The 115,343-nt window shown below is 37.6% G+C and carries 112 protein-coding genes, 1 tRNA gene and 1 pseudogene (1 of these 114 running past the window's edge); 50 read left to right on the forward strand and 64 right to left on the reverse strand.

Annotated elements, in window-relative coordinates; all coding sequences use genetic code 11:
- Nucleotides 1–291 precede the first annotated feature (291 nt).
- The 5 genes from murI to gmk form a co-directional block, all read right to left on the reverse strand.
- A complete protein-coding gene (murI, locus tag KP712_RS03890) occupies nt 292–1,101 on the reverse strand; it encodes a glutamate racemase (RefSeq protein WP_111407460.1) in 810 nt (269 codons plus the stop codon).
- Nucleotides 1,102–1,130: 29 nt separating this feature from the next.
- Nucleotides 1,131–3,212: an ATP-dependent DNA helicase RecG gene (gene recG / locus KP712_RS03895; RefSeq protein WP_111407461.1), complete on the reverse strand. Its 2,082-nt coding sequence runs from the start codon at nt 3,210–3,212 to the stop codon at nt 1,131–1,133.
- A complete protein-coding gene (gene spoT / locus KP712_RS03900; RefSeq protein ID WP_111407462.1) occupies nt 3,209–5,323 on the reverse strand; it encodes a bifunctional GTP diphosphokinase/guanosine-3',5'-bis pyrophosphate 3'-pyrophosphohydrolase in 2,115 nt (704 codons plus the stop codon). Before spoT ends, recG begins: the two co-directional genes overlap by 4 nt.
- Nucleotides 5,324–5,395: 72 nt before the next feature.
- Entirely contained in the window at nt 5,396–5,662 is a 267-nt protein-coding gene (rpoZ, locus tag KP712_RS03905) for a DNA-directed RNA polymerase subunit omega (protein ID WP_005625717.1), read from the reverse strand.
- Nucleotides 5,663–5,724: 62 nt separating this feature from the next.
- Nucleotides 5,725–6,351, reverse strand: coding sequence for a guanylate kinase (gmk, locus tag KP712_RS03910; protein ID WP_215770589.1), 627 nt, complete (start codon nt 6,349–6,351; stop codon nt 5,725–5,727).
- A gap of 250 nt (nt 6,352–6,601) precedes the next feature.
- On the opposite strand from gmk, the gene gap reads away from it, so the two are divergent.
- Both gap and KP712_RS03920 read left to right on the forward strand, forming a co-directional pair.
- A complete protein-coding gene (gap, locus tag KP712_RS03915) occupies nt 6,602–7,621 on the forward strand; it encodes a type I glyceraldehyde-3-phosphate dehydrogenase (protein ID WP_215770590.1) in 1,020 nt (339 codons plus the stop codon).
- Between the two features lie 193 nt (nt 7,622–7,814).
- The gene (locus KP712_RS03920) at nt 7,815–9,623 is read left to right on the forward strand and encodes a long-chain fatty acid--CoA ligase (protein ID WP_215770591.1); all 1,809 of its coding nucleotides are present in this window, start codon (nt 7,815–7,817) and stop codon (nt 9,621–9,623) included.
- A 37-nt stretch (nt 9,624–9,660) separates the two neighbouring features.
- On the opposite strand, the gene KP712_RS03925 is transcribed toward KP712_RS03920, so the two are convergent.
- From KP712_RS03925 to KP712_RS03935, 3 genes are read right to left on the reverse strand one after another with little or no spacing between them, the layout of a single operon-like run.
- A complete protein-coding gene (locus tag KP712_RS03925) occupies nt 9,661–10,446 on the reverse strand; it encodes a Cof-type HAD-IIB family hydrolase (RefSeq protein WP_215770706.1) in 786 nt (261 codons plus the stop codon).
- 25 nt (nt 10,447–10,471) lie between these two features.
- Entirely contained in the window at nt 10,472–10,936 is a 465-nt protein-coding gene (ybeY, locus tag KP712_RS03930) for an rRNA maturation RNase YbeY (protein WP_106014152.1), read from the reverse strand.
- A gap of 1 nt (nt 10,937) precedes the next feature.
- Nucleotides 10,938–12,020: a PhoH family protein gene (locus KP712_RS03935; RefSeq protein ID WP_215770592.1), complete on the reverse strand. Its 1,083-nt coding sequence runs from the start codon at nt 12,018–12,020 to the stop codon at nt 10,938–10,940.
- A gap of 134 nt (nt 12,021–12,154) precedes the next feature.
- Here KP712_RS03935 and KP712_RS03940 point away from each other — a divergent pair, with 134 nt between their 5' ends.
- The 4 genes from KP712_RS03940 to fbpC (KP712_RS03955) all read left to right on the forward strand — a co-directional run bounded on the left by KP712_RS03940 (nt 12,155) and on the right by fbpC (KP712_RS03955) (nt 17,528).
- Nucleotides 12,155–13,702 (forward strand): class I SAM-dependent methyltransferase, encoded by a 1,548-nt coding sequence (locus tag KP712_RS03940; protein WP_215770593.1) that lies wholly within the window; start codon nt 12,155–12,157, stop codon nt 13,700–13,702.
- A 179-nt stretch (nt 13,703–13,881) separates the two neighbouring features.
- On the forward strand, nt 13,882–14,880 hold the full coding sequence (locus KP712_RS03945) for an iron ABC transporter substrate-binding protein (protein WP_215770594.1): 999 nt from the start codon (nt 13,882–13,884) through the stop codon (nt 14,878–14,880).
- A 70-nt stretch (nt 14,881–14,950) separates the two neighbouring features.
- Nucleotides 14,951–16,471: an iron ABC transporter permease gene (locus KP712_RS03950; protein ID WP_215770595.1), complete on the forward strand. Its 1,521-nt coding sequence runs from the start codon at nt 14,951–14,953 to the stop codon at nt 16,469–16,471.
- A complete protein-coding gene (fbpC, locus tag KP712_RS03955; RefSeq protein ID WP_215770596.1) occupies nt 16,458–17,528 on the forward strand; it encodes a Fe(3+) ABC transporter ATP-binding protein FbpC in 1,071 nt (356 codons plus the stop codon). The genes KP712_RS03950 and fbpC (KP712_RS03955) overlap by 14 nt, the downstream gene beginning before the upstream one ends.
- 35 nt (nt 17,529–17,563) lie before the next feature.
- On the opposite strand, the gene KP712_RS03960 is transcribed toward fbpC (KP712_RS03955), so the two are convergent.
- Genes KP712_RS03960 through KP712_RS03975 form a run of 4 tightly spaced genes read right to left on the reverse strand, consistent with a single transcriptional unit; the run spans nt 17,564 to nt 20,158 of the window.
- Nucleotides 17,564–18,244, reverse strand: coding sequence for a M15 family metallopeptidase (locus KP712_RS03960; protein ID WP_215770597.1), 681 nt, complete (start codon nt 18,242–18,244; stop codon nt 17,564–17,566).
- Nucleotide 18,245: 1 nt separating this feature from the next.
- The gene (gene dapE / locus KP712_RS03965; RefSeq protein ID WP_140577900.1) at nt 18,246–19,379 is read right to left on the reverse strand and encodes a succinyl-diaminopimelate desuccinylase; all 1,134 of its coding nucleotides are present in this window, start codon (nt 19,377–19,379) and stop codon (nt 18,246–18,248) included.
- A gap of 27 nt (nt 19,380–19,406) precedes the next feature.
- Nucleotides 19,407–19,751 (reverse strand): ArsC family reductase, encoded by a 345-nt coding sequence (locus KP712_RS03970; RefSeq protein WP_215770598.1) that lies wholly within the window; start codon nt 19,749–19,751, stop codon nt 19,407–19,409.
- 8 nt (nt 19,752–19,759) lie between these two features.
- The gene (locus KP712_RS03975; RefSeq protein ID WP_215770599.1) at nt 19,760–20,158 is read right to left on the reverse strand and encodes a helix-turn-helix domain-containing protein; all 399 of its coding nucleotides are present in this window, start codon (nt 20,156–20,158) and stop codon (nt 19,760–19,762) included.
- Between the two features lie 180 nt (nt 20,159–20,338).
- On the opposite strand from KP712_RS03975, the gene KP712_RS03980 reads away from it, so the two are divergent.
- Entirely contained in the window at nt 20,339–20,494 is a 156-nt protein-coding gene (locus tag KP712_RS03980; protein WP_179222771.1) for a hypothetical protein, read from the forward strand.
- 137 nt (nt 20,495–20,631) lie between these two features.
- On the opposite strand, the gene htpG is transcribed toward KP712_RS03980, so the two are convergent.
- The 5 genes from htpG to KP712_RS04005 form a co-directional block, all read right to left on the reverse strand.
- Nucleotides 20,632–22,512 carry a molecular chaperone HtpG gene (gene htpG / locus KP712_RS03985; RefSeq protein ID WP_215770600.1) on the reverse strand — a complete coding sequence of 627 codons (1,881 nt, stop codon included), beginning with the start codon at nt 22,510–22,512 and terminating at the stop codon, nt 20,632–20,634.
- A gap of 212 nt (nt 22,513–22,724) precedes the next feature.
- Nucleotides 22,725–23,237, reverse strand: coding sequence for an OmpW family outer membrane protein (locus KP712_RS03990; protein WP_048953715.1), 513 nt, complete (start codon nt 23,235–23,237; stop codon nt 22,725–22,727).
- Nucleotides 23,238–23,287: 50 nt separating this feature from the next.
- A complete protein-coding gene (locus KP712_RS03995) occupies nt 23,288–23,803 on the reverse strand; it encodes a SprT family zinc-dependent metalloprotease (RefSeq protein ID WP_215770601.1) in 516 nt (171 codons plus the stop codon).
- A gap of 64 nt (nt 23,804–23,867) precedes the next feature.
- Nucleotides 23,868–25,022, reverse strand: a complete 1,155-nt coding sequence (gene metK / locus KP712_RS04000) for a methionine adenosyltransferase (RefSeq protein WP_005627231.1) — start codon at nt 25,020–25,022, stop codon at nt 23,868–23,870.
- A gap of 84 nt (nt 25,023–25,106) precedes the next feature.
- Nucleotides 25,107–25,688 (reverse strand): anthranilate synthase component II, encoded by a 582-nt coding sequence (locus KP712_RS04005; protein ID WP_215770602.1) that lies wholly within the window; start codon nt 25,686–25,688, stop codon nt 25,107–25,109.
- Nucleotides 25,689–25,765: 77 nt separating this feature from the next.
- Here KP712_RS04005 and KP712_RS04010 point away from each other — a divergent pair, with 77 nt between their 5' ends.
- The gene (locus tag KP712_RS04010; RefSeq protein ID WP_215770707.1) at nt 25,766–26,737 is read left to right on the forward strand and encodes an aminodeoxychorismate synthase component I; all 972 of its coding nucleotides are present in this window, start codon (nt 25,766–25,768) and stop codon (nt 26,735–26,737) included.
- Between the two features lie 167 nt (nt 26,738–26,904).
- On the opposite strand, the gene KP712_RS09225 is transcribed toward KP712_RS04010, so the two are convergent.
- The gene (locus KP712_RS09225; protein WP_353886412.1) at nt 26,905–26,991 is read right to left on the reverse strand and encodes a hypothetical protein; all 87 of its coding nucleotides are present in this window, start codon (nt 26,989–26,991) and stop codon (nt 26,905–26,907) included.
- Nucleotides 26,992–27,021: 30 nt separating this feature from the next.
- Between KP712_RS09225 and KP712_RS09230 the strand changes: the two genes are divergently transcribed.
- Both KP712_RS09230 and KP712_RS04020 read left to right on the forward strand, forming a co-directional pair.
- Complete coding sequence (locus KP712_RS09230; protein WP_353886413.1) at nt 27,022–27,303, forward strand: aminotransferase class IV; 282 nt, start codon at nt 27,022–27,024, stop codon at nt 27,301–27,303.
- Between the two features lie 92 nt (nt 27,304–27,395).
- Nucleotides 27,396–28,433 (forward strand): ABC transporter substrate-binding protein, encoded by a 1,038-nt coding sequence (locus KP712_RS04020; RefSeq protein ID WP_111407476.1) that lies wholly within the window; start codon nt 27,396–27,398, stop codon nt 28,431–28,433.
- Between the two features lie 62 nt (nt 28,434–28,495).
- On the opposite strand, the gene fdhD is transcribed toward KP712_RS04020, so the two are convergent.
- Nucleotides 28,496–29,308 (reverse strand): formate dehydrogenase accessory sulfurtransferase FdhD, encoded by an 813-nt coding sequence (fdhD, locus tag KP712_RS04025; RefSeq protein WP_111407477.1) that lies wholly within the window; start codon nt 29,306–29,308, stop codon nt 28,496–28,498.
- A gap of 286 nt (nt 29,309–29,594) precedes the next feature.
- On the opposite strand from fdhD, the gene fdnG reads away from it, so the two are divergent.
- The 4 genes from fdnG (at nt 29,595) to fdhE (ending at nt 35,305) form a co-directional block, all read left to right on the forward strand.
- Entirely contained in the window at nt 29,595–32,681 is a 3,087-nt protein-coding gene (gene fdnG, locus KP712_RS04030) for a formate dehydrogenase-N subunit alpha (protein WP_140450234.1), read from the forward strand.
- 1 nt (nt 32,682) lies between these two features.
- Nucleotides 32,683–33,621 carry a formate dehydrogenase subunit beta gene (fdxH, locus tag KP712_RS04035; RefSeq protein WP_048953725.1) on the forward strand — a complete coding sequence of 313 codons (939 nt, stop codon included), beginning with the start codon at nt 32,683–32,685 and terminating at the stop codon, nt 33,619–33,621.
- Nucleotides 33,614–34,330 carry a formate dehydrogenase subunit gamma gene (locus KP712_RS04040; protein WP_048953726.1) on the forward strand — a complete coding sequence of 239 codons (717 nt, stop codon included), beginning with the start codon at nt 33,614–33,616 and terminating at the stop codon, nt 34,328–34,330. The genes fdxH and KP712_RS04040 overlap by 8 nt, the downstream gene beginning before the upstream one ends.
- A 66-nt stretch (nt 34,331–34,396) precedes the next feature.
- The gene (gene fdhE / locus KP712_RS04045; protein WP_111407479.1) at nt 34,397–35,305 is read left to right on the forward strand and encodes a formate dehydrogenase accessory protein FdhE; all 909 of its coding nucleotides are present in this window, start codon (nt 34,397–34,399) and stop codon (nt 35,303–35,305) included.
- Between the two features lie 42 nt (nt 35,306–35,347).
- On the opposite strand, the gene rimI is transcribed toward fdhE, so the two are convergent.
- From rimI to KP712_RS04060, 3 genes are read right to left on the reverse strand one after another with little or no spacing between them, the layout of a single operon-like run.
- Nucleotides 35,348–35,788, reverse strand: a complete 441-nt coding sequence (gene rimI / locus KP712_RS04050; protein WP_111407480.1) for a ribosomal protein S18-alanine N-acetyltransferase — start codon at nt 35,786–35,788, stop codon at nt 35,348–35,350.
- 2 nt (nt 35,789–35,790) lie between these two features.
- Complete coding sequence (gene holD, locus KP712_RS04055; protein WP_111407481.1) at nt 35,791–36,195, reverse strand: DNA polymerase III subunit psi; 405 nt, start codon at nt 36,193–36,195, stop codon at nt 35,791–35,793.
- A gap of 1 nt (nt 36,196) precedes the next feature.
- Complete coding sequence (locus KP712_RS04060) at nt 36,197–36,784, reverse strand: lipoprotein (RefSeq protein WP_065250119.1); 588 nt, start codon at nt 36,782–36,784, stop codon at nt 36,197–36,199.
- 94 nt (nt 36,785–36,878) lie between these two features.
- Here KP712_RS04060 and rsmC point away from each other — a divergent pair, with 94 nt between their 5' ends.
- Nucleotides 36,879–37,871: a 16S rRNA (guanine(1207)-N(2))-methyltransferase RsmC gene (rsmC, locus tag KP712_RS04065; RefSeq protein ID WP_111407482.1), complete on the forward strand. Its 993-nt coding sequence runs from the start codon at nt 36,879–36,881 to the stop codon at nt 37,869–37,871.
- Nucleotides 37,872–37,904: 33 nt separating this feature from the next.
- Here the strand turns inward: rsmC and KP712_RS04070 are convergent, their stop codons facing one another.
- Nucleotides 37,905–38,462, reverse strand: a complete 558-nt coding sequence (locus KP712_RS04070) for a YtfJ family protein (protein ID WP_111407483.1) — start codon at nt 38,460–38,462, stop codon at nt 37,905–37,907.
- 113 nt (nt 38,463–38,575) lie between these two features.
- On the opposite strand from KP712_RS04070, the gene KP712_RS04075 reads away from it, so the two are divergent.
- Nucleotides 38,576–38,902, forward strand: coding sequence for a zinc ribbon domain-containing protein YjdM (locus KP712_RS04075; protein ID WP_106014129.1), 327 nt, complete (start codon nt 38,576–38,578; stop codon nt 38,900–38,902).
- Nucleotides 38,903–38,943: 41 nt separating this feature from the next.
- Here KP712_RS04075 and KP712_RS04080 read toward each other — a convergent pair whose 3' ends face one another.
- On the reverse strand, nt 38,944–39,291 hold the full coding sequence (locus KP712_RS04080; RefSeq protein WP_111407484.1) for a DUF496 family protein: 348 nt from the start codon (nt 39,289–39,291) through the stop codon (nt 38,944–38,946).
- A 189-nt stretch (nt 39,292–39,480) separates the two neighbouring features.
- Here KP712_RS04080 and serC point away from each other — a divergent pair, with 189 nt between their 5' ends.
- The 3 genes from serC to tpx all read left to right on the forward strand — a co-directional run bounded on the left by serC (nt 39,481) and on the right by tpx (nt 42,244).
- Complete coding sequence (gene serC, locus KP712_RS04085; RefSeq protein WP_111407485.1) at nt 39,481–40,563, forward strand: 3-phosphoserine/phosphohydroxythreonine transaminase; 1,083 nt, start codon at nt 39,481–39,483, stop codon at nt 40,561–40,563.
- A gap of 65 nt (nt 40,564–40,628) precedes the next feature.
- A complete protein-coding gene (gene hisC, locus KP712_RS04090) occupies nt 40,629–41,738 on the forward strand; it encodes a histidinol-phosphate transaminase (protein WP_111407486.1) in 1,110 nt (369 codons plus the stop codon).
- Nucleotides 41,739–41,746: 8 nt separating this feature from the next.
- Nucleotides 41,747–42,244, forward strand: a complete 498-nt coding sequence (tpx, locus tag KP712_RS04095) for a thiol peroxidase (RefSeq protein ID WP_111407487.1) — start codon at nt 41,747–41,749, stop codon at nt 42,242–42,244.
- A gap of 80 nt (nt 42,245–42,324) precedes the next feature.
- Here the strand turns inward: tpx and smrB are convergent, their stop codons facing one another.
- Nucleotides 42,325–42,828, reverse strand: a complete 504-nt coding sequence (smrB, locus tag KP712_RS04100) for an endonuclease SmrB (protein ID WP_111407488.1) — start codon at nt 42,826–42,828, stop codon at nt 42,325–42,327.
- A 129-nt stretch (nt 42,829–42,957) separates the two neighbouring features.
- Here smrB and prmB point away from each other — a divergent pair, with 129 nt between their 5' ends.
- Together prmB and KP712_RS04110 are read left to right on the forward strand one after the other, a co-directional pair.
- On the forward strand, nt 42,958–43,902 hold the full coding sequence (gene prmB / locus KP712_RS04105) for a 50S ribosomal protein L3 N(5)-glutamine methyltransferase (protein WP_111407489.1): 945 nt from the start codon (nt 42,958–42,960) through the stop codon (nt 43,900–43,902).
- A 103-nt stretch (nt 43,903–44,005) separates the two neighbouring features.
- A complete protein-coding gene (locus KP712_RS04110; RefSeq protein WP_111407490.1) occupies nt 44,006–45,070 on the forward strand; it encodes an MFS transporter in 1,065 nt (354 codons plus the stop codon).
- Nucleotides 45,071–45,137: 67 nt separating this feature from the next.
- On the opposite strand, the gene cysB is transcribed toward KP712_RS04110, so the two are convergent.
- The 7 genes from cysB to KP712_RS04145 form a co-directional block, all read right to left on the reverse strand.
- Nucleotides 45,138–46,109, reverse strand: a complete 972-nt coding sequence (cysB, locus tag KP712_RS04115; protein WP_111407491.1) for an HTH-type transcriptional regulator CysB — start codon at nt 46,107–46,109, stop codon at nt 45,138–45,140.
- Nucleotides 46,110–46,120: 11 nt separating this feature from the next.
- Nucleotides 46,121–47,194, reverse strand: a complete 1,074-nt coding sequence (gene rluB, locus KP712_RS04120; RefSeq protein ID WP_111407492.1) for a 23S rRNA pseudouridine(2605) synthase RluB — start codon at nt 47,192–47,194, stop codon at nt 46,121–46,123.
- 47 nt (nt 47,195–47,241) lie between these two features.
- On the reverse strand, nt 47,242–47,865 hold the full coding sequence (locus tag KP712_RS04125) for an L-threonylcarbamoyladenylate synthase (protein WP_065265250.1): 624 nt from the start codon (nt 47,863–47,865) through the stop codon (nt 47,242–47,244).
- 134 nt (nt 47,866–47,999) lie between these two features.
- On the reverse strand, nt 48,000–48,869 hold the full coding sequence (gene sucD, locus KP712_RS04130; RefSeq protein ID WP_111407493.1) for a succinate--CoA ligase subunit alpha: 870 nt from the start codon (nt 48,867–48,869) through the stop codon (nt 48,000–48,002).
- Entirely contained in the window at nt 48,869–50,038 is a 1,170-nt protein-coding gene (gene sucC / locus KP712_RS04135; protein ID WP_111407494.1) for an ADP-forming succinate--CoA ligase subunit beta, read from the reverse strand. Before sucC ends, sucD begins: the two co-directional genes overlap by 1 nt.
- Nucleotides 50,039–50,073: 35 nt before the next feature.
- Nucleotides 50,074–51,165, reverse strand: a complete 1,092-nt coding sequence (gene rlmM / locus KP712_RS04140; protein ID WP_111407495.1) for a 23S rRNA (cytidine(2498)-2'-O)-methyltransferase RlmM — start codon at nt 51,163–51,165, stop codon at nt 50,074–50,076.
- Complete coding sequence (locus tag KP712_RS04145) at nt 51,158–52,051, reverse strand: transcriptional regulator GcvA (RefSeq protein WP_065265254.1); 894 nt, start codon at nt 52,049–52,051, stop codon at nt 51,158–51,160. Before KP712_RS04145 ends, rlmM begins: the two co-directional genes overlap by 8 nt.
- A 475-nt stretch (nt 52,052–52,526) precedes the next feature.
- Between KP712_RS04145 and KP712_RS04150 the strand changes: the two genes are divergently transcribed.
- From KP712_RS04150 to KP712_RS04170, 5 genes are all read left to right on the forward strand, one after another.
- Complete coding sequence (locus tag KP712_RS04150) at nt 52,527–53,558, forward strand: branched-chain amino acid aminotransferase (RefSeq protein ID WP_005626306.1); 1,032 nt, start codon at nt 52,527–52,529, stop codon at nt 53,556–53,558.
- A 142-nt stretch (nt 53,559–53,700) separates the two neighbouring features.
- Nucleotides 53,701–54,360, forward strand: a complete 660-nt coding sequence (locus tag KP712_RS04155) for an amino acid ABC transporter permease (RefSeq protein WP_111407496.1) — start codon at nt 53,701–53,703, stop codon at nt 54,358–54,360.
- On the forward strand, nt 54,350–55,018 hold the full coding sequence (locus tag KP712_RS04160) for an amino acid ABC transporter permease (RefSeq protein WP_111407497.1): 669 nt from the start codon (nt 54,350–54,352) through the stop codon (nt 55,016–55,018). Before KP712_RS04155 ends, KP712_RS04160 begins: the two co-directional genes overlap by 11 nt.
- A 9-nt stretch (nt 55,019–55,027) precedes the next feature.
- Entirely contained in the window at nt 55,028–55,792 is a 765-nt protein-coding gene (locus tag KP712_RS04165; RefSeq protein WP_111407498.1) for an amino acid ABC transporter ATP-binding protein, read from the forward strand.
- On the forward strand, nt 55,776–56,630 hold the full coding sequence (locus KP712_RS04170) for a cysteine ABC transporter substrate-binding protein (RefSeq protein WP_111407499.1): 855 nt from the start codon (nt 55,776–55,778) through the stop codon (nt 56,628–56,630). The genes KP712_RS04165 and KP712_RS04170 overlap by 17 nt, the downstream gene beginning before the upstream one ends.
- Nucleotides 56,631–56,709: 79 nt before the next feature.
- Here the strand turns inward: KP712_RS04170 and KP712_RS04175 are convergent, their stop codons facing one another.
- The 8 genes and pseudogenes from KP712_RS04175 to prlC form a co-directional block, all read right to left on the reverse strand.
- Nucleotides 56,710–56,853 (reverse strand): hypothetical protein, encoded by a 144-nt coding sequence (locus tag KP712_RS04175; RefSeq protein ID WP_111407500.1) that lies wholly within the window; start codon nt 56,851–56,853, stop codon nt 56,710–56,712.
- A gap of 77 nt (nt 56,854–56,930) precedes the next feature.
- On the reverse strand, nt 56,931–57,632 hold the full coding sequence (locus tag KP712_RS04180) for an MOSC domain-containing protein (RefSeq protein WP_111407501.1): 702 nt from the start codon (nt 57,630–57,632) through the stop codon (nt 56,931–56,933).
- Nucleotides 57,633–57,887: 255 nt separating this feature from the next.
- Nucleotides 57,888–58,007, reverse strand: a pseudogene (locus tag KP712_RS04185) (IS1595 family transposase); the annotation flags it as partial.
- 57 nt (nt 58,008–58,064) lie between these two features.
- Entirely contained in the window at nt 58,065–61,160 is a 3,096-nt protein-coding gene (locus KP712_RS04190; RefSeq protein WP_111407502.1) for a type I restriction endonuclease subunit R, read from the reverse strand.
- Between the two features lie 10 nt (nt 61,161–61,170).
- Nucleotides 61,171–62,169 (reverse strand): virulence RhuM family protein, encoded by a 999-nt coding sequence (locus KP712_RS04195; protein ID WP_111407503.1) that lies wholly within the window; start codon nt 62,167–62,169, stop codon nt 61,171–61,173.
- 33 nt (nt 62,170–62,202) lie between these two features.
- On the reverse strand, nt 62,203–63,372 hold the full coding sequence (locus tag KP712_RS04200; RefSeq protein ID WP_215770603.1) for a restriction endonuclease subunit S: 1,170 nt from the start codon (nt 63,370–63,372) through the stop codon (nt 62,203–62,205).
- Between the two features lie 6 nt (nt 63,373–63,378).
- Nucleotides 63,379–64,923: a type I restriction-modification system subunit M gene (locus KP712_RS04205; protein WP_111407504.1), complete on the reverse strand. Its 1,545-nt coding sequence runs from the start codon at nt 64,921–64,923 to the stop codon at nt 63,379–63,381.
- Nucleotides 64,924–65,178: 255 nt separating this feature from the next.
- The gene (prlC, locus tag KP712_RS04210) at nt 65,179–67,218 is read right to left on the reverse strand and encodes an oligopeptidase A (RefSeq protein ID WP_111407671.1); all 2,040 of its coding nucleotides are present in this window, start codon (nt 67,216–67,218) and stop codon (nt 65,179–65,181) included.
- A 122-nt stretch (nt 67,219–67,340) separates the two neighbouring features.
- Between prlC and KP712_RS04215 the strand changes: the two genes are divergently transcribed.
- Both KP712_RS04215 and KP712_RS04220 read left to right on the forward strand, forming a co-directional pair.
- Nucleotides 67,341–67,703, forward strand: a complete 363-nt coding sequence (locus KP712_RS04215) for a YbaN family protein (RefSeq protein ID WP_065265262.1) — start codon at nt 67,341–67,343, stop codon at nt 67,701–67,703.
- Complete coding sequence (locus KP712_RS04220; RefSeq protein WP_111407505.1) at nt 67,696–69,237, forward strand: peptide ABC transporter substrate-binding protein; 1,542 nt, start codon at nt 67,696–67,698, stop codon at nt 69,235–69,237. The genes KP712_RS04215 and KP712_RS04220 overlap by 8 nt, the downstream gene beginning before the upstream one ends.
- A gap of 320 nt (nt 69,238–69,557) precedes the next feature.
- Here the strand turns inward: KP712_RS04220 and ribA are convergent, their stop codons facing one another.
- Nucleotides 69,558–70,208: a GTP cyclohydrolase II gene (ribA, locus tag KP712_RS04225; protein ID WP_111407506.1), complete on the reverse strand. Its 651-nt coding sequence runs from the start codon at nt 70,206–70,208 to the stop codon at nt 69,558–69,560.
- Nucleotides 70,209–70,277: 69 nt separating this feature from the next.
- Here ribA and KP712_RS04230 point away from each other — a divergent pair, with 69 nt between their 5' ends.
- Nucleotides 70,278–71,003, forward strand: coding sequence for a phosphatase PAP2 family protein (locus KP712_RS04230; protein ID WP_048953785.1), 726 nt, complete (start codon nt 70,278–70,280; stop codon nt 71,001–71,003).
- A gap of 63 nt (nt 71,004–71,066) precedes the next feature.
- The gene (nagK, locus tag KP712_RS04235; protein WP_048953787.1) at nt 71,067–71,981 is read left to right on the forward strand and encodes an N-acetylglucosamine kinase; all 915 of its coding nucleotides are present in this window, start codon (nt 71,067–71,069) and stop codon (nt 71,979–71,981) included.
- A 157-nt stretch (nt 71,982–72,138) separates the two neighbouring features.
- On the opposite strand, the gene fbpC (KP712_RS04240) is transcribed toward nagK, so the two are convergent.
- From fbpC (KP712_RS04240) to KP712_RS04255, 4 genes are all read right to left on the reverse strand, one after another.
- The gene (gene fbpC, locus KP712_RS04240) at nt 72,139–73,188 is read right to left on the reverse strand and encodes a ferric ABC transporter ATP-binding protein (protein WP_048953788.1); all 1,050 of its coding nucleotides are present in this window, start codon (nt 73,186–73,188) and stop codon (nt 72,139–72,141) included.
- Between the two features lie 24 nt (nt 73,189–73,212).
- Nucleotides 73,213–75,270 (reverse strand): iron ABC transporter permease, encoded by a 2,058-nt coding sequence (locus KP712_RS04245; RefSeq protein WP_048953949.1) that lies wholly within the window; start codon nt 75,268–75,270, stop codon nt 73,213–73,215.
- A gap of 63 nt (nt 75,271–75,333) precedes the next feature.
- Complete coding sequence (locus tag KP712_RS04250; RefSeq protein ID WP_005627956.1) at nt 75,334–76,368, reverse strand: ABC transporter substrate-binding protein; 1,035 nt, start codon at nt 76,366–76,368, stop codon at nt 75,334–75,336.
- Nucleotides 76,369–76,489: 121 nt separating this feature from the next.
- Nucleotides 76,490–77,530 carry an ABC transporter substrate-binding protein gene (locus KP712_RS04255; RefSeq protein ID WP_005668523.1) on the reverse strand — a complete coding sequence of 347 codons (1,041 nt, stop codon included), beginning with the start codon at nt 77,528–77,530 and terminating at the stop codon, nt 76,490–76,492.
- Between the two features lie 163 nt (nt 77,531–77,693).
- On the opposite strand from KP712_RS04255, the gene udk reads away from it, so the two are divergent.
- The 4 genes from udk to KP712_RS04275 are packed head-to-tail and all read left to right on the forward strand — an operon-like array spanning nt 77,694 to nt 81,300.
- Nucleotides 77,694–78,332 carry a uridine kinase gene (gene udk, locus KP712_RS04260; RefSeq protein ID WP_005627960.1) on the forward strand — a complete coding sequence of 213 codons (639 nt, stop codon included), beginning with the start codon at nt 77,694–77,696 and terminating at the stop codon, nt 78,330–78,332.
- 8 nt (nt 78,333–78,340) lie between these two features.
- Nucleotides 78,341–78,928 carry a dCTP deaminase gene (gene dcd, locus KP712_RS04265; protein ID WP_005637479.1) on the forward strand — a complete coding sequence of 196 codons (588 nt, stop codon included), beginning with the start codon at nt 78,341–78,343 and terminating at the stop codon, nt 78,926–78,928.
- 3 nt (nt 78,929–78,931) lie between these two features.
- Nucleotides 78,932–80,119 carry a hypothetical protein gene (locus KP712_RS04270; protein WP_048953790.1) on the forward strand — a complete coding sequence of 396 codons (1,188 nt, stop codon included), beginning with the start codon at nt 78,932–78,934 and terminating at the stop codon, nt 80,117–80,119.
- Nucleotides 80,119–81,300, forward strand: a complete 1,182-nt coding sequence (locus KP712_RS04275; RefSeq protein ID WP_111407507.1) for a sugar transporter — start codon at nt 80,119–80,121, stop codon at nt 81,298–81,300. The genes KP712_RS04270 and KP712_RS04275 overlap by 1 nt, the downstream gene beginning before the upstream one ends.
- Before the next feature lie 77 nt (nt 81,301–81,377).
- Here KP712_RS04275 and miaB read toward each other — a convergent pair whose 3' ends face one another.
- The 11 genes from miaB to KP712_RS04330 all read right to left on the reverse strand — a co-directional run bounded on the left by miaB (nt 81,378) and on the right by KP712_RS04330 (nt 92,811).
- Entirely contained in the window at nt 81,378–82,802 is a 1,425-nt protein-coding gene (gene miaB, locus KP712_RS04280; RefSeq protein WP_005630294.1) for a tRNA (N6-isopentenyl adenosine(37)-C2)-methylthiotransferase MiaB, read from the reverse strand.
- 170 nt (nt 82,803–82,972) lie between these two features.
- Entirely contained in the window at nt 82,973–83,935 is a 963-nt protein-coding gene (gene lipA / locus KP712_RS04285; protein ID WP_111407508.1) for a lipoyl synthase, read from the reverse strand.
- A gap of 51 nt (nt 83,936–83,986) precedes the next feature.
- On the reverse strand, nt 83,987–84,625 hold the full coding sequence (gene lipB / locus KP712_RS04290) for a lipoyl(octanoyl) transferase LipB (protein ID WP_111407509.1): 639 nt from the start codon (nt 84,623–84,625) through the stop codon (nt 83,987–83,989).
- A 1-nt stretch (nt 84,626) separates the two neighbouring features.
- Nucleotides 84,627–84,905, reverse strand: a complete 279-nt coding sequence (gene ybeD / locus KP712_RS04295; RefSeq protein ID WP_006995721.1) for a DUF493 family protein YbeD — start codon at nt 84,903–84,905, stop codon at nt 84,627–84,629.
- Nucleotides 84,906–85,008: 103 nt separating this feature from the next.
- On the reverse strand, nt 85,009–86,190 hold the full coding sequence (locus tag KP712_RS04300; RefSeq protein ID WP_111407510.1) for a D-alanyl-D-alanine carboxypeptidase family protein: 1,182 nt from the start codon (nt 86,188–86,190) through the stop codon (nt 85,009–85,011).
- A 19-nt stretch (nt 86,191–86,209) separates the two neighbouring features.
- Complete coding sequence (locus KP712_RS04305) at nt 86,210–87,067, reverse strand: septal ring lytic transglycosylase RlpA family protein (protein ID WP_111407511.1); 858 nt, start codon at nt 87,065–87,067, stop codon at nt 86,210–86,212.
- Between the two features lie 51 nt (nt 87,068–87,118).
- Entirely contained in the window at nt 87,119–88,234 is a 1,116-nt protein-coding gene (gene rodA / locus KP712_RS04310; protein WP_111407512.1) for a rod shape-determining protein RodA, read from the reverse strand.
- Nucleotides 88,224–90,179 carry a penicillin-binding protein 2 gene (mrdA, locus tag KP712_RS04315; protein ID WP_111407513.1) on the reverse strand — a complete coding sequence of 652 codons (1,956 nt, stop codon included), beginning with the start codon at nt 90,177–90,179 and terminating at the stop codon, nt 88,224–88,226. The genes rodA and mrdA overlap by 11 nt, the downstream gene beginning before the upstream one ends.
- A gap of 21 nt (nt 90,180–90,200) precedes the next feature.
- The gene (gene rlmH / locus KP712_RS04320) at nt 90,201–90,668 is read right to left on the reverse strand and encodes a 23S rRNA (pseudouridine(1915)-N(3))-methyltransferase RlmH (protein WP_111407514.1); all 468 of its coding nucleotides are present in this window, start codon (nt 90,666–90,668) and stop codon (nt 90,201–90,203) included.
- 53 nt (nt 90,669–90,721) lie between these two features.
- Entirely contained in the window at nt 90,722–91,030 is a 309-nt protein-coding gene (gene rsfS, locus KP712_RS04325; RefSeq protein WP_005635481.1) for a ribosome silencing factor, read from the reverse strand.
- Between the two features lie 125 nt (nt 91,031–91,155).
- The gene (locus KP712_RS04330) at nt 91,156–92,811 is read right to left on the reverse strand and encodes a putative transporter (RefSeq protein WP_111407515.1); all 1,656 of its coding nucleotides are present in this window, start codon (nt 92,809–92,811) and stop codon (nt 91,156–91,158) included.
- Between the two features lie 204 nt (nt 92,812–93,015).
- Here KP712_RS04330 and KP712_RS04335 point away from each other — a divergent pair, with 204 nt between their 5' ends.
- From KP712_RS04335 to mreD, 4 genes are all read left to right on the forward strand, one after another.
- Nucleotides 93,016–94,794, forward strand: coding sequence for an ABC transporter ATP-binding protein/permease (locus KP712_RS04335; protein ID WP_111407516.1), 1,779 nt, complete (start codon nt 93,016–93,018; stop codon nt 94,792–94,794).
- A gap of 132 nt (nt 94,795–94,926) precedes the next feature.
- Nucleotides 94,927–95,982 carry a rod shape-determining protein gene (locus KP712_RS04340; RefSeq protein WP_111407517.1) on the forward strand — a complete coding sequence of 352 codons (1,056 nt, stop codon included), beginning with the start codon at nt 94,927–94,929 and terminating at the stop codon, nt 95,980–95,982.
- A gap of 80 nt (nt 95,983–96,062) precedes the next feature.
- Nucleotides 96,063–97,118, forward strand: a complete 1,056-nt coding sequence (mreC, locus tag KP712_RS04345; protein WP_065265279.1) for a rod shape-determining protein MreC — start codon at nt 96,063–96,065, stop codon at nt 97,116–97,118.
- The gene (gene mreD, locus KP712_RS04350) at nt 97,118–97,606 is read left to right on the forward strand and encodes a rod shape-determining protein MreD (RefSeq protein ID WP_111407518.1); all 489 of its coding nucleotides are present in this window, start codon (nt 97,118–97,120) and stop codon (nt 97,604–97,606) included. Before mreC ends, mreD begins: the two co-directional genes overlap by 1 nt.
- A gap of 52 nt (nt 97,607–97,658) precedes the next feature.
- On the opposite strand, the gene KP712_RS04355 is transcribed toward mreD, so the two are convergent.
- Genes KP712_RS04355 through KP712_RS04375 form a run of 5 tightly spaced genes read right to left on the reverse strand, consistent with a single transcriptional unit; the run spans nt 97,659 to nt 101,757 of the window.
- A complete protein-coding gene (locus KP712_RS04355) occupies nt 97,659–98,435 on the reverse strand; it encodes a TIGR01619 family protein (protein ID WP_111407519.1) in 777 nt (258 codons plus the stop codon).
- A gap of 9 nt (nt 98,436–98,444) precedes the next feature.
- Nucleotides 98,445–99,248, reverse strand: a complete 804-nt coding sequence (xthA, locus tag KP712_RS04360) for an exodeoxyribonuclease III (RefSeq protein ID WP_111407520.1) — start codon at nt 99,246–99,248, stop codon at nt 98,445–98,447.
- A 47-nt stretch (nt 99,249–99,295) separates the two neighbouring features.
- Nucleotides 99,296–99,970, reverse strand: coding sequence for a TIGR01621 family pseudouridine synthase (locus tag KP712_RS04365; protein WP_215770604.1), 675 nt, complete (start codon nt 99,968–99,970; stop codon nt 99,296–99,298).
- Nucleotides 99,970–101,034 (reverse strand): YcjF family protein, encoded by a 1,065-nt coding sequence (locus tag KP712_RS04370; RefSeq protein WP_215770605.1) that lies wholly within the window; start codon nt 101,032–101,034, stop codon nt 99,970–99,972. The genes KP712_RS04365 and KP712_RS04370 overlap by 1 nt, the downstream gene beginning before the upstream one ends.
- A gap of 60 nt (nt 101,035–101,094) precedes the next feature.
- Entirely contained in the window at nt 101,095–101,757 is a 663-nt protein-coding gene (locus tag KP712_RS04375) for a Bax inhibitor-1/YccA family protein (RefSeq protein WP_215770606.1), read from the reverse strand.
- A gap of 180 nt (nt 101,758–101,937) precedes the next feature.
- On the opposite strand from KP712_RS04375, the gene KP712_RS04380 reads away from it, so the two are divergent.
- The 8 genes from KP712_RS04380 (at nt 101,938) to mtgA (ending at nt 107,236) form a co-directional block, all read left to right on the forward strand.
- Nucleotides 101,938–102,027, forward strand: a tRNA-Ser gene (locus tag KP712_RS04380).
- Nucleotides 102,028–102,203: 176 nt separating this feature from the next.
- Nucleotides 102,204–102,941, forward strand: coding sequence for a hypothetical protein (locus KP712_RS04385; protein ID WP_215770607.1), 738 nt, complete (start codon nt 102,204–102,206; stop codon nt 102,939–102,941).
- Between the two features lie 2 nt (nt 102,942–102,943).
- Nucleotides 102,944–103,501, forward strand: coding sequence for a septation protein A (locus KP712_RS04390; protein WP_215770608.1), 558 nt, complete (start codon nt 102,944–102,946; stop codon nt 103,499–103,501).
- Nucleotides 103,501–103,983, forward strand: a complete 483-nt coding sequence (gene yciA / locus KP712_RS04395; protein WP_111407524.1) for an acyl-CoA thioester hydrolase YciA — start codon at nt 103,501–103,503, stop codon at nt 103,981–103,983. The genes KP712_RS04390 and yciA overlap by 1 nt, the downstream gene beginning before the upstream one ends.
- An 11-nt stretch (nt 103,984–103,994) precedes the next feature.
- Entirely contained in the window at nt 103,995–104,291 is a 297-nt protein-coding gene (locus tag KP712_RS04400) for a YciI family protein (RefSeq protein WP_048953820.1), read from the forward strand.
- A 111-nt stretch (nt 104,292–104,402) separates the two neighbouring features.
- Nucleotides 104,403–106,172 (forward strand): transglycosylase SLT domain-containing protein, encoded by a 1,770-nt coding sequence (locus KP712_RS04405; RefSeq protein WP_111407525.1) that lies wholly within the window; start codon nt 104,403–104,405, stop codon nt 106,170–106,172.
- A gap of 31 nt (nt 106,173–106,203) precedes the next feature.
- A complete protein-coding gene (gene trpR / locus KP712_RS04410) occupies nt 106,204–106,509 on the forward strand; it encodes a trp operon repressor (RefSeq protein WP_111407526.1) in 306 nt (101 codons plus the stop codon).
- Complete coding sequence (gene mtgA / locus KP712_RS04415; RefSeq protein ID WP_373455173.1) at nt 106,487–107,236, forward strand: monofunctional biosynthetic peptidoglycan transglycosylase; 750 nt, start codon at nt 106,487–106,489, stop codon at nt 107,234–107,236. The genes trpR and mtgA overlap by 23 nt, the downstream gene beginning before the upstream one ends.
- Before the next feature lie 58 nt (nt 107,237–107,294).
- Here the strand turns inward: mtgA and KP712_RS04420 are convergent, their stop codons facing one another.
- Nucleotides 107,295–108,509 carry a pyridoxal phosphate-dependent aminotransferase gene (locus KP712_RS04420; protein WP_111407528.1) on the reverse strand — a complete coding sequence of 405 codons (1,215 nt, stop codon included), beginning with the start codon at nt 108,507–108,509 and terminating at the stop codon, nt 107,295–107,297.
- A gap of 156 nt (nt 108,510–108,665) precedes the next feature.
- Here KP712_RS04420 and KP712_RS04425 point away from each other — a divergent pair, with 156 nt between their 5' ends.
- The 4 genes from KP712_RS04425 to KP712_RS04440 are packed head-to-tail and all read left to right on the forward strand — an operon-like array spanning nt 108,666 to nt 113,833.
- The gene (locus KP712_RS04425) at nt 108,666–109,970 is read left to right on the forward strand and encodes an isochorismate synthase (RefSeq protein WP_165818738.1); all 1,305 of its coding nucleotides are present in this window, start codon (nt 108,666–108,668) and stop codon (nt 109,968–109,970) included.
- The gene (gene menD, locus KP712_RS04430; RefSeq protein ID WP_111407530.1) at nt 109,951–111,657 is read left to right on the forward strand and encodes a 2-succinyl-5-enolpyruvyl-6-hydroxy-3-cyclohexene-1-carboxylic-acid synthase; all 1,707 of its coding nucleotides are present in this window, start codon (nt 109,951–109,953) and stop codon (nt 111,655–111,657) included. The genes KP712_RS04425 and menD overlap by 20 nt, the downstream gene beginning before the upstream one ends.
- A 60-nt stretch (nt 111,658–111,717) precedes the next feature.
- The gene (gene menH, locus KP712_RS04435) at nt 111,718–112,461 is read left to right on the forward strand and encodes a 2-succinyl-6-hydroxy-2,4-cyclohexadiene-1-carboxylate synthase (protein ID WP_111407531.1); all 744 of its coding nucleotides are present in this window, start codon (nt 111,718–111,720) and stop codon (nt 112,459–112,461) included.
- A gap of 55 nt (nt 112,462–112,516) precedes the next feature.
- On the forward strand, nt 112,517–113,833 hold the full coding sequence (locus KP712_RS04440; RefSeq protein ID WP_111407532.1) for an MFS transporter: 1,317 nt from the start codon (nt 112,517–112,519) through the stop codon (nt 113,831–113,833).
- A 73-nt stretch (nt 113,834–113,906) separates the two neighbouring features.
- Here the strand turns inward: KP712_RS04440 and raiA are convergent, their stop codons facing one another.
- Both raiA and KP712_RS04450 read right to left on the reverse strand, forming a co-directional pair.
- Nucleotides 113,907–114,230, reverse strand: a complete 324-nt coding sequence (gene raiA / locus KP712_RS04445; protein WP_009499739.1) for a ribosome-associated translation inhibitor RaiA — start codon at nt 114,228–114,230, stop codon at nt 113,907–113,909.
- A gap of 234 nt (nt 114,231–114,464) precedes the next feature.
- On the reverse strand, nt 114,465–115,343 hold the 3' portion of the coding sequence (locus KP712_RS04450) for a sodium:alanine symporter family protein (RefSeq protein WP_111407533.1). It continues 492 nt past the right edge of the window; only the last 879 of its 1,371 coding nucleotides appear in the window; the start codon falls outside the window, past its right edge; it ends in the stop codon at nt 114,465–114,467.

The following is a 115,343-nucleotide window of genomic DNA, read 5'->3' on the forward strand; positions in this document are numbered from 1 at the left end:
CTACTTAAAAAAGTAATTATGAATTTTCAGTTAAGCACCTATTAAGACTTCAAAATTAAAATATTTTAAAACAAGTCAATCAACAAGTGCCCACACAGATTGTCTGATATATTGTTAAAGAGCAAAAAACAACGACGCACTTGGAAACTTAAAGACTTCACAACAGTGCGTCGTTGTGTGCGGTGCATTATAGGGATTTTCAAAATCCTTGCAAGTACTTTTTTGTAAAAATATTTAAAAAAATGATCTTTTGGATAAAGTTAATACAAAAAGGTCTATTTAACATCAATTTTAGTCTATTTTTATTACATCTAAAGATTCAAATCCCCATAGATGTAAAGCTTTTTTAAATTGAGATTCTTCTGAAAAATGTGCAGTACAAAACATTTGATTATGTTTTTCACCTTGAGCACGTACACTTTTACCATCTAGTAAATATTTTATCCGCTTAGCAATCGCCGATCCAGGATCCATAAAATATTTAATTTGTGGCAAGCACAACTGAATTTCATCTTTGATGAGTGGAAAATGAGTACAACCTAAAACTAATGTATCCAAATCAGCCATGCCTGCCCACGGAGATAACTCATCTTTTAAACTAATTAGATCAACGGAATGGCCACGAATTTTTTGCTCCGCAATTTCTACTAATTTTGTTGTTCCCAATCTTTCGACAACACAATCTCGCGCAAATTTATCAATCAACTCATCGACATAATGACGTTTTACCGTACCCTTTGTAGCTAATAAACCAATATGCTTTGTCTTTGTCATTTCTGATGCAGGTTTAATAGCGGGTACAGTTCCAATGATAGGAATATCAAAATCAGCGCGCAAAGGCGGAAGTACAACTGTACTCGCTGTATTACAAGCTATCACGATTGCATCTAATGGATAACGTTGATTAATCAGTTGGCAAACCGCTAAAGTGCGGTGAATAATACTTTCTTCTTCGCGTTCTGAATAAGGGAAGCCGGCATTATCAAAACAATAGAGATAATGCCAATTTGGTAATAATTTTTTAGCTTCACGGTATACGCTAAACCCACCCACTCCTGAGTCAAAAAAGAGCACAGTTGGGCGTTTTTCTTTTTTATCCATTTAAAACTCTTTGAAAATTGACCGCACTTTTAAGCGTTCGAGTAAATCTCTTTATTATTTAACCAACGACGAATCAGACTTTCTGCTAGATCCGGGTATTTTTGAATAAGCGATTTTGCATAAAATTGCACCGTGGGTATCATTTTTCTATCTCGCATTAAATTTGCTACTCGCAATTCAGCAATGCCCGTTTGTTTCGTTCCAAGTACTTCACCAGGTCCACGAATTTCTAAGTCTTTTTCCGAAATAACAAACCCATCTTGGCTATCTCGTAGCACTTGCAAACGTTTTTGCGAAACTTTACCGAGCGGAGGTTTATACATTAGTACACAAAAAGAAGCCGTACTGCCTCGACCGACGCGCCCTCGTAACTGATGAAGTTGCGATAAACCTAAACGCTCTGCATTTTCGATAATCATCAAACTAGCATTCGCAACATCAACACCCACTTCGATTACTGTCGTTGCCACCAATAAATCCAATTCTGCATTTTTAAAACTCATCATGACATCTTGTTTTTCTTGTGGTTTCATCCGCCCGTGCACTAACCCAATATTTAACATAGGTAATGCCTTAGTTAGATCTTCCCAAATCGCTTCAGCTGCTTGAGCTTCTAACACCTCTGATTCATCAATTAACGTACACACCCAATAGGCTTGGTGTTTTTCATTAACACAAGCGTTTTTTACACGCATCACAATTTCAGCGCGACGTTCTTCAGAAACCACTACGGTTGTTATAGGCGTACGGCCTGGAGGCAATTCATCAATAATTGATGTATCCAAATCTGCATAGACAGTCATTGCCAACGTTCTTGGAATCGGCGTGGCCGTCATAATTAACTGATGGGGATAAAATCCTGCTTTTTCGCCTTTCTCACGCAACATTAATCGTTGATGCACACCAAAACGGTGTTGTTCATCAATAATCACCAATGCTAGATCGAAAAACTCGACTTCTTCTTGGAATAAAGCATGCGTCCCCACCACCATTTGCACCGCGCCAGTTTTGATTTTTTCAAGCTCTGCTTGTCTTGATTTTCCTTTTACTTTACCAGCTAACCAACCTACTTCAATGCCTAAAGGCTCAAACCACCGTCTAAAATTATTCGCATGCTGTTCTGCTAGTATTTCTGTTGGCGCCATTAAGGCGACTTGTTTGCCATTATCAATTGCAGTTAAAGCAGCCAATGCGGCAACCAATGTTTTTCCCGAGCCAACATCCCCTTGTACTAAGCGCATCATTGGATAATCTTTGATAAGATCTTGTTCAATATCCGACACTACTCGCTTTTGAGCATTAGTTGGTTGAAATGGCAAGGTGGCTAAAAATCGCTGTTTTAAATCTGTTTGATAATGTAGCGGTAAGGCAGAAAATTGCTGCGTTCCTAACCGCACTTTTTGCATAGCTAAATTATGTGCCAATAATTCTTCAAAGATTAATCGCTGCTGCGCAGGATGCTTACCCTGCTCTAACATTTCTAATGAAATATCTGGCGGCGGACGATGCAATAATCGCAATGCCTCTTTTAAGCTATATTGATGTGGATTAAATTCATTAGGCAAAATTTCTGCAATCTGAACTTTGTCGAGCAATGCCAAAGCCTGATCCGTTAATTTTCGTAATGAATTTTGTTTGAGCCCTTCCGTCGTGGAATAAATCGGCGTTAGCGTTTCTTCCAATACAATAGGCGCATTATCTCGCACAATTTGATATTCTGGATGATGAATTTCAGGCATGTGACGCCCACGTTTTACCTCTCCAAAGGCCTTTACTCGCGCACCTACTTGAAAACTATTACGCATTCCCGCATTAAAATTGAAAAAACGTAACATAATTTTCGATGTGCCGTCTGACAAACTAACTGATAAAATCGGGCGACGGCCAAAAGCGACTTCACAGGTTTGTACAATTCCTTCAATGGTAAAATATTGTTCGGGACGAAGATGAGCGATTGGCGTAATTCTCGTACGATCTTCATAGCGAATAGGTAAATGAAAGAGTAAATCTTGTAGGTTATGAATGCCGATTTTAGCCAGTTTATTAGAAATGGCCGCCCCCACACCAGAGAGGCTGGTCAAAGGTACGGCATCGAGAAGTTCAAGGCTCATAGCTCATTAATATTACGTTTGACATTAACGACGCCAGTGATGCCTTTAATACGATGAACGATATTGGCAAGGTGTTTGATATCTTTTACACAAACCTGCAAAATCACAAGCAATAAATTGTTCTCTAATTCTTCCGTCCAAATATTTTGAAGACTGCTTTCGCTCGCAGAAATTGCGGTCATTAAACTAAGCAAGGCATTCTGCTCATTCAATATTTCTATTTGTAATTCAGCCTCAAAATTCACCGCACTTTGAACGTTATCCCATTTAGCCAACGATTGGCAACAAGCATTTTTCAAACTTGCACAATGTTGATGGTGTACCACAACTGTATTTTTTTCTGTACAACATCCCACAATAGGATCACCTGGGATTGGATGACAACATTGAGCAAATTGTGTTTTACCCACTTGCATTGGTGCAATAGTGAGTATTTTGGATTCAAATTCAAAATTCTGAGTATTAGAAGATTCTAACGGCACGCCCACAAATTGATGCGCAATGATGGAGGCAGACTGATTGCCTAAACCAATTTCTCGTAATAATTCATCTAAAGAAGAAAGCGCTAAAGCATCTAGTACAGTTCTAATTTGTTGAATAGAAAAATCACCTAAATTATGTGGTTGTAATGCTGCATTAAGCTCAACTTCGCCTAATTTCACCGCATCCTCTTCACAACGCTGTTTGAGATAATGGCGAATCCGTGTTTTCGCACGAGCAGTTACCACGAAATTTAACCATGCAGCTTCAGGATGCGCATTTGGATCGGTGATAATATTTACCGTTTGCCCAGACTCAAGGGCTTGTGAAAGCGGATAAGGTTTATGCTCAACAGTCACACCAATACAAGTATTTCCCACATCTGAATGCACGGCATAAGCGAAATCTACTGCCGTTGCACCCATTGGCAATTCAACAATTCGACCTTTTGGTGTAAAAACATAAATTTCTTTCGGGAAAAACTCTGATTTTACATTCTCAATAAACTCAAACGAATTACCTACACTTTGTTGAATTTCGACCAAACTTTGCAGCCAGCGTTGTGCGCGGATTTGTGCGGTTGTACTATCGTTTTTACCATTTTCTTTATAAACCCAATGAGCCGTGATGCCCATTTCGGCGACTTGTTCCATATCTTCTGTGTGGATATGAACTTCTACGGGAACACCTTTCGGCCCAATCATTGAAGTTTGCAAAGATTGATAGCCATTTGCTTTAGGTACCGCGATATAATCCTTTACTCGACCAGGACGTGGCTTATAAAGATTATGCATTTGCCCCAAAACGCGATAACAATCATCCACATTTTTTACAATCACACGGAACGCATAAATATCCATAATAGAGTGGAATTCTTGATCCTTTATGCGCATTTTTTGATAGATCTTATAAAGGTGTTTTTCACGCCCCCACACTCGGGCAAAAATGCCTGCGTTTTCTAACCGCACTTTAATCTCTTGTGAAATACGTTCGATTAAATCTTGTCGATTACTCCGCGCCACATCAATGAGTTTTTTCAATACCTCATAACGGTGAGGATGCATTGCTTGAAAAGATAAGTCTTCTAATTCATTTTTAATATGCTCAATACCTAAACGATGAGCAAGCGGGCAATAGATTTCAAGGGTTTCTTTCGCAATACGGCGGCGTTTATCTGGTCGTAACGAACCAAGTGTGCGCATATTATGCGTGCGGTCAGCAAGCTTGATTAACACAACGCGAATATCACGCGTCATCGCCAAAATCATTTTGCGAAAATTCTCGACTTGTGCTTCTTGGCGAGTACGAAATTTCAACTTATCGAGTTTTGATACACCGTCCACAATTTCAGCCACACTGGCACCGAACTCTTCTTTCAGTTGTTCTTCTGTATAAGGTGTATCTTCGATAACATCGTGTAAAAGCGCAGCCATTACTGCTTCATGATCTAAGTGTAGTTGAGCAATAATGGAGGCTACCGCAACAGGATGGGTAATGTAAGGCTCCCCACTAGAGCGAAATTGTCCTTCGTGCGCATCTCTTGCAATCACAAACGCACGCTTAATGAGTTCAATTTTATCTGCGGGCAAATACCCTTGAATAATTCGATCTAAATCCGCAAACAGTTCCAAAGGAGACCTACTTATCGTTGAAAGAGAAAGTGCGGTTAAAATATCGTGATTTTTTACCGCACTTTTAAAAGATTATTCTGTAATTAATGCAACAGCTGCTTCTTCCGTTTCTTGCACTTTAGCCATTTCTTGGAATTCTTGTGCATCCATAATATCTTGATTAATCAAACCTTTTTCGATTTCACGCAATGCGATTACTGTTGGTTTGTCATTATCTTCTGGCACTAACGGCGCACTCTGGTTAAGTTGTAATTGTCTTGCACGACGCGCAGCCGTTAAAATTAAATCAAAACGGTTACCAATTTTTTCTACTGCATCTTGCACAGTAACACGAGCCATAATTTACTCCGATTTGTCAAAAATTACTCTATTGAAAGGGCGTTATAATACTCAATTTCGCCCTATTTTGCTAGTAGCTGTTGAATTAACATTGCATTTTGTTTTTGTTGATAATCTTTAGTTAAGCGTTCCGATTGCAAAATACTTTGTAAATCTTTTAATGCTTTCTCAAAATCATCATTCACAATGACATAATCATATTCGTCATAATGCGAAATTTCACTTATCGCTTTTGACATTCGTTCAGCGATAACCTCTTCACTATCTTGCCCACGACCAATTAAACGACGTTCTAACTCTGGCAATGAAGGCGGTAAAATAAAAATACTTTTTACCGAAGGTACTTTTGTACGGATTTGTTGAGCACCCTGCCAATCAATATCTAAAAATACATCAATACCTTTTGCTAAATTTTCTTCAATCGCAGGTAAAGAGGTTCCATAATAATTTCCACCAAAAACTTTAGCATATTCTAAAAATAAATCTTGCTCAATAAGTGATTCAAACTCTTCTTTTGATACAAAATAATAGTGTACACCTTCAACTTCACCTGGGCGTGGGGCACGGGTCGTATGGGACACAGAAACCATTTTTTGAGTTGAACTATCTGATGCCAATAACGCTGAAATTAATGAAGATTTTCCCGCACCACTTGGTGCAGACAAAATATAAAGATTACCTTGAGACATAGAATATTTAACCTTCTCTAACAATTTCAGTCTATTATGCAGATTTCTCTATAAAAAATCATCAAAAGTGCGGTGATTTTTTACGGTACTTTTTCATTCTAATGATGATTTGATATAGATCACAAAAAAGTAGTAGGGTTTATAGTTTTATAAAAATGCTCGTGCTATACTCTGTGCACTGTCTTACTGAGTGAGCAGTATTACTCAAAGCAAACAGATTTGTTTAACTTAAATAAAAGGTGAAAATCTTATGGCAATTAAAATTGGTATCAATGGTTTTGGTCGTATCGGCCGTATCGTATTCCGTGCAGCACAACACCGTGATGACATCGAAGTTGTAGGTATTAACGACTTAATCGACGTTGAATACATGGCTTATATGTTGAAATATGATTCAACTCACGGTCGTTTCGACGGCACTGTTGAAGTGAAAGATGGTAACTTAGTGGTTAATGGTAAAACTATCCGTGTAACTGCAGAACGTGATCCAGCAAACTTAAACTGGGGTGCAATCGGTGTTGATATCGCTGTTGAAGCGACTGGTTTATTCTTAACTGATGAAACTGCTCGTAAACACATCACTGCAGGCGCGAAAAAAGTTGTATTAACTGGTCCATCTAAAGATGCAACCCCTATGTTCGTTCGTGGTGTAAACTTCAACGCATACGCAGGTCAAGATATCGTTTCTAACGCATCTTGTACAACAAACTGTTTAGCTCCTTTAGCACGTGTTGTTCATGAAACTTTCGGTATCAAAGATGGTTTAATGACCACTGTTCACGCAACAACTGCAACTCAAAAAACTGTAGATGGTCCATCAGCTAAAGACTGGCGCGGCGGCCGCGGTGCATCACAAAACATCATTCCATCTTCAACGGGTGCAGCGAAAGCAGTAGGTAAAGTATTACCAGCATTAAACGGTAAATTAACTGGTATGGCTTTCCGTGTTCCAACTCCAAACGTATCTGTTGTTGACTTAACTGTTAACCTTGAAAAACCAGCTTCTTATGATGCAATCAAACAAGCAATCAAAGATGCAGCTGAAGGTAAAACTTTCAATGGTGAATTAAAAGGCGTATTAGGTTACACTGAAGATGCTGTTGTTTCTACTGACTTCAACGGCTGTACTTTAACTTCTGTATTTGATGCAGATGCTGGTATCGCATTAACTGATTCTTTCGTTAAATTAGTATCTTGGTACGATAACGAAACTGGTTACTCAAACAAAGTATTAGACTTAGTAACTCACATTTACAACTACAAAGGCTAATTAAAACTTTGAAAAAATTAACCGCTCTTCGGAGCGGTTTTTTATTACCTAAAATTTAGTTTACGATCTAAAAATGAACAATGGATCACTAAAAATAATTTAAAACAATCAATATTATTCTAGCTTTTATTCCTATTTAAGATTATATTAGCGCACAACTGTTCGCTCAATAAAATCAAAAAATAGGGTTAATATGAATCTCGATCTCCATTTTGTTAATCGTATTCAACAACAAGCCAAAACTCGTGCAAATATGACCGCACTTCGCTATAAAGAACACGGCTTGTGGAGAGACATCTCTTGGAAAAATTTTCAAGAGCAACTCAATCAACTTTCTCGTGCATTGCTTGCTCATAGTATTGGCGTGCAAGATAAAATCGCCATCTTTGCCCATAATATGGAACGTTGGACAATCGCTGACATTGCGACCTTACAAATTCGAGCAATCACAGTACCTATTTACGCAACCAATACAGCGCAGCAAGCAGAATTTATCCTAAATCACGCCGATGTAAAAATTCTATTCGTCGGCGATCAAGAGCAATACGATCAAGCATTGGAAATCGCGCATCATTGTCCACAATTACAAAAAATCGTGGCAATGAAATCCACCATTCAATTACAACAAGATCCTCTTTCTTGCACTTGGGAAAGTTTTATTGAAACAGGTTCAAACGCCCAACAAGATGAACTAGCCCAACGCTTAAACCAAAAACAATTATCGGATTTGTTTACGATTATTTATACCTCGGGTACTACTGGAGAGCCTAAAGGTGTCATGTTAGATTATGCTAATCTCGCTCACCAATTAGAAACGCATGATCTTTCACTTAATGTGACAGATCAGGACGTTTCACTTTCTTTCTTACCGTTCTCTCATATTTTTGAACGAGCCTGGGCGGCTTATATTCTTCATAAAGGAGCAATACTTTGCTATTTAGAAGACACCAATCAAGTACGGTTAGCTTTAACGGAAATTCGCCCTACCTTAATGTGTGCCGTGCCACGTTTTTACGAAAAAATTTATGCCGCCGTCTTGGATAAAGTTCAAAAAGCACCAAAACTTCGCCAAATTATGTTTCATTGGGCAATTTCCGTAGGACAAAAACATTTTGATTTGCGTGCAAATAACAAAGCTATTCCATTCTTATTGAATAAACAATTTGCTTTGGCAGATAAATTAGTGCTCTCAAAACTTCGCCAATTATTGGGAGGGCGTATAAAAATGATGCCTTGCGGAGGAGCAAAATTAGAACCGGCTATTGGGCTATTTTTCCATGCTATTGGCATCAACATCAAATTAGGCTATGGCATGACAGAAACAACTGCAACCGTTTCTTGCTGGCATGATTTCCAATTTAACCCAAATTCAATCGGCACACTCATGCCAAAAGCAGAAGTTAAAATTGGGGAAAATAATGAAATCCTCGTGCGTGGCGGAATGGTGATGAAAGGCTATTACAAGAAGCCAGAAGAAACAGCTCAAGCCTTCACAGAAGATGGTTTCTTAAAAACTGGCGATGCGGGAGAGTTTGACGAACAAGGTAATTTATTTATTACCGATCGTATTAAAGAATTAATGAAAACCTCAAACGGTAAATATATCGCACCACAATATATCGAAAGCAAAATCGGTAAAGATAAATTTATCGAACAAATTGCAATCATTGCCGATGCGAAAAAATATGTGTCTGCACTTATTGTGCCTTGCTTTGATAGTTTGGAAGAGTACGCAAAACAGCTCAATATTAAATATCATGACCGTTTAGAATTACTAAAAAATTCTGAAATTCTAAAAATGTTTGAGCAGCGTATTAATGCAATACAAAAAGAACTGGCTCATTTCGAGCAAGTAAAAAAATTCACGTTACTTTCTCAAGCATTCAGCATTAAATTGGGTGAAATTACACCAACATTAAAATTGCGTAGAAAAGTGATTTTAGAACGTTATCGTAAGCAAATTGAAGATATGTATAATTCAAAAGAATCAAAAAATTCATAACTAAAAGGCTCTCGTTTGAGAGCCTTTTTCTTACCTGTTATTCAGGAAATTTTTCTTCCAAAATTAATGCTAGCCCATCTTCATTATTAGTCGCAGTGACTACATTTGCAGCTTGTTTAATTTCATCAGGTGCATTTCCCATTGCCACCCCAAGCCCAACATGTTCTAGCATATCCAGATCATTAAAGTTATCACCAAACGCAATCACCTCATTGGTTTGTACGCCAAAATAATCTTCCAAAAAACGCACCGCACTTCCTTTGGTTGCACTCTTGTGCATCACCTCTAAAAAGTTAGCATGAGAACGACAAATACTCAGATGTGGAAATTTTTCCTTTAAAATAATTTCAATCTCGATGATTTCTTGTGCTTCTCCAATAATTTGAATTTTATGTGGCGAACGTGTTACCACTTCATCAAAAGGATGAATCTCAATTTTAGTGACGCTGCGTTCATAAATCACCCATTTATTTTCTACATCGCGCGCATGGCAATCATTATTTGTATAATAATTCACGCCAAGCAAAGGATGAGCCGCCAAAACGGTATTAATGTCTAAAATATCTTTTGGATCAATTTGTACGCTATAAATTGGTTCAAGATGTTGATTCAAAATAAGCGCGCCACTAAATGCAACAAGCACATTATTCGTTTCAAGCTGTTTCCAATAAGGCAAAATCCCCAAAGGAGAACGCGCTGAAATTGGCACAAAAGGAATACTATTCGCCGTTAAACGCTTAATTGCTGCAACAGTTCGAGGGGAAATAGTATGCTGAGAAGTTAATAAGGTGCCATCAAAATCACTAAATACCGCTTTATACATCATACATCATTACTCCGAATAAAGATTATTTCTCTGCTAGATAAGGATCATCAAAGCCTAATCCTTGCATAATTTGGGTTTCTAAACTTTCCATTTCTTCAGCTTCATCGTCTTCAATATGATCGTAACCGAGTAAATGTAAGCTACCATGCACAACCATATGCGCCCAATGTGCTATTAATGCTTTCTCTTGTTCTGCAGCTTCTCGCTCCACAACTTGACGACAAATGACAAGATCCCCTAACAATGGCAACTCCACCTCATCGGGGCATTCAAACGGAAATGAAAGCACGTTAGTCGGGCGATCCTTGCCACGATAAGTTAAATTTAATTCATGGCTTTCGGCTTCATCCACAATACGAACCGTCATTTCAACTTCATCCCCTTCCGGTTGAACTGCAGCTGTTGCCCACTGCACAATCTGTTCTTCTGTTGGCAAACCCTCTATATTTTCTGTGGCAATTTGCAGATCAACGAATATACTTCCCATTTTACTCTCCTAAATTCTTTTCAATTTCTGACCGTTCTTTTTCACGTTCGGCTTTACGAAGCTCCACTAATTCTTTTCGACGAATTTCATCTTGCACTTCCCATTCTTCGTATGCTTGCACGACTTTAGCCACCACCGGATGGCGCACAATATCTTTGCTATCAAAATAGTTAAAACTTAATTCTGGTACTTTTTCCAACACTTCAATCGCATGGCGTAAACCAGATTTTGTGCTACGAGGTAAATCAATTTGCGTAATATCGCCCGTAATCACGGCTTTAGAATTAAAACCAATACGGGTTAAAAACATTTTCATTTGCTCAACTGTCGTGTTTTGGCTTTCATCTAAAATAATAAAACTATCATTGAGCGTACGCCCTCGCATATAAGCCAAAGGGGCAATTTCAATAACATTACGTTCCATTAATTTTTGCACTCGCTCAAAACCTAACATTTCAAACAAAGCATCATAAAGCGGACGTAAATAAGGTTCGATTTTCTGACCTAAATCCCCAGGTAAAAAACCTAGCTTTTCGCCTGCTTCCACTGCAGGGCGAGTAAGTAAAACGCGACGAATTTCTTGACGCTCTAAAGCCTCAACTGCAGCAGCAACCGCTAAGAATGTTTTCCCCGTTCCTGCTGGGCCAATACCAAAACTAATATCGTGAGTTAAAATATTATGCAAATATTGAACTTGATTTTCGCCTCGAGGTTTAATCACACCTCGTTTAGTTTTAATTGTTGTACTGAAAACATTATTTTCAGCACGGTTCGGTTCAACTTGAGATAGCATTCGGCTTTCTTGTAAAGCCATATGCACATCTTCCAAATCTAACTCTTTCACTTTACCTTTTACGGGCGCAGTTTCAACATATAAATCTTGAATTAATTTCACCGCACTTTTTATCAATTTTGCATGATAAGGTTTTGGATCCTCTTCCGTGGTATCAATATTAAAAGTGAAATTATGACGGGCAATGACAAGATTAAATTCTTTTTCGATAAGTTTTAGATGATCATCAAATGCACCACATAAAGATTGCAAACGTGCGTTATCTTGAGGTTCGAGAGTAAATGAAAGCATGAGGATACTAAGCTGGTGAAAATTGCGGTTATTCTAGCGTAATTACCACTTCATGGGAAATAATCATCACTTTGTTTTCATCCCTATTCCCTCTATAATATGCGCCTTTAATTATGTTACAAACTGGATAGATTATGACCGATCTAAATAACCCTTACGACGAACTTAGATACTACTCAAAACCCTTTTCTTATACGAGCATTGCGCTTTTGGAAGGGAATGCAACATTATGGGGATTAACACCACCAGCACTCAAAGGCGCTAAAGTATTAGAATTAGGTTCTTCTTTTGGTGGAAACTTAATTTCTCAAGCGGTTTATCATCCAGATACTGAATTTGTCGGCATTGATTTAGCAGATAGTCAAATTACTCAAGGTAATGAAATTATTAAATCAATGGGATTAACAAACGTTCGTTTAGAAACAAAAAATATTCTCGATATTACGCCTGAATTTGGCATGTTTGACTACATCATCGTGCATGGTATTTATTCTTGGGTACCTGATAATGTTAAAGATAAAATTCTTGAGGTTTGCCGTGAGAATTTAACCCCTAACGGTATTGCTTATATTTCTTACAACACCTATCCCGGTTGGAAAAGCCGCGAAGTTGCACGTGATATTATGCTCTATGCCAATAAATATACTCAGGATTTACCGCTCTCTGAGCAAACTCGTCGTGGCAAAGCCGTTGTTCAATTATTCTCTGATGCAATTAAATCGATTGAATCTGAAAAAGTAAAAAATCAAAAACGAATTGAAAACTTTGATGATATTCAAACAAAAGGTGATCATTACGTAGCCCATGAATATCTTGAATATCACAACCACCCTCTCTATTTGAATCAATTTGTTGATAGTCTACATCAGCATCAATTGGCTTATATTGGTGATACAGATTTTCAACTTTCATATATTTCTTGGATGCCACAACATCTACGTGACATGATCAATCAATTATCCGAAACAGATTATGTTGCACGTGAGCAATGCCTTGATTATCTTTACGATGTAGCATTTAGAAGAAGTTTACTATGCCATGCTCATTTACAAGATAAAATTAACCGCACTGAAAATATAGATATAAGTTTATTGGATAAATTAACCTTCACTAATAAAGGTAGAGAAAATAATCTAGCTAATATATTCAATAATCAAGATGTAGAAAAATTACTTGAATACTTTATCTATCAAGTAGGTAATTTCACGACTCAATCATTAATTGATTACGTTGCTGAACATAAAGAATTTGCAAACCTCACAGAGGATAAAATTTACTCTTCTGTATTGCTAGCTATAGTTCTAGGATATATCAATGTTTTTCTCACACCTTATCAAACATATACATTTGAAGATAACAAAACCTACATATCAAAACGATTTACTCAATATGTAAAAACTTTATTAGAAGGTGCAAATCAATATATCGGTGCAGGTAATATGTATAATGGAGGAGTTGAAAATTTAAATGAACTCCATCTATATATGATGTCTCAAATGGAAAAACCAACAACTAAAGCAACGCTTAATTCGTCACTCAAAGCATATTTAATTGAAAATGGCTACAAAGATATGAACAATAACGAGAAACTCATTGATGAAGGGTTTGATTGTTCTGTATTATGTAATTCTATTTGTACAGTATTAGCAGACTTAGGTTACATTCAACCTGCTACACTATAAGCAAAAAGTAAATGAAATTGAAAGCAAGTAACATTCTAAGGGAGATCGATTAGATCTCCTTTTTTTGTCCCAATCGCAAAACTCAAATTGAAAACTATTTGCATTTATTGAATTTTAGAAATAGAATGAAGCCAATTCAATATAAATTAAGATCTATTCTCAAAAACAAGGAGTTTTCAATGACATTAAAATCATTCAAAATTGCGACACTCGCCGCCGCACTTACATTCTCAGCAAGTAGCTTTGCCGACATTACCGTTTACAACGGCCAACATAAAGAAGCAGCAAAAGCCGTAGCTGATGCATTTACGCAAGAAACCGGCATTAAAGTCACTTTAAATAGTGCTAAAAGCGAACAGTTAGCTGGTCAACTTAAAGAAGAAGGCGATAAAAGCCCAGCCGATGTATTCTATTCAGAACAGACATCCCCATTTGCCACACTTTCTGCAGCGGGTTTATTAGAACCACTTTCAGCCAATACGATCAAACAAACTTCTCACCAAGGTGTACCAGTGGCACCTAAAAAAGATTGGATCGCATTAAGTGGTCGTTCTCGTGTTGTAGTTTATGATCACACTAAATTATCTGAAAAAGATATGGAAAAATCAGTACTTGATTACGCGACACCAAAATGGAAAGATAAAATCGGTTATGTACCAACCTCTGGAGCATTCTTAGAACAAGTTGTAGCTATTGTTAAACTAAAAGGCGAGAAAGTTGCGCTTAATTGGTTAAAAGGCTTAAAAGAAAATGGTAAACTTTACGCGAAAAACAGTGTTGCATTGCAAGCTGTTGAAAATGGCGAAGTGCCTGCAGCCTTAATTAATAACTACTACTGGTATGCATTAGCAAAAGAAAAAGGCGCAGAAAACTTAAAAACTCGTTTGTACTTTATTCGTCATAAAGACCCTGGTGCGTTAGTGACTTACTCTGGTGCTGCAATCTTAAAATCATCTAAAAATAAAGAAGAAGCGAAAAAATTCGTGGACTTCTTAGCAAGCAAAAAAGGTCAAGAAGCCTTAGTTGCTGTACGTGCAGAATATCCATTACGTACAGATGTGACTTCTCCATTCAATATGGAACCTTATGCTAAATTGCAAGCGCCAGTAGTTTCAGCAACTACTGCTCAAGATAAAGAACAAGCAAATAAATTAATTGAAGAAGCAGGTTTAAAATAAGCCCGCTAACGTCGCAACTGTATTTTCACCAAAAGTGAAGATACAGTTGCCACATATAAAGGATTATCTTTTGACCCGAACTCCCCCACTTTGGCTCACCATCATTATTTTACTTATTGGTTTACCGCTCTTATTACCATTTCTGTATATTCTTTTCCGTGCGATTGAAGTCGGATTAGATCGTAGCCTTGAGCTTCTTATTCGCCCGAGAATGGCGGAATTACTGAGCAACACAATGCTTCTCATGGTCTGCGTAACTATTGGATCCATTTTTCTCGGTACGCTTTGTGCATTTTTACTTGAACGCTATCGTTTTTTCGGCAAATCATTTTTTGAAGTGGCGATGAGTTTGCCACTTTGTATTCCTGCCTTTGTGAGCTGTTTTACTTGGATTAGCCTAACCTTTCGAGTTGAAGGTTTTTGGGGAACGATTGGCATCATGACATTAAGTTCTTTCCCACTCGCTTACTTACCTATTTCAGCCACACTTAAACGACTTGATCGCTCTCTGGAAGAAGTAAGCCTTTCACTTGGGAAAAGCCAAACTTACACCTTTTGGCACGCTATTTTTCCGCAATTGAAACCGGCAATCGGTAGTAGTTTATTACTAATAGCATTACATATGCTCGTGGACTTCGGTGCGGTTTCAATTTTGAATTACCAAACATTCACCACAGCGATTTTCCAAGAATATGAAATGTCTTTTAATAACAGCACCGCAGCGCTACTTTCAGCTGTATTAATGGCAATTTGTAGCATTATTGTGCTGGGCGAAACATTCTTCCGCGGTAAACAAACACTTTACAACAGTGGCAAAGGTGTCACTCGTCCTTATCCAGTAAAAACACTTTCCTTTGGCAAACAATGTTTAACCTTCGGTTTTTTCTCGAGCTTATTCATCTTAAGCATTGGCGTACCTGTGATAATGTTAATTTACTGGCTTATTGTGGGAACTTCACTCGAAAGTGCGGGTGATTTTTCAGAATTTTTATCGGCATTCAGCAATTCATTTATCATTTCAGGACTAGGCGCATTACTTACCGTAATTTGTGCCTTGCCATTAGTTTGGGCCGCCGTACGCTATCGTAGCAAATTAACCGTTTGGATTGATCGCTTACCTTACCTATTACACGCCGTACCCGGCTTAGTTATCGCATTATCACTGATCTACTTTACAATCAACTATGCAAACAGCTTATATCAAACCTTTTTAGTTATCATCGTGGCTTACTTTATGCTCTATTTACCAATGGCACAAACCACACTTAGAGCCTCACTTGAGCAACTTTCTGATAATATTGAGAAAGTCGGACAAAGCCTAGGACGAAGCCCATTCTATATTTTCCGAACTTTAACATTACCAGCAATGCTACCAGGCATTGCGGCAGCATTCTCCCTAGTATTTTTGAATTTAATGAAAGAGCTTACTGCAACGCTTTTGCTCACACCAAACGATATCAAAACCCTTTCTATTGCCGTTTGGGAATATACCAGTGATGCGCAATACGCTGCGGCAACGCCTTATGCACTCATGCTCGTTCTCTTTTCAGGGATTCCTGTGTTTTTATTGAAAAAATATGCATTTAAATAAAATGATAAATAATCCGTTATTAACCGTTAAAAATCTCAATAAATTTTTTAATGAACAACAAGTTCTTCACGATATTTCCTTTACCTTACAACGAGGTGAAATCCTCTTTTTGCTTGGCGCTTCTGGTTGTGGAAAAACAACCTTATTACGCGCAATTGCCGGATTTGAACAACCCAATACAGGCGAAATTTGGCTAAAAGAGCGGTTAATTTTTGGCGAGAATGCGAATGTGCCAACGCAACTGCGCCATTTAGGTTACGTGGTGCAAGAAGGTGTGCTTTTCCCTCACTTAAATGTCTATCGCAACATTGCTTACGGATTGGGGAATGGAAAAGGGAAAACGGATGAAGAGAAAATGCGGATTGAGCAGGCAATGCAACTCACTGGAATTAGTAAACTGGCGGAACGTTTTCCTCACCAACTCTCAGGCGGACAACAACAACGTGTGGCGCTAGCTCGAGCACTAGCACCAAATCCCGAACTAATTTTATTGGATGAACCTTTTAGTGCCTTAGATGAACATCTTCGCCAGCAAATTCGTCATGATATGCTAAAAGCGCTGCGTCAAAGTGGTGCATCAGCTATTTTCGTTACCCATGATCGTGATGAAGCATTACGTTACGCGGATAAAATTGCCGTAATTCAGCAAGGAAAAATCTTGCAAATTGATACACCTCGCACACTTTATTGGTCGCCTGATCATATTGAAACCGCAAGTTTTATTGGTGACAACATCCTGCTATCGGCAAATCTGATTGATGAAAACACCGTTCAATGCCAATTAGGTAATATTCCTGTAAAAAATAAATCAATATTACAAAAACAAGGTAAAATTTTACTTCGTCCAGAACAATTTAGCCTGTTTAAAACATCGGAAAATCCAACCGCACTTTTCAAAGGGCAAGTAAAACAAATCGAATTTAAAGGGAAAATTACCGCTGTTCAAATTGAAATTAATGGCTACGCAATATGGATTGAGAACATCATTTCCCCCGATTTATCTATTGGCGATGAGCTGCCAATTTATTTGCATGGAAAAGGGCTGTTTTACGCCTAAGAATAAAGCCTTATCTTTACGATAAGGCTTTATTTTTAAACAATATATTCAGAAAAAATTTGTTCAAGATTTGATATTAAACAGTCTGCACCTAAAATATTTTCTCCTGTCCATACCTGTTGCAAAATCTCTGGAGAAAATTGTTGACTCGCTCGTTCAGCTAACGGCAAATAACTGATATGCCAAGGCTCCCGCCCCACTTTCTTATTGGACTGCATATTTATAAAAGGCAAAGCAAAATCAAAGTGCGGTAAATTTTCGGTAAGAAATTCACTCAATTCAAAGAAATAGCCGCCTTTTTCATATTCCCAAGGCTCAAGTTGTAAAGATTGACCTTGTGGCAAAAGATCAGGATCGAAAATATCCACTTCCGTTCCCCAATGATGACGGCTAGCACCCGGCAATGCAGACCAACGTAAAATCGCCTGACATTTTTGCCAGTCATCTAATTGGCTCAAATCTAATGCGTTGCCTGCGTCATCATGGACTTTTCGCTCCCCCTTAAATTTGCTGTTCCAAATAATCTGTTGGCGTTCAAAATCACGAAAACTACTCGCTGGCTGTAAATTAAAGCCATTTTTCGCCGCACTTTGTTGCAAACCTTGAAATGCTTGCACAGCTTGTGTTTGCAAAAAATGATTTGATGAATGAGTTGCGGGTAAATTGACTAAATGCTCACGAGACTTTCCTGTAAGCATCTCAATGGTTAATTTCATTTTAGCTATCCAATAAATTCATTAACATTTTGTGATAAATTTCACCGCACTTGCCAAGATCTTCTACGCTGACACATTCATTTACTTTATGAATTGTTGCATTAAGTGGACCAAATTCCACTACTTCAGCACCCATCAATGCAATAAAACGACCGTCTGACGTGCCACCACCTGTTTCAGCCTTTGGCGTTATGCCTGTAATTTCCTCAATAGCGGAGGTTATCGAATCTAATAATTTACCTGGTTTTGTTAAAAACGGTTTACCTGATAAATTCCATTCAATACGATATTTCAAATTATGTTTTTCTAACATTTCAGCCACTTTTTGCTTGATGATTTCATCCGTGACTTCTGTGCAATAACGCAAATTAAACTGAATATATAACTCACCTGGAATCACATTATTACTTCCTGTACCCGAATGAATATTAGCAATTTGTAGGCTTGTTGGAGGGAAAAACTCATTACCTTCATCCCATTGGTAAGTCGTTAATTCTTGCAAAAATGGCGCTGCTTTATGGATTGGATTTTCAGCTAAATGAGGATATGCCACGTGCCCTTGAATCCCCTGAATATAAAGATTTCCTGTAATTGAGCCGCGACGACCATTTTTGACAACATCGCCTAAGTTTTTAGCACTCGATGGCTCGCCAACCATACAATAAGTAATTTTTTCATCACGCGCCATTAAAGTCTCAACCACTCGCACAGTACCATCTTTTGCGGCAGCCTCTTCATCAGAGGTGATCAATAATGCAACTGTGCCTTTATGGTTAGGATTTGCTTTTACATATTCTTCTGCCGCCACAATCATTGCTGAAAGGGATCCTTTCATATCCGCCGCACCACGACCATAAAGCATGCCATCAATAATCTCAGCAGAAAACGGAGAATACGACCATTGATTTTCATCACCAGTAGGCACAACATCCGTATGTCCAGCGAAAGCAATAACTGGCTCACCCGTTCCGTGTTTTGCCCATAAATTCAACGTATCATTAAAAAGCATCCATTCAATTTGAAAACCTAACTTTTCTAAACGTTCGGCAATAATTTGCTGACAGCCTTCGTCATTAGGACTAATAGATGGGCGACGAATTAAATCTTGCGCCAACGAAATCACTTTTTCTCTCATAAAAACTCCTAAGAAAATAACCGCACTTTAGGCAAAGGCAGCCTGATATTCCTTCTCATTAAAACCAATTAGAGCCTTCCTATCTTGTAAAATAATTGGACGTTTAATTAAAGTTGGATTCTCAACCAACACGGAAAGTGCGGTGGTTTTATCAAGAGAATTTTTAACTTGTTCATCCAAATTACGCCAAGTTGTACTGCGTTTATTCACCAACACATCCCAGCCAAATTGAGCTTCTGCCTGAGTTAAAAAATCCAAATCTAACCCATCAACACGGTAGTCGTGAAGTTTGTGTTCAATATTGTGATCCGCCAGCCATTTCAACGCTTTTTTCACTGTATCACAATTTTTAATGCCATAGACTATTAGCATAATATCCCCTAATCTTTCATTTGTTGTTTTAATAAATTTACTATATCTCTTAAAGTTCCTAATTCATTTTCTCTTTGTTTCAATAATTCATCTTTATGTTTTAATTCTAACTTTAATTTTTCTACTTCTAACTCAGCCGATTGATTACCATAATAGTTATTACGAAAATGATTTTGATTATTTTCTCCACCAACTAAAATAACGCCACTATCATGGGTAGATACCAAATCCAAAAGATCTATTTGTAGAACTGATGCTATCTGTTTCAATTTATGAAGGCTTATATTCGTTTCACCTCTTTCAATTTTTGCATATCCAGCCACAGACATATTCATTCTTTCAGCCATTTCCTCTTGAGACCATTGATTTAACTCTCTGAATAATCTTACTTTCTCATTAACGCTCATTTTAGACCTCATATTTTGTCAAGTAACAAATAGTATAGAACATCATTACAACAACTATCTTTTGCATAATATCCATAAAATTATAATTTCTAAGAATATACACCGCATGAAGATTTTAACCTAAAGTCAATTTAGTGTCGTGTTTTATTCATACTACGTTTAATTTACATTGGAGTATATATGAAAAAAATTGTAATGATTTTATTAGCAACATTTGCTTTAGGTACATTTTCATCTTTTGCTAACGCAGGAAGATGTGATCATTATTGGCAAACCGCAAAAGATGGATCAGTCTGTGGAGATCGTGCCGCTGATCGTCGCCCAGGAGGACAATAAAAAAAAGAAAAGACTACATTTATCTTATTTACAACTAAGTGGTGAAAATAAGTTAGGTGGTGAAATAAATAAAATAATCTATTCAAAAATAGATTGAAACTAAAAACGCCTTGGAACTACACCAAGGCGTTTATTTATTATGCCAACAACTTATTGATACGTTTAATAAATGCAGCTGGATTTTCCAAAGATCCGCGCTCTGCTAACATAGCCTGTTCGAGCAACAATTCCACCCAATCAGCAAATTCCGTTTCATCTGCAATATCAGCTACTTTTTTCACTAAGTGGTGTTCTGGATTAAGTTCAAAGGTGTATTTTACTTCTGGTACAGATTGCCCTGCGGCTGCAAACAATTTCGCCATTTGGGTCGTCATTTGATCATTATCCGTAGAAACTACCGCTGGTGTATCCGTTAAATTGTGAGTTAAACGCACCGTTTTCACGCGTTCACCAAGCAAGTTTTTCACACGCTCAATAAAACTACCAAAGGCTTCATTTTGTTGTTTTTGTGTTTCAGATTCTTTATCCGCTAAATCGCCTAAATCCAAATCTGCTTTTGTGATACTTTGTAATTGTTTACCATCGAATTCAGTTAAATAGCTTAACATCCATTCATCAATGCGATCGGAAAGCAATAAAACCTCAATGCCTTTTTTATTGAATAATTCCAAGTGTGGGCTATTTTTCGCTGCGACATAACTATCCGCTGTAATGTAATAGATAGCTTTTTGCCCTTCTTTCATACGCGAGATGTAATCTTCTAAAGACACAGTTTGCTCGCTGCTATCATTATGTGTTGAAGCAAAACGCAATAACTTCGCAACAGTTTCTTTGTTAGCAAAATCTTCTGCTGGGCCTTCTTTCAAGACTAAACCAAACTCTTTCCAGAATTGAAGATATTTTTCTGCATCATCTTTTGCTAATTTTTCTAGCATTTGTAATGAACGCTTAGTTAATGCTTTGCGTAATGCAGCCGTAATTTTGTTATCTTGTAAAATTTCACGAGATACATTTAATGGCAAGTCATTGCTATCGATTAAACCACGCATAAAACGTAGATAATTCGGCATAAATTGCTCAGCATCATCCATAATAAATACACGTTGAACATAAAGTTTTAAGCCGTGTTTATGTTCGCGATTAAATAAATCCCAAGGTGCTTTAGCTGGCACATAAAGCAAACTAGTATATGCTTGATTTCCTTCAACTTTGTTATGCGCCCAAGTCACAGGATCAGCAAAATCATGGCTTAAGTGTTTATAAAACTCTTTGTATTCCTCATCGGAGACATCATTTTTAGAACGCGTCCAAAGTGCATCGGATTTATTAATTTTCTCCCATTTCTCACCGCACTCTTTTCCCTCATCATCGTATTCTTTCGTCAGCATTTCCACTGGCAAGCCAATATGGTCAGAATATTTACCGATAATTTCACGTAAACGCCATTCGTTTAAAAATTCTTTTTCATCTTCTCGTAAATGCAAAATCACATCAGTGCCACGGGATTTTTTCTCAATATCCGCCACAGAATATTCACCTTCACCCGCAGATTCCCAAAGTACAGCTTTATCCGCCTCTTCGCCAGCTGCTCTAGTTTTTACAGTCACTTTATCTGCCACAATAAAAGCAGAATAAAAACCCACACCAAATTGCCCAATAAGTTGGCTATTTTTTGCTTGGTCTTGGCCAAGTGCGGTTAAAAATTCTTTTGTTCCTGATTTTGCAATCGTACCCAAATGATCGATGACTTGCTCGCGAGTCATACCAATGCCGTTATCACTAATCGTGATCGTTCCTTTATCCGCATCAAAGCTAATGCGCACACGCAAGTCGCCATCACCTTCATATAAAGCAGGGTTGGAAAGTGCTTTAAAGCGTAATTTATCTGCTGCATCAGAGGCATTAGAAATCAGTTCACGTAAGAAAATTTCTTTGTTGGAATACAAAGAATGAATCATTAATTGGAGTAGTTGTTTGACTTCAGATTGGAAGCCGCGAGTTTCTTGATTTTGTGACATAATTTTTTCCTTCATAAAGATAAAAATTGAACGTCACAGATATAAGAATAAAAAGAAAGATTTCAAGGGGAAAAGCAAAGTGCGGTGAATTTTCACCGTATTTTATTCAATACATTTTCCTAAAATATCTAGAAATGAATAACGGTGATCGCCTTAGACGATCACCGTTAAATTAAAGTGTTTACTAAAAAGAACTTTACGTATTATAAAAATTAGAATCCGTAACCCACACCAACTTTTGCACCATAGTTATTAACTTTAGTATTATCAAAACTACCTAGACGATTGTATTCAACACCGCCATTTGCATACCAGTTACCATCTAATTTATATTTAGCACCTGCTACAACACCATAACCAATTTTAGTTTCAGAAGAACTTTTATATACTTGGTTAGCTCGATTATCATATTTGAATTGGTTAGCTGCAACACGAGCGCCTACATAAGGTTCAACTTTAGAATTCGTGTCAAAATCATATAATACTGATGCACCTAAACCGTGAATTTTCGCACCATCAACTTTTCCATGATGAGTATAATCACCCGCAACACGCGTATTTCCTAATTTATAACCAACCGCTACACGAGGTTCAACTCGAGTATTATTGCTACCGTTTGCTTGAGTTTGAGATAAACCGATATCGCCTTCAGCATAGATATTCGCATTTGCAGCAGAAGCAAAGGCAAATGCACCAACAATAACGGCTAATAAAGATTTTTTCATTGGATAACTCCTTTATTTATTGAATAAGCTGGAAAAATATATCACAAAAATTATTCTGTTTCATCGACAAAAACTAATTTTCCTTTACATTTTCTACATAAATATTCAATCTTTTCTTTTACTATTCTATTATGTCGGCGAATACTTAGAAAATGTGTTTGGCACGCACAACGATATTCAAAGATTTTACCTTGCACATTTTTTATATCAAATTGATGGCAAGTATCCGCAGGAAGCTTAAAAATTTCATTCATTACAAGCTGCCACTCTTTCCCATGAGGTTTTACACTACCAAACATTTGATACACAATCAAATGCGCAAGCTCATGCGGCACGACTTGTCGAATAAATTCATCCGCATTTTCTAATAACAAAGTGCGGTTAAATTTTATTTCATTTTTTTGTAGGTAAGCCACTCCTGCCTTTATTCCACGTAACTCATAATTTACATCAGGCATTGTAAATTTTCGCTTAAAATAACCCTCTACAAGCTGCAAAGACTGATTCAATTTACGTTGCACTTGCATTTTTAAATGACGAAATGGAATTTGCTCTATTGATGTCATGATTGAAAAGAAAAAACCGCTAGATGAGCGGCTTTTATATAATTTACTAAATTAAAAAATAAGATTATTTTAATCCTGCTGCAACACGTAATTCTGCTGCACGATCCACTTTTTCCCAAGGGAATTGCTCACGACCGAAATGACCATAAGCTGCCGTTTCACGATAGATTGGTTGGATTAAATCTAACATTTTAATTAAACCATAAGGACGTAAATCAAAGAATTCACGAACTAATGACACTAATAATTCATTCGCAACTTTTCCAGTTCCAAAGGTTTCGACCATGATAGATGTTGGATCAGCCACACCAATCGCATAAGAAAGTTGGATTTCACAACGATCTGCCAAACCAGCTGCAACAATATTTTTTGCTACATAACGTGCCGCATAAGCTGCTGAACGGTCAACTTTAGATGGATCTTTTCCTGAGAATGCGCCACCACCGTGACGAGCGGCACCACCGTAAGTATCTACGATGATTTTACGACCAGTTAAACCACAATCCCCCATCGGTCCACCAATAACAAAACGGCCAGTCGGGTTAATGAAGAATTTTGTTTCTTTAGAAAGCCATTCACTTGGTAATACAGGTTTGATAATTTCTTCCATCACACCTTCATGTAAATCTTTTTGACTAACTTCTTCAGAATGTTGAGTAGAAAGCACAACCGCATCCACACCAACAATTTTATTATCTTCATATTTTAACGTTACTTGGCTTTTCGCATCTGGTCGTAACCACGCTAATTTACCGCTTTTACGCACTTCGGCTTGTTTTTCCATTAAGCGATGAGCATAAGTAATAGCAGCTGGCATTAATACATCAGTTTCATTAGTGGCATAACCAAACATAATACCTTGGTCGCCTGCGCCTTGATCTAATGGATTTTCACGATCAACGCCTTGATTAATATCTGCAGATTGTTTGCCAATCGCATTAAGCACTGCACAAGAATGGCCATCAAACCCCATTTCAGAATGTTCATAACCAATATCACAAATCACTTTACGCGTTAAATTCTCAATATCGACCCATGCTGATGTTGTGATTTCACCACCCACCAATGCCATACCAGTTTTTACGTAGGTCTCACAAGCTACTCGTGCTTTTGGATCTTGTTTTAGGATTTCATCAAGTACCGCATCAGAAATTTGATCGGCAATTTTATCTGGATGCCCTTCAGATACAGATTCAGATGTAAATAAATAGCTAGACATATTTTCTCTCTTTTTCTTTTAAATTTAGATGTATTGACGTATAGACGTCTATAATACGTATTTTAGCTTAATAAGCAAGCGCTATTATTGATTTATCGTCGTAGGAATAGTCAACCAATTACGCAAAATTTGTTCACCAAAGTCTGACATATAAGATTCAGGATGAAACTGAACACTATAAATTGGTAAAGATTTATGCTGCATAGCCATTACCACACCTTCATCACAAAGTGCGGTAACTTCTAGGCTATAAGGAAAATCTTTTTTCTGTACACCCCAAGAATGATATAACCCGATATTAAATTCCCTTGGAAGGCTAAAAAATAATGGAGAATTTGACCGCACTTTTAAAATTCGTTTCTGACCATGACGGACTTTCTCTAAGTTATACAATGTACCACCAAAAAATTCACATAAGGTTTGATGCCCTAAACACACACCTAAAATAGATTTCTGCTGATAATATTTTTCCAACATAGAAAAAAGTTGTGGATAAGCTCGTGGTACATCAGGCCCTGGTGAAATCAATATATGACTATATTTTTCCGCTGTACTTTCCTTTAAATCTTCCACGTTTAAAACATCATAAGGCACATTTAATTTTCGAATTAAATCCACCAAGTTAAAAGTAAAAGAATCGTGATTATTAATGATGAGTAATTTCATAACCGCTCGGCATTCGTTATAATCGGGCAATTTTACGCAAAATGACACAAAGCACAAAGCACAAAGCACAAAGCACAATGCAACATTTTATTGAACAGGCTAATCATTATGGCAAACAACGCACGCCATTTTTCTTTCTCGTTGATTTTGAAAAAGAAAAACCATTGATTTGTCCTCTCGAAAATTCTGCACAACAAGGCATTTATTTTGATATTTTAGGGAAAAGAAATAGCACGATTTCTCCACAACCCCTCCCTCTTAATTTTACCAAACATCCAATGCCCTTCTCTCGTTATCAACAAGGTTTTGAACTTGTTCAAAGTGAATTACAAAAAGGTAATTCTTATTTATTGAATCTCACCTACCCCACTGAAATTTCAGGTAATCTGTCACTTGAACAGATTTTTCATCAAACAAATGCTCCTTATAAATTGTGGTTACAAGATCAATTTGTTTGCTTCTCACCAGAATGTTTTGTCAATATTCATGACAACAGCATTTTTACTTATCCGATGAAAGGGACAATTAATGCATCTCTGCCCAATGCAGAAAATCAGTTACTCACAAATGAAAAAGAACAACACGAACATTACACGATTGTTGATTTGATGCGTAACGATTTATCCATGGTGGCAGAAAACATTCAGGTAAAAAAATTTCGTTATATCGATCACATCAAAACACAAAAAGGCGAAATACTGCAAACCAGTTCTGAAATTTACGGAAAATTGAATGAAAACTGGCAAAATCAAATTGGGGATATTTTAGCGACACTCTTGCCTGCCGGTTCCATAAGTGGCGCTCCAAAAGAAAAAACCACACAAATTATTCAACAAGCAGAAAAACAAAAACGCGGTTATTACACAGGAATTTTTGGCATATTTGATGGTAAAACACTACAAAGTGCGGTGGCAATTCGATTTATTTCTCAAACAGATGAAAAATTTTATTTTCATAGTGGAGGCGGAATTACCATTCATAGCAATGTGCAAGATGAATATGAAGAATTGTTAGAAAAAGTCTATTTACCGATTGAAGGTGCTGATTAATGTATCCTCTATTTGAAACCCTTTGTATTGAAAACGGGAAAATTCAAAATATCGATTTACACCAAGCGCGATATGAACGTAGTTTATATCAATTTTATGGCAAAAGTGCGGTAAAAATTTTTAATCTTTTTTCACTCATTCAACTGCCAGTGCCCTTACAAAATCGATTAGTTCGCTGCCGCATTGATTACAATGACAAAACCACACAAATTCAATATTTTGAATACTATCGAAAAATTTACCGCACTTTTCAACCTGTAATTTGTGACGATATCGAATATAGCTTGAAATATGCTGATCGCAGTTTAATTAATAAATTGTTTGCTCAACGAGGCACTTGTGATGAAATTATTATTATCAAAAATGGAAAAGTGACAGATTGTTCCATTGGTAATTTAATTTTCCGCCAAGAAAAAAAATGGTACACACCAGACACGCCATTGCTTTTAGGCACACAACGAGAAAAATTATTACAAAATGGGAAAATTCAAGAACGCACAATATTTCAAGAAGATATTGTCAATTTTGACGAAATTAAAATCATTAATGCAATGAATACACTTTAAAACGGGTATTACCTCTCTTTACAAAATTTTTTTAAAATTTTATATTGCCTAGCGACTTAGCTTAACATGACACTATAATCATAAGGAAAAATATGGCACAACCTCTCCAAACATCATTAAAACTCGCTTCCCTTCTTGGGCTAGCCGTACTAAGTGCTACCTCTACTGCTCAAGCTGCGGGTAAACTTACCATCTATTGCAGTGTTCAAAATACAACTTGTGAACAAGTGACAAAAGCATTTGCTCAAAAATATCAAATAGAAACACAGTTCATTCGCAATAGCACAGGGACCATTTTAGGTAAAATCAAGTCTGAAAAAGAAAATCCTCAAGCAGATGTTTGGTATGGGGGCACTATTGAACCGCATTTACAAGCAGCCGAGTTGAATTTACTTGAAAAATACCGCTCCCCAATACAAAAACAGATTATGCCCAAATTCAAATCCTTAATGGCTCAGCGCGGTGATTTCACATCTGTTATTTACCTAATGGAAATGGGTATTGGCATTAACACTAAAAAACTAGCCTCATTGGGGATTACGCCACCAAAATGTTTCGCCGATTTAACCAAACCTGAATTCAAAAATGAAATTCAATACGCAGACCCACGTGTTTCAGGAACCGGTTATTCATTATTAAGCACACTCATTTCTCTATGGGGTGAAGAAAAAACGAATGATTACTTAAAATCCTTGGATCACAATGTTTCCCAATATACAAAAAGTGGGCTCGCAACTAGTTATTTGGCAACAGGTGATGTCGCAATTGATATAGGTTTCATGCTCAATTATGCTAAAGAAAAGAATAAAGGCGCACCCGTTGAAGGTGTTTTACCTTGTGAAGGTGTTGGATACGCATTAGGGGCTGCAAGCATTATTAAAGGGGCGCGTAATTTAGATAACGCAAAATTATTTATTGATTTCGTGTTAAGCAAAGAAGCTCAAGAAATTCCTTGGCGATTTGGCGATTCTTATCAGTTACCGACCAATATTTATGCCCAACCAGCACCAGGCTTTACACCCGCAGACAAACTTAAGCTTATAGATATGAATTTTATAAAATTTGGATCTGATAAAGAAGGTAAACGCTTGATTCAACAATGGGTATCAGACATTAAAGAAAGAGGTTAAATATCCCTAAACAAAACAGGAAATAGAAGAGGTACATTACCCTATTTCCTGTTTTATATTCACTAAAATTTCAACCGCACTTTACCACAGTAAACATTCCCCCGCCCTTCTCTCGCAAACCCAATTAGGGTTAAATTATGCTCATTCGCCATTTTCACAGCCAAATCTGTAGCCGCAGAAATTGTCACTAACATCTCTATACCGCAAGCTATTGTTTTTTGAACCATTTCATAACTCGCGCGACTAGACGCTAAAATAAAGCCCTGAGGTTTATCCGTTTTTGCATACCAACCAAGTAGCTTATCTAGTGCAACATGTCGCCCTACATCCTCACGAATTACAAGCATATTGCCTTGTAAATCAAAAAAAGCACAAGCGTGTGTCGCTCCTGTTTGTTGAGCAAGTTGTTGATGAATTTGTAATGTAGTTAAACAACTATCTAATCGATTAATATCAAACTGAAAGGTTTGCTCTAATTTTGGGAAGTGTTTATAAACTTGATTAAGCTGCTCTGTGCCACAAATACCACAACCAGTTCTCCCAGTCAGGTTTCGACGATGTTCTTTTAATGTCATAAATTTTCGACTAGAAAGTTCAATTTGAACTTCTACACCATTACAAGCTTCTATCACATCAATACCATAAATATCCGAAGGTTTATCAATAATTCCCTCTGTTAGAGAAAAACCCAATGCAAAATCTTCTAAATTCTTTGGTGAGCACATCATCACGGCATGAGAAATACCGTTATAAACAAGAGAAACTGGGATTTCAACAGCAAGATCATCCTCTTTCTCAGTTAAAAGTGCGGTAATTTTTTCTTCTTTTTTATTTGTTCTAAACAAATAGATTGAGTGTCGTAAAAGCCAGTTCATTTCTTGTTATATCCATTACACGCATGTAACATTTTTGTTAAATTTGTTTCATTTTTATGATCTAGATCACTTATTTTTAGCAATCTAATGTAATTTGATTATAGATTTATGGTTAAAAAATCGTTATCCTTAGGCCCGCTTAAATTGGTGTTTTTTGCTATCGCCTTTTTATGTTACCTTTCGATAAGGCTATTTTATCGAAATCAATCAAATTATCTAAGCGAATTTTTTACTATCTAAAAATCTAAAACACATTAACGCTCACTGTTAATGTAAAGGAGTGATTATGCAGATCTCAAGAAGAAAATTCTTTAAGGTCTGTGCAGGTGGTATGGCGGGAACTTCAGCCGCAATGTTGGGCTTTGCGCCTACAAGTGCATTGGCTGCACCGCGTGAATATAAATTATTACGCGCATTCGAATCTCGTAACACCTGTACATATTGTGCCGTAAGCTGCGGTATGTTGTTATATAGCACTGGAAAACCTGCTGATACATTAAGTGGCCACACCAGCACAAATACTCGTTCTAAATTATTTCACCTTGAAGGTGATCCAGATCATCCAGTAAGTCGTGGTGCACTTTGCCCTAAAGGTGCTGGTGCATTAGACTATGTAAATAGTGAAAGCCGTTCTTTATATCCTCAATATCGTGCACCTGGTTCTGATAAATGGGAACGAATTTCTTGGCAAGATGCAATTAAACGCATTGCTCGCTTACTGAAAGACGATCGTGATGCTAACTTCGTTGAAAAAGATGCAAGTGGCAAAACCGTGAACCGTTGGACAACTACAGGTATTATGACTGCATCAGCCATAAGCAACGAAGCCGCACTACTAACTCATAAATGGGTGCGGATGTTGGGTATGGTACCGATGTGTAACCAAGCGAATACTTGACACGGACCAACGGTAGCAAGTCTTGCTCCATCATTTGGTCGCGGTGCGATGACAAATAACTGGGTTGATATTAAAAATGCCAACCTTATCATTGTTCAAGGCGGTAACCCTGCAGAAGCTCACCCTGTTGGCTTCCGTTGGGCAATTGAAGCAAAGAAAAACGGTGCTAAACTTATCGTTATCGATCCACGCTTTAACCGTACAGCCTCTGTTGCAGATTTACATGCGCCAATTCGTTCTGGTTCAGATATCGCATTTTTAATGGGTGTAATCCGTTACTTATTGGAAACAAACCAAATTCAACACGAATACGTTAAACACTATACTAATGCTTCATTCTTAGTTGACGAAGGTTTCAAATTTGAGGACGGTTTATTTGTAGGTTACAACGAAGAAAAACGTAACTACGATAAATCTAAATGGAACTATCAGTTTGATGAGAACGGACAGGCTAAACGTGATATGACATTACAACACCCTCGTTGTGTCATTAATATCTTAAAAGAGCATGTTTCTCGTTATACCCCAGAAATGGTTGAACGCATTACAGGTGTAAAACAAAAACTCTTCTTACAAATCTGTGAAGAAATTGGTAAAACCTCTGCACCAAATAAAACGATGACGCATCTATATGCGTTAGGCTTTACCGAGCATTCAATCGGTACACAAAATATTCGTTCAATGGCGATGATCCAATTACTTTTAGGTAATATGGGTATGCCTGGTGGTGGTATTAATGCATTACGTGGTCACTCCAATGTGCAAGGTACAACAGATATGGGCCTATTGCCAATGTCTTTACCAGGTTACATGCGTTTACCAAACGATAAAGATACCTCTTACGAGCAATACATTAACGCGATTACACCAAAAGATATTGTTCCAAACCAAGTGAACTATTATCGTCATACTTCAAAATTCTTTGTTAGTATGATGAAAACCTTCTACGGTGATAAAGCAACCAAAGAAAATGGTTGGGGTTTTGATTTCTTACCAAAAGCAGATCGCTTATATGACCCGATTACTCACGTTAAATTGATGAATGACGGCAAATTACACGGTTGGATTTTACAAGGCTTTAACGTGTTAAACTCATTACCGAACAAAAACAAAACTGTTGCAGGAATGAGTAAGTTAAAATTCTTAATCGTGATGGATCCGCTTCAAACTGAATCCTCTGAATTCTGGAAAAACTTTGGTGAATCAAACAACGTGAATTCTTCAGAAATTCAAACTGAAGTCTTCCGCCTACCAACAACCTGTTTCGCAGAAGAAGATGGTTCAATTGTAAACTCAGGACGTTGGGCGCAATGGCACTGGAAAGGTTGCGATCAGCCAGGTGAAGCATTACCAGACGTTGAAATTCTTTCTATGATTCGTGAAGAAATGCATCATCTTTATCAAAAAGAAGGTGGTCGCGGTATTGAATCCTTTGAAGCAATGACTTGGAACTATGCTCAACCACACTCACCAAGTGCGGTAGAATTAGCCAAAGAATTAAATGGTTATGCGCTTGAAGATCTTTATGATCCAAACGGTAACTTGATGTACAAAAAAGGCCAATTACTCAATGGATTTGCACATTTACGTGATGATGGTACAACAACATCAGGTAACTGGTTATATGTTGGTCAATGGACTGAAAAAGGTAACCAAACCGCAAATCGTGATAACTCAGACCCATCAGGTCTAGGTTGCACCATTGGTTGGGGCTTTGCATGGCCTGCAAACCGTCGTGTACTTTATAGCCGTGCATCATTAGATATCAATGGTAATCCTTGGGATAAAAACCGCCAATTAATCAAATGGAATGGTAAAAACTGGAACTGGCATGATGTAGCAGACTATGGTACACAACCACCAGGTTCTGATGCTGGACCATTTATTATGTCTGCTGAAGGTGTAGGTCGTTTATTTGCAGTTGATAAAATTGCAAATGGTCCAATGCCTGAACACTATGAGCCAGTTGAAAGCCCAATAGATACTAACCCATTGCACGCTGCAGTGGTAAGTGATCCTACAGTACGTATTTATCCTGAAGATAAAGAATTTATCGGTTCAAATAAAGAGTTCCCATTCGTGGCAACAACTTACCGATTAACGGAACACTTCCATAGTTGGACAGCACAATCTGCATTAAATATCATCGCACAACCACAACAATTTGTGGAAATCGGTGAAAAATTAGCGGCAGAAAAAGGCATCCAAAAAGGCGATATGGTAAAAATTACTTCTCGTCGTGGCTATATTAAAGCTGTTGCCGTGGTTACAAAACGTCTTAAAGATCTAGAAATTGATGGACGTACCGTACACCATGTAGGTCTTCCAATTCACTGGAATATGAAAGCCTTAAATGGTAAAGGTAATCGTGGATTTGCTACTAATACCTTAACACCATCTTGGGGCGAGGCAAACACGCAAACACCAGAATACAAAACATTCTTGGTGAATATTGAAAAAGTTGGGGAGGCATAATATGGCAGGAACTGCTCAAGGCGTTCAAACGCAAGACGTTATTAAAATCTCCGCAACTTCAGGCTTAACACCTGCACCACACGCGCGAGATCATAAAGTTGAAGTCGCAAAATTAATCGATGTTACTACCTGTATTGGCTGTAAAGCTTGTCAGGTAGGCTGTTCAGAGTGGAATGATATCCGCTCTGATGTCAATGCTCAGTGTGTAGGGATCTATGATAACCCTGTTGATCTCAATGCAAAAGCATGGACAGTAATGCGTTTTAACGAAGTAGAAGAAAACGATCGTTTAGAATGGTTAATTCGTAAAGATGGTTGTATGCACTGTGCTGAACCAGGCTGTTTGAAAGCTTGTCCATCACCAGGCGCAATCATCCAATACGCCAATGGTATTGTAGATTTCCAATCTGATAAATGTATTGGTTGTGGCTATTGTATCGCAGGATGTCCATTCAATATTCCTCGAATGAATCCTGAAGATAATCGAGTATACAAATGTACCCTTTGCGTGGATCGCGTATCTGTAGGTCAAGAGCCTGCTTGCGTGAAAACCTGTCCAACTGGTGCAATTCGTTTCGGTTCTAAGGAAGAAATGAAAGTATACGCAGAACAACGCATTGCTGAATTAAAAGCACGTGGTTATGAAAATGCGGGGCTTTACGATCCTGAAGGTGTTGGTGGTACGCATGTAATGTATGTATTACACCATGCAGATAAACCTGAACTTTATTCAGGTCTTCCGAAAAACCCAAGCATTGATCCAAGCGTTACTTTATGGAAAGATGTGTTAAAACCAGTTGCGGCGGTGGCAATGGGTGGTTTAGCCCTTGCAGAAATCGCACACTACTTAACTGTTGGTCCAAATGTAGAAGAAGATGTGGAAGATCATCACCACGAATTTGAAGAAGAAAAATCAACTAAGGGGGAAAACCATGAGTAAAATTGAAATTAGCAACGATACTCGCGTTATCCGCCATAGAACGCCTGCGCGTATCAGCCACTGGATGTTGGTAATTTGCTTTTTTATGACAATGTTCACTGGGGTTGCCTTTTTCTTCCCAGATTTTGCGTGGTTAACAGAAATTTTGGGAACACCACAAATTGCACGTGCAGTTCACCCGTTCACTGGGATATTAATGTTCTTTGCTTTTATTTACTTAGCGTTATTATACTGGGATCACAATATTCCAGAAAAAAATGATATTCGCTGGGCAAAAGGCATATTAGAAGTATTAAAAGGTAACGAGCATGCTGTAGCTGATAATGGTAAATATAACTTTGGCCAAAAAATGTTATTTTGGACATTAAATTTAGCTATGGTGACATTATTAGTAACAGGCATCATTATGTGGCGCCAATACTTCTCACATTACTTCTCAATTCCAGTATTGCGTATTGCAATTTTGCTTCACTCATTAAGTGCTTTCATGCTATTCACTGGCATCCTAGTACATATGTATATGGCATTTTGGATCAAGGGCTCTATTCGTGGTATTGTTGAAGGATGGGTAACTGTTCGCTGGGCGAAAAAACACCATCCAAAATGGTATCGTGAAGAGGTGTTAGAAGCACTAGAGAATGACCTTATTAACGAAAAAAATGACAAAGGTGGGAAAACCAAAGTATTATTTAAAGGCTTTGGAAAATAACCCCCTAGTATGAAAAAGTGCGGTTAAATAACCGCACTTTTTATTAGTGACAATCAAGAGTATCTTATGAGTATTAAAATTCTTTCAGAGGATGAAATTAAACAAAAAAAGAACGCTTATGATGTTCCACCTGTTTTATTTGCGAATCCTAAAAACCTTTACCAGCGTCGTGCAAAACGTCTGCGTGATTTAGCGAAGGATCATCCACTAAGCGATTACTTAAATTTTGCTGCAGATATTGTAGAAAGCCAACTTTCTACATTAGAAAAAAATCCTTTACCTGCTCATCCATTTAAACAGTTAAATGAAATTGAGCCCTTAAATGCAAAAACTTTTCAACGGAATAATATTTGGAGAGAATATCTCGCAGAAATTATTCACGAAATAAAACCTAAAGCTAATGAACAAGTATTAGCAACTATTGAACAGCTTGAAAAAGCATCATCTTCAGAATTAGAAGAGATGGCAACTAAACTTCTTACTCAAGAATTTAACTTAGTAAGTAGCGATAAGTCTGTTTTCATTTGGGCAGCCCTGTCCCTCTATTGGTTACAACTCACTCAACAAATTCCACATAATAGCCAACTGGAAAATACTGAAAACCTCCATCACTGCCCTGTTTGTGGCTCATTACCTGTCGCGAGTATTGTACAAATTGGTACATCACAAGGTTTACGCTACTTACATTGTAATTTATGTGAAAGTGAATGGAATTTAGTACGCGCACAATGCACCAACTGTAATAGCCACGACAAGCTCGAAATGTGGTCGTTAGATGAAGAGCTTGCACTTGTTCGTGCTGAAACCTGTGGTAGCTGTGAAAGTTACTTGAAAATCATGTTCCAAGAAAAAGATCCTCATGTAGAACCAGTAGCCGATGATTTGGCTTCTATTTTCTTAGATATCGAAATGGAAGAAAAAGGTTTCGCACGCAGCGGATTAAATCCATTTGTATTTCCCGCAGAAGCAGCATAAAAATATAGCCTAGGACAACATCCTAGGCTATATCATTTGTATCTATAAATAACAGGCCATTACCACGGCATTTTCTCGTCTACCACTGGGTTTCGGATAATAATTTTTTCGAATATCGACTTCATTAAAACCAATTTTTTCATACAAGAAACGAGCGGGGTTAGACTCTCTAACTTCTAGCCATAAGGTCTGAACACCTTTTTCTTTCAATCGAGTGATTAACTCATTCAACAATAATTTCCCCAATCCATTACCTTGATGAGACGGTACAATAGCAATATTAAACAAAGTCGCTTCATCCAATACTGTTTGGCAAATAGCAAAACCAATAATCTGATTATTCTCTATTAATTTTAAATTGAGATAACGCTCACCTTGATTATTTTTTAATGTACCAAATGACCAAGGAACCAGATGTGCTTGCTGCTCGATTTCATACAATCGCTCGAAATCACTGACTTCAATTTGAGAAATAATAGACATAATTAAGGTTGCTGAATTTGCTGCCACAACTCACGTTTGGCTTGGTGATTAGATTGAAATTGTTGCCAACTTGGCGAGCGATAAACACGCTCAGCTTGCATACAAAATGATAAAGTACGGTCAATTTTATCGTTATTTTCTGATAGCACCCAGTAACGAATAGGCTGCTTACATTCGATATGTTGGATTTGATCGTAATTCAAACATAAGCAATCTTCTTTTTTAAGATCAAGGCTGAGTAGCACATCAGCCAACAAAGGCGAGCCACTTATATTTTCATCAGAAACAGTGATAAAGCGAATATTCTCCGCAACACTAATTCCTACTGAACCTTGTAGCACCTCTGGGCGATATAACGTCCACTGGGAAATGCCCATTTCTTGTAAAAGAAGATCGCGTCTATTCATATTAACGAGCAATACTATCAAATGGATAATCGACTAATGCCTTAATAATCGCACGTTCTTCAGCCTGTGTAGGTTCCACTTGATATGAGGTATAACTACGATAAGCAATAATATTTTTATCTTTATGTACTAAAGCCACATAACGTTTAAATTTATCATTGGCACAAGCATAATAATCATGAATATCTGATTTCACAGCCTGTAACTGGCAGGTCTCTTTATTTTTGGCAAAATAACGTTCCGTAATAGCTTTCTCATGAGAAACATCAGTTAAATAGAATGTGTCACTTAACACAGCTTTACGAGCCTCACTGTTTTTACTTAATGCTAGACTCACAAAACGAGGATCGTCACCTTTTACTGCTTGTGTTTGTTTCACATATTTCTCGCCATTGAATTCAATTTCGATGCCTTTAGCTGAAATACGCTGAAACTGCGCATCTAACTTTTGTAATACTTCAGTTTGAGCTGGCGTTAATACCGGCTTTGATACTTTAGATGCCTTTTGAGGCGTACCTTGAACAAGGTCGAGAACTTGACATCCAGATAGTAATGTTGCCATTAAGGCTACAGAGAGAATTTTTTTCATAAAGGATTTTCCTAAAATAGTTTTAATCAATTTTTATTAATAATTTTGCTAAAATAGCGCGTAATTTTAACTAATAACCCACAGGATTCAAAGCGTGATTTCTCTAGAGAGCCAAGTTTTAGAACGACATCTTTCATTTTTTGATGGTAAATCAGTATTATTTGCTGGAGGTATTTCTGATAATTTTCCTCAAACATTAGCCTCTAAATGCCAATCAATCCAAATTTGGAGTTGCTATTTTGACTATGCAAGAACGCAAAGTGCGGTCAATTTTTCCGTTGAATTTCAAGGTCAAGCTGATTTAATCGTTTATTATTGGACTAAAAACAAACAAGAAGTCAATTTCCAACTCCTTCAACTATTAGCTCAGACACCTATTGGCCAAGAAATATTAATTATTGGAGAAAACCGTTGTGGCGTGCGTTCAGTAGAAAAAACATTAGCACCCTATGGAGAAATAGCGAAAATTGACTCTGCTCGTCGTTGCGGTTTATATCATTTTTCACTACAAAACAAACCTCACTTTGAACTTAAAAATTTCTGGAAAACCTATCAACATTCTACGCTACAAGACTTAACTATATATAGTTTACCTGGGGTATTTAGTGCAGCGGAATTAGATACGGGCACCGAACTATTACTTTCAACCATTGATAATAAAATAAAAGGAAAAGTACTCGATCTTGGCTGTGGAGCGGGAGTAATTGGCTCTATGATAAAAAAAAGCTCTCCTAACGCACAAATTACAATGACTGATATTCATGCGATGGCGTTAGAATCAGCGCGTAAAACACTTTCTGAAAATCAATTACAAGGCGAAGTTTACGCCAGTGATGTCTTTTCTGATATAGAAGGAAAATTTGATTTGATCATTTCTAATCCTCCATTCCATGATGGCATTGATACCGCCTATCGAGCAGTAACAGAACTCATCACGCAAGCAAAATGGCATCTCAATCAAGGTGGAGAATTACGCATTGTCGCCAATGCATTCTTGCCTTATCCCGAATTACTTAGACAACATTTCGGTAATTACGAAGTTGTTGCTCAAACAGGAAAATTTAAAGTGTATTCAGTTAAAAATTAACTACAATAAAGGCGGATTTTGCCGCCTTTATCATTAATGAGTAAATTCTCTTACTAATGAAAGCACTGTCTGAATATCAGAGGCAGACAACTGCCCTTCCTTTACAAATTTTACTTTACCATTTTTATCTAATACGATAATCGCACTTTCTTTGGCATTTAAAGCCCATGCATTTTTTACCGCACTTTTATCATCTAACACGACTTGGCTATGTGGATTCTCTACCTTGCCTTTCTCCGCACTACTTTTCACAAACATTCCTGTACCAACAATAGCATCATCAGCATTAATAATTGTTGTTGTTTGATATTTTGCAGGATTAAAATGTGACGCCTTAATTGCATCAATCATTGCTTGATTTTTCTCTTTTGCTGAAGTTCTTCCCGCTAAATGATGCACGATTCTCACTTTTCCAGGCAGCGTAGAAGATGTCCAAGATTGGAATGCAATATCCTTTCCATTTAACACAATTTCCCCATAATCAGATACTTTCACAGCAGGTAATAATTGATCTATTTGTAAATTATGTGCAAACGTAGAACTGCTCAACATCGCTAACCCCAATCCCAGCACTAAAAAATTTTTTTTCACGTAATTTCTCCAAAACTTTATCGAAAAAAGCCCACCTTAGTTTATTTTGGCGAACTTGACATTTTTTGCTATACTCGCGCGCCTATTATATGCTAACCAAGAAGGAAAACCCAATGGATCAAATGCCTGCTTGTCCAAAATGCCAAAGTGAATATGTTTATCACGACACGGTTAATTTTGTATGCCCTGATTGTGGTAATGAATGGAATAGTAATGAACAAATTGAAACTGATGATGATCAACTCATCGTCAAAGATAGTAATGGTAATTTACTTACCGATGGTGATGATGTGCTACTCATTAAAGATCTAAAATTAAAAGGCTCATCAGAAGTATTGAAAAAAGGAACAAAATTCAAAAATATTCGCCTAGTTAATGGCGATCACAACGTAGATTGCGGCAAAATTATGCTTAAATCTGAGTTTTTGAAAAAAGCTTAATAAAAAAATAAACCGATTCTTATTCAGAATCGGTTTATCATTTAAGCGATTCCACCTGATTTCATCAATTCAGCATGTGCTTTTTTCTGTTCTTTCATCTTAGCACTTGTTTCTCGACGCTGCTTTGAAAGCTCGGCATTACGAATAGTGTAATCATCCACTCGTCCTTCATAATCATCTCGCATACTTTCAATAATTCCGCGCACTTCTTCAATGCTCATATCGTCACGAATATATTGATTCAAATTATCTAACAATAATACTCGTTTTTGGTTATCACGAATTTTACGGTTGTAGTCTTCCATATCACGTTTAATCTTATTCTTTAAACGATACATTCGGACATACTCCAACACATCCTGGAAAGATTGCTTATTTACATTTTCCATAATTACTCTCTTTTAAATAGACAAAGTGGACTTCATTAATTTAGCTTTTTTTCATCTATTCGTCAAAACCTTACCAATAACTTTTAACAACATTCCCCAAAATTGATGGATTTATTTAAAAAGCGTTGATTATCCGCTTTTGTAGTGATAAAAAGAGACCAATATCATTCATAAAAATAAGGAAACACAATGTCACAAGTCTTTAATTTTAGTGCAGGTCCTGCAATGATTTTCCCAGAAGTTCTTCATAAAGCACAAAGTGAGCTCACAAATTGGCTTGATCAAGGGGTATCTGTCATGGAAGTCAGTCATCGTGGCAAATACTTTATGGAGCTTATCACTCAAGCTGAAAAAGATTTGCGTAATATTTATCATATTCCTGATAACTACCGTGTCCTTTTCTTACAAGGTGGTGCGCGTGGTCAATTTGCCGCAATTCCAATGAATTTAATCGGGAAAAAAGGGAAAGCACTTTATTTAAATAGTGGGCATTGGTCTGCCACAGCAGCAAAAGAAGCGCGTAATTTCGGAGAAATTGATGAAATTACAATTGTAGAAAACGAAGACAAAACGCGTATTACTCAACTCGATTTTAGTGATATTGCGGAACAATATGACTATGTTCACTATTGTCCGAATGAAACTATTAGCGGAGTTGAAATTTTTGATATTCCTAAAGTGGGAGATGCCGTATTAGTTGCAGATATGTCATCAAATATCCTATCTCGCCAAATAGATATCAGCAAATTTGGGGTGATTTATGCCGGTGCACAAAAAAATCTTGGCCCAGCAGGGATTACATTAGTCATTATTCGTGACGATTTAATTGGTCATGCCCGCAAAGACACGCCCTCTATTTGGAACTATGCGGTGCAGCGTGATGCCGATTCAATGATAAATACGCCACCAACCTTTGCATGGTATCTATGTTCTCTAGTATTTAAACATATTCAATCAATAGGTGGCTTAGACATTATTGCTAAACGCAATACATTAAAAGCGCAAACGCTTTATAATTACATTGATTCAAGCAAACTATATAGAAATGTTGTTGCAAAAGAAAATCGCTCAACTATGAATGTGACTTTTATCACTGGTAATGCTGAGCTCGATGCGAAATTTGTAGCTGAATCAACTGCAGCAGGCTTACAAGCATTAAAAGGACACAAAGTTCTTGGAGGAATGCGTGCATCTATTTACAACGCCATGCCATTAGAAGGGGTAGAAGCGCTGATTAAATTTATGAAAAAATTTGAAGCAGAAAATAGCTAATCAGAACAGGCTTAACGCCTGTTTCTATAATATCCACAATATGAATAAAAAAACGTATAAAAACAATGCAGTACATTAATATCGCCAATCAAGGGGTTAAATCCCTTTCACCTTACCAAGCAGGAAAGCCAATAGAAGAACTCGAACGTGAGCTCGGCATTTCCAATATTATAAAACTCGCCTCAAATGAAAATCCATTTGGCTTTCCCGAAAGTGCTAAACGCGCTATAAATGCACAACTAAATCAACTCACACGTTATCCCGATGCCAATGGTTTTGAACTCAAACAAACTATTGCTCAAAAATTTGGTGTTCAACCTAACCAAATTACGCTTGGAAACGGATCAAATGATTTATTAGAACTCTTTGCCCATACTTTTGCTAGTGAACATGATGAAGTCATTTATTCACAATATGCCTTTATTGTCTATCCACTAGTCACTAAAGCAATTAATGCAGTAGCAAAAGAAATTCCCGCTAAAAATTGGGGACATGATTTAAACGGATTTTTAGCCGCTCTTTCTGATAAAACGAAGCTTATTTATATTGCGAATCCAAACAATCCCACAGGTAACTTTTTAACTGAGCAAGAAATCGATGCTTTTTTAGAGCAGATTCCTGCAACTGTCATTGTTGTGTTAGATGAGGCTTACACAGAATTTACCCAAAAAGAAGAGCGCATAGATTCTTTTAGTCTTTTAAAAAAATACCCTAATCTTATTGTTTCTCGCTCACTTTCTAAAGCTTACGGATTGGCCGGATTACGTATCGGTTACGCAGTATCTAATCCCGAAATTGCCGATTTATTAAATCGTGTTCGTCAACCTTTTAACTGTAATGCATTAGCATTAACGGCAGCAGTTGCCGTGATGAATGATGATCATTTTGTTGAAAAAGTGGCGGAAAATAACCGCTCAGAAATGATTCGCTATGAAACATTCTGCCAAAAGCACAACTTAGAATATATTCCTTCAAAAGGAAATTTTATTACGATTAATTTTAAACAACCTGCCGCACCAATTTATGATGCCTTATTGCATGAAGGTGTGATTGTTCGTCCAATAGCAGGCTATGGAATGCCAAATCATCTTCGTATAAGTATTGGTTTACCAGAAGAAAATGACCGATTTTTCACCGCACTTTCTAAGGTGCTACATCTCCCTCTCATAAAATAGGAGCTTTTATGACAAAAGTAACAATGATGGGTAATCCCATTGAAGTAAAAGGCCATTTCCCACAAAAAGGCGAAAAAGTAGAAAACGTGCACTTTACAAATAAAGATCTAGCTGATGTAAGCTTAGGGGATTTTTCTGGTAAGCGTAAAGTCCTTAATATTTTCCCAAGTATTGATACCGGTGTATGTGCAACGTCTGTACGAGTATTTAATCAACGAGCATCCACATTAGAAAATACTGTCGTACTCTGTATTTCAGCAGATATCCCTTTTGCACAAGCACGCTTTTGCGGTGCTGAAGGAATTGAAAATGTACAAACACTATCAACCTTCCGCCATAAATCCGTACATGATACGCTAGGCGTTAACATCACTACAGGTCCAATTGCAGGATTAACTGCGCGTGCAGTCATTATTCTTGATGAAAATAATAATGTCATACACAGCGAATTAGTCTCTGAAATTAAAAATGAGCCGAATTATGATGCGGCTTTGGCTGTGCTATAACTTACATTAGCTAATTAAAATATCCCCTATTTGCAAAAACTAGGGGATATGATAAAAGTGCGGTCAATTTTCTTAATATTTTACACATCCACTAAAATCAAAATTGCCGCCTCACCGCCCCATTCTCTTGGCGCTTGATGTAATGCCCGCACTTTGGGATGTTGAACTAGCCAACGTGGAATTTGTTTTTTCAATGTAAAGGTGCCATAGCCCGTCATGATACTGGCACAATCAACATGCTCATTTTCACAAGCCAGTAAAAGTGCGGCTAATTCTTGCTTAGCTTGTTCACGGGTTAAACCGTGTAAATCTAAAAACAGTTCTGGCGAAAAATCGCCACGACGAAGTTGTTTTAACAAATGGGAATCTTCCCCATCACGTAAATATTTCACAACACCATCATTCTCATTCAGTAACGGTTCATATTCATCAGAAAAATAGAACAATGTGTCTTCTTTCGCTCGTAATTCTTTCAATTCTATTTTTTTCTGATCACGTTTTTGGCGTGGGGCAACAAAAGTATCTTGTTTAATCGGCTTAATGCCTTTGGTTTCCGCACGGAATAAATCAAATTCGTCTTGCATTTTTTCTCATTAATTTCAAATTTTGCGTATCATAGCATAGTTCTACATTCTCATCTGTGGTATAACTACGCCAAATTTTCATACCGAATTTTATGCTAACTTTTCTACTCACTTTTATGGAGAAATGCGATGGAAACCTCACATAACCAAGAATTAGTTGCAACTATCTTGGAAGATAATGTTGCAAACGAACTGCAAACCATCCAAGATTTTCTGCGTTGGACGTATAGCATTCTCAATCTATCCGATATTTACTTCGGGCAAGGGCACGATAATCCTTGGGATGAAAGCCTGCAACTCGTTTTAAGTGGCTTACATTTACCCATTGATTTACCTACCGAATTATTTAACAGTCGATTAACCCCATCTGAAAAAGAAACCTTAGTTCAACTTGTATTAACCCGAATCGAACAACGCGTACCGGTGGCATATTTAACGAATAGCGCTTGGTTCTGCGGTCACGAATTTTATGTCGATGAACGAACTATTATTCCACGTTCTCCAATTAGTGCTTTAATTCAAGATCGCTTTGAAGATTTAATTCTACAAGAGCCGAATCATATTCTCGATCTATGCACAGGTAGCGGTTGTATTGCCATTGCTTGTGCTTATGCTTTCCCGAATGCGGAAGTGGATGCAGTAGATTTATCAGTTGATGCACTTAATGTCGCGGAGATCAATATTTCACGCCATCAATTAGAGCATCGCGTATTCCCGATTCAATCAAACTTATTTGAAAATATTTTAGGACAAAAATACGATCTTATCGTGACCAATCCACCTTATGTGGACGAAGAAGATCTCGCCGATATGCCAGAAGAATTCCATTTTGAACCAGAGTTAGCCTTGGGTTCTGGCCATGATGGCTTAAACATTACCAAACAAATTTTGAAACAAGCGCCAGATTACTTAACCGAAAATGGCCTGTTGGTATGTGAAGTGGGCAATAGCATGGTGAGCTTAATTGAGCAATATCCAGATGTGCCCTTTGAATGGGTAGAGCTTAAAAATGGAGGACTAGGCGTATTTGCTATTCAGCGTAAGGATTTAGTGAAATATCACAATCTGTTTTAATCTTTCAAGTGCGGTAAAATTTTAATATCAATTTTAACCGCACTTATAAAACTCATGGCGCGCGTTATTCAACGCGTGCTTTTCTTTTTTATCATTTGACTCTATGAATTTACAAAAACTTTTACTCACTCGGCGTTTCTTTTCCACCCTTGCCTTTTTTTCTGTGCAAACGGTATTTCTGATTTATCTACAAAGTAAAGGATTGAGCAACAGCGAAATCGCCTTTTCCTTATCACTGCTCTTTTTCTCAAACCAAGCCCTTTCCATTCTTGCCGGTATTTGGGGAGATCGTTATGGTTTAGCCAAAATGATGTTGCTCGGCTGTTTTTTAGATGTGATAGCTTATATTTTCTTTCTCGCAGCAGATAATTATTTATTGCTCCTTATTGCGACCACTTGTTTTGGTTTAGGTAGTTGCTTATTTGGAACCAATGCCAAAGCCTGCTTACTTGTGTTGGCTGGAGATGAATACAAAGAAAAAACGCGCTTGCAAGGGAAATATCTAAAAGTGACCTCCATGTCATCCATGTTTGCGCCGCTTTTAGTGATCCCATTTATTAAATACGAACATATCGACTTGCTCATCTGGGTTTGTTTTTCAATGGAAGCCGTATTATTCGCCTTAATGGTGAAGCCTTTCTATCAAATTCAAACCTTACAAACGTTGGTGAAATTTCGTTTTACTCAAATTAAAGAAATTATTACAAAAGAATTTCTTATGGTGCATTTAATGCTCTTTTTACCTCTTGCCATTGCGAGCTCTTTCTTTGTCATTTTCCCATTTTTATTTAACAATAAACTTGGCATGCCTGAACATTCGCCGATAGCATTATTTGGTAACGGCTTACTCACCGTGCTATTACAAAGCTATTTTTCCCGAAAAATTAATTTAACGATCAAACAAGCCGCATGGGTTGCCCCTCTGTTGGCTATTGGAATTATCGTGCCTTGGTTTATCACCTTACGTTATCTTTCCGTACTTTCCGCCTATGCCTATCTTGTCATTTTTACCGTCATTGAAGTATATGCCCTCACAGCGATGGCAAACTTATTAGTAAAATTTGATAATGGCACTAATCGTGGTTTTATTTTTGGCGCATCAAGATTATTGCTTTCCATCGCGACAGTTGGTGTGATGAACCTTGTTCCAGTTCTATTTTTAGTATAAAAAAGTGCGGTTGAAATTCTTATTAAATTTCAACCGCACTTCACACCATATAACTATATAAATAAAATTATTTCACTTCTAATTCAATACCTTCAAATAATCGCTTCACGGCATTGTTATCACGCAAACTCTCCGCCTTTTCAACAACAGGGCGTGTTAAGTGCGGAGAAAAATATTCCATAAAATCATACATATAATTACGTAAAAACGTACTATGTTTAAAAGCAATATTTGTCATACTGGCACGGAATAAATGACTCGCATCAATTGCAACAAGATCTTTATCAAGCTCAGTATGCGCCATTGATGCCATAATACCCACACCTAATCCTAAGCGCACATAGGTCTTAATGACATCCGCATCAGTAGCTGTGAATACAATATTAGGCAATATTCCTGCGCTATTAAAAGCATAATCTAGATCGGATACGCCTGTAAAACCAAAGGTGTAAGTAACAAGAGGATATTTTCCTAGTGCTTCAATCGTTAGTTTTTCTGAATTAACTAAAGGGTGATCTGGTTTTACAATAACGGAACGGTTCCACCAATAACAAGGTAATTGAATTAAATCATCATACAAATGTGGCGCTTCAGTTGTAATCGCCAGATCCACCTCACCGGACATTAACGCATCGTGAATTTGTGTTGGCGAACCTTGATGAATATGTAAACTCACATCTGGATATTGTTTAGAAAAACGTTCAACAACTGCAGGTAGCATATAACGAGCCTGCGTATTCGTTGTCGCAATACGTAGTACCCCATGATTAGGTTGCGTATATTCATCAGCTACCGCACGAATACCCTGGGCTTTCACTAATAATTCACGCGCAATGGCAACAATTTTCTTGCCAGCGGGTGTCACTGCCTTAATATGTTTGCCATTTCGCTCAAAAATCTCAAGTCCAAGTTCATCCTCTAACAGACGCACTTGCTTACTTATACCGGGCTGAGAGGTATAAAGCGCATTCGCGGCTTCTGTGACACTCAAATGTTGATTTACAATCTCAACAATATAGCGCAGTTGCTGCATTTTCATAAAAAAAGTCCTTATTTTTTATAACGTTTGCTCAGTTCAGAATAACGTTTTACCGCTTTACGAATTTGTCCAGATTTTGGACGACGACGTGGTTGTGTAACATCTAATTTCGTTTCGGTTTCAGCCGGTAATCCCACAAGTTCACGCAAGTAATTGACGTTTTCAAGATCCATTTCTTCCCAGCCACCACGAGGCAAACCTTTCATCAGTTTGATATTACCGTAACGAATACGAATCAGACGGCTGACTTGAATTCCTTGGGATTCCCACAAACGGCGAACCTCACGGTTACGTCCTTCCATCAAGGTTACGTCATACCATTGGTTGATACCAACACCACCTGTAAATTTAATTTCTTTAAAGTTGGCAGGGCCATCTTCAAGCTGAACGCCCTTACGTAAACGCGCTAACATTGCATCATCCACTTGACCAAATACACGTACCGAATATTCACGTTCAACTTCACGGCTTGGGTGCATTAATCGATTTGCTAATTCACCATCAGTAGTGAAAAGCAACAAACCCGATGTATTAATATCTAAACGCCCCACCGCAATCCAACGAGAGCCCGTTAAACGTGGCAAACGGTCAAACACGGTCGCACGCCCTTCTGGGTCACTACGAGTACAAAGTTCACCTTCAGGTTTGTAATACATTAACACACGGCAAATTTCTTTTTGTGCGTGGCTAAGATTAATGATTTGGCCATCAATACGCACTTTCACGCCAGAATGTACGTCAATACGATCACCTAAAGTCGCAATTTTACCCTCTACGCTCACTCGGCCTGCGGCAATCATCGTTTCAATTTCACGACGAGAGCCTTGTCCAGCACGAGCTAAAACTTTCTGTAATTTTTCGCCCTCTACTTTAGGCTGATTTGAGGCTTTTACAACAGGTTTCGCTTTTGGCTTAGCTAAAAATTTATTGTCAGAATTAACCGCACTTTTTTTCGTATTTGTCGTTTCTACGCGAGCATTACGAGACACTGAACGTCTATCATTTTTAGCTGAAAAATCACTTTTCTTTGCTGAATCTTTGGAAAAGTGCGGTTGTCTTTGAGTTTGTTTTTGACTAGGTTTCATTGTTTTCCTTCAATAATGGAAAGGTCGCTTTCACAAGCGTCTATAAGTTAAATAAAAGGATCAGTGCTTCCACTTCCTTCGCGCAAAATCACTGGCGATTCTTCCGTTAAATCCACCACTGTTGTAGGCTCTTGCCCTAAATATCCACCATGAATAATTAAATCGACTTGGTGCTCTAAACGATCTCGAATTTCCTCAGGATCAGATTGCGTAGTATGTTCTTCATCTGGCAACATTAACGAACAAGATAAAATAGGCTCACCTAAGGCTGAAAGTAAATCTAAAGCGATTTTATTATCTGGTACACGTAAACCAATGGTTTTACGTTTTGATGTCATTAAACGACGCGGTAATTCTTTCGTTGCAGTAAGAATAAAAGTATAACGCCCAGGCGTATTATTTTTAATCAAACGATAAGCAGTATTACTTACCGTTGCGTAAGTTGAAAGCTCCGATAAATCACTACACACCAACGTAAAATTATGTCCTTCTGGCAATTTACGAATTGCTACAATGCGATCCATTGCATGTTTATCGCCCATCATACAGCCTAAGGCATATCCCGAATCCGTCGGATACACAATTACTCCACCTTTTTGTAAAATCTCTACGGCTTGATTAATCAAGCGCGCTTGTGGATTTTCAGGGTGGATATAGAAAAATTGGCTCATGTGTTTCTTCCTTAAAAAGTGTGCGCTGATTATAGCAGTTTTGCGCTCACTTTATAATGGCGAGCATATAAAAATAAAGGCGTAGAGAGTCAATCTACGCCTTGTCAAACTAAAGTGCGGTTAATTTTTTGAAATTATTTTAATACCTTTTTCAAGGCTGCACCAATTTCAGCGAGACTTTTTACACAGGTCACACCTGCGGCCTCAAGTGCTGCAATTTTTTCTGCGGCAGTACCTTTCCCACCACTAATAATGGCACCCGCATGCCCCATCCGTTTGCCTTTTGGTGCAGTGATTCCCGCAATATAGGCTACCACGGGTTTAGTGACGTTATCTTTAATGAAAGTTGCCGCGTCTTCCTCCGCGGAACCGCCTATCTCGCCAATCATCACAATGGCTTCTGTTTCGGAATCTTGTTGAAATCTTTCGAGAATATCAATAAAACTAGATCCTGGAATGGGATCGCCACCGATACCCACACAAGTCGATTGTCCAAAGCCTTCATCTGTAGTTTGTTTTACCGCTTCATACGTTAAAGTACCAGAACGAGAAACAATCCCCACTTTGCCTTTTTTATGTATGTGTCCTGGCATGATGCCGATTTTACACTCATCAGGCGTAATCACACCCGGGCAATTTGGCCCAATCATCACAACGCCTGTTTCATTTAATTTTTGTTTAACCTTAAGCATATCCAATGTAGGGATGCCCTCAGTAATGCATACAATTAACTTAATCCCTGCATCAATAGCTTCAATTATGGCATCTTTACAAAATGGTGCTGGCACATAAATGACCGTCGCTGTTGCGCCCGTATTTTCGACAGCTTCACGAACTGTATTAAATACAGGCAAACCAAGATGGGTAGTCCCACCTTTATTTGGTGATACGCCACCGACTAATTGCGTTCCGTAGGCTAATGCTTGTTCAGAATGAAAAGTCCCTTGTCCACCAGTAAAACCTTGGCAAATCACTTTGGTATTTTTATCAATTAAAATCGCCATTAGTGTTCTCCTTTTGCTGCATTCACGGCTAATTCTGCGGCTTGTTGTAAACTGTGTGCGGTAAGAATATTAACGTCGCTTTCCGCTAAAATTTGGCGACCGATTTCAGCATTCGTTCCTTCTAATCGCACAACCACAGGCACTCTCACGCCCACTTCATTTACTGCAGCAATCACGCCTTCAGCAATCAAATCACAACGAACAATGCCACCAAAAATATTCACTAAAATTACCTTCACCGAAGGATCGGTTAAAATAATTTTGAATGCTTCAGCAACCCGTTCTTTCGTTGCACCACCACCGACATCAAGAAAATTCGCAGGCTTCCCGCCATAGAGTTTCACAATATCCATGGTGCCCATTGCAAGCCCAGCCCCGTTTACCATACAACCAATATCGCCCTCTAAAGCCACATAGTTTAACTGGAATTTTTCAGCTTCTGCTTCACGGGCATCATTTTGAGTTAAATCTTGCAGTGCTAAGAGATCTTTATGACGAAATAAAGCGTTATCATCAACAGATATTTTAGCGTCGAGACAAACCAAATTGCCTTGTTTAGTCAGAACAAGCGGATTGACTTCCACTAAAGATAAATCTTTTTCTAAAAACAAACGAGATAAGCCCATAAAGATATCGGTAAACTGTTTGTTTTGCGTACCACTTAACCCTAATTTAAACGCCAATTCACGACCTTGATAAGGCAATCCTCCAAATAAAGGATCAACGGTTGCTTTGTGGAGTAAGTGCGGTGAATTTTGCGCGACTTCTTCAATATTCATTCCACCCGCAGAGGAAGCAATAAACACCACTTTTTGAGAAGCGCGATCAACAACCGCACTTAAGTAAAATTCTTTATCAATATCGCAAGTTTCTTCAAAATAAATCTGGTTTACTGGCTGACCTGATTTATCCGTTTGAAAAGTGACTAAACGTTGTCCTAGCCATTTTTCTGCAAAAGATCTAGCTTCCTCTACATCGTGCACTAATTTAACGCCACCCGCTTTACCACGCCCACCCGCATGAACTTGGCATTTCGCTGCCCACTTATCGCCTGAAAGTTGAGCCAGTACCAAATCTACTTCATCAACAGATTGACAGACCGCCCCATTTTTTACGGGTAATCCATAATGCTCAAATAGTTGTTTTGCTTGGTATTCGTGTAAATTCATTCGCGACGTCCTTTTTGGTTATGAAAACAATTCACTCAAGATTTTAATGCTATATGTACCGTGATTTCTTCACGATCGTGATATAAATGTTTAGCTTGAATATCAAAATTCAAATTCTGCTCAGCCAACATAACAGCCAAGTTTTCTAAACATAATACAACTTCCTGATAACGTTTTTTCATGGGTAATTTTAAATTGAAGATCGTTTCTCGGCACCAACCATTCAACAACCATTTACCAATCAATAACGAAATACGGCTTGGTTGTTCCACCATATCGCAGACTAACCAATCCACTTTTTTCCTTTTAGGAGGCTGAAATCTAAACCCATCTTCCGCACAATGTTCAATGCGTCCCGTATCATGCAAACTCGCTGCCATTTTTCCGTGATCAACTGCATAAACAAATAAACCGCGTTTGACTAATTGATACGTCCAACCGCCAGGGCAAGCCCCTAAATCAACGCCAATCATATTTTCATTTAAACGTTTATTCTCTTCTTTATGTGGAATAAAAGTCAAAATAGCTTCTTCTAATTTTAACGTAGAGCGACTCGGCGCATCTGCTGGAAATTTTAAACGAGGGATCCCCATAAAATGCGGGGAATGATTACCTACATAAGAATATCCCACATAACAGCAATTCGGTTTTACAAAAAAGCAATGTAAAAATTGACCGCTCTTTTGAGTTGCTTTTGCAGAAAGCCAGCCCTGTTTTTTCAATGCCTGACGTAAAGGCACGGTAAATTTACGACAAAAAGTGGAAAGCTCTTTCGCTTCATTTGTGTCTGCAGTTTCTACAAAAAGCTCACTAGATTGAGCAAAATTAACTTGTTGTGATAATTCTTCAAACGCCGCCACGATGGGACTAATACGATCAGCGGGCTCTAAATATTCCAATAAATCAGAAACCACAACCATCTGACGAGCAAAAATCAAACGATTAAAAGGAATGTCTCGGGCAAGGCGATCAGCCTCATCAGGTTGATAACATTCAAAAATGACATAGCCCGAATTATCTTGTACTCGTGCAAAACCAAATATACCTAAATTACTTGCTTGATCGGTGATCTCTGCGGCGACTTCTTTCTCAAAACCTGGACGACAATATAATGCGAGTTTATTCATTTTCTTCTTGTTTAATTGAGTTAATAATCCACTGACGGAATGCTTGAATTTTTTGATCATCTAGACGATCAAGATGATTGACCACATAAAATGATTTTGGATCAGGTAAATTGGTTGGCAATACCACTTTTAAGGAGCCATTTTCAATTTCTTGCAAGGCTAATAAGCGATTAGCTAATACAATGCCTTGCCCATGAATAGCCGCCTGTAACGCCATAAATGTATGACTAAATAACGGCCCTTGCTGAATATTTAAATCATCTAACTGTAAATGATTTGCCATCGCTTGCCAATTATCACGCGTATGAATATGAATTAATGTGTGTTTTTTTAAATCTTCAGGCTGAATAATTGGATTTTCTGCTAACAATTCAGGCGACGCTAAAATCAATAAATTTTCTCCGCCAAGACGATCCACTTGGAGATTCTGCCAATTACCCAAACCATAATAAATAGCAAGATCAATTTCTTTATTTAACAAGCCTTCATCTTGATCCACGCCGGTTAAACGCACCTCAATTTGCGGATAAAGCTGATTAAATTCACTTAAATGTGGCACGAGCCATTGGATACCAAAAGTTTGTGGCACGCTAATATTTAAATGCGGATCCGTTTTTAACGTTAACAATCGCTCTGTTGCTTCATTTAAGCGGCGCAGAATTTTATTAATATCAACAAAATAAGCTTTTCCAAGCTCTGTTAATTCTAAAGAACGATTCTTTCGCTTAAATAATTCAATTCCTAAGAACTCTTCTAATAATTTAATTTGATGACTAACTGCCGCTTGTGTCACACAAAGCTCATCTGCCGCTTTAGTAAAACTTAAATAGCGAGCAGCTGACTCAAAAGCTTTTAGCGAATTCAACGGTGGCAAACGTTTATACATAAGTATTTCCATTCATAAAATTTTTGTCTATAATAGACAAGATTTAATTCGGATTAGTTTTTCTAATACTTCAGATAAAAAAACGTCATTTGTCCTTTTCTACCCTTTTTCCTTACAATACAGCCATACTTAATGATTGGTAATTCCTTACTAGTTAATGAGTTTCGGACTTAAGTATGATGTTGTGTTTGCATATAGTTCGGGTAACCGAACTTGAGTAACAAAATCAAGTTACTCATTTACTTCCTGTATATTTAAACCTTATTGGTTAAACGCTACTCTTCTTGAGTGGCGTTTTTTTCTTCCTGATTCTATCACAGTTACATCTTGATTTTCTGATCGACTTCACAAATTTCACAATTATTAGTTAATTTTCTAAAAATTAACCAATTTTGAAAATTTAAGATTCAAATTCCCATAATAATGATGTAGATTAACCCCTATTTCATTCATAAAAATAAATTAAGGAAGCAAAATGAAAGACTTAGACTGGAATAACCTTGGTTTTAGTTATATCAAAACAGATTACCGTTTCATCGCCCACTGGAAAGATGGCAAATGGGACGAAGGCAAACTCACCACAGACAATACCTTACATATTCACGAAGGTTCTACCGCACTGCACTATGGTCAACAATGCTTTGAAGGCTTAAAAGCTTATCGTTGCAAAGACGGCTCAATCAACTTATTCCGTCCACAAGAAAATGCAAAACGCATGCAACATACATCAGATCGTTTACTCATGCCACAGGTGCCCACTGAATTATTTATCCGTGCATGTAAAGAAGTAGTGAAAGCAAACGAAGAATGGGTTGGACCTTACGGCTCTGGCGCAACCCTATATTTACGTCCATTTTTAATTGGTGTGGGGGAAAATATTGGTGTAAAAGCTGCGCCAGAATTTATTTTCTCTGTATTCTGCTGCCCAGTTGGTGCCTATTTCAAAGGTGGTTTAACTCCATCTAACTTTATTACCACCGAATACGATCGCGCTGCACCAATGGGAACCGGTGGCGTAAAAGTGGGGGGTAACTACGCTGCAAGCCTTCTTCCACACGTATTAGCAGCAGAACAAGGTACGCCAGAACGTAAATTCGCTGATGCCATTTATTTAGATCCAAAAACTCACACTAAAATTGAAGAAGTCGGTGCGGCAAACTTCTTTGGAATCACAAAAGATAATAAATTCATCACGCCAAAATCAGAATCTATTTTACCAAGTATCACCAAATACTCTCTTTTACATATCGCAAAAGAGCGTTTAGGTATGGAAGCAATTGAAGGCGATGTTTATATCGATCAGCTAGATCAATTTGCTGAAGCGGGTGCTTGTGGTACTGCAGCGGTCATTTCACCTGTTGGCGGAATCCAACATAAAGGTAAATTCCATGTGTTCTATTCTGAAACTGAAGTTGGCCCAGTAACACGTCGCCTTTATGAAGAACTCACAGGCATTCAATTCGGTGATGTCGAAGCCCCTGAAGGCTGGATTGTGAAAGTAGAATAATAAATAAGTGCGGTGACTTTTCACCGCATTTTCTTTATCTCATCTTATTCCATTTCGCTATAAATCATTCATTTCAATTCTTTCTCAACATAAAAAATCTCTTTTATTATCTTTTTACAAACAATGCTTTCATAAAAAGAAAATGAACTGGGATTATATCATTAACGTTTTTCCGCGATTTGTAGATGCAACATTAATGACACTTGCTCTCTCCTTTTGGGGAATCTTACTTTCGCTGATTATCGGCACTATTTGTGCAGTGATAAGTACTTACCAAGTGAAATCATTAAGCTGGCTAGTTAAAAGCTACATTGAACTTTCTCGTAATACCCCACTTTTAATTCAAGTGTTTTTCCTTTATTTCGGCTTATCTAAAGTTGGCATTAAATTAGATGGATTCACTTGTGGTGTGATTGGATTAGCTTTTTTAGGTGGGAGCTATATGGCTGAGGCCATTCGCGGGGGATTAGAAGCAGTCTCAAAAGGGCAAATAGAATCTGCACTCAGCATCGGTTTAACACCTTTTCAGGCTTTCCGCTATGTGATTTTACCTCAAGCCTTTGCTATTTCTATACCAGCTATTGGAGCAAACTGTTTATTTTTAATGAAAGAAACCTCCGTTATTAGCGCAGTTGCTGTCGCAGAATTAATGTTTATTGCAAAAGAAATCATTGGTATGGATTACAAAACAAATGAGTCCTTATTTTTATTGATTGTATTTTATCTAATTATTTTATTACCGATGTCAATTTTGATTCGCTATTTAGAAAAACGTACTCGGAGAGCAAAATATGGGGCTTGAATTATTATTCCAAGGTAACCAATTAAACTGCTTACTCCATGGGCTTTGGATTACCGCTGAAATTGCATTTATTTCAGTATTTTTTGCTTGCTTCTTAGGGATTATTTTAGGCGTACTGATGACAAGTAAAAATAATATTATCAAAGCAATTACAGGCTTTTATCTTGAATTTGTACGCCTTATCCCATTATTAGTGTTGTTGTTTCTTGCCTATTTTGGATTAGCAAAATGGTTTGATATCCATTTAGATAGTGTCACCGTCTGTATTCTTGTCTTTATTTTTTGGGGAACTGCAGAAATGGGGGATCTCGTGCGTGGTGCGCTCACCTCCATTGAAAAGCACCAAATTGAATCGGCTTACGCCCTAGGCTTAACGCCCTTGCAAACTTTCATTTATATTTTACTTCCTCAAAGCCTAAAACGAGTGACACCAAGTATGATTAACTTATTCACACGTATGATAAAAACCAGTTCACTTGCCATGTTAATTGGTGTGGTTGAAGTTATCAAAGTTGGTCAACAAATTATTGAACATTCTCTTTTCACTAATCAGTCCGCTGCCCTTTGGATATACGGTGTAATTTTCTGTTTATATTTTGTAATTTGTTATCCACTTTCATTATTTTCTCGTTATTTAGAAGCGCGTTGGGAAAATTAAGGAACCAAAATGGCATTATTAGAAATCAAAAATCTTGTTAAAAATTATGGCGATGTAGAAGCGTTAAAAGGAATAAGTCTTTCTGTTGAAAAAGGGGAAGTTGTCGTAATTTTAGGGCCATCTGGCTGTGGGAAAAGCACTTTTTTACGCACACTAAATGGCTTAGAACCAATAAAGAGCGGTCAATTATTACTGCAAAATGCAGGCATACTTGGCAAAGACATCAGTTGGGTAAGAGCGCGCCAACGTATTGGTATGGTGTTTCAAAGTTATGAATTATTTGCTCATTTATCAGTGATCGACAACATTCTACTTGGACCATTAAAAGTACAAAAACGCGATCGTGCTGAAGCAGAAAAACAAGCAGATGAATTACTCAAACGAGTGGGATTATATGAGCGTAAAAATGCCTATCCACGCGAGCTTTCAGGTGGTCAAAAGCAACGCATAGCCATTGTGCGTACCCTATGTATGAATCCTGAAATTATTCTATTTGATGAAGTGACCGCTGCATTGGATCCAGAAATGGTACGCGAAGTACTCGATGTTATTTTAGGTCTAGCCAAAGATGGCATGACAATGTTGATTGTGACACATGAAATGAATTTTGCACGTCAAGTCGCACATCGCATTGTATTTATGGATAAAGGTCAAATTATCGAACAAGCCAAGCCTGAAGATTTCTTCACGAATCCAACCACGGATCGGGCGAAAACATTCTTAAACATCTTAAACTATGAACCAAGAGGGACAAACTATGAAGAAAACATTTAAAAAATTAACCGCACTTTTTGCCACGGCAGCACTTGCTTTTGGATTATCGGCCTGTAACGATAAAGAACAGGTCAAAGAAACGAAACAAGCTTCTGCAATTGAACAAATCAAACAAGCAGGCAAAGTACGCATTGGCGTATTCAGTGATAAACCGCCATTTGGCTATGTGGATGCCCAAGGAAAAAGCCAAGGGTTTGATGTAGAAATCGGTAAAGCGATTACGAAGGATCTATTAGGCGATGAAAATAAAGTGGAATTTGTGCTTGTAGATGCGGCAAACCGCGCTGAATATTTACTTTCCAAGAAAGTAGATATTATTCTAGCGAATTTTACTGTCACCGCAGCACGTAAGGAAGTGGTCGATTTTGCTAACCCTTATATGAAAGTTGCACTTGGCGTGGTGTCTAAAAATGGTGAAGTCATTACAAACCTTGAACAATTAAAAGATAAAACCCTGATTGTGGATAAAGGGACTACCGCGGATATTTTCTTTACCAAAAATTATCCCAACATCAAATTACTTAAATTTGAACAAAATACCGAAACCTTTGAAGCATTACGTGACGGACGTGGTGATGCACTTTCTAATGACAACACCTTCTTATTTGCTTGGGCTAAACAAAACCCAGGCTACACAGTAGGCGTAAAAAGTTTTGGCGATCAAGATGTTATTGCCCCTGCAGTACGCAAAGATGCGCCAGATTTACTCAATTGGTTAAATACTGAAATTGTGAAACTTTCTAAAGAAAGCGTATTAAAACAAGCCTATGAAAAAACATTATTGCCAGTTTATGGTGATAGCGTCAGCGAAAGCGATATTGCGGTTCAATATAAATAATAAATGCAAATAAAAATAAGCGCGGGGAAACCAGCGCTTATTTTTTATAAATGAAAATAGGGCTAAAACCTACTGCACTTTATGGGTTCATTCCCCAATGATGTGTGTTTTTATCAAATTTGATTCCAGAATGCGAACCTTCCGCCCCATTAAAATACACATCTTTATTCGCACAAGCCGAAACAACCAATGCAGCCGCGACCACTAACAACCATTTTTTCATGATTTATCCTTTATTGAAAATTGAATGATGGAAAAATTATAGCATAGATTTAAACTTTGCCTGACTTTCTCCCCTCATTAAAATTCAGGTGTATTAAAAAAGGCACTTTGTGAAGAATCTTGAGCCAGTTTATCTGCTTGCTTACGCAAAGTGGTTTTATAACCCTCCGCTAACACATTGCACTGTAAGGTTTGTTCTAAAAAGGTTTTATTTAAAGTATTGGCTGGTTTTGAAAGCAGTTCATGCACTGCCATCACAGTTAATGCTGGATAAGGACGCTTAACCAAGACCAGTTCATCATCTTGATGAATTTCACCCGCCTCTAATACACGCGCATACCATCCCACCAACCCCGTTTCCACCACCACTTTTCGTGTTTCTGGTACATTCGTATTTTGAGATAATGTATTACACGGCTTGCGAGGTTGGCAAACTTCAATTAACGCTTCGCCAATACGAAATTGATCACCAATACAAACATTATTTTCATCCAGATCAGACACCACAAAATTTTCACCAAAACGTGAATCTTGTAAATAATCATACGACAAAGCCAAAAGTGCGGTCAGTTTTTCTAAACTTTTTTGCCCATTGAAAAAAATAGCTTTATCAACCCCACCATGATGTTTAATGTTCGCGACTTCATCCCCTATAGGGCCCAAACGTTCAACCCGAATGTGCGATACCGCATGTTTACGAATAGCCGTTGTAATTTGTTTACCACCAGATAATGTGAGCACGCTTGCTTTGGCGGCTTTCACGGCTAAAATTTTGCTCATTTATATTACTCCAAGTTTTATTTAAGCCTTATTCCTGAATTTTATCATGAACCATCAGTTCTTTAACATATACAGATAAAAAAGCGCCCTACATTTGCCGGGCGCTTCACTTACTTTAGAAATTTATTATTGTTATTAGATTACCATTGGTATCCGTATGCTGCACCAACCATCGTATCTTTTTTACTAAAATACCGATACCACAGAAAGTGAAGATAATGTTGAAACTATTTTTGATGCGCTTTTGTCCTTTACATAAGCTAAAGTGGCTTTATTTATATTTGCTAACACAGTTGCGGTTCGAGCTGTCATATCTACCACAAATAGATCAATAAGTTTATTTTGTTTATGCTGACTTAGGCGACTTTTTCTCATTTGGCTATCTTAGCCTAAATAGAGTTTTTAGTCGTTATCTAGAACAACCCCTTAAATTTAAACTTTTCCCCCAATACCTTTAAATTTTTCAACAAATGCGGATATTTTTTGAAAAACACTCTGTTTTTTAGTGAGGTATTGTGGATTAAGTGGGCTCATTTTAGGGAGCGCCTCATTTAAATCTGTACCTTGTTCACTTGCATATCCACGTTGTAATGACACGTTAATATAACGTTTGGCATCTTCAATATTAAGTCCTTCGGTATTTATCAATTCATTGGCTTCTTGTTGTTGCTCTTTTTGGGCAAATTGGAAGAATGACTCAATAATGCCAGCTTTATCGGCAATGTTATCTAAATCAGTTTGATTAATAAAATCCACAATCAAACTTTCTTTCGCTCGATTTCCAAGGCTGGAGCGGATAATGGCACGAATTTCATCAATAAGCTCAGATTTGTTTTTAGTTTTTTTATTGTGCTCAAATATTAATTCTAAAATGTAATCTAAATTGATTTCTTGGGATTTTAATAAATCCACTTCAAACACCACATCGTCCCAATCAATGGTCGATTTTGCTTTTTCCTCGCCATCTTTTTGACGACGGAGCCAATCCTGAATATCGTTGTAAGTTGAACGGTAATTCTGAATGCTACGTTCGCTTGGCATATCAATAGGTTGCATTTCAGCAAAAGCCTCATCCGTTAAATAATATTTTTCTTTAAAGGCTTCAACGGCTTTTGCATCGTTGGTATCGAGCGATTGAAATGCGTGTAAAGCAGCAAACTCATCATAGTTTTGCAGAATGTTTTCAACCCGCAAATATTCACCAAATAATTTCACAAAGTCTTTCTTGTCTTTTTCAGTTTGAATTACATTTGGCTCCGGGAAGCGTTCTTGTAACTCTGCAATAACGTCTAAATACCCACGACGGGCCACGCCAGCATCGGTAAAGCCTTCCATATATTCTTGGTAACTTTTTTCCAAAACGACATTGCGCGTATTGGATTTACCGAAAAGGGTAATCGCATCAATGGTATCTTGTTCCAAATCACGGAAAGTGACGATATTGCCAAAACTTTTGGTGCTGTTATAAATGCGGTTTGTGCGTGAATAAGCTTGAATCAAACCATGGTAACGCAAGTTTTTGTCCACAAATAACGTGTTTAAGGTTGGGGCATCAAAACCAGTTAAAAACATTCCAACAACAATCAGTAAATCCATCTCTTTGTTTTTAACGCGTTTAGCAAGATCACGATAATAGTTTTGGAAGGATTTACCATCCACATCATAATTGGTGGCAAAATAGCCGTTATAATCATCAATGGCAGATTTTAAAAATTCCTTGGCTGAGGAGTTCATCGCCTCCACTTCAAAACTTTCATCGACAATATCGCCAATCGCATCTTGTTCTTCGTTTGCCGCAAAAGAGAAGATTGTTGCAATTTTAAGTGGACTTTTGACCGCACTTTGCAACTGTTTGAACGTTTCGTAATAGATTTTAGCCGCATCGACACTACTTACCGCAAACATCGCATTAAAGCCATTGTTACCCGCATTAAAACGGTGGGTCTTTTGTTTGAAATTATTTAAGACATATTGGGCAATTTGCTTGATACGTTCTGGGTGTAAAAAAGCTTGTTTTTTCTCAAGTGCGGTCAGTTTTTCAAGATTTTTTTCGGTTTCAATGCTTTTAAATTGTGGTCGTACATCATTGTAATCCACTTTAAATTTCAGCACTTTTTCATCACGAATCGCATCGGTGATAATGTAAGAATGAAGTTCAACACCAAAAACACTCGCCGTGGTTTCCGCACCTAATGCGTTACTTGGGAAAATCGGCGTACCGGTAAAACCGAATTGATAGTATTTTTTGAATTTTCTCGTCAGATTTTTTTGCGCTTCACCAAATTGAGAACGATGACATTCATCAAAGATAAAGACGACCTGCTTATCGTAAATCGGCAATTTATCTTCCGATTTCATCAGGTTATTGAGCTTTTGAATGGTGGTAACAATGATTTTATTGTCATCTTTTTCGATATTGCGTTTTAGCCCAGCCGTACTTTCCGAACCATTCACGCTATCCGGTGAAAAACGTTGGTATTCTTTCATGGTTTGATAGTCCAAATCCTTTCTATCGACCACGAAGAATACTTTTTCAATAAAGTCTAGTTCTGTTGCAAGACGTGCGGCTTTAAAGCTGGTGAGCGTTTTGCCTGAGCCGGTGGTGTGCCAAATATAGCCGCCACTCTCGCGATTGCTCCAGCTTTTTGCTAAATAAGAACTTTTAATTTTCCATAAAATACGCTCAGTGGCAGCAATTTGATATGGGCGCATAATCAATAGGGTGTCTGAAACATCAAACACGCAGTAATTTACCAACACATTGAGCAGAGTATGTTTTTGCAAGAATGTCGCCGTAAAATCCTTTAAATCTTTAATCAGAGTATTTTTTGCCGTTGCCCAATTCATTGTAAAGTCATAGCTGTTCTTATCGCGTTTGGTGGTGTTGGCAAAATAGCGAGTATCCGTGCCATTAGAAATGATAAAAATCTGAATATATTTAAAGAGAGAATTTTCTTTATTGAAACTTTCTTTGCTGTAGCGATGAATTTGATTAAAGGCTTCACGAATTGCCACGCCACGTTTCTTTAATTCAATATGTACAAGCGGTAAACCATTGACCAAAATTGTCACATCATAACGATTGTCATAGTTGCCGGTTTGTTCAAATTGATTGATAACTTGCACGGCGTTATTGGCAAGATTTTTCTTATCTAACAAATAAATATTCTGAATACGTCCATTATCAAACACAAAATCATAAATATAGTCGTCATGAATTTTACGGGTTTTCTCAATCAGGCTATCACTGGGTTTATCCAAATATTCCTCTAAAAAACGTCGCCATTCCGCATCGGAGAAAACCACGTTATTTAAGCGTTGTAATTGTGCCCGTAAATTTTTAATCAACTCATCATGGCCATTGAGTCCTTGCAAATACTCATAGCCTTGAGCCTGTAAATCGCGGATAAATTCACGCTCAAGGCTTCCTTCCGTTTGATAACCCGCATTAGGCTCTTCCACAAATTTATTATATTGATCTAAAACGATAAAATTATTGGATTCAGCGATGGTTTTGTATTGGGTCATGAGTGGCTCCTTAATGCTTTTGCTTTTGCAGATCTTTTTGCCAGTTTTCTAAAATTTCTAAATCTTCATTATCAGCCTGTATGCGTTTTTGTTGTTTTCTGACCTGATCAAATAAGGCATATTGTTCTTTGGTAAAGGTTTCCATTTGTTTTACGGTTCGGGTTCCATTGCCGATAAGCAACGGGAAACCGTTAAATTCAATTAAATTATCGACATTATTACGCCAGAAATTTAATGTCAGATCTTGACGGTTTCTAACACGTAATTCAGCACTTTCTAAAAAGATCACCACTAAACGATTCAAAGAATCTAATTCATCATGAGTTAAATAGTTTTTAGCGGTAATAATATCGCCTTTACGTACAACAGTACCTTTCCAAGAGGTGAGGCCCATATTAGGCAATTCAGCATTTGCACGAGTACAAATGAGTTCTGCAGCGGTTTGTTGTGTAATGGCATAGATCAACTTATTTTGTGTTTCTGCAAAAAACATTTGAGTGACTTTATCTGTTTTATCGTAGTCACTGGATAATTTAAATAGCTCTCGTACTTTTTGGTAAAACCGCAATTCACTGGCTCGAATTTCACGAATTTGTTCCAGTAATTCATCAAAATGATCAAATCGACCTTGCGGGTTTTTCAACCGCTCTTTATCTAATAGAAAACCTTTATCTAAATAAGTACGTAATTGTGTATTCGCCCAACGACGAAACTGTACACCACGTGGGCTACGCACACGAAAGCCGATGGCGAGAATCATATCAAGGGAATAATGTTTTACTTGATATTGCTTGCCATCTTGGGCAGTTATCAAGTAATCCTTGATAACTGAATTTTCGTCTAATTCATTGTCTTCTAATATATTTTTTATATGTAAGGCGATATTTTGTACAGAGGTGTCAAAAAGTTCCGCAAGCTGATTTTGAGTTAGCCATGCTTCATTTTCTACGACAAGCAATGCAACGTGAGATTTACCGTCGTCGGTGTTGTAGATGATTAAGTCGTTCATTAGTTATTCCATAAAATTACAGTTGCTACTGAGCTATGAAAAATTTAATAACAATTTCCTGTAATACTCATACCGCTTTTGGCTTTGTTCAATCGCTAAAGGCAAGCCTTCGGTGATGGAATTGGTTAAGGTTTCAAATTTATCGAGGATTGAAACGATGCGTTGTTGTTCTTCGAGTGGGGGAACATCAAACTCATATTGCAAAATTGCAGTTTTATCCCCTCGAGGCATTTTGGCACCTTTTGAATATTTAACGTTGTATTCAAAGAAATGTTCATTTGCCAATATATGATAAAGATAACGTGGAATAATATTTTCATCTGTCAATCGTATAACTAACACATCACCATTTGTTCCACCAGTTTTATCTGCTAACCAAATTTTTCTTAAATAGGGACGAATGTTTCCAATTAAAATATCATCAGGAAGATATTCAATAAATGAGCCTTCAGTTGGTACATAATTGGAACTTGTTTTACCCAGTTTATTTTGAAGTAAATTCTCAACCCCTATATAATTTTCTTTATCCAATTTATCAGTCGAGATGCGTGATTTTGCATAAATAGCCACATCAATAAGTTTCTTCTTCCCCCCCCCCGAATTTAATTGTTCTAAACTATCAAAAGATAATAATTTTTCTCGATAGTATTCATATTGCTTCTGGCGTAGTATAAGCTCGCTGGTAAGCTCGCTGGTAAGCTCGCTGGTAAGTACTGTCAATGTGTCCAAAATTCGGACGATTTCGGTTTGGACGGAGAGTGGGGGGATGGGGATTAATTTATTTGCATAATTAGAAATCCATTGGCGTTTATGGTCGCTATCAAGTTGGCTATTTGGTAGTGTATTTAACCAGTAGTAAATATATTTCAGTAAAGTGATATTTTCATCTTTTGATGTAATCATTTTCATTGCTGATGATTTTGCTTTAAAGTCAAAATCTACCCATTTGTTAGCCGTTGTGAAATCATCAAAAATAATGACAGGAGATTTTGAAGCAAAATATATTCCCTCTTCTTCATCAGTATATCCAAGAATAAATGTTTTACCTGCCGTCAAAACAGGTGTTGAAAACTCATCACTATATACTGTTGAACTAACAAGATATTTTGTTGGTTGTTCGTAGGCAGTAACTTCACCTAAAGGCTTCCACTCAACCTCAGCCCCATCCAATAATTTTTCTAAAAAAGTGCGGTTGTTTTTCATGGTGTTTTACCCCTCAATCTCCGCCACAATTTTGTCAATCTCAGCACGCAAGCGGTCAATATTAGCTACAGTTTTACGAATTTCCGCATTGAGTTCATCAATATTAATCACTTCGCGAGTGTCTTTTTGTTCCACATACGAACTCACTGCAAGGTTGTATTCATTTTTGGCGATTTCTTCAATGGGAACTAATTTTGCCAAATGCGGTACATCTTCTTTATCGGCAAACAGCTTTAGAATTTGCTCAATATGTTCCTCTTCCAAAAGGTTGTTATTGGTGGCGGATTTAAATAAATCGCTGGCATCGATAAATTGAGTTTGGGTATTGGGTTTGTGCTTGGACAAAACCAAAATATTCACGGCAATACTGGTGCCGTAAAATAAATTAGGTGCAAGGGCAATCACGGTTTCTACAAAATTGTTTTCCACCAAATATTGACGAATTTTTTGTTCCGCACCGCCGCGATAAAAAATGCCAGGAAAGGAAACAATCGCCGCACGACCTTTTGCTGAAAGATAGCTCAAAGCGTGCAAAATAAAGGCGAAATCTGCTTTGGATTTCGGTGCAAGTACGCCAGCAGGGGCGAAACGTTCATCGTTAATCAGTGTGGGATCGTCTGAACCAATCCATTTCACGGAGTAAGGCGGGTTAGAAACGATAGCATCGAAAGGTTTATCATCGCCAAATTGTGGTTCCATTAAGGTGTTGCCAAGGGCGATATCAAACTTGTCGTAGTTGATGTTATGCAAAAACATATTCATACGGGCAAGGTTGTATGTGGTGTGGTTTATTTCCTGCCCGAAGAATCCTTCTTCAATGATGTGTTCGTCAAATTGTTTTTTCGCTTGCAATAATAAAGAACCGGAACCTGCAGCGGGGTCATAAATTTTGTTGACCTTGTCTTGTCCATACAAAGCCAGTCGAGCAATCAGCTTGGAAACGCATTGTGGTGTAAAGAACTCGCCACCTGATTTACCGGCATTAGCAGCATAATTGGAAATTAAAAATTCGTAAGCATCACCGAATAAATCAATATGATTATCTTCAAAGTCACCAAAATCTAACTCAGCAACGCCTTTTAACACGGCAGCTAGACGGCTGTTTTTATCGGCAACGGTATTGCCTAAGCGGTTGCTGGTGGTATCAAAATCGGCAAATAAGCCTTTGATATCCTGTTCGGAAGGGTAGCCAGTAGCAGAATTTTCGATATCTGTAAAAATGCTTTTCAGATCCGTATTTAAATTCGGATTAGTATTGGCTGTTGCCACGACATTTTTAAATAACTGGCTTGGGTAAATAAAGTAACCTTTGGTTTTTATGGCATCCGTTTTAATTTCAGGTGTGATGATTTCATCAGGCAATTTAGCGTAATTCACACTTTCATCACCCGCTTCAATATAATTGGTAAAGTTTTCACTAATAAAACGATAGAAAAGTGTGCCAAGCACATATTGTTTAAAATCCCATCCATCGACAGAACCACGCACATCATTAGCAATTTGCCAAATTTTGCGTTGGAGTTCGGCACGTTGTTGCATTGCTATTGTCATAAAATCCTCAAAATATTTTATGTAATGAGTTAAATAAAGATGTGAAAAATTATACAGGAAATGAGTATGTTATGTGTGAGTTTCTATGCGTTTATCCCTAAAACTTCATTTGGGTTGTTTGTAAAAAATAATAGCTCGTCTGAAGGTTCTGCCTTGATAAAGTGCGGTTGAAATTCGCAATATTTTTATGAATAGCTTTTTTAGCGGAGAATATTTGAGAAAGGGCATGTCGTGCATGCCCTATAGCTTGACGTATTAGTTCATAATTCCTTTATGTCTTAACAAGGCATCTAATTGCGGTTCACGGCCACGGAAGCGTTTGAAGAGTTCCATTGGTTCTTCTGAGCCACCACGCGTAAGAATTTCATCTAAGAATGATTTGCCTGTGATTGGGTTGAAAATTCCTTCTTCTTCAAAGCGTGAATACGCGTCTGCTGATAGTACTTCTGCCCATAAATAGCTGTAGTAACCTGCGGCATAGCCCCCTGCAAAAATATGGCTGAAGCTGTGCGGAGTTCTTGCCCAATCTACGCCTTTTATGACGGCAACTTGTGATTTCACCGCTTTAAGTGTTTCTAATATTTGATTGGTTTTTTCCGCATCAAAGGTGTGATGCAAACGGAAATCAAAAATCCCGAATTCAAGCTGACGCAAAATAAACATCGCCGCTTGGAAATTTTTCGCTTTTAACAATTGCGTAAGTTTTTCTTTTGGCAACGGCTCGCCTGTTTCGTAATGTCCTGAAATAAACGCCAAAGCCTCTTCTTCCCAGCACCAGTTTTCCATAAATTGACTTGGTAATTCCACTGCATCCCAAGGCACACCGTTAATCCCCGCCACATCGGAGACATCAATTTGCGTGAGCATATGATGAATGCCGTGACCAAATTCGTGGAATAGCGTGGTAACTTCATCGTGCGTAAACAACGCTGGCTTATTACCTATAGGGGCGTTGAAGTTGCAAGTTAAATACGCCACTGGAGTTTGAATGCTGCCATCCTGTTTACGTTTGCGCCCAATACAATCGTCCATCCACGCCCCACCACGTTTGTGTTCGCGTGCATATAAATCAAGATAGAAACTGCCACGAAGTTGATCGTTTTCATCAATTAAATCAAAGAAACGCACATCTTTGTGCCAAGTATCCACACCTTTGCGTTCAACTGCACGAATATTGAAAATACGTTTAATTAATTCAAATAAACCTGAAATTACGCGATTTTCAGGGAAATATGGGCGAAGTTCTTCATCATTAATGGCGTATAAATGTTGTTTTTGTTTTTCGCTGTAAAAACCAATATCCCAAGGTGCAAGTTCAGTAACACCAAATTCTTTTTCGCAGTAATCTTTCAATTCTTGCAATTCTTTTTCGCCTTGTGGTTTGGCACGTTCGGCAAGATGATCTAAGAAATCAAGCACTTGCTGTGGGTTTTCAGCCATTTTGGTGGCAAGTGAAAGTTCGGTGTAAGTGTTAAAACCGAGTAATTTTGCCAATTCCACGCGCAATGTAAGAATTTCTTCCATGACTTTACTGTTATCCCATTTGCCTGCATTAGGGCCTTGTTCAGAGGCGCGTGTTGCATAAGCACGGTACATTTCTTCACGCAATACACGATTTTCGCAGTAAGTCATTACAGGCAAATAACTTGGGATTTCTAACGTAAAACGATAACCTTTCAATCCTTTACTTTCGGCAGATTGTTGTGCCGCTTGCAGTGCGGACTCTGGTAAGCCAGCAAGTTCTGATTCGTTTTCAATGAGTTTTTCCCACCCCATTGTGGCATCTAATACGTTATTGCTAAATTGTGAATTTAATTCCGATAAGCGCGCCACAATTTCGCCATAACGTTGTTGTTTATCTTCGGAAAGCCCGATACCTGAAAGTTCAAAATCACGCAGTGAATTTTCAATAGCTTTCTTTTGCGCAATAGAATAATCAGTAAATTCAGCGCTGTTTTTTAACGCTAAATAGGCATTATAAAGCCCTTTATGCTGACCAACCCAAGTGCTGTATTCAGAAAGTAATGGCAAACACGCTTGATAGGCTTCACGTAATTCAGCACTGTTTTTTACTGAATTGAGATGAGAAACGGGTGACCAAGCACGATTTAAGCGCTCATTGGTTTCCGTTAAAGGTAAAATGAAATTTTCCCAAGTAAAGTGCGGTTGTTTTAACACTTGTTCTATCGTATCGCGACAGTCTTGAATTAATTTTTCAACAGCCGGTTGAATATGTTCTGGCTTGATTTGTGAAAATGGCGGTAGGCCTTGAATGTTAAGTAATGGATTTGACATAGACATAAATGTTCCTTTTTTGAAAACTACTTTTTATGTGACGGCAAATTCTATAATATCAAGGTTGAAAAATCTAAAAAATCAGTAATAATGGTTCGCATTTTCTTTTTATTAGGAACATTATGAAGTTTATTTACATTGTTTTAGGTTTTCTTTCTCTTGCACTTGGCATTATTGGAATTTTCCTTCCTATTTTACCTACCACGCCTTTTTTATTACTTACTTTATTTTTCTTTGCAAAAGGTTCAAAACGCTTAGAACAATGGTTTTTAGGCACAAGTATTTATCAAAAACATCTTAAGTCCTTTAATGAAAATCGATCATTAAAGAAAAATACCAAAATTTGCATTTTGAGTTTTGCGACAACCATGCTACTCATTGGCTTTTACTTTACGCCAAGCGTGGTGGGGAAAAGTATTATTGCGGTATTAATTTGCATTAAATTTTGGTTCTTTTTATTTTGGGTTAAAACCGAGAATGAATAATTTTCTAACTTTGTGCCAGCGAAGTGCGGTTATTTTTTCCATTATTTTTACAGTGGTGGCTTGTGATAAATTGGATAATCCCAAGCCTGTTTCGCCACAAGTTGAGGCACCGAAAAATATCCAATTAGAGCCCAACCGTGTTGAATTAAAACGTGGCGTTTATAGTGATCTTACTTTACAACCTTGGCAAGCACAAAGCGAAGAGCAAACGCAATTATTACGCGATCTTTTTGAAGGCTTAACGGCTTATGATGCGCAAGGTAATCTTGTTCCTGCCGTAGCAGAAAGCTGGCAAACTAAAGATAATAAAACGTGGATTTTCACTTTGCGTGAAAATGCCAAATGGTCAAATGGTGAAGCGGTGGCTGCCTCTGATTTTGTACAATCTTGGCAAGCGCTTTCTCAATCTGAAAGCCCGCTAAAAAATTATTTGGCTTTTATGAATCTGAAAAATGCGAAGTCAGTATTGGAAAAGACACTGGCGGTGGACTCACTTGGATTATTCGCCGAAAATGACCGCACTTTACGCATTGAATTAGATAAAGCATCGCCATATTTACCTTCTATGCTAGCGCACGTTAGCCTTTTACCTCACTATACAAAATCGACTAAAATGCTTATCAGCAATGGCGCCTATCAATTACAAAGTCAGGCTGAAAATCAGCACATTTTAACTGCCAATCCTAATTATTGGGCGAAAGAAAAAGTGATATTTCAGAAAGTGAAGTATCAAAAAATTGTAGCAGATACAGATTTGTCTGATTTTGATATTGTATTAAATCCACAAAAAACCGTTCAAAATATCCAAGATTATCCGCAACTTTGTACTTACTTTTATGAGTTTAATCTTGCCGATCCTATGTTGCAAAAAAGTGCGGTAAGAAAAGCGATTACTTCGATGGTTTCCACAAAAAATTTGGTTGCCGATATTGCTCATCTTCATCCTAGTAATACTTTTTTTCCAAAATCTATGCTAGGTGAACAAGAATCTGTTTGGGAGCCTGTTGTTGCAGAACAGCTTCTTTCCCAAAATCAAATTAGTGAAACTCATCCGTTGAAATTACGCATTCGTTATGATGATTCGTCTCTGAATCAAACCATTGCTACGCGATTAAATCGCCAATTATCACAATCAGATTTATTACGAGTTGAAAATCAAGGGATGAGTTGGCAAGAATTGCAAACAGCTCGCACAAAAGGCGATTTTCAATTAATTCGTTCTGGCTGGTGTGCTGATTTTAATGATCCCGTCGCTTTCTTAAATTTGTTCTATTCCAAAAGCCCTGATAACAAAAATGGCTATAAAAATGCAGAATTTGATCGTTTATTTGAAAGTGCAATGACGACGACATCTGAAAAAGTGCGGTTAGAAAATTACGCGAAATTGAAAGGGATAGTTCAACAAGAATATTTAGTGTTACCCATTTTTCAATATAGTACGCCAGTTTATCTTGCACCAAGTATAATGGGCGCGCAAGTAAATTCTGTTGGAACCATTTATAGTAAAGATTTATGGCGAAAGGTTAAAAATTAGTAATCTAGCTTGCAATCAAGGAAAGAATTCTTTAAGATTGGAGGCATTGGGGACAACTCCGACATCGTCCCCGTAGCGATTATCTTAGATAACTGTGCCTGAACAGCTAACTAAACAACAGATAATCAAGAAAATGAAAAAGAGCATTTTTTTCATTTTACTTACTCCTGATAAGCCCCGATCTTTGGAATACGAGACGGGGTTTCTCGTTTTTAGCAATATGCTAAAAAATCTTTTGATTATTCCGTGGCATAAAGTTTAAATAAAAAAGCCATACTGTTCAATACAACAGTATGGCTTTTTTAACATGTATTATTTTATTAAATAATCTCTTCTTGGCAATGTGGACAGGCCATTAAATGTTGTTCGTCATTGTTATGTACAATGTAATGACCCATTTTTTTCGCTTTTGTATCAAGATATTTTGTGTTGTAGCGGTTTTCGCCTACATTAAGCGGTACTCGTTCAACCACGTTGATACCTGCTTTTTTCATGGTTTCTACTTTTTCTGGGTTGTTGGTCATCAAGCGAACTTTTTTGACACCAAGTAGCTCGAACATATCGGCACAGACTTCAAAGTTGCGTTCATCTGCTTTGAAACCTAAAGCAAGATTAGCTTCAATCGTATCCATTCCGTTATCTTGTAAAGAATACGCGCGAATTTTATTAATCAAACCAATTCCGCGGCCTTCTTCACGATGATAAATTAAGACACCGCGACCTTCTTCTTGAATTTGTTTCAATGCTGTCGCTAGTTGGAAACCACAATCGCATTTTAAGCTGTGGAGCGCATCACCAGTTAAACATTCAGAATGGATGCGCGCTAATACAGGTTCATCCACATTAGAAATATCGCCCATCACTAAGGCTACGTGCTCTTTTTTAGTATCTGGAAATTCAAACCCCACCATTCTGAAAAGACCGTATTCAGTGGGTAAATTGGCTTGCGTAACTAACTGAATTTTTGCCATAAAGTGATCCTTATTCGTCATCATTTCTGCTAAAATGCGCGCGTTATTTTTTATTCTCAAGGGGCGAGCATGTTAAAAAGGCTGTCATTATATACGTTATTACTTTGTCTTGTACCATTTTTTATCTGGGGTATTTCCTATCAGTGGCATGGCAATAGCCAATTAACTGAAGCTGATTATTGGCTTTATTTACTCACCGAAACAGGAAGTGTACCTTATGCGTTGATCACCTGTGTGTTATTTGCGCTTTTGTTTGCGTTTTTATTCAAAAATCCAAAACAATGGATATTAGGTGTAATTGTGATGGGGATTTCAGTTATTGCTACTCAAGCTGCAAAAACGGGGGCAAAAGCATTATTTGAAGAACCTCGTCCGTTCACCGTTTATCTAGCTGAGCAAACTCATTCAACACCTGAAAACTTTTATAAAAATGACCGCACTTTGCGTGCAGAAATCGCTAAGGATTTTTATTCGATGGATGCCATCACGCCAGCTTGGTTAGTTCATCATTATGAAAATGAAACAGGGTATTCGTTTCCCTCAGGGCATACGATTTTTGCAGCAACTTGGCTGATGCTTGCTGTTGGCTTTACTCAATTATTAGGTAACCGTTCTTTTAAAGCAAAATTGCTGGTGGCGGGCATTGCGGTGTGGGGCTTATTGATGTTGATTAGCCGTGTGCGATTAGGCATGCATTACCCAATAGATTTATTGGTGGCGACATTACTGGCATGGTTGATTAATAGCATTATTTTTACTTTTTTAAAGAAAAAGGCGATCTTCGTCATAAAATAATGATTTAAGTGCGGTTAAAGTTTTTCCTAATTTTAACCGCACTTCTTTATAAAGGAGCAGACTATGTATTATGGTTTAGATATTGGTGGCACGAAAATAGAGCTTGCCGTATTCAATGAAAAATTAGAAAAATTATACTCTGAACGGGTACCAACACCTAAAACCGACTATGATGAATGGCTTAACACGATTGTAGATTTAGTGAATCGTGCTGATGAAAAGTTTGGTGAGATAAGCACCGTAGGTTTGGGCATACCAGGTTTTGTGAATCAACAAACTGGATTAGCCGAAATTACCAATATTCGTGTGGCAGATAATAAACCAATTTTACGCGATTTGTCTGCGCGTTTAGGGCGTGAAGTGCGGGCAGAAAATGATGCAAATTGTTTTGCGTTATCTGAAGCATGGGATGCGGAAAATCAGCAATATCCGACTGTACTTGGTTTAATTCTTGGGACTGGTTTTGGTGGCGGCTTTGTCCTAAATGGTAAAGTTCATTCAGGTCAAGTTGGAATGGCGGGAGAGCTTGGTCATTTACAACTAAATTATCATGCCTTGAAATTATTGGGATGGGATAAAGCCCCCATTTATCAATGCGGTTGTGGCAACAAGGCTTGTTTGGATAATTATCTGTCTGGTCGCGGTTTTGAAATGCTTTATCAAGATTTGAAAGGCGAAACATTATCTGCTCGTGAAATTATTGATTTGTTCTATCAAGGCAATGAAAGTGCGGTAGATTTTGTGAATCTTTTTGTTGAATTGGCGGCGATTTCTATTGGCAATATCATTACGGCATTTGATCCACATATGATTGTGTTAGGTGGTGGATTATCTAATTTTGATTACCTTTATGAGGCTTTACCAAAAGCATTACCGCCTCACTTGATGCGAACAGCAAAAGTGCCACCAATTAAAAAAGCGAAACACGGCGATTCTGGTGGCGTGCGAGGCGCGGCAGCGTTGTTCCTTTCAAAATAATCTTACTCTCGCCTATCCGATTGTTAGGATAGGCGATGTAAGAACGCATTTTTATTCAACTAACATATCCTGAAGTACTTCATCATATTACGTCTTAGTCAATTCGCACGATAACAAAAAAGTACGGCTATTATTCACCGCATTTTTATGCGCTGTACTACTCTTTCTTCAATAAGAAAATACCGTGATCAGATAAATTTACATAAGCTTGTTTTAAATCGGCATTAAAATCTTCTGGCTTACAATTCACCAATAAATCTTTTCCTGCCCAATTTGCGACGACTTCCCAATGGTTGCCCATATAAACCGCACTTTTAATCTCGCAACGTTGTGCATCACTGCCCTCTACAGCAAGATAAATTGCTTCTGGGCGAATACCTACTAAGCATTCACCATCGGGTAAATTAAACTGTGCAGCATCTTTTAAAGACACATGATAGCCATTAATATCCACCACACTATTTTCTAATTTCCCATCGAAAATACTGGATTCCCCCATAAAGTTAGCTAAGAACAAGGAATTTGGTCGGAGATAAAGCTCTTTCGCTGGCGCTTTTTGCATAATTTTACCTTTATGCATAACGATAACTTCATCAGATACAGCGAATGCTTCTGTTTGATCGTGTGTCACATAAAGCGAGGTAATGCCTAAACGTTGTTGCAATTCACGGATTTTTTCACGCATTGAACGACGTAAGTTTGCATCCAAATTACTTAATGGTTCATCAAACAATAGGACTTTAGGTTTCAATACTAAAGCACGAGCCAATGCGACACGTTGTTGTTGACCACCCGAAATTTGATCCACGAAACGGTCTTCAAACCCTGCTAAATCCACCAATTCTAAAGCTTCTTTTACACGTTGAGCACGTTCTTCTTTGCCAATGCCTTGCATTTTTAAACCGTAGCCCACGTTATCACCAATGCTCATATGCGGGAATAGCGCATAAGATTGGAAGACGATACAAATATCTCGATTTTGAATAGAGGATTTTGTTACGTCTTCGCCATCAATAAATATTTGACCTGATGTTGGATTTTCTAACCCCGCAACCAAACGCAATACGGTGGTTTTACCGCAACCTGACGGCCCTAACAATGTCACCATCGTGCCACGTTTGATCGTTAAATCCAAATTATCAATGACGACCGCTTTACCAAATGCTTTGGTGATATTTTTTAATACTAAGAAATCATTATTACTCATAATTTTTACCTACAACTTAACGAGTTAATTCATTTTTTTCGCTTTAGAACGAGAGATACGTGTATCACCTACAATCCAGTCGAAGAATAAAATAATTGCCATCATGACAACAATTAAGATTGAGCCGTACGCAATAGCAACACCGTATTCACCATCTTCAACGCGATTTAGGATATAAGCTGTTGCAACCCGAGTATCTGCTGTCACTAAGAATATAATTGCGCTCACTGTCGTCATTGCACGAACGAAGCTGGTAACAAGCGCTGAAAGCAATGCTGGTTTTAATAATGGCAAGACGATATACCATAAGGTTTTCCACGAACTTCCTTTTAAAGAAAGCGATGCTTCATCAAGAGATTTATCAAGCTGACCTAACCCTGCAATCGCTGCCCGCATACCAATTGGTAAGTCACGCATAACCATTGAAATAATCACGATAATACCAGTACCCGTAATATAAAGCGGTGCATTGTTGAAGGCTAAAATGTAAGATACCCCCGCCACTGTACCCGGCACGGCAAAGCAAAGCATGGTTAAGAACTCAAGGGATTTTTTACCTTGGAAATCTTTACGTACCACAATGTACGCAATCAATAATCCAAAGAATGCGGTTAATGGTGCGGCAATACCTGCATAGATTAAGGTATTAATCAGGGACGGCCATGCCCCATCGCTCAATCCTTGCCCGAATAACATGGCATAGTTTTTCAAGGTTAAAGTGTAGTCGACGCCCCAGTTTACCGTGAAACTTCCGTAGAAAATACTACCGTAAAGCGCCATATTAAAGATTACCCAGAATCCAAGCATGCCGATGATGGTATATTTCAAACCAGTTGGAAGATCTTGCACATCACCACGATAAGATTTACCTGAAACGGTGACATAAGAGCGGTTACCAATCCAAATGTATTGAATGATAAAAATCGCTAGAGAGAAAATTAATAATATTGAACCTAAGGTACTTGCTGATGCGTAATCTAATTGTGAACCCGCAATATAGAAATAAATCTGTGTTGCAATCACATCAAAGCTACCGCCCAATACCAATGGGTTACTAAAATCTGCAAGCGATTGGATAAATACAATTAAAAATGAGTTCGCCAATGCGGGGCGTAACAATGGAAAAATAATATTATAAAAAGTTTGATAGCGATTGGCTCGTAACGTATAAGAGGCTTCTTCAATAGAAGGATGTACGGATTTTAATGCGCCATCTAAAATCATAAAAGAAATAGGGGCAAATGCGAGAATTTGGGCAATCGCAATCCCATTAAAACCATAAAGCCAGTTATGATTGGTGAAACCAAAATTCGTACTTAAAAATTCGGTTACATAACCAGAACGGCCAAGCATTAAAGTTACCCCTAATCCCACAACAAATGGTGGCGTAACAATTGGCAAAATAGAGAAAATTTTTCCGATAAATGCCGTTCTACGAGCGATACGCGTGGTATAAAGCGCAAAGGCTAAACCAAATACAGTCGAAACTATGCCCACAAAACCCGATAAGAAAAGAGAATTGGTAATTACTCGAACAATATAGCTCTGCGTTAAAATTCGCATCACTTGTTGTGGCGCAAACGTATCACCGTCATAAAACATTGAAACGAAAATCGCCAATGTTGGATAAACGATAAAGAAGAAAATGAGCAAGATAATGCAAAGCAAAGAAGCGATGATAAACTTATCACCTTGCATCACTTTTAGTTTTGCTAATGAAAGTGTTGCTAATGCGGTATATCCCACAAGTAACACAATCACGGAATAGCCCATACTAATTTTGTACACCGTCGCACTGATAAACATAAACAGTACAGAAAGTGCGGTCAAAAATAGCTCTGTTTTTGCTTGGGTTTGCTGTGGCAATCTAAATAACGGCAAAGCACCATATACAATAACAGGCAGGAACCAAGCCCAAGTTAAATTGAAAGAAGCCCAGCCCATTGCATCTAAATATTCATCTGAAGTACTTTCAAACAAACCGTAATCAAGTGCATTGGAAGGCAGGAGCGCAAACGCCAACAAGGATAAAATAATCCAAAAATAAGCAGAATGCATTATGGAAAGTTTTTTTGCGTTCATACAACCTCGCATAAGGTAAAAAAACGAAGCGATATGCGACATATCACTTCGTTAGTGACATCATTATTTGGCTAATTTTACTTCATCAACCCATTTTGTGATTAAGCGTTTACGTAAATCAGTCGCACCGTATTTATCAAAATCATAGTTAATTAAATTAATAGATTTAAAATCTAACGCATAAGGCGATTGTTGTGCGGTGGTGTTCGTTAAAATGGAATACGCCTCACCTTTTTGCCAAGTTAATTCTTGCGCTTCTTTGGATAATGCCCAATCAACAAAAAGTTTCGCATTATCTAAATTACGCGCACCTTTAATAACACTCACACCGCCAATTTCATAACCGGTACCTTCACAAGGTACAACTAATTCTACTGGCGCGCCTTTCGCTTTTTCTAAAGAATATTCATGTAAGAAACCAATGCCAATTGCCGTTTCCCCACGCGCTGTATTACGTGTTGCCGTATTACCAGATTTGGTATATTGCGATACGTTTTTATTCAACTCTTTTAAGAATTTAAACGCCTCGTCTTCTCCCCAAAGTTGCATATAAGTGGCTAGCTGAGTGTAACCTGTACCAGAACTTTGTGGATCTGCGGCTTGAATTTCATTTTTGTAAATTGGGTTAGCTAAATCCTTCCAGCATTTTGGAATAGGTAAATTCAATTTTTTCAACCGTTCTGGATTTACCCCAAAACCTAACACGCCTAAATAAATGGCTGAAGAATAATTCCCTTTCATTTTGGCTGGATCACGGAATTTTTCTACGATCTGAGGAAGATTGGATGATTTATAAGGTTCTAATAACCCCATTTCCCCTGCTTGAGAATGAGGATCCATTGTTCCACCATACCAAACATCGCCTTGTGGATTATCTTTTTCAGCATCAATTTTTGCTAAAATGGTTCCCGTGCCACCACGAATAAAACTTGTTTTAACATCAAATTTTTTCTCAAATGCCATCGCTTCTTGCTCGCACATCGTATTTTGCGCGCTGCAATAAATGACTAAGCGTCCTTTTGCAAAAGATGGATTACTTAACACCAATCCACTTAGCATCACTCCAGACAAGGTTACTGCGATTTTTGATAGTTTCATCAGATTATAACTCCCTTATGAATGAAAATTTTGCAATCTCTTAGAGGGAAACGAAATCACATTAAAAATACGAAAAAGTGCGGTCAAAAAATTCAGTATTTTTTACCGCACTTATTCACCGCTATTTCGCCAATTTAACTTCTTGTACCCATTTTTCAATTAAGGCTTTACGTTGTTCTGTTGCACCGTATTTTTCAAAGTCATAATTGATTAATTTGAGTTTATTTGGGTCAAACGCGGTTGGTGATTGTTCTGCAGTCGTGTTAGTTAAGATTTGTAAAGAATCCCCTTGTTTCCAAGCTAATTCTTGACCTTCTTTTGATAAAGCCCAATCGACGAATAATTTTGCATTATCAATATTACGCGCACCTTTTAAGATACTCACGCCACCTAACTCATAACCGGTTCCTTCGCAAGGTACGACTAATTCTAACGGAGCACCATTGCGTTTTTCTAATGCATAATCGTGTAAGAAACCGACCCCAATTGTCGCTTCACCGCGCGCAGAGTTACGTGATGGCGTAATACCCGATTTAGTATATTGAGAAACGTTAGGATGTAATGCTTTTAGGAAATCGAATGCCTCTTTTTCGCCCCATAATTGAACAAAAGTTGCCAATGCCGTGTAAGCTGTACCCGCACTTTGAGGGTCTGCAATTTGAACTTCGCCTTTTAAGCGAGGATCTGTTAGGTCTTTCCAGCATTTCGGCACTTCTTTAATGCCTAATTTTGCCAAACGTTCAGTATTCACACCAAAACCTAAGATCCCCATATAAATTGAGGAAACATAGTGACCTTTTGTTTTCGCAGGATCGCGGAAACGTTCCACAATTTCATCAATGTGTTTAGATTTATAAGGTTCAATTAAGCCTAATTCAGCCGCTTGTGCTTGAGGGTCAAAGGTACCACCAAACCAAACATCCGCTTGAGGGTTATTTTTTTCAGCTTCAACTTTAGCAAAAGTACTGCCTGAACCATTACGAATAAAGGATGTTTTCACATCATATTTTTCGCCAAATGCTTTTGTAGTCGTTTCGCACAAAATATTGGTTGCACTACAGTACACAACTAAACGACCTTTAGCATTAGCAGAACCAGAAATAGCCAAGCCCGCAGCTAAAAGTGCGGCAGAAACAGAAAGAGAAATTTTGTTGAATTTCATAATAAATACTCCTTATTGGATAGAATGTTTGAATCCTACTCGAAAAGAGGAAGTAATACCGTGATGAAGTTCACAGTTTTAAAAATTCAAGTAAAAAAATAAACGTGAAATTCACCGCACTTTTCTTTATAATTCATCAAATTTTTCTATACCTCGCAAAACTATGTCAGATTCTTGTATCATCATCGCCATCACTGGCGCATCCGCATCAGGAAAAAGTTCTATCGCCTCTACCGTTCACAAAGAACTCTGTAATGAATTAGGCTGCCAAGAAATTGGGATTATTGCCGAAGACAGTTACTACAAAGATCAAAGCCATTTAGAAATGAGCGAACGCATAAAAACAAATTACGACCATCCAAGCTCAATGGATCGCGATTTGCTCATTCAACATTTAAAAGATTTAAAATCAGGAAAATCGGTTGATGTGCCTGTTTATAGCTACGTTGATCATACTCGTACAGGTGAAACCACAACATTTACACCAAAACGTATTGTGATTTTAGAAGGGATTTTACTGCTTACTGATGAACGTGTTCGTCAACTTGCGGATATCTCCGTATTCGTGGATACACCATTAGACATTTGTTTTATTCGCCGTTTACAACGTGATATGGAAGAACGCGGTCGTTCCCTACAATCGGTTATTGATCAATATCGTGCAACCGTGCGCCCAATGTTCTTACAATTTATAGAGCCATCTAAACAATATGCGGATATTGTCATTCCTCGCGGAGGTAAAAACCGTATTGCAATCAATATGTTAAAAGCTCAAATCCTTCATTTATTGAATCAAAAATAGGAAATCTTATGCGTCTTTGCGATACTGATATTGAACGCTATCTCGATGATGGCATTATTTCTTTAACGCCACGTCCAAATAATGACAAAATCAACGGCGCGACGATTGATGTTCGCTTAGGTAATTCTTTCCGCGTATTTCGTGAACATTCTGCGCCTTTCATTGATTTAAGTGGCCCGAAAGAAGAAGTGTCCGCCCAGCTTGAATCGGTGATGAGCGATGAAATTATTGTGCCTGAAGGCGAAGCATTTTTCTTACATCCAGGTACTTTAGCATTAGCAACTACACTTGAATCGGTGAAATTACCCGCCAATATTATCGGTTGGTTAGATGGTCGATCTTCTTTAGCGCGTTTAGGCTTAATGGTACACGTCACGGCACACCGTATTGATCCAGGTTGGGAAGGAAGAATCGTGTTAGAATTTTATAATTCAGGGAAATTACCATTAGCATTACGTCCAAACATGGTGATTGGTGCATTAAGCTTTGAAATATTAAGTGGCGAAGCGAAACGACCATACAGTAGCCGCAAAGATGCAAAATATAAAAATCAACAAAGTGCGGTTGCGAGTCGAATTGACGAAGACAAGGAATAATCGATGAAAAAGCTCGCGCTTGGCTTAGGGATCGTCGCTTTGGCGATCTTTTCTTTTTTGTATATCCAACTTTATCGAGTACAAAATTCCATCGATAAACAACTAGCACAACAAAATATTACGGTTCAATCAGTCAATCTATCTCTATTTCCACCCGCACTTTCTCTCGAGAAAGTTCAGTCTGAACAATTTTCTGTGCAAAAGATCGAAAGTCAATTCAACCTTTTGCCACTTTTTTACGGTAATATTAACCTTTCCTCACTTCAACTTAAACAGCTCAAATTAAGCAATAAAGCACAAAATCTAGCCGATATAAAAATGCATTTTTCAGCGCTTTCTTTAACGCAATTATTGGCAAAAAAAATAATTTTAAATGGTAATAATCAAATATCTATTAAGTTAGAAAAACCATTTTATGGGAAAAATAAAATCTTTGATTTTACTTTTACTAAAGCTAATATTGACCTCTCTAATGAAAAATCATCGATCATTCAGTTTGTCAATGCCAAATTAAATAATCAATCACTTGGTTATATTGAAGCTCATGGTGATTTTAACAAGCCATTAAAACGGCTTGTTACCTATATCAAACCACAATGTGATAATAATTGTTTAGCTGTAGTTAATTATCAGGGTGTGGGTGATCAAAGCATGATCAATTTTTCTGGTAAGGATTTTCCTGTCAAGCCATTGCTTAGCTTATTGAGCTTTCCTGAAGCCTTGAGTGGTTACACTGATTTTAAAATCAATTTAGGTTTTAAAAATTCTGAAATAACACAAGGAAAATTCAATTTTCAGGCAAAAAATGGCGAAATTATCGGTATAAATTTGTTAGATATTGTCTCACAATATTTCCCGATTAATTACAGCAATGATTTATTAGCGAATAAAGAATTAAATACACAGTTTGAACAATTTCAAATACAACTCTCACTGTTAAAAGATCAATTAAATGCTGAAAAATTTGAATTAAAAACCCCCACACTTTTGGGAAGTGGTACGGGGGTTGTCTCATTAAATCAAATGCAATGTGATATAAATCTTACAGTACGTTCTATAAATAAAAATTATCAAAATCTTATCTTACCAATCCGATTCTTTGGGGATTGTTATTCACCTCAATATAAATTTAATTTTACAAAAGAATTTCGTCATCAACTCATAGACATCATAAAAGAGAAGCTACATTAATGTCATCACTAAATATAAGAAAAATTCAATTATGGCGAGTCCTATTAATGGCATTCGCAGGGTTTATTTTTAATACAACTGAATTCGTCCCTGTTGCAATGTTAAGTGATATAGCAACCAGTTTTGATATGCAAACTGCCGATACAGGACTAATGATGACTGTATATGCCTGGACAGTACTTATTGTATCTCTTCCAGCAATGCTTCTAACAGGTGAAATGGAGCGGAAAAATTTACTTACCAAGCTCTTTATTATTTTCATCATAGGGCATATTTTATCTGTTATAGCATGGAATTTCTGGATTCTACTTATTGCTCGAGTTTGCATTGCTATTGCCCATTCTGTCTTCTGGTCTATTACGGCTTCACTTGTGATGCGAATCGCACCGAAAGATAAAAAGACACAAGCGCTAGGAATGCTTGCTATAGGAACATCCCTTGCAACAATTTTAGGGCTGCCTATTGGAAGAATTATAGGACAGCTCGTAGGCTGGCGTGTTACTTTCGGAATTATTGCGCTTTTAGCATTCTTCGTTATGCTATTAATAATTCAACTCTTACCAAAATTACCAAGTAAAAACGCAGGTTCTATTGCAAGCTTACCAATACTCGCTAAGCGTCCATTACTCATTGGACTTTATATCGCCACAATGCTGATTGTTGCCGCACATTTTACAGCTTATACTTATATTGAGCCTTTTATGATTGAAATAGGCCATTTGGATCCAAATTTTGCAACTTTTGTACTTCTTATTTTTGGTATATCTGGCATTTTAGCTAGCCTTTTATTCAATCGATTACACCGTTTTGGCCCTACTAAATTTGTTGTTGTCGCAATGGCTTTGCAAAGCCTTTCTCTCTTACTATTACTCCTTTCAACAGAATATATCATCACAATGCTTGCTCTTTCTTTTCTTTGGGGAATTGGTGTTGGTTGTATTGGTCTTGCTTTACAAATACGCGTATTAAGACTTGCACCTGATGCAACAGATGTGGCTACGGCTATTTACTCTGGTATTTATAATGCAGGTATCGGCACTGGGGCATTATTTGGAAATCTTGTGGCAACCCATATAGGGCTAGACAAAATTGGCTATATTGGCGCAATGTTAGGATTATGTAGTCTTATTCTTTTTATTGGGTCACATTTAAAATATCGTCATACATTTCTCTCTAAATAATTGAAGCCCTGAATATTCAACAAAAAATAACCGCACTTTAATTTCTCAAAGTGCGGTTAAATATTTCAAGATTTCAATTAGCCGTGATAACGCCCTACACCTAATTCATCTTCTTTACGTGTACGATTCATCACTTCTTGTGGAGACTGCGCAATACGTAATCCCATTTCATCTTCAGTACGCACCACTTCACCACGTAGAGAATTGGTATAAACATCAGTGATTTTCACGTCCACAAATTTTCCAATCATTTCTGGAGAACCTTGGAAATTGACAATACGATTCGTTTCAGTACGTCCCGTTAATTCCATGATGTCTTTCTTCGATGGCCCTTCAACTAATACGCGTTGTTCTGTGCCAAGCATGCGACGGCTAAATTGTGCGGCTTGTTGATTAATACGCTCCTGTAACACATAAAGGCGCTGTTTCTTTTCATCTTCCGTTACATCATCTGGCATATCTGCAGCAGGTGTACCTGGTCGGGCTGAGTACACAAAACTAAAGCTCATATCAAAGTTCACTTGTGCAATCAAATTCATAGTTTGCTCAAAATCTTCCGCCGTTTCACCAGGGAAACCAACAATAAAGTCAGAGCTGATTTGAATATCTGGGCGCACAGCACGAAGTTTACGAATAATAGATTTATATTCTAATGCTGTATGACCACGTTTCATCATCGTTAATACACGATCAGAACCTGCTTGGACTGGAAGATGTAAGAAACTCACCAATTCAGGCGTATCACGATATACATCAATAATATCATCTGTAAATTCTATTGGATGACTAGTTGTGAAACGTAAACGGTCAATACCATCGATAGAGGCTACGAGACGAAGCAGCTCAGCAAAGCTACAAATTTGACCATCATGTGTCGGACCACGATAAGCATTCACGTTTTGACCAAGTAAGTTAACCTCACGCACACCTTGATCCGCAAGTTGCGCAATTTCAAATAAGACATCATCCACAGGACGGCTGACTTCTTCACCGCGTGTATAAGGTACAACACAGAAAGTACAGTATTTATTACAGCCTTCCATAATCGAAACGAATGCTGTTGGACCTTCTGCACGAGGTTCAGGTAAGCGGTCAAATTTCTCAATTTCAGGGAAACTTACATCTACGACGGAACTTTTACCACCACGAATTTGGTTAATCATTTCAGGCAAGCGGTGCAGAGTTTGTGGACCAAAAATAATATCTACATAAGGCGCACGATGGCGAATATGTTCCCCTTCTTGAGAAGCCACACAGCCGCCCACACCAATCACTAAATTTGGATTATTTTTCTTTAATTCTTTCCAACGACCAAGTTGGTGGAAAACTTTTTCTTGTGCTTTTTCACGAATAGAACAGGTATTCAATAATAATACGTCTGCTTCTTCAGGAATTTCGGTAAGCTCTAATCCATGAGTACTTAATAAAAGATCTGCCATTTTAGATGAATCGTATTCATTCATCTGGCAGCCCCAAGTTTTAATATGTAATTTTTGAGTCATTTTCTACAATATCGTCAGGTGTTATAAATAATTAGTCGAATAAAGCGGTCGGCTATTTTACAGGCTTGCAATAATTCTGGCTAGTAAATATTCGGTGAAAAAAAACATCAAAAATAAACCGCACTTTCGTGACAAGCAAAAAGTGCGGTTTAATTCAGCGCAATTTTTAATTACTTCACCAATCCGCCACTGGCTTGTAAATCAGCGTGATAAGAAGAACGAACAAATGGTCCACAAGCCGCATGTTCAAAGCCCATTTCATTGGCTTTCTCACGGAATTCATCAAATTCGCTTGGAGGAACATAACGCACAACAGGTAAATGATGGCGGCTAGGTTGAAGATATTGCCCCAATGTGAGCATTGTCACACCGTTATCACGTAAATCTTGCATGACTTGTAAAATCTCTTCATTAGTTTCTCCTAATCCTACCATTAAACCAGATTTAGTTGGGATATTCGGGAACATTTCTTTAAATTCACGTAATAATTTAAGTGACCATTCGTAATCCGCCCCAGGACGAATCTCTTTATATAGGCGGGGCACGTTTTCTAAATTATGGTTAAAGACATCTGGCGGATTATCTTTTAATTTTTCCAATGCCTGTGTAATACGACCACGGAAATCAGGCACTAAAATTTCAATCTTAATATTAGGATTAAGCTCACGCACAGCTTTTACACATTCTGCAAAATGACCCGCGCCACGATCAGGCAAATCATCGCGATCCACCGATGTAATCACCACATATTTAAGTTTCATATCTTGGATAGTTTCAGCCAATTTTTGTGGCTCTTCAGGATCGGGCGGTAATGGTTTTCCATGCGCAACATCACAGAACGGACAACGGCGCGTACAAATCGCACCTAAAATCATAAAAGTTGCCGTTCCATGATTAAAACATTCGTGTAAATTTGGACAAGATGCTTCTTCACACACGGAATGCAAACCATGACGACGCATTCCATTTTTGATGCTTTCAATTTTAAGTGAATTTGCCGGAAGTTTAATTTTCATCCATTCAGGCTTTTTCAATAGCTCTTGGTTTGGATCAATATTTTTTACTGGAATAATCGACGTTTTTGCCGCATCGCGATATTTTACACCGCGTTCCATTTTGAAAGGCGTTGACATAAGCGTTCCTAAATAAAAATGCCCAAATAGGGCATTTTTGATCATTAAATATTACAAATTTGTTACATTATAGCCCAAAAGCTCGGCAAAGTGTTTAATTAATTTTGGTGAAACCTTATCGCAATTAGCTTCATCTTGATTAACAAAATCCGCTAATTGGCACATTTCAAGACCAGCATAGCCGCATGGATTAATATAATGAAATGGATTCAGATCCATATTGATATTCAATGCTAGCCCGTGAAAAGAGCACCCACGACGAATACGCAGTCCAAGAGAACAAATCTTTTTTCCATCCACATACACGCCTGGTGCATCAGGTTTTGGATAGCTTTCAATACCATATTCAGCTAAAGTTTTTACCACCGTTTGTTCAAGTGCGGTAACTAATTGACGCACATTTAAATTCTCATGACGCTTAATATCAATGAGCACATACATCACTTGCTGACCGGGTGCATGATAGGTTATTTGCCCACCACGATCCGATTGCACTACAGGTATTTCACTACGTTGTAAAAGATGCTCTGGTTTACCTGCTTGCCCTTGGGTAAATACAGGAGGATGTTGCACCAGCCAAATTTCGTCTTGCGTTTCCGCGGTACGACTATCTGTAAAATTCTGCATTTTATGCCAAATTTCTTGATAATCTTGCAACCCTAACTGACGAACGATAAGGGAATTATTCATGCTAGATAACCATTTTTACGCCTTCAACTTTAGCAAGTTCTTTATAAAGTGTTTCTACCTGCTCAAAGTTTTCAGCAATAATGTCGATTGAAACCGAATTATAGGTACCTTTACTACTCCGTTTTTCCTTAGGAATATAATCGCCTTTAATATATTTTTGAACGACTTGAATTAGATCTTGCGCTAACCCCTCGCGATTAATTCCAGCAACTTTAAATGTCATTTTTGCTGGAAATTCCATTAATTCTTTAAGTTTTGCGTAATCATTTTCTGTTGTCATATTATTTCCCAATAATAAAAATGATGTGTGGATAGTACACCACCCACACATTACGAATGCCTCAATTAAAAATGAAAAAAGTGCGGTAAATTTCTGGCATATTTTATGCAAATAAGCCTTTTACAGTGAGCACGAGCCAATCCCAAGCTTTTCCGAAAATACCAGCTTCGCCCACTTCATCCATCACTTGTAAGTTTACCGCAGCAATATCTTTACCTTCTAATTGATAAATGACTTTACCAACGACTTGGCCTTTTGCTAAAGGCGCTTGTAAGTTTTTACTTTCTAACTCATATCGAGCTTTAAGCTCATTTTGTTTGCCTTTCGGAACAGTGATAAAACTATCTTGTAAGGTTCCTAATTTCACACTACCTTTATTACCGTAATAAACAGGTTGTTCTAAAACTTCTTTGCCTGCCTCTAACGTTTTAAATGTTTCGAAATTAGCAAAGCCCCATTGTAAAAGTTTTTTACTTTCTACTTCACGACCTTTGTAAGTTGGCACACCCATTACTACAGAAATTAAACGCATATTGTTTGGTGTAGTCGCTGAAGCAACTAAGTTATATCCTGCTTGGCTAGTATGCCCGGTTTTCATTCCATCAACATTAATGGTTTTATCCCATAATAAACCATTACGGTTAGGCTGTTTAATTTTATTAAATGTAAAATCTTTTTCTGAGTAAATTTTATATTCTTCAGGTAAATCACGAATAATATGTGCTCCAATAAGCGCCATATCACGAGCAGAAGAATATTGATTAGGATCATCCAAACCATGCGGCGTGGTGAAATTTGTATTTTTCAAACCAAATTGTTGAACATATTTGTTCATTGTTTCTACAAAATTCGGTACATTGCCGGAGATATGTTCAGCTAATGCTATTGTTGCATCATTACCTGATACCACAATCACTCCACGATTCAAATCAGCCACTGACACCTGTGTATTTAAATCTAAAAACATTTTTGATGAGTCAGGGAAATTACGCCCCCACGCACTCTGACCGATAGTTACCATATCGGTATTGTGAATTTTACCCTGTTTTAAAGCGCTCCCTACCACATAACTTGTCATCATTTTTGTTAATGATGCAGGATATTGGCGCTGATCCGGATTAAGTGCGGTTAGAATCGCACCTGAATTGTAATCCATCAATACATAAGTTTGCGCTGTAATCTGTGGTGGTGTTATGCCATATTGCATATCTTCTGCAGAAGCAGAAAAAGTTACACTTGCCACTAATCCTGATAAAATTAAAATTCTTGTTGTTTTCGTTAACATAATGCATTCCTACAATAACTTAGTTTTTATATGTATAAACAATTAATGGCTTATTGCTCACCATTTTTTGTAATTGGCTTCTAACCTGAGTCAGTTGTTCCTTATTATCAAAAGGTCCAATATGAATTTCATATTTACTTCCAGCACGATTGACTTCAGTTTTCACATTTTCCAAAGATAATTGTGTGATCAACTTATCAGCCTGACTACGTGAAGTTAGCTCAAGCATTTTTAATCTATAACTATCTTTTTCAGAGATATTTTTTGCGGCTATCTGGCTGACTAATATATTTTTATTTAATCCCAAACGTTCTGCAGCCTCTTTTGTTTTAGCATGCATTGCTAAAGTTTTGGTTGCAGCCCCTGACAATTGTCCATTTTTCGCTACATGTAAAGCCTCAATTCTTACTTGTCCTGTTCCTCGAGCAATTAACCCTAATTCCTTAGCCGCCGCATGAGAAAGATCAATTAAACGTTTATCACTAAAAGGTCCTCGATCGTTAATACGTACAATCACTTTTCGATTATTATGTAAATTCGTCACCAAGGCATAAGAATTGATTGGAAGCGTTTTATGTGCTGCAGTAAATAGAGATGAATTATAAATATCTCCGCTTGCAGTTTTGTTTCCGTTAAACTTTAAATGATAATAACTAGCTAAACCCTCTTTACTGTAATTTTTTGCTTCATCAGCATCTTTTGTTGTATATATTTTTCCTTTCACAGAATACGCATTGGGAGCGGGAACAGTCGTAGCAATAGATAATTTATCGCCTTGAATACCATACATTTTCTGAGGATCCGCTTGTGATGGAAAAGTCGTCACTAATACAAAAAATGCAAATGCGGTTAAATTTAATAACATTTTTAATTTCATACGTCTCTCATTCTTTTATTTCATACTTATATAAGAAAAGCAAAAATGAAATTAGTTCCCTTTCATAAATTTGCTCTTATGTGTGTGAATTGACATAAGCAATCCAAAACTTGCCATAATAGCGACATATGACGTCCCGCCATAACTAAATAATGGCAAGGGAACACCTACCACAGGCAAAATACCACTTACCATTCCAATATTCACAAACACATATACAAAGAAAATTAGCGTCGTTGCGCCCGCTAAAATACGACCAAAAGAAGTTTGCGCATTTACAGCAATCATTAAACCTCGCACTATAATAAACATATAGATTACCATTAAAATGAGGAAACCGATCATCCCATGTTCTTCACCCATTACCGCAAAAATAAAATCGGTATGAGGTTCGGGTAAAAACTCAAGCTGAGATTGCGTACCCTGCATCCAGCCTTTTCCCCAAAGGCCACCAGACCCAATCGCAATCTTTGATTGTAAAATATGATAGCCAGCACCGAGAGGGTCTTTTTCTGGGTCCAATAATGTGAGAACGCGAGTGCGTTGATAATCGTGCATTAGATATAGCCACATGATCGGAATAAATCCAGCTAAGCCAATCACTGCAGCTAAAATCAACCACCAACTCATTCCAGCTAAAAATACTACAAATAAACCTGACGCACTTACCAAAATTGATGTACCTAAATCTGGTTGTATAGCTACAAGTAAAGTCGGAATCATAATCATTGCAATCGCAATAAATGTTTCACTTAATTTAGGTGGAAGTGGACGATTACCTAAATACACAGCGACCATTAATGGCACTGCAAGCTTCACAATTTCAGAGGGTTGGAAACGAATAAAACCAAGATCGAGCCAACGTTGAGCTCCTTTACTTGTCGTACCAATCGCATCCACTAAAACTAACATTGCAAATCCAATTAGATATAAATATGGTGCAATACGTTGATAAAACTTAGGTGGAAATTGCGCGATAATCAGCATGACCATAAATCCAAGCGTCACTTGTATAATACGGTTTTGGAACATGGTTTCACTCGCCCCAGTGGCACTATAAAGCACAAGCATACCATAAGCTGTTATTGCAACTAAGCCAATAAAAAGCCAAAAATCAATATGCAAACGTTGCCATACACGCAACCAGAAAGGGATTTTATCTTCCATTTATCTGCTCGCCCTCTTGTGGTAAATCTTCTTTTTGCTGAATATTTGCATTATATTTTTCAACTTGTGGTAAACGCTGATTTAAATAGTAATCCATCACTTTACGCGCTAACGGTGCGGCATTACTTGAACCACCACCCGCATTCTCTAAAATAACTGTCACAACCAATCTAGGGTTTTCATAAGGCGCATATGCAGTAAACCATGCGTGATCATGTAGTTCTTTTTTCAATCCCGCCGCATTGTATTTTTCATTTTCTTTGAGACTAAAAACTTGTGCCGTACCAGACTTACCCGCAACTCTATAATTAGCACCGGCAAATGCCTTTCGTCCAGTGCCAGCAGCAGAATTAACAACATTATACATTCCACGTTTTGCTGCATCCCAATAATTTTGTTTTGGCTCACTAATATCAGGATAAATCAATGGATCTTTATAAGGTGATAATTCTGCACCTTCAATAGCTTTCATTAAATGTGGTGTATTTACTTTACCGTTATTGACTAATATTGCTGTTGCTTTTGCTACTTGTAACGGCGTAGCAGTCCAATAACCTTGCCCAATACCAACTGAAATCGTATCACCCAATACCCAAGGACGTTTATAGCGTTTTTGTTTCCATTCACGACTTGGCATATTGGCAGCCGCTTCTTCCTGAATTTCAATGCCTGTTGGCATGCCGAAACCAAAGCGTTTCATCCATTCCGAAAGACGGTCTATCCCCATATTATGAGCAACTTGATAAAAATAAGTATCGGATGATTCTGTAATCGCCTTATTTAAATCCGTATAGCCATGACCTGATTTTTTCCAATCGCGAAAACGTTTTGAGGTATTCGGTAAAATCCAATAACCTGGGTCAAAAATGGTTGTATTTTGCGTAATCACATTTTCAGTTTGTGCGGCTACGGAAATAAAAGGTTTCACTGTAGAAGCGGGGGGATATACACCCTGTGTAGCCCGGCTATACAATGGACGAGCTGGATCATTTAATAAACGTTTATAATCTTTAGATGAAATGCCATCCACAAAAAGATTATTATCATAACTCGGTGTCGAGACCATTGCTAACACGCCACTATCTTTTGGATCTAGAACAATAATTGCACCTTTTTGCCCAGATAAAAGCTCCGTAATATAGCGCTGTAATTCTAAATCAATGGTGAGATGAATACTTTTTCCTGCTACAGCTGGTTGTTCTCGTAATTTACGAATTACCTTTCCTCGGTTATTAATTTCAACCTCTTCAAATCCCGTTACACCATGTAAACTATCTTCATAATAACGCTCAATACCTAATTTTCCCATATCACTCGTTCCCGAGTAATTAGCAAATTTTTCCTCTTTTTTCAGGCGATCTACATCTTTATCATTAATTTTTCCCACATAACCTAAAATATGCGTCATAATCTCGCCATATAAGTAATAGCGTTTGAAATAAGGACGTACATCTAAACTCGGATATTGATAGCTACTCACTGCAAAACGTGCGATTTGTTCTTCTGTTAAATTCGGTTTCAATAAAATAGGCGTGTAACGCGTTCCGCGGCGACGTTCCTTTTTAAAATTTTCAATGTCATTATCCGTTAATCCCACAATGTAGCGTAATTCATCTAAAGTGCGGTCTAAATTTTCAGTTTTTTCTGGCACAATGTATAAACCAAAAAAAGTAAGATTTTCGGCTAATAATTTACCGTAACGGTCATAGATTAAGCCACGCGTTGGAGGTAAAGGTAATAATTTAATTCGGTTACCATTAGAACGCGTTTGGTAAGTATCGAAATTAACAATCTGTAGCTGATAAATATTAGTGAATAACACCCCTGTTAGTAGCAAAATCCCGAAAAAAGCCACTAAAGTTCGGCGTGCAAAAAGGTTACGCTCCGCTTTTTTATCGCGGAACGGCTCATGAGTTGAAGTATTGAAGAATCTTTTTAAATTCATCTGACTAAAAATGAGGATTTATTATTCTCGGTGATAAGGATGATTAGTGGTGAGTGACCATGCACGATACAAACTTTCAGCCACCACAACACGAACAAGCGGATGAGGTAATGTCAATGGTGAAAGCGACCAGCTTTGCTCTGCAGCGGCTTTACATTCAGGTGAAAGTCCCTCTGGCCCCCCAATCAACAAACATACATCACGGCCATCGTTTTTCCAGGCTTCTAATTGCTCGGCTAACTGTGGTGTGGTCCAAGGTTTACCTGGAATATCTAACGTCACAACTTTGCCTTTTCCACAGGCAGCTAACATCGCTTTGCCTTCTTGTTCTAAAATGCGTTTAATATCAGCATTTTTTCCACGCTTGCCTGCTGGGATTTCAATCAGTTCAAAAGGCATATCTTTTGGAAAACGGCGTTGATATTCCTCAAAACCCGTTGTAACCCAAGAAGGCATTTTTGTTCCGACAGCAATTAACGTGAGTTTCACAAGTCATCCTTATCTAAAAAGTGCGGTTATTTTTCACCGCACTTTACTAAAATTTACGCCCAAAGTTTCTCTAATTGATACATTTCACGCGCGTCACGTTGCATGATATGTACGATTGCTTGACCAAGATCCACCACAATCCAATCTGCAGTATTTTTACCTTCTTCACCAAAAGTTTCAAAACCTGCTTTTTTACATTCTGTAATTAAATTATCTGCCATTGCAGAAACTTGGCGGCTCGATGTACCCGTGCAAATAATCATATTATCCGTAATCGATGATTTTCCACGTACATCAAAATGTACAATATCTGTTCCTTTTAACCCATCTAAGGTTTCCATCAAAAATTCAACTAATGCCATTTTGTTCTCGCTTCGCAATAAAAGTGCGAGATTCTATCATTGAATACCCTCTCACGCAAAATCCACACAAAAAATAAGCGCGAAATTAACCGCGCTTTTGTTTGTATAAATTGAACTTATTTTGGCTATGCTGCCCACAATAGCACAGCTAATAACTGCGGCGACATTATCCGCAAGAACATCACCAATGGATACACAGTGGCATAAGAAAGTGCTGCTGCACCGTTATCTTCTTTAATTTCATTAGCAAATGCTAAAGCTGGAGGATCTGTCATGGAACCGGCAAGTAAACCACAGATTGTAAGGTAATTCAGTTTGCCATATAGACGAGCCAAAATACCGGTAATCATTAATGGAATAAAGGTGATAAAAATACCGTATCCCATCCATTCAAGGCCTGAGCCATTCAATAATGTGTCAAAGAAACTTCCACCTGATTTTAAACCTACCACTGCCAAGAAAAGAACAATCCCTATTTCACGCAATGCCAAGTTAGCGCTAGGTGGCATAAACCAGTAAAGTTTACCAATCGTACCAATTCTCGCTAAGATCAACGCAACCACCAATGGTCCGCCAGCAAGCCCTAATTTTAACGCAACAGGGAAACCTGGAATATAGAATGGAATCGAGCCAACGAGCACCCCTAAGCCAATACCGATGAAAACAGGTAACATTTGCACTTGAAGCAATTTTTGTTGTGCATTACCAATTACGGAAATAGCTTTGTTTAGCACATCGGTATGCCCTACCATATGAAGTACATCACCAAATTGTAAAGTTGTATTCGCTGTTGGCACTAATTCAATACCAGCACGATTCAAGCGAGAGATCACCACACCATATTTTTGATGAATACCCAAAGTGCGGATCTTTTTACCTAAGACTTTTTCATTAGTAACCACTACGCGTTCGGCACGAATCTCTCCACTATAAGAGAATGTTGGCGCATCTACCTCATGACCAATAATCAAGCGCATTTTTGAAAGAGCAGCATCATCGCCCACTAATTGCAAAATATCATTAGTACAAATTTCTGTGCTAGCCTTTGGAACGATTTCCATATCATCGCGTTTTAAACGTGAACATACGACTTCTTCATCACTAAATCCTGGAATTTGAATTAACGTAAGACCATCTAGATTTTGGTTCGTCACTTTTAAAGAAATATTATGTAAACTTTCTTTTTCTTGACCGCTCTCCACATTAAAACGTGCCGCTTCATCGTCCACTTTAACTTTAAAAAATAAGCGGATTAACCACATTGCAAGCAAAATACCACAAATCCCGAATGGATAAGCCATCGCATAAGACATCCCCATTGTCACTGTAGTTTGTTGCACGCCAAGTTCAGTCAAAATTTGCTGACCGGCACCAAGGGCTGGCGTGTTAGTTACCGCCCCAGCATAAATACCAAGTGCAATATCTAACGGAACATCCGCAACCTTATGCACAATCACCGCAGCAACAGAACCCAGAACAACGATTAAAATAGCAAACGCATTCAGTTTTAAACCTGATTTTCTTAAAGATGCAAAAAAACCAGGCCCAACTTGGATCCCAATCGTATAAACGAACAGAATCAGACCAAATTCCTGCACAAAATGCAGCGTACGCGCATCTAGTTGCAAGCCATATTGATTGGTGAAATGAGCCACAATGATGCCGCCAAACAGCACACCACCGATGCCAAGCCCAACCCCACGGATCTTCCAATGCCCGATCCATAAACCGATTACGGCAACGAGGGCAAGAAGACTAATCGTGATTGCAATATCACTCATATTGACCCCTTAAAAATGGAATTTAACTCTTTTGGATTGTATCCAAGTTGTTTTTTGAAAACCTCAACCAAACTCAAAAAATGCTACGTTCGTCACATTTTTTCTTGCGAAATTAAGCATAGACTCTACAATACCGAAAGTTTTGCCCCTTTTACAAAAAGTGCGGTTATTTTTCACCGCACTTTTATCTCGGATGGAATATTTATGGATTACGGCCAAGAAGCCATTACTTCTCTTATTTGGATTTTACAAACGCTAGCTATCACCTCAGTCGTCTTTAGTTTTGGCATTTTTCTTTTGGTACGTTTTACCCAATGGGGAAAACAATTTTGGATGTTTGCAGGTGGCTATCTTTCACCTAAACGCAGCATAAAACCTATCCTATTCTTTCTGCTTATTGTTGCGATGACATTACTCAGTGTGCGTATCAGCCTTGTACATTCTGAGTGGTACAAAAATATGTACACATCATTGCAAGAATTTAATGAACATGTATTTTGGCAACAAATGGGCTTGTTCTGCGTCATTGCCGCAAGTTCTGTTTCTGCGGCATTAGTAAGCTATTATTTAGAGCAACGTTTCGTCATCAACTGGATTGAGTGGCTTAACGAACAGCTTGTTGATAAATGGATGGCACACCGAGCCTATTACAAAACACAGTATTTATCAGAAAACCTAGATAACCCCGATCAACGTATTCAACAAGATGTCCAATCTTATGTAAAAACCACGCTTTCTTTAAGCACTGGAGTCATTGATGCGGTCACCTCGATGATCTCTTACACGATTTTGTTATGGGGATTAGCGGGTCCAATGATGGTACTTGGCGTGGAAATTCCACATATGATGGTGTTCTTAGTGTTTGGCTATGTCATTTTCACTAGCCTCATTGCATTTTGGCTCGGTCGTCCATTAATCTCTTTGAATTTTATTAATGAACGCTTAAACGCAAACTATCGTTATTCTTTAATTCGCATAAAAGAATATGCCGAAAGCATTGCTTTTTATGCAGGTGAAAAGGTAGAAAAAAATCAGCTTTATCAACAATTCAATTCTGTCATCCATAACATGTGGGTAATCGTATTTAGAACACTAAAATTTTCAGGATTTAACTTAGTTGTAAGTCAAGTTTCTGTTGTTTTTCCGTTGTTAATTCAAGTTGGACGTTACTTTGAAAAACAAATAAAACTCGGTGATTTAATGCAAACTTTACAAGTATTTGGAAAATTGCACAGCAATCTTTCATTTTTCCGTAATACTTACGATAGTTTTGCTGGGTATAAAGCGACACTCGATCGTTTAACTGGTTTCAGCTATGCCATTGAAATGGTTAATCATGAATCGCAAACACAAATACACAATCACCCTACAGATGTGATTTTCAAAAACTTAAGTGTTAAAAATCCATTAGGTCACACACTGGTAGAAAATCTCAACATTACGCTACCGCAAGGAAGTAGTTTACTCATTCAAGGAAAATCTGGTGCAGGAAAAACGACACTTTTACGAACAATCGCTGGACTCTGGAGCTACGCAGAAGGTGAAGTGAGTTGCCCAACAAACAGTCAACTTTTCTTATCGCAAAAACCCTATGTGCCACAAGGAAATTTGATTTCAGCATTAACTTATCCCAATAAGCCAGACAATATTTCACATACACAAGCGATAGAAATATTAAATAAAGTGCAACTAGGACATCTGGCTGAACAATTAGAAAAAGAACAAGACTGGACGCGTATTCTTTCGCTTGGTGAGCAACAGCGTTTAGCATTTGCGCGTTTGATTCTACACAAACCTGCTGTCGCCTTCTTAGATGAAGCCACCGCAAGCATGGATGAAGGTTTAGAATTTGCGATGTATCAACTATTAAAACAAGAGCTACCAAAAACCACGCTAATCAGTGTTGGCCACCGTTCAACACTGAAAGCGTTACATCAGCAACAACTGATTCTGCAAAATAAAGGCCAATGGCAGCTAATGTAAAAAACACGAAAAACAACTGTAATTTCAACACATTTTTTGATACATTTAGCACAATTTTTGCGTGCTTAGCGATGAAATAATTTCACTTTTTCAGCTAAGCAAAATTAACTCTGATTTTTGAATAGGATAATTATGTTATTTAAAAAAATTCGTGGACTTTTTTCAAACGATCTTTCTATCGACTTAGGTACTGCAAACACATTAATTTATGTAAAAGGTCAAGGTATTGTCTTAGATGAGCCTTCGGTTGTTGCAATTCGACAAGACCGTGTTGGTTCACTAAAAAACATCGCGGCTGTAGGTAAAGAAGCAAAATTAATGCTTGGGCGTACACCAAAAAGTATCGCTGCTATTCGCCCAATGAAAGATGGCGTAATCGCAGATTTCTTTGTTACAGAAAAAATGTTGCAATACTTTATCAAACAAGTTCACAGCGGTAATTTTATGCGCCCAAGCCCTCGTGTACTTGTCTGTGTGCCTGCTGGTGCAACACAAGTAGAACGTCGTGCAATTAAAGAATCCGCAATCGGTGCTGGTGCGCGTGAAGTATATTTAATTGAAGAACCAATGGCAGCCGCAATCGGCGCTAAATTACCTGTTTCTACTGCAGTTGGTTCTATGGTAATTGATATCGGTGGTGGTACAACTGAAGTCGCTGTTATTTCCTTAAACGGCATCGTATATTCTTCTTCAGTTCGTATCGGTGGTGACCGTTTTGATGAAGCGATCATTTCTTATGTTCGCCGCACTTTTGGTTCTGTTATTGGTGAACCTACTGCTGAACGCATTAAACAAGAAATCGGTACAGCCTACATTCAAGAAGGTGATGAAATTAAAGAAATGGAAGTGCATGGTCATAACCTTGCTGAAGGTGCGCCTCGTTCATTCACCTTAACCTCACGTGATGTGTTAGAAGCTATTCAACAGCCATTAAATGGTATTGTTGCAGCCGTTCGAACCGCACTTGAAGAATGTCAACCAGAACACGCGGCAGACATTTTTGAGCGAGGTATGGTGTTAACTGGTGGTGGTGCACTATTGCGCAATATCGATATTCTCCTTTCTAAAGAATCGGGAGTACCTGTTATCATTGCTGAAGATCCATTAACCTGTGTTGCTCGCGGTGGTGGTGAGGCATTAGAAATGATCGATATGCACGGTGGCGACATTTTTAGTGACGAAATTTAATTTAGAACAAAAATAAAAAGTGCGGTTAAAAATGACCGCACTTTTCCTTTTAATCTTTTTATCTCAACGTAGGACGCTTAATGAAGCCTATTTTCGGTAAAGCCCCCCCGCTTGGCATTCGATTATTATTAGCTGTAGCCGCTTCCCTTTCTTTAATCTTGGCTGATGGTCAAACTAATTCAATGACTAAAGCTCGTAGTGCCATGGAAACTGCAGTGGGTGGACTCTATTATCTTGCCAATAGCCCTCGTACAGTATTAGATGGGGTATCAGATAATTTAGTGGATACCAATAAATTACAAATCGAAAATAAAGTATTACGCGAACAATTGCGTGAAAAAAATGCCGATTTACTCTTACTAGATCAACTCAAAGTCGAGAATCAGCGTTTACGTTTATTATTAAATTCCCCTTTACGCACCGATGAATACAAAAAGATTGCTGAAATTTTAACTGCAGAAACAGATATTTATCGTCAACAAATTGTTATTAACCAAGGCGAAAAAGACGGTGCTTATGTAGGTCAGCCTGTAATTGATGAAAAAGGCGTTATTGGTCAAATTATTTCGGTGGGCGAGAACACCAGCCGAGTACTACTCTTAACTGATGTCACTCATTCTATTCCAGTACAAGTTCTACGTAACGATGTTCGTGTCATTGCGAGTGGTACAGGGCATACCGATGAGCTAACTCTTGATAATGTACCTCGTTCTGTGGATATTGAAAAAGGCGACTTACTTGTAACGTCTGGTCTTGGTGGTCGTTTCCTTGAAGGCTATCCAGTAGCGGTTGTACAAAGCGTTTCACGCGATGGTTCCAATTACTTTGCGACAGTCAAAGCTAAACCTCTCGCCGCCCTTGAACGCTTGCGCTATGTACTACTGCTTTGGCCAAGCAATTTAGATATGTCTAAAGTAAAATCTATGTCTCCAGAAGAAGTGCGTAATTTAGTGCAAAAACGTTTAGAAAGCCAAGCGAATGAAGCTGATTACAAAGTAAAAAAAGCCCCGTTAACAGACGATAATCTTCAGGAAAATAAGGATAAATCAACGGTTGAACCTGAAATTCCAACCGATGTACCGCAAAATGAAGAAGCTGTACCGTCAGAACAACAAGAACATAGGGAAGAAGACTAATGCAAACTCGCTTTATTTTACAATGGCTCACTATTTTTAGTTTCTTTGTGGTGTCATTAGTGCTAGAACTCGCACCCTGGCCACTTGGTTTTCAAGCATTTAAGCCTGCTTGGTTAGTTCTCGTTTTACTTTACTGGGTTCTAGCTATTCCAAATAAAGTCAGTATTGGATGGGCATTTTTATTAGGACTTGTATGGGATTTAATTCTAGGTTCCACATTAGGTATTCATGCCCTAGTCCTTTCTGTGACAATTTATTTTGTTGCAAAAAACTATCTCGTACTGAGAAATTTATCGCTTTGGTTTCAAAGTCTTTTAGTGATTGCGTTTGTGTTTATTGTCAGATTAGCTATTTTCTTAGTCGAATTCTCCCTACATACCGCATTTTTTAACTGGCAAGAAATCTTTGGGGCTTTAGCATCGGGAATACTATGGCCATGGGTATTTTTATTAATGCGTAAAATGCGCCGAAAAGTTAAATTACATTAAAAAAGAGAGATAAATATCTCTCTTTTTTTATGACTTACGAGTATCTAAAAAACTAATTCAACTGCTTGTTCGCATCCATTAAAGAATCACATTCCCAGCCAATATACTCTCCCGAAAATTGACCAGCAAGTTTTTCAAAACGTTCTACTTGTTCAAAAATTTCACCATTATCTAATGAAATTTCTTGCTCTAATTTCACCAAGAAATAAGGCTCATCATCTTCATTAAACTGAATCGCTTGCGCAGAATATTGTAATGTCGTGAAAGAATAATCCCCTAAACTAAGCTCATCCATAAAAGGGAACATTTTCTCTTCTTCATCAAAATGAAAACTATGCTCCACTAGATACGTATCACTTAAATCACGACCTTTATTTTTCAGTAAATCAAGTAACTCTTCCGTTGCATTTAATTTAATCTCTAATGGAGAAGCAAGCAAAAAGTCAAAATAAGTATCCCAACTTAAATCCTTTTGTACATTAATATCTTTAACAAAATCAATTTGTTGTAAGGTTTCTACTACAAGATTTTCATACTCACAATAAAAATGCATTTTAGCTTGGGCATTACAAATAAAATGTCCGGCAAAAAATACATTCGGAAGTGCGGTTAATTGCGCCAGAATTTTAAATACACGATTAATTAACTTATCGTATTCAACTTCTGAGGGCAAACCGGTTTCATCATCTGCCTTATAAGCGATAGTGAATTGCACTATTTTATCGAGATCTTTGCCGTGATATTTTTCAACATCTTCAATATTTGCGGTAAACACGGCAGGCATACCATTCACGGTAGAACGATAATTCTGCCAATTTGCCATATCCATTTCGCTTTCCTATTTAAATTCAGCCCAAATCGGTGCGTGATCAGAAGGTTTTTCCATAGCTCGAATATCCAATGCAATGCCCACATCGACACAGCGTTCAGCCAATTTTTGACTTACTAAAATATGATCAATTCGTAAACCTCGATTATCATCAAAACCTTTAGAACGGTAATCAAACCACGAGAATTTATCATTTGTTGTTGGGTTCAGCTTACGGAAACTATCTTCTAATCCGTAATCGTACAAACGTTGATACCACGCTCGTTCTTCAGGTAAGAAAGAGCATTTACCCGTGCGTAACCAACGTTTACGATTTTCATCTCCGATACCAATATCTAAATCACTTGGGCTAATATTCATATCCCCCATAATTAAAATAGGATTCGATTTGTCGTGTTCTTTTTCTAAATATTGTTGAAGATCTGCATAAAATTTCTCTTTAGCTGGAAATTTAGTCTCGTGCGCACGGCTTTCCCCTTGAGGAAAATAGCCATTAATTACGGTCAACAAACCAAAATCAGTTTCAAGATCAGCCATAATAATGCGTTTCTGCGCATCTTCATTGTCTGTTGGAAAACCACGACGAACCGCTTTAGGTTCTTGTTTAGTCAATAATGCTACGCCATAGTGACCTTTCTGACCATGATGAAATACGTGATAACCTAAGTTTTCTGTAATTTCATAAGGAAAAGCCTCGTCAGCAACTTTAATTTCTTGCAAGCCGATTACATCTGGCTGATATCTTTCAATAATGGCTTCAAGTTGATGTGGTCGAGCACGTAAACCATTTATATTAAAAGAGATAAATTTCATTTTTGTTCCTATTAAAGAGTAAAATTGTCTTTATTATACAGAGATTTCTATTTTGATAAAAACGGCTTTGCCAGATAAGCCTTAATTTGCTCAAACACACTGGATTTAATCCAAAATTGACCTTGAGACGGTAAACAAGTTACCGAAATAAAATCATTCAAATAATCAAATTCCACTTGGGCAGCATGCAAATAAGTGCGGTCAATTTTTTCAGTGTTTTTACCATAAAGTCCATCGCCTAAAATCGGACTACCTAAACTTTTCATGGCAACACGTAATTGATGCGTTTTCCCCGTTTGTGGTTTTAAAATAAATAAACGTAAATTAGGCTCACAGCTTACACTTGCAAAACGCGTAATTGCGGGATTGTCTTTTGTTTGGCAAAGTTTCCATGCGCCATCTCGAGCTTTCTTCATATCCCCGATAATCAAACCTTGTTTCTTTTTAGGCTTTTGGTTACTTAATGCCAAATACGTTTTATGAATTTTATGTTCAGAAAAAAGTCGTGAAAATTCAGCCGCACTTTCAGCATTCAGTGCCAAAATTAATAGCCCCGAAGTCACTTTATCCAAGCGATGAACTAGCCATACTTGAGGCACATTCAGTTGTTTTGCAACAAGTTCTGTTAAGCCTTGTTCTTCTTGATCTTTATGAACGCTAATACCTTCAGGCTTATTGATAATAATAAAATCGCTACGTTGATAAACAACCTCGATTTTCATCAGACTTGCTCCTTTTTGTAAATTTTATTTTTACCGAGAACAATATCTTTCACCGAGCTAAGTAATTCCTGTTGAATATGTGAGAGCTTTGGTTTTTCATTTAATTGAAATGCTAATGGGCGACAAAGCTCCATTGCTTTCACGCCTAATCTAGCAGTGAGCAATCCCACGCCGATTCCTTGAGCTATACGCGCAGAAAGTTTTGCTGTCACATCTTGAGAAAGCCAATCCATTCCAATATCTTGTGCCACTTCGGTTGCCCCAGCAAAAGCGATATTGACCAATACCATTCTTAACAATCGAATACGTGAAAAATACCCTAATTCAATTCCATAAATCTCAGCAATCTTATTCATTAATCGAAGATTTCTCCACGCAATAAAAAACATATCCACCACAGCAAGCGGACTAATCGCGACAATCACTGCTGATTCAGCGGCCATTTTACTAATCAATTTTTTAGCTTGTATATCAAAAGAAGACAAAACATTACGACTGAATAAATGCGTAATTTCTTGCGCTGAATAAGCTTCATTTAATTGGTGTTGCCATTGAATTACCGATGGAGAATCATTTTCCAAACGTAGACATTTTGCAATATCTAAGCAAAGAACTTTACTTTTTTCTGCGTTATGAACAGAAAAAACATCACCATTTTTTACCGCACTTTCTAACCAAATCTGCTGACTTTGTTGTTGCAATTGCTCACGTTTTTTTAAACGAACTAAACGTCGCCACTCACCAATAATCTCTTTAATACCCAATAAAATGACAATTAAACTGACTAAAGCAAAAGCAAGATAAATCCATTGATGTTGTTGATAGCTATCCCAAATCCACTGCACGGATTGTGCAACTGTCGCCGCACCAAATAAAAGTGCGGTAAATTTTAATAAAGTTTTTCCAAAACCTGATTTTGGTTTCAGTGCCTGTTCAAGTTGAGCATCAAGTAATTCCCCTTCCAAGGATTCATCCAGCTTTGTTTCTACATGATGAAACTCTTGCTTAGGCTGATATTGTTCTTCCTCAACGTTGACTGCGTGTTCAAAAATTTGTTTTTCCATTGCCTATTCCCAAAAAATAACCCCACTGAAAAGTGGGGTCACAACGTCAAAATTCAATTATTATTCATCGCTTGAGAAGATAGAAAGTAATCTTAATAAACTCAAGAATAAATTGTAGATTGAAACATAAATATTCACGGTTGCGCGAATGTAATTCGTTTCACCACCATGGATGATATTACTCGTTTCATACAAAATAGTCATTGTAGAGAACACAACAAATAATGCACTAATTGCGACTGATAACGCAGGAATTTGGAAGAAGAAACTTGCCACCATACCAAGCAATAGCACAATAAATAATGCAAACATTGCGCTTGATAAGAATGACATATCTTTTTTCGTGGTTAACACATAGGCTGAACATGCGAAGAACACAATTGCAGTTCCTGCGAATGCAAGCATAATCAAATCTTCCATTCCACGTGCCACATACATATTTAAAATTGGCCCGATGGTGTATCCCATAAATCCAGTGAACGCAAAGGCTGCCAAAATACCAGCAGGACGATCAGCTAATTTATTTGTTAAGAAAAGTAAGCCATAAACCCCCACTAATAACACAATAATATTTGGATATGGCAAGTTTAAACTCATTGAAATAAACGCAACAACCGCTGAAAATGCCATTGTTAATCCCAATAAAAAATACGTGTTACGCAACACTTTATGTGTACTGAGTAGTGATTCCTGCTGAGCATCCACAATAAAACGTGATTGCATAAAAGCTCCTTGTAAAATAAGTAAAAAGTCTATTGTAAAGTAAGGGTTAGGGGTAAAAAAGTCAATGGTATTGATAGAATTAATTTCATCAAAATGAATAAATTATCATCACCTAAACTTAAATCATTAGATTTCTGTTTACATCAATAAAATATTCATTATACTACGCCCATCAATCACGGAGGAATGGTCGAGTGGTTGAAGGCACCGGTCTTGAAAACCGGCGAGGGTTTACGCCCTCCTAGGGTTCGAATCCCTATTCCTCCGCCATCAGAATTAAAAAGTCCCTAAGTCGAAAGGCTTAGGGATTTTTACATTTCGTAAGCCATCTTTTCGCCCATAAGCTTAATGATATTTTAGATAAACGAATATGGTAATTTTTACAATTTAAGACAATCCTAAACAAACCCTGTATAATCACCACATATTTTTATAGAGAACACGCCATGCAAATCAACTTTACTCACATATTACAAGATAGTTGGAATTTTTTTAGAAACCAACAAAAAGTCATGTTTCAATTTGTCTTAATTTTATTTATTTCACAAAATGTAGGAGCACTATTAAGCTCCCCACTCAATAATGAATCCCATAGTAATTTAAGTGAACTAGCCAATATAAATATTGAAAACATAGCCTTTTCTATTGCTATCACACAACTTTTAACAAGTTTTATCTCTGCATGGGGACTCATTTCAATCCATAGTATTAGCCAGCAAAACTACCAAACTTTAACTAAAGCGTTTACTCTCACATTACGTCGTTTTCTTGGTGTTATTGTACTTAATTTACTCATGACAGCCCCAATGCTACTTGGATTAAGTGAGGCATTCGCTGCATTATTAACAAAATCCTCTCCATCAATAATATCACTTATCGCAATGCTCGTGGGAATATGGTTCTTTGTACGCTTAAATTTAACTGCAGTACACTACCTTTCAACCCAAGATGATATAAAACAAACAATCCAAAAAATTTGGATTAAAGGAAGTTCTCGTAAGAATGTATTATTTATTTATACACTATTGGTTTATTTCCTAGCTCCTATCTTAGTTTTCCAACTTACTACATTTTCAAATAATGTACTATTTGATATGGTAATCGGCATCCTTAGCGCCGTATTAAATATTTTTATGTTAGTAATAACTTATCGCTTTTATAGTTTATTTATAAAGGAAGAATAAATATGAAACAACTACTTGAATTTATCCCTTTAGTACTATTTTTTATTACATACAAACTTGCCGGCGTACGCGATGCAGCTATCGTGCTTGTGATCGCAACCATTATTCAGCTAATTGTTTTGAAATGGAAATATAGCAAAATTGAAAAACAACAAAAAATCATGGCTGGTTCAGTTATTTTCTTCGGTTTATTAACAGCATATTTCAATGAAATTCGCTATCTTCAATGGAAAGTAACAATTATTAATGCATTATTTGCTATTATTTTATTAATTTCACAATTCCAATTTAAAATACCCTTAGTGAAAAAGTTACTAGGAAAAGAAGTGCAATTACCAGATAAAGTATGGAATACTCTAAATCTCGGCTGGGCACTATTTTTTATTATTTGTATGTTGGTAAATATTTATATTAGCCATAATATGTCAGAAGAGGCATGGGTAGATTTCAAATCTTTTGGTATTCTTGGGATGACTGTGATCGCGACTCTTATTTCAGGTGCATATATTTATCGCTATTTACCCAAAGATAAAACACATTCAAAAGACGGAGAAAAATAATGTCTTCTAATTTTCTTATTGATAAAAACGGTCGACAGTCAAAAGGTGTTCTCTTATTAAGAACACTTGCAATGCCATCAAACACTAACGCCAATGGTGATATATTCGGCGGTTGGATTATGTCTCAAATGGATATGGGGGGAGCAATTTTAGCTAAAGAAATAGCTCATGGTCGAGTCGTAACCGTTGCTGTTGAAAGTATGAATTTCATCAAACCTATTTCAGTTGGAGATGTCGTTTGTTGTTACGGACAATGTCTAAAAGTAGGCCGTTCATCCATTAAAATAAAAGTAGAAGTTTGGGTAAAAAAAGTTGCTAGTGAACCTATTGGTGAACGCTATTGCGTGACAGATGCAGTATTTACTTTTGTTGCTGTCGATAGCAATGGTAAATCACGTACAATTCCGCGTGAAAATAATCATGAATTAGAAAAAGCACTCGCTTTGATTGCAGAACTTGAATCTGAACAAACTAATCAATAAAAGGAGCCATTATGTACTACGTTATTTTTGCTCAAGATATTCCAAATACGTTAGAAAAACGTCTTGCTGTGCGTGAGCAACATTTAGCCCGCTTAAAACAACTTCAAAAAGAAAATCGTCTGCTCATTGCTGGCCCAAATCCAGCAATTGATGATGAAAATCCTGGTGAAGCAGGTTTTACAGGTTCAACAGTCATTGCACAATTTGAAAACCTGCAAGCAGCCAAAAATTGGGCTGCGCAAGATCCTTATGTGGAAGCAGGCGTATACGGTGAAGTAATTATAAAACCATTCAAAAAAGTGTTTTAGCATTTCTAGATATGTGAATTCGAAAGGCTTATCTAAAAATAAAAATGTGTGTGAAATCAGTATATTTCACACACTCATACACGATTACATGAATAAAAAACATTTCATTCTATGAAAAAACAAGTTCTTATTTTCCTCACTGTTTTTACTATACTTTCCACATCGGCTGAAGAGCCTCCTATAACCAATAATCCCTCTGTTATTAATCTAGAACAAGAAAAGCAAATTTGGAAACAAACACAACATCAATCGTATTTGACTCACTTAGCGCAACGCGAGGCTTTCTTACAAATTGAAAACCTATTAAAAAATGCGGTTACAAATCAACAATTTTCTGAAAACACCCAAGAGCTTACAAAGAATTTAATTAGATCAATCCCAGAGTATCCTTTACAAATGGATCTCATTTTACGTTTTTGGGAAACAAAAATTCGATTTTTGAAACCTAATGATGAAAAAAATATATCTCTGGCAAACAATGAACTCGACAAACTTATCGTTCAAAATCCCCTATTTATAACCAAATCATTGAAAGAGTTAAAACAAAAATTGAAAAATCTTATCAGTGATTCCAAAGATATTTCAGATAAAACTGTACAAGATAAAGTAGTTCAAATAGAGGATGCGACTAAGTTACCTGAAATTATAGAAAATAGCGATCCCTCTACCTTAAAAAAAGATGTTTTACTTGAGGCCTTCCCTCGGTATCTAAAAACACGTCCAGAAAAAATACAGAACCCAAGTTTTGTACCTTATCAACAATGGGCTGAAATTTGGCGACTTTCAGAAGATGAGCTAAAACAATGGAAAATCGCATTTTTGACACGTTTTTTTGATAATGAAAATACTGCTTTCCAAGCATGGCGTGATACACAAATAGCTCAATTAAAAACCGATAATCTTACTGAACGTCGTTTACGAATGGCTATCTGGCAAAAAAATGACCTCACCCCCTGGCTTTCTTTGCTTTCTGATACAGCAAAAGAAAAACAAGAATGGCGTTACTGGATAGCCAAAAATGATAAACAAAATATAACAGAAAAACTTACCGCGCTTTCTCAAGAACGTGGTTTTTATCCTATGTTGGCGGCTGCTCAATTAAAAAAAATTTATAAAATAAACATCCCTCACTCACCTAATCTTAGAATAGAAGAACAAAAATCATTTGAGAGCGCATTTAATATAATTGCTGAATTACGTGAGCTGGGTCGATATGGATTAGCCAAACAACGTTGGCGAGTATTATTAGATAATACTGATTTCAATACACAGCTAAAACTTGCAAAATATGCACAAGAACAACGATGGTATGAGTTGTCAGTTGATAGTACCATTGTCGCCAAAGCTTGGGATTATCTTAATTTGCGTCTGCCGAATGCTTATTCTGATTATTTTGATATTGCATTAAAGAACTTAAACATCAGTAAAACCTTTTCTATGGCGATTGCTCGTCAGGAAAGCGCTTGGAATCCAATGGCTCTATCATCAGCAAATGCCAAAGGACTCATGCAACTTTTACCAACAACCGCTAAATTAACCGCTGAAAATAATCAAATTCCATATTTAAATGAACAAGATTTATTTAAGCCATTAAATAATATTTTGCTCGGCACGGCACATTTGAATGACCTTAATAACCTATATCCAAATAATAGAATATTAATTGCCGCATCTTACAATGCAGGTACAAATCGAGTAAATCAATGGCTCTACCGTGCCAATAATAAGCTAACATTAGATGAATTTGTCGCATCAATTCCGTTTTATGAAACTCGTGATTATGTTCAAAATACTATTGTCTACGATTTTTACTATCAAATTTTACAACAAAAAGAAAATCCACAAATGTTTAGCCAAGAAGAATGGGATCGGCTATACTAAACGCACTAGTTTAATAGTATAAGGTGATAACATGTATATTAGTCGCAATTTAGAACAATGGAATGCATTTTTGTCCATGCTACAGACTGCTTTTAAAGAAAATAAAGCTCAAGAATTACTAACCTTGTTATTAACTGCTGACGAACGCAATGCAGTGGGATTACGCCTACAAATTGTTTCACAATTATTGGATAAAAATCTTTCTCAACGTGAAATTCAACAAAATTTGAATACAAGTGCCGCCACTATTACACGTGGTTCTAATATGATAAAAATAATGGATTCAGATTTTATGAAATGGGTGAAAGAACATCTTGATAACATTGAAAAAAAGTAAACGGATTTTTACCGCACTGTCTCACTTATCTCTTCCCCAATGGTGGCAAAAAAATTGGCAACGCGTTGCCTTTCTATTTTTCCTCACCATTTTTATTTTTTTATTCATTTTTCGTTTTCTGCCTATCCCCTTTTCAGCCTATATGGTACAACAAAAAATTGGGCATATTCTACAAGGTGATTTTCGTTATAAAACGCAATATGATTGGGTGAATTTAGAAAACATATCCCCCTCTGTTCAACTCGCTGTTATTGCATCTGAAGATCAACGCTTTCCTGATCACTTTGGTTTTGATTTTGAGGCGATTCAACGAGCCATAAAATACAACGAAAAATCTCCCAAAAGGGTTCGTGGTGCCTCTACAATCTCTCAGCAAACTGCAAAAAATCTCATTCTTTGGCATGGGCAAAATTGGTTACGTAAAGGATTAGAAGTTCCTGCAACCCTACTACTCGAAATCACTTGGTCTAAAAAAAGAATTTTAGAAGTCTATTTAAATATTGCTGAGTTTGGTAATGGAATATTCGGTATTGAAGCGGCAAGTCACTATTATTTCAAAAAGGCAGCAAAAAATTTAACCTCAAATGAAGCTGCGCTTCTTGCAGCTATTTTACCTAACCCGATTATTTATAATGCGAATAAACCAAGTGCTTTAATACGTAAAAAACAAGCATGGATATTGCGTCAAATGAGAAATTTAGGTACCGAATATCTCAACGGCTTATAATATAAAAAGGGGAATGATTCTAGTCCTCCCCCTTTTTAAATCCCGTTCAACCCCATCATTACTGATGATAACTTTCCAAAAATCTTCCTAATTTTGTAATGGCTTCTTCAAGTTGATTCACATAAGGAAGGGTCACAACACGGAAGTGATCAGGTGAATGCCAATTAAATCCTTTACCGTGCACAAGTAGTACTTTTTCTTGGCGGAGCAAATCTAGTACCATTTTTTCATCACTGTGAATATTGAATTTTTTCACATCAATTTTCGGGAACATATACATCGCCCCCATTGGTTTCACGCAAGTAATGCCTGGAATTTGAGTGATGAGATCGTATGCTTTATTGCGTTGCTCAAGTAATCTGCCACCTGGCAAAATAAACTCATTAATACTTTGATAGCCACCAAGTGCGGTTTGAATTGCATGTTGCATTGGTACGTTAGCGCATAAACGCATTGATGCCAGCATATCCAAGCCTTCAATATAACCTTTCGCATTATGTTTTGGGCCGTTTAAAATCATCCAACCTTGGCGGAAGCCTGCAACTCGATAAGCTTTTGATAAACCATTCAGAGTAACGGTTAATAAATCAGGAGCAAGTGCGGCAATATGATGATGTACTGCGCCATCATATAAAATTTTGTCGTAGATTTCGTCAGCGAAGATAATCAAATTATTTTGGCGAGCGATTTCCACAATTTCTTGCAATAATTCTTTGTTGTACACCGCGCCAGTTGGGTTATTAGGGTTGATGATGACAATCGCTTTAGTCTTCGCATTCACCTTGTCTTTAATATCATCAATAGCGGGAAACCAATTTGCTTCTTCATCACAAAGGTAATGAACAGCCTTGCCGCCAGAAAGTGTTACCGCAGCAGTCCAAAGCGGATAATCAGGCATCGGCACGAGTACTTCATCACCATCATTGAGTAATGCTTGCATAGCCATTGTAATAAGCTCAGAGACGCCGTTACCAATATACACATCATTGACGGTCGCGCCATGAATCCCTTTTGATTGATAATATTGAACAATGGCTTTACGAGCAGAATATAAACCTTTTGAATCACAGTAGCCTTGCGCTGACGGCAAATTACGTAATACGTCAACCAAAATTTCATCGGGTGCTTCAAAGCCGAAAGGTGCGGGATTGCCGATATTAAGTTTTAAAATTTTATTGCCTTCTTCTTCTAAGCGTAGTGCTTCTTTGTGTACTGGCCCGCGAATGTCATAACATACGTGTTCTAATTTGTCGGATTTTGGGAATAATCGCATAGTGAAATCCTTTTGTTTCTAATAAATTTTTCGAGAAAAGTGCGGTTAATTTACGCTGAATTTTCAATATTGAAAAGATTTTGTAAAAAAATTTTTTGTCATTAACAATCTGCTGTAGAATACGACTAATTTTTTGTGTATTTAAAACAAAATCTAATGAGTTATTTAGCGCAGGCAATAGGCGAGTTAAAATCGCAAATTCACGCATATTTACAGCAATCCACTAATGAACTTGTTCGTTTTCAGGTGAAACTGGACAAGGTCGATTTGTTGGCGTGGCTGAAAGGTCAATCTGCGTATCCACAATTTTATTTACATTTTCGAGATGAAGCAAAAGCATTAGCTGCTATTGGTGAAGTGCGGTCATTTTCACAGTTAAATTTAGCTCAAGAATTTATCAAAGAAAGTAGTTTTCCATTAGTCGGTGGTTTGCAATTTCAAGGTGCTACACAATTTGTATTACCAAAAATTCTTGTTGAACAGGATGAGAAAGGTGCATTGGTATCATTTTTTGTGAAAGATGAGCAAAGTGCGAATGATACTTTAGCCCACCTCAAAACTTTTGAAAATCTCACCGCACTTTCTGCTTTGCCAAAACAGGTTCCTTTGCATACAGAGCCTAGAGCTAACGAAAGAACTTGGTGTGATTGGGTAAATCAGGCTTTGGTAGAAATTAAAAGTGGGGAACTGACAAAAATTGTATTAGCCAATGAAACTACTTTTCATTTAAAGCAAGCGATTAATGCGTACGATTTTTTAGCTGAAAGCGAACAACAAAATCAAGGTTGTTATCATTTTTTGTGGGCTGAACATCCTCATTCAGTTTTTGTCGGTTCTACGCCAGAACGCCTATTTGCTCGTGAGTATAACTTGTTGCTAACCGAAGCTTTGGCGGGGACAGCATCGGTTTCTGAAAGTGAGGAAGAAACGCAATCTCAAGCCAATTGGTTGTTAAATGACGAGAAAAATTTAAAAGAAAATTGGTTGGTTGTAGAAGATATTTCGCAGAATTTACGTAATCAAGTAGAAAGTTTTGATGTAAGCAATGTGGAATTAAAACCGTTACGTAAAGTACAACATTTGATTCGTAAAATTCGTGCAAATTTGACTGCACATTATACAGATGTAAATATATTAAAAGCGATTCATCCTACAGCTGCGGTATCTGGTTTGCCACAGCAACAAGCCAAAATGAGTTTGTCAGAAATTGAAACCTTTGATCGAGGCTGGTATGCGGGAACATTGGGCGTGATGAGCGATGCATGTTCAGAGTTTTGTGTGGCGATTCGTTCAGCCTTTATTGAAGGTCATCGTATTCGTGTATTTGCTGGTGCGGGCATCGTGGCGGGCTCGCAGCCATTGGAAGAATGGAAAGAAATTGAACGTAAAGCGGCAGGGTTGATTTCCTTGTTTGCAGAAGAAAATGATAACGGAGAAAAAAATGTCGGTAAGCGTGTTTAATCGTTGTTGGTCGAAAGTGATTTTAGAAACCTTGGTACGCCAAGGCGTTTCTCACGTTTGTATCGCGCCAGGTTCGCGTTCGACACCTTTAACTCTTGAAGCCGTACGTTTGCAAAATGCGGGTTCAGTCACTTGTCATACGCATTTTGATGAACGTGGTTTAGGTTTTTTTGCCTTGGGTATTGCTAAGGCAACTCAATCACCTGTTGCAATTATTGTTACATCAGGCACGGCGACTGCAAACCTTTATCCCGCAATTATTGAAGCACGCCAAACTGGTGTTAATCTATTTGTTTTAACTGCTGATCGTCCACCAGAACTTTGGGAGTGCGGTGCAAATCAGGCTATTTTGCAGCAAAATATGTTTGGTCAGTATCCAGTTGCAAATGTTAATTTACCTAAACCGAACGAGGATTATTCTGCGCAATGGTTGATTTCTCTACTTGAACAGGCTGCCTTTCAACAAAAACAACAAGGTGGTGTTGTTCATATTAATGTGCCATTTGCCGAGCCACTTTATGATGCAACTGATGAGGAAGTAGATTCTCACCCTTGGCTGCTGCCGTTACAACGCTGGTTAATTCAAACTAAGCCTTGGATGAATGTAGAAGCGCAACAGAACGAAGTATTAATGCATGAAAACTGGGATCATTGGCGTACCAAACGTGGTGTTGTTGTGGTTGGTCAATTACCTGCAGAACAAGCGATGGGCATTAATTCTTGGGCAAGCGCTATGGGCTGGGTGTTACTAACGGATATTCAATCTGGTGTTGTTCCAACAACGCCTTATGAAGATATTTGGCTCGCAAACCAAACTGTTCGTGAAAAACTTCTGCAAGCTGATATTGTGATTCAATTTGGTGCACGCTTTATTAGTAAACGAATTAATCAATTCTTACAAGCGTTTAAAGGTGAATTTTGGTTGGTTGAACAAAGCGGTAAAGCATTGGATCCTTACCATCATTCATTGACAAGATTCAATGCTAAAGCACATCATTGGTTGCGTGCGCATCCACCTTTACGCCAAAAGCCTTGGTTGCTTGAGCCGTTAGCTTTATCTAAGTTCTGTGCGACCTTTATTGAACAGCAAGTAGGCGGAAATTTAACGGAAGCCTCGCTTGCATTACGTTTACCAACACTTTTACCTTATAACGGTGTTTTATTTTTAGGTAATAGTTTACTTGTTCGTTTGGTTGATGCACTAACGCAATTACCAGAAAGTTATCCTGTTTATACCAATCGTGGTGCGAGTGGAATTGATGGTTTGTTGGCTACGGCAGCTGGAATTGGTATTGGTTCAAATAAACCTGTTGTTGCGGTGATTGGCGATACGTCCACTTTATATGATTTGAATTCTTTCGCATTATTCAAAAACGTTACCCAACCAACGGTAATCTTTGTGATCAATAATAATGGCGGTGCGATTTTTGATATGTTACCTGTGGATGAACAAGTCAAAGATCAGTTCTATCGATTACCGCATAATGGCGATTTTTCTCAAATCGCGGTAATGTTCGATCTTAAATACGCTCATCCTTATACTTGGGCAGATCTCAATTCTGTTGTGAAACAGGCTTATAGTCGTCGCAAGGCAACGTTAATTGAAATTAAAACGAATCCGAGTGATGGTAGTAGTTTGTATAAACGCTTAATCGAGCAAATTAGTCACGCAGTAATTGGTGCTTAAGTATTCTGTAGGCGGGCTTTAGTCCGCCATATTTTATTATTTCTATCAATAATCCCTTCAATGATAAACATCATTTTTTTTCACGGACTTCTTGGTACAAAAAATGACTGGCAAAAAGTCATTGAAAATCTACCGCACTTTAATTGTATTGCGCTAGATTTGCCTTTTCACGGGCAAGCTAAAGACCTTGAAGTGACAAATTTTGAAGATTCGGCGGAGTATTTTGCTCAGCAAATTAAAAGTGCGGTGAAAAATGAACCGTATTTTCTTGTTGGGTATTCTCTAGGTGGCAGGATTGCTCTGTATTATGCACTGCAAGCTCAGGTGGAACGATCTAATTTGCAAGGCGTTATTTTAGAAGGGGCGAATCTAGGTTTAAAAACTGACGAAGAAAAACAGGTTCGTTTTCAACATGATTTTGCTTGGGCGCAACGTTTTATACAAGAACCGCCAGAAAATGTATTAAATGATTGGTATCAACAGCCCGTGTTTTCTCATTTGACTGTAGAAGAAAGACAGAGGTTAGTTGAAAAACGAAAATCAAATTGCGGTGAAAATATTGGCAAGATGCTGCTGGCGACAAGTCTATCTAAACAACCTGATTTTAGTGAAAAAGTGCGGTTAAGTTCTTTGCCATTTTTTTATTTTTGTGGGGAACGAGATCATAAGTTCCAAGTTTTAGCCAAAGAAAATCAAATTAATTTAGTAACCATTCCTTCCGCTGGTCATAACTCTCATTCAGAAAATTCAAAATATTTCTCTGAAAAAATAGAAAATTGCATATTAAAAATTGCTAGACCTTAGTTAAAGTGCTAGGATTCAATTCTTTGTCTTTATAATAAACTACTAAGGAAACGCAATGTCTACACAACTTCGTAATAATCCGATGAAAGTGGCGTTAGCCTCGATGGTCGGTACAGCAATCGAATTTTTTGATTATTATATCTATGCGGCTGCCGCTGTATTAGTTTTCAATACGCAATTCTTCCATAGCGATGATCCGCTTTCTAATGATTTACTTTCTCTTTCTACGCTTGCTTTAGCATTCTTTGCACGTCCAATTGGTTCTGCATTATTCGGTCATTTTGGCGATAAAATTGGTCGTAAAAAAACCTTGGTTGCCTCCCTTGTTTTAATGGGCGGTTCAACAGTGGTCATTGGTTTACTTCCTAACTATGCTCAAATCGGTATCTGGGCACCGATTTTGCTTTGCGTATGCCGTGTTGGTCAAGGAATTGGACTTGGTGGTGAATGGGGCGGTGCAGCTTTAGTTGCAACAGAAAATGCGCCAGAAGGTAAACGTGCATGGTACGGTACGTTCCCTCAATTAGGTGCGCCAATCGGCTTATTTGTAGCGAATGCAACATTCTTCTTAGTTAGCTATTTCCTCGGACAAGATGCCCTTGTGGAATGGGCATGGCGTATTCCGTTTGTATCTTCCGTTTTATTGGTCGCTGTCGGCTTATATGTTCGCTTAACTTTGCATGAAAGCCATGTATTTGTGGAAGCGGAGCAAAAAGGGAAAAAATTGAATGCACCAGTGAGTGTTGTTTTTACTAAACACTTAAAACCAATGATTATTGGCACATTTATCATGGTGGCAACTTATTCTCTGTTTTACATTATGACGGCTTTTGCTCAGGCATATTCTCGAACAGCACCAAAGATTTCTGAAGCAGGTTATGCGCTTGGCTTAGGTATCCCAGCAAATACGTTTACTGGCTTGTTATTAATTAGTGCTATTGTATTTGGTATTTTTATCAGTATTTCTGGTGTTTATGCTGATAAAATTGGTCGCCGTAAATGGTTGATTTGGGTGACTGTTGCTGTTGGTGTGCTCGGTTTAACCATGCCATTCTTCTTAGAAAATGGTACCCCAATGAGCGTATTTGCATTTTTAGTAATTGGTATGGCTATCATGGGGATGACATTTGGTCCAATGGCTGCGCTATTACCAGAATTATTTCCAACGGAAGTGCGTTATTCAGGCGCATCTCTCGCCTATAATTTAGCATCAATTATTGGTGCAACGATTGCAGCGATGATTTCTTTAAAAATTAATGCGTCATTTGGTGTGATGGGCGTAGGTATTTATTTAGCAATCAATGCCCTCATGACTCTATTGGCATTATTTGCGTCAAAAGAAACTAAAAATGTAGATTTAACACAAATCTAATCCTAGTTAAGAAAAAAAGAGCGGTGAAATTTCGCCGCTCTTTTGCTTTTCTTTGTTTAGCTTATTTTCAATATTAACTTTCAAATGAATCTTTTAAGCGTTCATCTGCTCGACGAGATTCACTTTTATGTTGAAGTTTATTAAGCTGGCGCTCCAATTTTTCCTCAACTTCATTAATTGCTTTATACATATCATCTGAGGTTGCACTTGCCAATAAATTGCCCAGTGGCGTGCCAATAGATGCTTCTACAGTAAATCCATTCGGTACTTTGTTTAAAACAAAATGTGGGTTAATTAACTGTGTTTGCCATTTACCTAATTTCGCGAGTCTTTCCTCCACGTGTTCACGAATTGCAGGGGTGATTTCCATTTGTTTACTGGTGATATTAAGTGTCATAGCATTTACCTCTTTGTTGCGTGATTTACAGTTTTCTTTGATTACAAAATAGCTTTCTTAATTCGGGTTTTCAAGGGCTTTAAGAGGAAATGTCAAAGTAATTTTTAAAAATATGATCTATGTCTAATTTCTGAAAAAAGCTGCTTTTCTTTCTAAAATAAGTTGTTAAGATGGGAAATTGTGATAAGAAAAAAAGTGTGGATATTGACTGTATCCACACCTTTTTTCATTTGATTATTCTACGATTTCATCTTGATCGTGATGATTTATTTTCAAGCGTTGGAAATAATCTTTCGTTTCTTCAATCACAACTTTTCGCAATCCAATGAGTGCGATGAGATTTGGAAAGGCCATTAAACCATTTACGATATCGGCGATAATCCATATTAAATTTAAGTGTAAGAATGAGCCTAACCCTACCAACACAATATAAGCTAAACGATATAGTTTTACGCCACGAATACCAACGAGATAAACAAAGCAACGTTCACCGTAGTAACACCAGCCTAAAATTGTTGTGAATGCAAAAAATAATAAACCGACGGTTACAATCGTTGCGCCAATTGATGCCCCTAAACCTTGTGCAAAGGCGTAGTTTGTTACTGTCGCACCCGCTAGTTCAGGATTGTTCCACGCTCCAGTTAATACCAATACAATCCCTGTCATTGTACAAACGATGATGGTATCCAAGAATGTACCTGTCATGGAAATTAAGCCTTGTCGAACAGGTTCACGAGTTTGTGCCGCTGCGGCTGCAATTGGTGCGCTTCCTAAACCTGATTCATTGGAGAAAATGCCTCGAGCAACGCCTGATTGAATCGCCTTCATTACGGTAAAGCCAACAGCCCCGCCTAGCGCAGCTTGCGGATCAAAAGCGCTATAAATAATTAATGAGATCGCATCTGGTACTTTTTCTATATTTAAAAGGATAATAACCAGTGAAGTAGTGACGTATAAAATCGCCATAAACGGCACAATTACCGATGATGCGGTTGCAATACGTTTTACACCACCAAGAATGATTAAGCCGACTAAAAGCGTCACAATAATTGCAGTAACTAAAACCGGAATATTAAAGGTATCTTGCATTGCATGGGTAATTGCATTGACCTG

It is taken from the genome of Haemophilus sp. SZY H68, assembly GCF_018829685.1.
Taxonomy (GTDB): Bacteria; Pseudomonadota; Gammaproteobacteria; order Enterobacterales; family Pasteurellaceae; genus Haemophilus; species Haemophilus haemolyticus_K.

Bases quoted from the DNA above. Each gene is read 5' to 3' on its own strand.
- murI (WP_111407460.1), bottom strand. From the start codon at position 1,101: ATGGATAAAAAAGAAAAACGCCCAACTGTGCTCTTTTTTGACTCAGGA.
- recG (WP_111407461.1), bottom strand. From the start codon at position 3,212: ATGAGCCTTGAACTTCTCGATGCCGTACCTTTGACCAGCCTCTCTGGT.
- rpoZ (WP_005625717.1), bottom strand. From the start codon at position 5,662: ATGGCTCGTGTTACTGTGCAAGATGCAGTAGAAAAAATTGGTAACCGT.
- gmk (WP_215770589.1), bottom strand. From the start codon at position 6,351: ATGTCTCAAGGTAATCTTTATATTTTGTCTGCACCAAGTGGTGCGGGA.
- gap (WP_215770590.1), top strand. From the start codon at position 6,602: ATGGCAATTAAAATTGGTATCAATGGTTTTGGTCGTATCGGCCGTATC.
- KP712_RS03920 (WP_215770591.1), top strand. From the start codon at position 7,815: ATGAATCTCGATCTCCATTTTGTTAATCGTATTCAACAACAAGCCAAA.
- KP712_RS03925 (WP_215770706.1), bottom strand. From the start codon at position 10,446: ATGTATAAAGCGGTATTTAGTGATTTTGATGGCACCTTATTAACTTCT.
- ybeY (WP_106014152.1), bottom strand. From the start codon at position 10,936: ATGGGAAGTATATTCGTTGATCTGCAAATTGCCACAGAAAATATAGAG.
- KP712_RS03935 (WP_215770592.1), bottom strand. From the start codon at position 12,020: ATGCTTTCATTTACTCTCGAACCTCAAGATAACGCACGTTTGCAATCT.
- KP712_RS03940 (WP_215770593.1), top strand. From the start codon at position 12,155: ATGACCGATCTAAATAACCCTTACGACGAACTTAGATACTACTCAAAA.
- KP712_RS03945 (WP_215770594.1), top strand. From the start codon at position 13,882: ATGACATTAAAATCATTCAAAATTGCGACACTCGCCGCCGCACTTACA.
- fbpC (WP_215770596.1), top strand. From the start codon at position 16,458: ATGCATTTAAATAAAATGATAAATAATCCGTTATTAACCGTTAAAAAT.
- KP712_RS03960 (WP_215770597.1), bottom strand. From the start codon at position 18,244: ATGAAATTAACCATTGAGATGCTTACAGGAAAGTCTCGTGAGCATTTA.
- dapE (WP_140577900.1), bottom strand. From the start codon at position 19,379: ATGAGAGAAAAAGTGATTTCGTTGGCGCAAGATTTAATTCGTCGCCCA.
- KP712_RS03970 (WP_215770598.1), bottom strand. From the start codon at position 19,751: ATGCTAATAGTCTATGGCATTAAAAATTGTGATACAGTGAAAAAAGCG.
- KP712_RS03975 (WP_215770599.1), bottom strand. From the start codon at position 20,158: ATGAGCGTTAATGAGAAAGTAAGATTATTCAGAGAGTTAAATCAATGG.
- KP712_RS03980 (WP_179222771.1), top strand. From the start codon at position 20,339: ATGAAAAAAATTGTAATGATTTTATTAGCAACATTTGCTTTAGGTACA.
- htpG (WP_215770600.1), bottom strand. From the start codon at position 22,512: ATGTCACAAAATCAAGAAACTCGCGGCTTCCAATCTGAAGTCAAACAA.
- KP712_RS03990 (WP_048953715.1), bottom strand. From the start codon at position 23,237: ATGAAAAAATCTTTATTAGCCGTTATTGTTGGTGCATTTGCCTTTGCT.
- KP712_RS03995 (WP_215770601.1), bottom strand. From the start codon at position 23,803: ATGACATCAATAGAGCAAATTCCATTTCGTCATTTAAAAATGCAAGTG.
- metK (WP_005627231.1), bottom strand. From the start codon at position 25,022: ATGTCTAGCTATTTATTTACATCTGAATCTGTATCTGAAGGGCATCCA.
- KP712_RS04005 (WP_215770602.1), bottom strand. From the start codon at position 25,688: ATGAAATTACTCATCATTAATAATCACGATTCTTTTACTTTTAACTTG.
- KP712_RS04010 (WP_215770707.1), top strand. From the start codon at position 25,766: ATGCAACATTTTATTGAACAGGCTAATCATTATGGCAAACAACGCACG.
- KP712_RS04020 (WP_111407476.1), top strand. From the start codon at position 27,396: ATGGCACAACCTCTCCAAACATCATTAAAACTCGCTTCCCTTCTTGGG.
- fdhD (WP_111407477.1), bottom strand. From the start codon at position 29,308: ATGAACTGGCTTTTACGACACTCAATCTATTTGTTTAGAACAAATAAA.
- fdxH (WP_048953725.1), top strand. From the start codon at position 32,683: ATGGCAGGAACTGCTCAAGGCGTTCAAACGCAAGACGTTATTAAAATC.
- KP712_RS04040 (WP_048953726.1), top strand. From the start codon at position 33,614: ATGAGTAAAATTGAAATTAGCAACGATACTCGCGTTATCCGCCATAGA.
- fdhE (WP_111407479.1), top strand. From the start codon at position 34,397: ATGAGTATTAAAATTCTTTCAGAGGATGAAATTAAACAAAAAAAGAAC.
- rimI (WP_111407480.1), bottom strand. From the start codon at position 35,788: ATGTCTATTATTTCTCAAATTGAAGTCAGTGATTTCGAGCGATTGTAT.
- holD (WP_111407481.1), bottom strand. From the start codon at position 36,195: ATGAATAGACGCGATCTTCTTTTACAAGAAATGGGCATTTCCCAGTGG.
- KP712_RS04060 (WP_065250119.1), bottom strand. From the start codon at position 36,784: ATGAAAAAAATTCTCTCTGTAGCCTTAATGGCAACATTACTATCTGGA.
- KP712_RS04075 (WP_106014129.1), top strand. From the start codon at position 38,576: ATGGATCAAATGCCTGCTTGTCCAAAATGCCAAAGTGAATATGTTTAT.
- KP712_RS04080 (WP_111407484.1), bottom strand. From the start codon at position 39,291: ATGGAAAATGTAAATAAGCAATCTTTCCAGGATGTGTTGGAGTATGTC.
- serC (WP_111407485.1), top strand. From the start codon at position 39,481: ATGTCACAAGTCTTTAATTTTAGTGCAGGTCCTGCAATGATTTTCCCA.
- hisC (WP_111407486.1), top strand. From the start codon at position 40,629: ATGCAGTACATTAATATCGCCAATCAAGGGGTTAAATCCCTTTCACCT.
- tpx (WP_111407487.1), top strand. From the start codon at position 41,747: ATGACAAAAGTAACAATGATGGGTAATCCCATTGAAGTAAAAGGCCAT.
- smrB (WP_111407488.1), bottom strand. From the start codon at position 42,828: ATGCAAGACGAATTTGATTTATTCCGTGCGGAAACCAAAGGCATTAAG.
- prmB (WP_111407489.1), top strand. From the start codon at position 42,958: ATGGAAACCTCACATAACCAAGAATTAGTTGCAACTATCTTGGAAGAT.
- KP712_RS04110 (WP_111407490.1), top strand. From the start codon at position 44,006: ATGAATTTACAAAAACTTTTACTCACTCGGCGTTTCTTTTCCACCCTT.
- cysB (WP_111407491.1), bottom strand. From the start codon at position 46,109: ATGAAAATGCAGCAACTGCGCTATATTGTTGAGATTGTAAATCAACAT.
- rluB (WP_111407492.1), bottom strand. From the start codon at position 47,194: ATGAAACCTAGTCAAAAACAAACTCAAAGACAACCGCACTTTTCCAAA.
- KP712_RS04125 (WP_065265250.1), bottom strand. From the start codon at position 47,865: ATGAGCCAATTTTTCTATATCCACCCTGAAAATCCACAAGCGCGCTTG.
- sucD (WP_111407493.1), bottom strand. From the start codon at position 48,869: ATGGCGATTTTAATTGATAAAAATACCAAAGTGATTTGCCAAGGTTTT.
- sucC (WP_111407494.1), bottom strand. From the start codon at position 50,038: ATGAATTTACACGAATACCAAGCAAAACAACTATTTGAGCATTATGGA.
- rlmM (WP_111407495.1), bottom strand. From the start codon at position 51,165: ATGAATAAACTCGCATTATATTGTCGTCCAGGTTTTGAGAAAGAAGTC.
- KP712_RS04145 (WP_065265254.1), bottom strand. From the start codon at position 52,051: ATGTATAAACGTTTGCCACCGTTGAATTCGCTAAAAGCTTTTGAGTCA.
- KP712_RS04150 (WP_005626306.1), top strand. From the start codon at position 52,527: ATGAAAGACTTAGACTGGAATAACCTTGGTTTTAGTTATATCAAAACA.
- KP712_RS04155 (WP_111407496.1), top strand. From the start codon at position 53,701: ATGAACTGGGATTATATCATTAACGTTTTTCCGCGATTTGTAGATGCA.
- KP712_RS04160 (WP_111407497.1), top strand. From the start codon at position 54,350: ATGGGGCTTGAATTATTATTCCAAGGTAACCAATTAAACTGCTTACTC.
- KP712_RS04165 (WP_111407498.1), top strand. From the start codon at position 55,028: ATGGCATTATTAGAAATCAAAAATCTTGTTAAAAATTATGGCGATGTA.
- KP712_RS04170 (WP_111407499.1), top strand. From the start codon at position 55,776: ATGAAGAAAACATTTAAAAAATTAACCGCACTTTTTGCCACGGCAGCA.
- KP712_RS04175 (WP_111407500.1), bottom strand. From the start codon at position 56,853: ATGAAAAAATGGTTGTTAGTGGTCGCGGCTGCATTGGTTGTTTCGGCT.
- KP712_RS04180 (WP_111407501.1), bottom strand. From the start codon at position 57,632: ATGAGCAAAATTTTAGCCGTGAAAGCCGCCAAAGCAAGCGTGCTCACA.
- KP712_RS04190 (WP_111407502.1), bottom strand. From the start codon at position 61,160: ATGACCCAATACAAAACCATCGCTGAATCCAATAATTTTATCGTTTTA.
- KP712_RS04195 (WP_111407503.1), bottom strand. From the start codon at position 62,169: ATGAACGACTTAATCATCTACAACACCGACGACGGTAAATCTCACGTT.
- KP712_RS04200 (WP_215770603.1), bottom strand. From the start codon at position 63,372: ATGAAAAACAACCGCACTTTTTTAGAAAAATTATTGGATGGGGCTGAG.
- KP712_RS04205 (WP_111407504.1), bottom strand. From the start codon at position 64,923: ATGACAATAGCAATGCAACAACGTGCCGAACTCCAACGCAAAATTTGG.
- prlC (WP_111407671.1), bottom strand. From the start codon at position 67,218: ATGTCAAATCCATTACTTAACATTCAAGGCCTACCGCCATTTTCACAA.
- KP712_RS04215 (WP_065265262.1), top strand. From the start codon at position 67,341: ATGAAGTTTATTTACATTGTTTTAGGTTTTCTTTCTCTTGCACTTGGC.
- KP712_RS04220 (WP_111407505.1), top strand. From the start codon at position 67,696: ATGAATAATTTTCTAACTTTGTGCCAGCGAAGTGCGGTTATTTTTTCC.
- ribA (WP_111407506.1), bottom strand. From the start codon at position 70,208: ATGGCAAAAATTCAGTTAGTTACGCAAGCCAATTTACCCACTGAATAC.
- KP712_RS04230 (WP_048953785.1), top strand. From the start codon at position 70,278: ATGTTAAAAAGGCTGTCATTATATACGTTATTACTTTGTCTTGTACCA.
- nagK (WP_048953787.1), top strand. From the start codon at position 71,067: ATGTATTATGGTTTAGATATTGGTGGCACGAAAATAGAGCTTGCCGTA.
- fbpC (WP_048953788.1), bottom strand. From the start codon at position 73,188: ATGAGTAATAATGATTTCTTAGTATTAAAAAATATCACCAAAGCATTT.
- KP712_RS04245 (WP_048953949.1), bottom strand. From the start codon at position 75,270: ATGAACGCAAAAAAACTTTCCATAATGCATTCTGCTTATTTTTGGATT.
- KP712_RS04250 (WP_005627956.1), bottom strand. From the start codon at position 76,368: ATGAAACTATCAAAAATCGCAGTAACCTTGTCTGGAGTGATGCTAAGT.
- KP712_RS04255 (WP_005668523.1), bottom strand. From the start codon at position 77,530: ATGAAATTCAACAAAATTTCTCTTTCTGTTTCTGCCGCACTTTTAGCT.
- udk (WP_005627960.1), top strand. From the start codon at position 77,694: ATGTCAGATTCTTGTATCATCATCGCCATCACTGGCGCATCCGCATCA.
- dcd (WP_005637479.1), top strand. From the start codon at position 78,341: ATGCGTCTTTGCGATACTGATATTGAACGCTATCTCGATGATGGCATT.
- KP712_RS04270 (WP_048953790.1), top strand. From the start codon at position 78,932: ATGAAAAAGCTCGCGCTTGGCTTAGGGATCGTCGCTTTGGCGATCTTT.
- KP712_RS04275 (WP_111407507.1), top strand. From the start codon at position 80,119: ATGTCATCACTAAATATAAGAAAAATTCAATTATGGCGAGTCCTATTA.
- miaB (WP_005630294.1), bottom strand. From the start codon at position 82,802: ATGACTCAAAAATTACATATTAAAACTTGGGGCTGCCAGATGAATGAA.
- lipA (WP_111407508.1), bottom strand. From the start codon at position 83,935: ATGTCAACGCCTTTCAAAATGGAACGCGGTGTAAAATATCGCGATGCG.
- lipB (WP_111407509.1), bottom strand. From the start codon at position 84,625: ATGAATAATTCCCTTATCGTTCGTCAGTTAGGGTTGCAAGATTATCAA.
- ybeD (WP_006995721.1), bottom strand. From the start codon at position 84,905: ATGACAACAGAAAATGATTACGCAAAACTTAAAGAATTAATGGAATTT.
- KP712_RS04300 (WP_111407510.1), bottom strand. From the start codon at position 86,190: ATGTTAACGAAAACAACAAGAATTTTAATTTTATCAGGATTAGTGGCA.
- KP712_RS04305 (WP_111407511.1), bottom strand. From the start codon at position 87,067: ATGAAATTAAAAATGTTATTAAATTTAACCGCATTTGCATTTTTTGTA.
- rodA (WP_111407512.1), bottom strand. From the start codon at position 88,234: ATGGAAGATAAAATCCCTTTCTGGTTGCGTGTATGGCAACGTTTGCAT.
- mrdA (WP_111407513.1), bottom strand. From the start codon at position 90,179: ATGAATTTAAAAAGATTCTTCAATACTTCAACTCATGAGCCGTTCCGC.
- rsfS (WP_005635481.1), bottom strand. From the start codon at position 91,030: ATGGCATTAGTTGAATTTTTGATGGAAACCTTAGATGGGTTAAAAGGA.
- KP712_RS04330 (WP_111407515.1), bottom strand. From the start codon at position 92,811: ATGAGTGATATTGCAATCACGATTAGTCTTCTTGCCCTCGTTGCCGTA.
- KP712_RS04335 (WP_111407516.1), top strand. From the start codon at position 93,016: ATGGATTACGGCCAAGAAGCCATTACTTCTCTTATTTGGATTTTACAA.
- KP712_RS04340 (WP_111407517.1), top strand. From the start codon at position 94,927: ATGTTATTTAAAAAAATTCGTGGACTTTTTTCAAACGATCTTTCTATC.
- mreC (WP_065265279.1), top strand. From the start codon at position 96,063: ATGAAGCCTATTTTCGGTAAAGCCCCCCCGCTTGGCATTCGATTATTA.
- mreD (WP_111407518.1), top strand. From the start codon at position 97,118: ATGCAAACTCGCTTTATTTTACAATGGCTCACTATTTTTAGTTTCTTT.
- KP712_RS04355 (WP_111407519.1), bottom strand. From the start codon at position 98,435: ATGGATATGGCAAATTGGCAGAATTATCGTTCTACCGTGAATGGTATG.
- xthA (WP_111407520.1), bottom strand. From the start codon at position 99,248: ATGAAATTTATCTCTTTTAATATAAATGGTTTACGTGCTCGACCACAT.
- KP712_RS04365 (WP_215770604.1), bottom strand. From the start codon at position 99,970: ATGAAAATCGAGGTTGTTTATCAACGTAGCGATTTTATTATTATCAAT.
- KP712_RS04370 (WP_215770605.1), bottom strand. From the start codon at position 101,034: ATGGAAAAACAAATTTTTGAACACGCAGTCAACGTTGAGGAAGAACAA.
- KP712_RS04375 (WP_215770606.1), bottom strand. From the start codon at position 101,757: ATGCAATCACGTTTTATTGTGGATGCTCAGCAGGAATCACTACTCAGT.
- KP712_RS04385 (WP_215770607.1), top strand. From the start codon at position 102,204: ATGCAAATCAACTTTACTCACATATTACAAGATAGTTGGAATTTTTTT.
- KP712_RS04390 (WP_215770608.1), top strand. From the start codon at position 102,944: ATGAAACAACTACTTGAATTTATCCCTTTAGTACTATTTTTTATTACA.
- yciA (WP_111407524.1), top strand. From the start codon at position 103,501: ATGTCTTCTAATTTTCTTATTGATAAAAACGGTCGACAGTCAAAAGGT.
- KP712_RS04400 (WP_048953820.1), top strand. From the start codon at position 103,995: ATGTACTACGTTATTTTTGCTCAAGATATTCCAAATACGTTAGAAAAA.
- KP712_RS04405 (WP_111407525.1), top strand. From the start codon at position 104,403: ATGAAAAAACAAGTTCTTATTTTCCTCACTGTTTTTACTATACTTTCC.
- trpR (WP_111407526.1), top strand. From the start codon at position 106,204: ATGTATATTAGTCGCAATTTAGAACAATGGAATGCATTTTTGTCCATG.
- KP712_RS04420 (WP_111407528.1), bottom strand. From the start codon at position 108,509: ATGCGATTATTCCCAAAATCCGACAAATTAGAACACGTATGTTATGAC.
- KP712_RS04425 (WP_165818738.1), top strand. From the start codon at position 108,666: ATGAGTTATTTAGCGCAGGCAATAGGCGAGTTAAAATCGCAAATTCAC.
- menD (WP_111407530.1), top strand. From the start codon at position 109,951: ATGTCGGTAAGCGTGTTTAATCGTTGTTGGTCGAAAGTGATTTTAGAA.
- menH (WP_111407531.1), top strand. From the start codon at position 111,718: ATGATAAACATCATTTTTTTTCACGGACTTCTTGGTACAAAAAATGAC.
- KP712_RS04440 (WP_111407532.1), top strand. From the start codon at position 112,517: ATGTCTACACAACTTCGTAATAATCCGATGAAAGTGGCGTTAGCCTCG.
- raiA (WP_009499739.1), bottom strand. From the start codon at position 114,230: ATGACACTTAATATCACCAGTAAACAAATGGAAATCACCCCTGCAATT.